This window comes from Methylogaea oryzae (assembly GCF_019669985.1).
Taxonomy (GTDB): domain Bacteria; phylum Pseudomonadota; class Gammaproteobacteria; order Methylococcales; family Methylococcaceae; genus Methylogaea; species Methylogaea oryzae.
The window spans coordinates 3218701-3334043 of the sequence record NZ_AP019782.1 but is presented as its reverse complement, the minus strand read 5'-3'; the positions used below and the strand labels follow the sequence as shown (position 1 = coordinate 3334043).

Genomic DNA, 115343 nt, shown 5'->3' with positions numbered 1-115343 from the left:
AATTTGGAAAACATCAAGCAGTTGATCGCCAAGCCTTACGGCCTGTTTTTGGTGTGCGGCCCCACCGGGTCGGGCAAAACGACCACCCTGCATTCGGTGCTGGGCCATTTGAACACGCCGGGGCGCAAAATCTGGACCGCCGAGGATCCGGTGGAAATCACCCAGGACGGGCTGCGCCAAGTGCAGGTGAACCAGAAAATCGGCATCACCTTCGCCGGCTGCATGCGCACCTTTCTGCGCGCCGACCCGGATATCATCATGGTGGGGGAGATGCGCGACGAGGAAACCGCCTCCGTCGCCATCGAGGCCTCCCTCACCGGGCATTTGGTGTTTTCCACCCTGCACACCAACAGCGCGCCGGAGTCGGTGGTGCGGCTGCTGGATATGGGGATGAACGCCTTCAATTTCTCCGACGCGCTGCTGGGGGTGTTGGCCCAGCGGTTGGCCAAGCGCCTATGTCCCGCTTGCAAGGAGGGGTACGTGGTGGAATACGAGACGCTGGGGCCTTTGTTCCGCGAGTACACGGCGGAAACCTTGCCGCCCGACGTGCATCCGGACCAGGTCGAGGTGATGCGCTACTCGGTGTTGGAGGAATGGGGCCAGCACCGGGGCGAAGACGGCAAGCCGCGGTTGTATCGCGCCAGGGGCTGCGAGGCGTGCGAGAACAGCGGTTATCGGGGGCGCGTCGCTTTGCACGAATTGCTGGTGGCGTCGCCGCGCGTCAAGCGCATGATCCTGGAGCGCGCGTCGGTGCCGGATATGCTGCTGGCCGCTTATAACGAAGGCATGCGCACCTTGAAGCAGGACGGCATCGTGAAATGCTTCCAGGGGTACACCGACATCCATCAGGTACGCGCCGTCTGCGTCAAGTAAGCCTGGCGCCGCGCGCGGCGAGCGAATTTCGGGCAATAAAAAAGGCCGGCTGAGCCGGCCTTTTTCGCAGCTTGCGCCTAGCCTTAGGAAGCCAGGGCCAGCGCCTTCACCTTGGCGTTCAGGCGGCTCTTGTGACGAGCGGCCTTGTTCTTGTGGATCAGGCCTTTGTTCACGGCGGAGTCGATGATCGGCTGCGCTTCGCGGAAAGCGGCTTGTGCTTGAGCGGCGTCGCCGGTCTGCACGGCCACGAGAACTTTCTTAACGTGTGTGCGCAGGCGGCTGCGCATGGCAGCGTTGTGTTCTCTGCGCTGCTCCGCTTGGCGGGCGCGCTTTTTCGCGGATGCAATGTTAGCCAAAGCTTGTCCCCTTAACCTTTGTCGAAAGAAATTCGTAAGAGGCGCATTGTGTTGAATCGGGGGATTTTTGTCAATGCTTATTTGCTGTCGGCCAGCCCGGCGCGGCATTATACTGCGGCCTTTTGCGAACGTGGCTGGAGACGGGGTTGAGCGGGCGGTTGATGAAGTCCACAGCGGTGGTTGGCGGCATGACTCTGGTGTCGCGGCTGCTGGGTTTCGTGCGCGATATGGCGATTGCCCAGGCGTTCGGCGCTACGGCCGCTACCGATGCGTTTTTCGTGGCTTTCAAAATCCCCAACTTCCTGCGCCGGCTGTTCGCCGAAGGGGCATTCGCCCAGGCTTTTGTGCCGGCGCTGTCGGAATGCCGGCAGAACAACGGTCATGCCGAATTGAAAGCCTTTATCGACGGCACGGCGGGCGCGCTGGCCTCGTTGCTGCTGGCGCTGACGGCCATCGGCATGGCGGCGGCGCCGTGGGTGATCCTGCTGTTCGCGCCGGGCTTCGCCCAGGAGGGGCGGCAGTACGATCTGGCGGTGCAACTGCTGCGGGTGACTTTCCCTTACTTGTTTTTCATTTCCCTGACTGCGTTCGCCGGCGGCATCCTCAATATTTTCGGCCGTTTCGCCGTGCCGGCCATTACGCCGGTCATCCTCAATCTGTGCATGATCGCCGCCGCCCTGTGGCTGGCTCCCTTGTCGGACGAGCCCATGCTGGCTCTGGCCTGGAGCGTGTCCGTCGCCGGCGCGGCGCAGTTGCTGTTCCAGGCGCCGGCCCTATGGCGGCTGGGGCTGTTGCCGCGGTTGCGCTGGGGGTTCGGCGACGCCGGCGTGCGCCGCATTCTGGGGTTGATCGGGCCGTCGCTGTTCGGCGTGTCGGTGACGCAGATCAATCTGTTGCTCAATACTGTACTGGCTTCGCTGCTGGCGTCCGGCAGCGTGTCCTGGCTGTATTACTCGGATCGGCTGCTGGAGTTTCCCGTGGGCCTGTTCGGCGTGGCTTTGGGTACGGTGGTGCTGCCGGCCCTGTCCTTGAACCATTCCGGCGGGCGGGCGGGGGCCTTTTCCTTGGCGCTGGATTGGGCATTGCGCTGGGTGGCGGCCGTGGGCTTGCCGGCGACCGTCGGGTTGGCGTTATTGGCCGAGCCTATCCTGTCGGTATTGTTCGAATACGAGGAGTTCACCGCCACCGACGTGCGCATGGCCGGCCAAAGCTTGTTGGCTTATAGCCTGGGTTTGGTTGGTTTCGTGGCGGTGAAAGTGCTGGTGCCGGGCTATTCTGCTCGGCAGGACGCCCGAAGCCCGGTGCGCTACGGTGTGGTGGCGGTGGCGGCCAATATCGTCCTCAGTTTTGCGCTGGCGCCTTGGCTGGCCCACGCCGGCTTGGCCTTAGCCACGGCTTTGGCGGCTCTGCTCAATTCCGGGTTGTTGTTGCGCAAGCTGCTCAAGGACGGCGTTTACCAGCCGGCACCGGGCTGGGGCGAGTTTTTCGGCCGCATGGCCGTTGCCAATGCGGCCATGGGCCTGTGGCTGTTCCGCTGGGCCGATAGGGGCGAATGGGCCGGTTGGGACAAGGCGGAGCGGGCCGGCCATTTGTTGCTGTGGGTTGTCGCCGGCGCCGGCGTTTACGGCCTGTGCCTGTGGCTTTGCGGCATGCGGCCGCGTCATTTGTCCCTGCGCGGCGGCGAGGCATAGGCCGATTTGGCTTGCTCGCTGGTAAAATCGCGCCCTTATGCCTTTTTCACCGTAAATCGACATGCGCATTGTCCGCGGAATCGCTAATTTGCCGGCCTTGCCCCTGGGGTGCGTGGCTACCATCGGCACGTTCGACGGCGTGCATCGGGGGCACGAGGCGTTGATTCGCGGGCTGGCGGAACAGGGGCGGTGCATGGGATTGCCGGTGGTGGTGGCGTTGTTCGAGCCGCAGCCGCGCGAATATTTTCAGCCCGACCAAGCGCCGGGGCGCTTGTGCCGCTTGCGGGAGAAAATCCAGGCTCTGGCCCAATTGCCGGTGGATTATGCGCTGCTATTGCGGTTCGACCGGGGGTTGGCGGAGCAGGAGCCGGAGGCGTTCATCCGGGAAACCCTGATCGACGGTTTGCGGGTGAAATATTTGGTGGTGGGCGACGATTTCCGCTTCGGCCGGGCGCGGCGCGGGGATTTCGACCTGCTGTGCCGAGCGGGTGAGGCCGCGGGGTATGCCGTGGCCGATACCCCGACCTTCGCCATGGACGGCCGCCGGGTCAGCAGCACCTGGGTTCGGGAGGCGTTGATGTCTGGCGACTGCGCCCTGGCCGAGCGCTTGCTGGGCCGGCCTTACGCCGTGTGCGGCCGGGTGGTGCACGGCAACCAGTTGGGGCGGGTATTGGGTTTTCCCACCGCCAACCTGGCGCTGCGCCGCAAAAACGTTCCGGTCAAAGGGGTGTTTGCCGTTACAATGCGGGGCATAAACGGCCGCGAATTGGCCGGCGTCGCCAACGTCGGCCAGCGGCCCACCGTGGACGGCGGCAGCGCGGTGTTGCTGGAAACCCATCTGTTCGATTTTCACCAAGATATCTATCAGCGCCTGGTGGAAGTGCGTTTCCACGGCAAGCTGCGCGACGAGCAGCGGTTTTCCTCCATGGAAATGCTGCGCGCCCAAATCCAAAGCGACGCTCTGGCAGCCCGCGCTTTCCTGGCGCAGCGGAATTTGTTGCCCTAACTAGCCTGACTTAATGACGATGGATTACAAAAGCACCCTCAATCTGCCGCATACCGATTTCCCCATGAAGGCCGGCCTGTCCCAGCGCGAACCCGAGCAGGTGCAGCGCTGGCTGGAGCAGGGCATCTACCAGAAGATCCGCGCTGCGTCCGCCGGCCGTCCCCGCTTCGTGCTGCACGACGGTCCGCCCTACGCCAACGGCGAAATCCACATCGGCCACGCCGTCAACAAGGTGCTCAAGGACATCATCGTCAAGGCCAAGACCCTGGACGGCTTCGACGCTCCCTACGTGCCGGGTTGGGACTGCCACGGCCTGCCCATCGAATTGCAGGTGGAAAAGAAAGTGGGCAAGGCCGGCGTGAAAGTGACGCCTGCCGAATTCCGCAAAGCCTGCCGCGACTACGCCGCCGTGCAGGTGGACAGCCAGCGTAAGGACTTCGTCCGTCTGGGCGTGTTCGGCGACTGGGACAATCCCTATCTCACCATGGATTTCAAGTTCGAGGCCGACATCGTGCGCGCCCTGGGCAAGGTGTGCGCCAACGGCCATTTGACCAAGGGCGTGAAGCCTGTGTACTGGTGCTGCGATTGCGGCTCGGCCCTGGCGGAAGCCGAAGTGGAGTACGAGAACAAGCGTTCCATCGCCATCGACGTGCGCTTCAAGGCGGTGGACGAGGCCGATTTCCTCCAGCGATTGCAGCACGTGGACGGCCATGCCGGCGAGGGGCCGGTGTCGGTGGTGATCTGGACCACCACGCCCTGGACCCTGCCCGCCAACCAGGGCGTGGCCCTCAACGCGGAGCTGGATTATGCCCTGGTGCAGTGTGCGGGCGAAGACGGCCCGGAACGGCTGCTGATCGCCGAAGCGCTGTTGAAAGACACCATGGGCCGCTACGGCGTGGAAGACTACCGCGTCGTGGCCTACGGCAAGGGCGCGGCGCTGGAGCACGCGCTGTTGCAGCATCCGTTCTACTACCGCCGGGTGCCGGTCATCGTCGGCGAGCACGTCACCACGGACGCCGGCACAGGCGCCGTGCATACCGCGCCCGGCCACGGCCAGGAAGACTTCGTGGTGGGCCAGCGCTACGGTCTGCCGGTGGACAATCCGGTGGGCGACAACGGCGTGTTCCTGCCCGGCACGGAAATTTTCGCCGGCGAACACGTGATGAACGCCAACGCCCATGTGGTGGAAGTGCTGAAGGAACACCGCGCCCTGGTGAAGGAAGCCGCGCTGGAGCATAGCTATCCCCACTGCTGGCGCCACAAGACGCCGGTGATCTTCCGCGCCACGCCGCAATGGTTCATCGCCATGGACCACAACGGCCTGCGCAGCAAAGCGCTGGGCGAAATCAACAAAGTGCAGTGGATTCCCGACTGGGGCCAGGCGCGCATCGAAGGCATGGTCAACGGCCGTCCCGACTGGTGCGTGTCGCGCCAGCGCACCTGGGGCGCGCCCATCACCCTGTTCGTGCACCAGCAGACCGGCGAACTGCACCCCAAGACGGCGGAATTGATCGAGACCGTGGCCCAGCGCATCGAAGAGAAGGGCATCGATGCGTGGTTCGAGCTGGAGCCGGAAGAGCTGCTGGGGGCGGAAGCCGCCGACTACAGCAAGATCAAGGACACCCTGGACGTGTGGTTCGACTCCGGCGTGACCCACTACGCCGTGTTGAGCCGCCGCGACGACCTGCACTTCCCGGCCGATCTGTATCTGGAAGGCTCCGACCAGCACCGCGGCTGGTTCCAGTCGTCCTTGCTGGCGTCTATCGGCGTGCACGGCGAGGCACCCTATAAGCAGGTGCTGACTCACGGCTTCACCGTGGACCAGCACGGCAACAAGATGTCCAAGTCCAAGGGCAATGTGGTCGCCCCGCAAAAGGTGTTCAACAGCCTGGGCGCGGACGTGCTGCGCCTGTGGGTGGCGGCCACCGACTACAGCGCCGAAATGCGCGTGTCGGACGAAATCTTGAAGCGCGTCTCCGACGTCTACCGCCGCTTGCGCAATACCTCCCGCTATTTGTTGGCCAACCTGGACGGCTTCGAGCCGGCCCGCGACCTGGTCCAGCCGGAGGACATGCTGGCCCTGGACCGCTGGGTGGTGGACAAGGCCTGGCAGTTGCAGCAGGAAGTGGTCGAAGCCTATAACAGCTACCAGTTCCACCTGGTCTACCAGAAAGTTCACCACTTCTGTTCGGTGGACCTGGGCAGCTTCTACCTGGACGTGCTGAAGGACCGCATCTACACCCTGCGTACCGACAGCGTCGCGCGCCGCTCCGGCCAGACCGCGATGTACCGTCTGGTGCAGGCGTTGGCGCGCTGGCTGGCGCCAATCCTGAGCTTCACCGCCGAGGAAATCTGGCAATACCTGCCGGGGGAGAAAGCCGATTCGGTGTTCCTCACCACCTGGTACGACGGTTTGCAGTCCTTCGAGGACGCACGCTTGGGCCGGGATTTCTGGGAGCGGACTTTGGCGGTGCGGGAAACCGTCAGCAAGGAATTGGAAAAGCTGCGGGTGGCCGGCGCCATCGGCTCGTCCCTGGCGGGCGAGGTGGAGCTGTATTGCGACGCGGAGCACCAGGAATTGCTGGGACGCTTGGGCGACGAGCTGCGTTTTGTCCTGATTACCTCCGATGCCCGCGTCTTGCCGCTGGAGCAGGCGCCGGCCGATGCCGTGAGCGGCGACGTGGCCGGCGTGAAAATTCGCGCTTTGGCCACCGGGCAAGCCAAGTGCGTGCGCTGCTGGCACCACCGCGAGGACGTGGGCAGCCACGCCGACCATCCCGAGCTGTGCGGCCGTTGCGCCGACAACGTGGCCGGCGCCGGCGAAAGCCGCCGTTTCGCCTGAGGTGCCGTGATGCTGCGCTGGTTATGGCTGTCGGTGGCGGTGCTGGTGCTGGATCAAGCCAGCAAGCTGTGGGTGGACGCCGCTTTCAAGCTGTATGAAAGCGTCGTCCTGTTGCCGGTGTTCAACCTGACTTATGTGCGCAACACCGGCGCCGCTTTCAGCTTTTTGGGTGATGCGGGCGGCTGGCAGCGCTGGTTGTTCATGGGCTTGGCCGTCGCGGCCAGCGGCATACTGGCGCGCTGGCTATGGCAGCTGAAGGCCGGCCAGCACTGGCAGGCGGCGGGGTTTTCCCTGGTGCTGGGCGGTGCCGTGGGCAATCTCGTCGATCGTGCGGCTTACGGTTACGTCATCGACTTTTTCGATTTCCACGTGGGCGATTGGCATTTCGCCGCTTTCAACGTGGCGGATTCGGCCATCACTGTGGGGGTGGCTTTACTGCTGATCGACGCCTTTTGGGGATCCGAATCGGTTTAAGGTTAAGCCGCACCTAGCCTCGCCAAAAAAAATCCAGGGATTACCCCCTGGATTTTTTGTTTGTGCCGGGTTTACCGGCTATGGAGGCGGGATTGTGGATGATGCATACTTTACCGATGCTTAAAGTGGCACCGCAACGATTAGGAGAATAAGACGGAACTGGATAGTTGGGTTACGGATAATCCCTATACTATGGGTGCTACAATTTTTGGCTGGTCGCGTAATATCGTATAGGGATAGGGGCTTGGAATGTCGAATGCCAAAGCACTGAGAATCGGCCTGGTTCCGCTGTTGGCGCTAATCGCCGGGCTGTTGCCGGGCGCTTGGTCCCCGGCGTGGGCCGGGGTGGTGGCCGGTCACGTCGTGTTTTCCCGGGGCGCTTGCGCGGCCCTGGTGGAGGGGGCGGACAACGCGCCGAGGTTGTTGGGATCCGCTGCGGAAATTTACGAGGGCGATTTGATCCAGACCGGCAACGACAGCTTTGTTGTCGTGGAGTTCGCCGATAAGGCGCGCATCACCATTCGTCCCAACAGCAGTTTCCGCGTGCAGAAATACGCGACGCAGGGAGCGCAGGAGGCCCAGCTGGTACTGGAAAAAGGCGGCATCAGCGCCGACGTGGGCCAGATCGCCAAGAGCAATCCTGAGAAATTCCAGGTGGATACGCCCGTGGCTTCCATCAAAAGCCAGGGCGCCGGTTTCAACGCGCGCATTTGCGACAAGGATTGCGACGGCAAAGCGGCCGCCGAGCCGGCCAAGCCGGACAATTCCGTGGCGCGGGTGGCGCAGGCCCAGGGCAAGGTGGAGGCTATCGGCGTCAACGGCGCCGCCCGCGACTTGGCGACGGGCAATCCGCTCTACGAAAAGGAAAGGGTGCGTAGCCAGGGCGACGCTTATGCGGTGCTGGTGTTTCGCGACGGCTCCAAAACCACCGTTCAACCTGGCAGCGAGCTGGAAATCACCGCTTTCCGCTATCAGCCCGGCGACAATGCCAACAATACCCAAGCCCTACGTTTGATCGCCGGCGGTATTCGTGCCCTAACCGGCGCCATCGGCAAAGAAAAGAAGGAAAACGTGCAGTTGGTGACCCCGGTCGCCACCATCGGCATACGCGGCACGGTCTTTTACCACCATCATTTGCCGGCGCCGCTTAACGGCAGCCCCCCGGGCGGCTACACCCACGTGAATCATGGCGGGGTTTGGCAGCAGACGGGGGCGGGCACATACGATTTGGGCGAAGGCAAGACCGGTTATATCGCCGGTCCCAACAGCCCTCAAAACACCTTACCGGGCGAGCCGCCTTTCATGTTGCGTTTCGAGCAGATGACGCCGTCTCCGGAGAATGTCCAGGTGGACCCGGCGCTGATGTTCAACTCCGCGCCAAAGCCCGGGCCGTCCTTGACCGTGCAGGCCAAGGGCGACGGCAAGGTGGTCGTGGAAGACAAGAAGGGCGGAAAAACCGAACTGGGCGACAAGCAAAGTTCCAAAACGAATTCCGAGGGCGGTACGGCCATGAGCAATACAGGCGACGCCGGGGATGGCGATGGCGGAGAGGACGGTTTCCAAAGCCTGCCGGGCGGCGGCGGAGACCCTAACGGTGGTTCCGGATCGGCGGCATGCAGTTGATGGGCGTTTGAGCGGGGGACGGGCTTATGCATAAGTTGGCGGGGGGGGCGTTGCGGTTACTGGTGGCCGGCTTGATGCTGGCGGGCGCGGTGTGCGCCGCGGACATCCAGTTCCGCGTGGAGCGGTTCGAGGTGGCTGGCGAAAACCCGTTGAGCGCTGCGGAAACGCAAGCCGTGTTAACCGCTTTTTCGCAACGCAGCCAAGACCTGAACGGCCTGAACGAAGCGGCCAAGGCGCTGGAGCAGGCTATCCGTGAAAAGGGCCTGGCGTTTCACCGGGTCGTCGTGCCCCCCCAGAAATTGGGCGATGGCGGCGTGGTGCAGCTGAAAGTGGTGGTTTATAAGCTGGCTGAAGTAGTCGTGGAGGGCAACCAGCATTACAGCAAGGAAAGCGTGCTGGGCAGCTTGCCGTCCTTGCGCATCGGCGAAGTGCCGGACAACGACGCCATCGTGCAAGACTTGCGGTCGGCCAACTACCACCCCAACAAGAAGCTGAATCTTACCTACAAGCAGAGAAGCAAAACGGAAAGCCTGGCCGCCAAGGTGAACGTGGAGGACGAACGTCCGGAACATTTTTCGTTCATGATGAATACCCGCGGCACGCGGGATACCGGCGGTTATCGCATGGCTTTGGGCTTTCAGCACGCGGACTTCCTTGGGCTGGATCACGTGCTCAACGTCAACTTCGCCTTTTCTCCTGACCACTTCGACGAGATCAAGCAATACGGCTTCAGCTACCAGTTGCCGGTCTACGCCACCCGCGGCTGGGTGACCGGCTATTGGCTACGTTCCGATTCCGACGCGGGCACCATCGCCGGCCTGTTCGACGTGAGCGGGTCCGGCGATATCGGCGGCGTGCATTACACCCAGTATCTACCCAAGCTGGCCAGCTATGAGCACTGGCTGGACGTGGGTTATGACGACAAAACCTTCAATAACCACGTGTTGTTTGGCCGCTTGCAAAAACAGGATTTGGGCGTGAGCGTGGTCAGCCGGCCGATCAGCCTGAATTACCGTAACGAGATGACCTGGGAGTTTTTGCGCGGCGGCTTCAACGTGGGCTGGGCGAGAAACCTCAACGGGGGGCCGGGCAACACCGACGTGATTTACGCGAAATCCCGCGCGGGCGCCAAGGACGACTGGGACGTATGGCGTTATGGCGCGTTTCTGGACGTCAGCTTGCCCGGGGAATGGACTTTCCGCAACCAGCTGAGCGGCCAGTATACGGATGAGCCGCTGATTGCCGCCGAGCAATTGGGCCTGGCCGGCATGACCACGGTGCGGGGCTACGCGGAACGCGAAATGGCGGCGGATATCGGCAATATCTATCGGGGCGAAATATGGACGCCGCAATGGGTTAAGGACGTGAATTTCCTGGCTTTCTACGACCATGCCAGCGGCAAGATGCTGCATACCCTGGCCGGCCAAAAAGAAAGCTTGCTGCTGCGTAGCACCGGCCTTGGCGGGCGGCTGAATTTGAAAAACAATTTTGTGGTGGCGGTTGATCTGGCCTATGCCTTTGACGATGCCCGCACCACGCAGACAGGGCCGGTAACCGGAACCACCAGCGGTTCGGGCAAGGTGAACGCCATGCTTTACTACCGGTTTTAGGAGCCACGCCCATGGGTGAATTGAAGCAGGGATCATTGTTGGTTTTCCTGGCCGTGAGCGCGGCGTTGGCGCCCGCCGGACGCGCCAACCCCACCGGCCCCCACGTGGTAAACGGCCAAGTGGTGTTCGACGCGAGCCAAGCCGGCGTGCTCGATATCGCCAACAGCCCCAACGCCATTATCGAGTGGCAGGGCTTTTCCATCCCGGCCGGCGAAATCACCCGTTTCATACAGCAAAGCGCCGACAGCGCCGTGCTCAACCGGGTGGTGGGGCAGGATCCCAGCGCCATTCTGGGGCAGCTGCTCTCCAACGGCCAGGTATTCCTCATCAACCCCAACGGCATCGTTTTCGGCCAGGGCTCCATGGTGGACACCGCCGGCTTCCTGGCTTCCACCCTCAATATCGGCAACGACGACTTCCTGCGCGGCAACTACCTGTTCGTCAATCCGGGGCCGGGGAAAATCGAAAATTACGGCGTCATCCACGTCACCAACGGCGGCAGCGTCGTGCTCATTTCTCCCAACATCGAAAATAGCGGCTTGATTCAAAGCGACGGCGGCCACTTGGTGCTGGCCGCCGGTGAAAAGTTGACGCTGACCAGCATGGACGCGCCGCAAGTGCGCTTCGAAATCCAGGCGCCCGAAGACAAGGTTCTGAATATCGGCCAGTTGATGGCCAACGGCGGCGGCAGCATCGACGTTTTCGCGGGCGCGATTCGCAGCAGTGGCGCGATAAGCGCCGACAGCGTTGAGGTCGATAAAAGCGGCCGGATTCACCTGGTGGCGCAAGGCGACGTTACCTTGGAGGCCGCCAGCCAGACCCACGCCAACGGTCCCGCCGGCGGCAGCGTATTGGTTCAGAGCCAAGGCGGCACGACCTTGGTGTCAGGGACGGTGGAAGCCAAGGGCAGCGACGGCGTCGGCGGCACCGTGGAGCTGTTGGGTCGCAACGTCGGACTGATAGACCAGGCGGCGGTGAACGCTTCCGGCAAGACCGGCGGCGGTACGGTGCATATCGGCGGCGACCAGGAAGGCGGAGGAACGACCCAGCGGGCCGAATTCGTCTACATAGGCCAGGACGCCCAGGTGCATGCCGACGCCCTGGATACCGGCAACGGAGGCACCGTCATCGCTTATGCGGACGACACCGCGCGCATCTACGGCCATCTGAGCGCCCGCGGCGGGGCCGTGTCCGGCAACGGCGGATTCGTTGAGACTTCGGGCAAGAAAGGGTTTGAACTGCTCAATGCGCCCGATACCGGCGCCTCCCATGGTTTGGGTGGCATGTGGTTGATCGATCCCGACGACCTGACGGTGAGCACCACGGATGCCAATATCAGCCCATCGGTGTGCTGCGCCAGCCTGTTCCAAACCGCGGCCGCCGGAGCGAGTATCAACGTATCGACCATCGCCAGCTCGCTGTCCAGTTATGGCGGCGGCGTAACGCTGCAGGCCGGCGGCAACATCACCTGGGCGGCCCTTTTGAACCTGTCGCATAGCGGTACGAATACCCTGACCTTGAAAGCCGGCAACGACATCAAGTTCAACTCCGGCGGGATATTGAGCAACGGCAGCAATTCCCTGAATTTGAAGCTGTGGGCGAACTACCAAGGCAGCACCAGCGGGCAGGTCTATTTCAACGGCGGCGAGTTGAATGTCGGCAGCGGCACGATCGATATTCAAAGCGGTACCAACGCCGCATCGGGCACGCTGAATTTCGGCAACACCTCGTCCGTCACCATCACGGCCGGCGGCGGCATCAACGCGGATACCCTGAATATCACCAACGGTTCTTTATCGGCCACCGGCACCAGCACGCTGCCCCAGAAGTTTTCCAACTTCGTAACGCTGAACGGGCCGGTTTCGGTAAACACGTTGAATTTGAGCGGCCAGCTCAACAGCAATAACAGCATCGAGGTAAAAAATTCCTTCAATTGGACGCAAGGCGTTATTGGCGGGTCAGGTTCAACGCTGAAAACCCTCGGCACAACCACCATCAACAAGAATCTTGTCGAGTTAACAGATAGTCGCACCTGGACAAATACCGGCACCATCAATTGGGGCGGAAACAACTTGACCACGTTGAAGCTGTGGGATTCCGCTTCGCTGAACAACCAGGGTACGTTGAATATTTCAGCGTATAACGGCGTGCTGGGCGGCAATAGCAGCCAGGGCTTGGTGAATAGTTCCGGCGGCACCATCAACGTGAGTAATGCCGTCACTTTCGATGGGGTGTTCTCCAACAAGGGAACGTTGAATTTGAATAGCGGTCCTTTCACGACCGGATACTCTTCCACCTTCACCAATGACGGAACCGTCAATCTGGGGAACTATTCCGCCAACCTGAAAGGCGTTTTCAATAACAACGGAACCTTCAACATCAATGGCGGCTGGGCGGGAATATCCGGTTCCTTCAGCAACGCGGGAGCCGTTAACCTGAACGGCGGCGGGATGTGGGTCACATCCGGCGGCACGGATCGCGGTACATACAGCCTGCGCAATAACGCATGGATCGATTTTTACGGCGCCTCCGGCGCGATAACGCGAGCTTTCAACGGCGCTATTTCCAATACGGACAAAACCGGCGAGATTTGGTTTGGCAACGGTACGTTCAATATCAACAACGGCATCGATGTCGGCTGGCTGGGCATCGAGTCCGATGCGTCGGTGAATATTGGCGGGAATTATAATTCCAATTGGGAAACCTATATCGCTGGATCGCTGAACGTCGGGGGCGCCTATACCCAATTATCGTACGGCGACACCGTCCTGGATTACGGCACGCTGACGGCGTCTTCGGTGACGGTGAGCGGCGGCCTTTTGCCGATTACTATGAGCCAGATGCTGGCTAACGGTTCCAACGGAGGCGCCGGCACTTTCGAGGGGACCGGCACGGTGAATCTGAATGGCGGCACCTTCACCAACGCCGGAGGCCTGTACCTTTGGGGCGGCCCGCTTACCCTCAACGGCAATTACGTGCAAACGCCCACGGGTCAACTGGGTATCGCCATTTCTTCCCCGGCGGCCTACGGCTTTTTGGATAGATCGGATTACAGCGGCCGCCTATACAACAGCATCACGCCAGGCTCGCTGAATGTGCGCGGCTCCGCCACGATGGCCGGCTCGCTGTTTATCCTCTGGGACGGTTTCGGCAACAATCCCCACCGGGCTATAGAAACAACCGGCGGCCTCTATGGCTCCTTCTCCACGGTGGAGCATTATCCGGCCACGCTGGGCATCGATTATTCGTATGACGGCCGAGGTTTGACCGTATCGCTTGGGAGCGCAAGCAGTTTCGTCAGCAGTAACCCCGCGCTGCAGGATACCGTTTTCGACGCTTCCGTTAACCAAATCATCGCCACGCTGAGTTCTTCCGATATGACGAACTCCGGCGGAAGCGATGGCAACGGCGCGCCGAAGTCCTGTAAGAAATAGGTTATCAATGGTTAACGTAATGACTTTGACGGGGACTTCATGAGCACTGGATTAAGCGAGAGCTCGACAACCCGGGCGTCGTCGTTGGAGAACGATGCGCGGGTACGGCTCAAGGTTTTGCATGACCTGGTGCATGACGCGTCTTCCTTCGCCGGCATTTACGGGCAGATCGAGCCGCAGATATTGACGCTGCTCGGCGCCGAACGCATGACGATTTATCAGCGCTTGAAGACGGAAAACGACATCGTTTCCCGCTTTAAAACCGGTTCCGACGTTAAGGAAATTCGGGTGCCGCTGTCGCCTTCGTCCATTGCGGGGTTTGTGGCTCTAACTCAGCAGCCGTTGTTTCTGAATGACGTTTACGATGAGGCGGCGCTGAAAAAGCTGCACTCCAACTTGCGTTTCGACCGTAGCTTCGACGAAAAAACCGGCTTCCGCACCCGTTCCATGATCGTGGTGCCCATCATGATCAACAAGGTCTTGCTGGGCGTCTTGCAAATCATCAACAAGAAGGACGAAGGCGCTTTTTCGGAGATGGACGGCAAGATCGCCATGCACATCGCCAAAATCATCGCCACCAAGTTCCAGGAAGATGTGAGCGCTACCGGCTCGCCCTATATGTATCTGGTGCAGCAAAGCTTGATCGGCAGCGACAAGCTCGAGCAATTGCTGGACGAGGCCGCCAGGCGGCGCGTGCATCCTTCGCGGCTGTTGATCGACGACATGCATATTCCGGCGGAGGCGGTGGGCAAATCGCTGGAAATGTTCTACCAAGTGCCTTACCAGGCCTACGATCCGGCCATTCAGTTGCCGGCGGATATGATGTCCGAAGTGAAGACGGCTTATTTGAAAAAGCTGTTGTGCATTCCGCTGGAGGGGGACCGCAAGCGGGTCACCATCGCCATCGACGATCCCGCCGACCACAACCGTATCCTGGAAATTCAGCGTGTTTTGCGGGCGGAAAATATCACCCTGCGCGTGTCCTTGCCGGAAGACATTCTGCGTTTTCTCGGCGAGACCGGCGCCGCGGCGACGGTGGACCTCGGCACCATCATGGGGCAGTTGGAAGAAGAAGCCGCGGTGGTCAACGAGGAGCAGGAGGACAGGGAGCCCGGCCTGGATGAAAACGCCGCTCCCATCATCCAGCTGGTCAACAAAATCATCGCCGACGCCGTCGCCATGGGGGCGTCGGATATTCACGTGGAGCCGGGCAAGGAGCGCGCGTCCACCAAGGTGCGCATGCGCGTGGACGGTTCTTGCCGGGAAATCCTGCAAGTGCCCGCTAGCCATTCCGGCGCGGTGCTGTCGCGCATCAAGATCATGTCGCGGCTGGACATCGCCGAGCGGCGCAAACCCCAGGACGGCAAGTGCAAGCTCAAAATCGGCAACCGCCAGGTGGAGTTGCGCGTCGCCACCATTCCCACCGTCAACGGCGAAAGCGCGGTGTTGCGCGTGCTCGCCGGCGCCGGCGCGCTGCCCATGGAAAAGCTCAATTTATCGCAGCGCAACTACGAGCAGATCCAGTCGCTGGTCAGCCATCCCCACGGCATTTTCCTGGTGGTGGGGCCTACCGGTTCCGGTAAGACCACGACCTTGCACGCCGTGCTGGGCTACCTCAATCAGCCGGACAAAAAAATCTGGACCGCCGAGGATCCGGTGGAAATTACCCAGCCCGGTTTGCAGCAGGTACAGGTGCTGCCCAAGATCGGCTTCGATTTCGCCGCGGCCATGCGCGCTTTTTTGCGCGCCGACCCGGACATCATCCTCATCGGCGAAATGCGCGACCGGGAAACCTGCCACACCGGCGTGGAAGCGTCGCTGACCGGCCACTTGGTGCTGTCCACCCTGCACACCAACTCCGCGCCGGAAACCATCACCCGTTTGTTGGATTTGGGCTTGGATCCCCTCAACTTCGCTGACGCGTTCCTCGGGGTATTGGCGCAGCGATTGCTGCGCACCTTATGCGGCGACTGCAAGGAGGAATACATCGCCGACGCCGAGGAAGCCAGGCGCTTGGTCCATTACTATGGCGAGGAGTTCTTCCCCGAACTGGGATTCGATCCCGGCAACCTCAAGCTGTGCCGTCCGGTGGGTTGCGAGAAGTGCGGCGGCAGCGGTTATCGCGGCCGTACCGGCATCCACGAATTGCTGGTTGCCACGCCGGAGATGAAGGCGATGATTTGCCGCCGGGCCGCCGTGTCCGAGCTGCGCGAACAGGCGCTCAAGGAGGGCATGCGCACCCTGTTCCAGGACGGTATATGGAAGATTCTCCGCGGTTTGAGCGATGTTTCTCAGCTGTTGAAATGCACCACGGCTGAATAAGTTGCACGCCGATGCAACCGGCGGCTCGTCGCCGATAGGCCGACATTTCTTGGCGCATGGCTAGGATAGCGATCGCTTGGGAGCTAGGCACGGCGTTGGGCCACGCCGGCTGCTTCTTGCCGGTGGCCCGCAAGTTGCGCGAAATGGGGCACGAAGTGATCCTGATCGTGCGCGAGTTGCATGATATGGAGACGCTCCTGCGCGGCCAAGGATTCGCCCTGCTGCAAGCGCCCATTTGGCTCAGATCCCATCCCGAACTGGGACAGTCACCCCTCAATTATTCCGACATCCTGGCGCGGCACGGCTACTTGGCCGCCGAAGGCTTGATGTCCCTGATGCGCGCCTGGCTGGGATTGTGGTCGTTGCTGCGGCCCGACTTGATCGTGGCCGAATACGCGCCCACCGCGTTGCTGTCGGCGCGCGCCGCCGCCGTGCCGGCGGTGATGTTGGGCACCGGCTTTTATTCTCCGCCAAGGCTTACGCCTTTGCCCGATATGCGTTCTTGGCAAGCGGCGCCGGAAGGTGTGCTGGCCGCCATTGACGCCCATATGCTGGGCGTCGTGAATACTTGCCTGTCCGCCTTGAAACGGCCGCCGCTGGCATCCATGGCCGGTTTATTCGACGTGCGGGAGGATTTCCTTTGCACGTTTGCCGAGTTGGATCATTACGAGGGACGTGGCCCGACCGGCTACTGGGGGCCTTTGTTTCTGCGCGATCTGGGGGACGCCGTGGCGTGGCCCGCGGGAGTCGGTAAACGGGTCTTTCTTTACGCCAGATCGGAATACCGTGGCTTGGATGCGCTGCTGCGCGCCCTGGATAACGCGGGGTGCCGCGTGGTGGCGTACGTGCAGGGATTGAGCGCGGTGCCGGAGGCGATCGCTGGCAATCCCCGATTCGCGCTGGCTCGCGAGGCCGTTCGCTTGTCGCCCCTGCTGGACGATTGCGATCTGGTGATATGCCACGCCAATTTCGGCGTCACCAATGCGGCGTTGCTGCACGGGGTTCCCTTGCTGTTGTTGCCCATGCAACTCGAGCAGTATTTGCTGGCCATGGCCGCGCAGCGCCTGGGAACGGCAGTGGTTGTGCATCCAGAGCAGGCCGCTCCCGACTACGCCGTTTTATTGGCGGACTTGCTGCACACCGAATCATACGCCCAGGCAGCTCACCGTTGGGCGGCCGGGCACGCCGGCTACCAAGTGGACGAAACGGCGTCGCGTATCGCTGCGCGCATGGATGAGGTGTTGCGCGGCGGGGCTTGAATCGCAGCCTATTTGGTTTGGAAGGTGAACACCCCGTCCCAATCCGCATCGGGCGGGTGTTGCAGGAAGTGGACGGCGCGTTCCTGGTAGATTTGATAAAGGAGTCGCTCCGGATAGGCTTGGCGCAAATCGCCGAACAGCTTTTCCGCCAACGTCCAGTTTTGCCCGCGATAGGCCGCCAGGGCGTTCTGGTGTCGCGCCAGCTCCCTTTGAGCGGTTTCCGGCAGCTCGTCCCGCAGCATCAAGGGTTCGTAGATGACCACCGGCTCGTGCTTGCCTTTGACCCGGACTCGATCCAATTCCCGGTAGGCGTATTCCGGCGCGGCGGCCTTGGTGGTTTCACTGACGATGATGTCGACGCCGTACTGCTTGGTCAGCCCCTCCAGGCGCGAGCCCAGATTAACCGCATCGCCCAGCACGGTGTAGGCCATGCGGAACTCCGAACCCATGTTGCCTACGCTCATCACGCCGCTGTTGAGGCCGACGCCGATCTTGATGGGCGGCCAGCCGCGGGCCTTGAAGTCCTCTTGTACCTCGCCCAAGGCGCGGATCATGTCCAGCGCCGCCTGAACGGCGTGCAGGCCGTGCCTTTCGTCGCGCAGCGGCGCGCCCCAGAAAGCCATGATGGCGTCGCCCATGTATTTATCGATGGTGCCTTTGTGGTTGTGAATGACCTGCGTCAAAGGCGTGAGGAACTGGTTCATCAGCTGGGACAGCTCGTTGGGCGCCAAGCCTTCCGAAATGGTGGTAAAGCCGCGCACGTCGGAAAACAGCACGGTCATTTCGCGGTTTTCGCCGCCCACGCCGAAGTCGCTGTTCTGCTGGCTCATTTCCTCCACCAGCTCCATGGGCACGTATTGGCCGAATTGCCCGGCCAAGCGCCGCTTGTTGCGGCTTTCGATGAAATACCCGAAAAACATTTGGTTGGCGTAGAGCAGGAACAGCAGCACGATGGGCGCGCCGACGTCGATGGCGATGCCGCCCTTGTGCCAAGCCAGCAGATTGACGCCCATCAATAGCGCCAAGGTTCCCAGGGTGGCGATCGATCCCAGGCCGGCGGACAGGTGGGGAATCCATAGGGTTAGGATCAAGCCCACCGCCAGTATTTGGAGGAACTCCAGGCCTTTGACATAGGCCGGCTGCTCTTTGATGGTTTGGTCCAGCATGCCGATCAGCAAGTTGGCGTGGACTTCCACGCCGGGATAGACGTTTTGCAACGGCGTGGACCGCATGTCCAGCAGGCCCGCGGCGGTGGTGCCCAGCAGCACGACTTTCCCGCGCAATAACTCCGGGGCGGTGGCGGCGTTCAAAACGTCGACGGCCGATACGTAGGGGAAACTGCCTTGCTTGCCCAGGTAAGGGATGAGCGCGCCGCTTTGCTCGTCCACCGGGATTCTGAAGCCCTCGATTTGCAAGGCTTCGAGCTTGCCCTGTCCCGCCTCGCCGTAATCCTCGCTGATGTCCAAGTGGATGGGTGCCTGGCCCAGCAGGGCTTGGAACATGGCTAGCGACAGCGACGGATAAATCTTATCGCCTTGGCGCACCAGCATGGGCAGGCGGCGGAAAATGCCGTCCTCGTCCAATAGCGGGTTGACGAAAAAGCCGCCGCCCTGGGCGGCTTGCTGAAATTCCGGCAGGTTGCCCGTGTAGCGTTTGACTTCCGTCAAATTGGCCAAGGCCGCCGGCAGCGGATTTGGGGCCTGCAAGGTCGGCGCCGGCAACGCGCCGGCATTGGCGGCATCGTCGGGTCGGGTGACGAAGCCGAGGATGGCTGCGCGATTGCGCAGGCTGGCGGCGAACAGGCGGTCGTATTCCAGACTGGGTTTGAGGGCGTTAACGGCTTCGTGCAGCGCCTGGTCGGTGCGCAGCGTGGCTTCCAGCTTTTCCAGCACCGGCAGGCCCGAGCTTTCGTCCCGTTCGGCGAAAACCACGTCGAAACCGATCAGCTGGATTTTGTAGTAGTCGAACAGCATGTTGACCAATAGCGCCAATTTGGCGCGCGGCCAGGGCCACCGGCCTTCCTGCGCCAAACTTTTTTCGTCGATGTCGACGATGACGATGCGTTGGTCTTGGCGGTTGGGGGCGGTGAGGCGCAGGCGCAGGTCGTAGAGGTTGTGCTCCAGGTTGTGCAGCAGCGGCAGGTTGAATGCGCCAGCGCCGTGCAGCGAAAACAACACCGTTAGAATTGCGCTGGAAATATAGAGGGAAAGGTTACGCGGCAGTTTGACCTTCATGGCGCCCCATCCCTTGCGCGTCTCAGGATATCAGCAGCAATTGTTCGACGTTGACTTCGTCGATTTGCTCGGCGCTGAGATATTGCTCGGCATATTGCAGGTATACCTTCCGGCGTAAAAATACCTCGAACAAATCCGGGTCGATATGCCCTTCCTTCTTCATGAAGGCCATGATTTTCAGCGCTTCCGACAGTTTTTTCGCCGATTTGTATGGCCGGTCGCAGGCGGTCAGCGCTTCGAATATGTCGGCGATGCCAAGTATGCGGGCCTGGACGGACATTTCCTCCCTCGTCAAGCCGTTGGGATACCCCTTGCCGTCCATGCGTTCGTGGTGGCCGGCGGCGTATTCCGGCACCCGGCGCAGATGCTTGGGAAACGGCAGGTTGTTTAGCATGTCGATGGTGGCGCGAATGTGATCGTTGATGATCTTGCGCTCTTCCGGCGTCAGCGTGCCGCGGCTGATGGTCAGGTTGTGGATTTCATTTTCGCTGAGGAGCGGCGCTGTCTGGCCGTCGCATAGCCAGGTTTGCTGGCCGATGATGCGTACGCGCTCCTGGTCCTGCTCGTTCATGAATTCGCTGCCGGTGTTGCTGCGCCGGAGGAATTGCCGTTGCTCGTTCAGCTCCGCATGACTGGCTTGCAACTCCTGTTGCAGCTCCGGGGAGAGTTCCTTGACGCCCAATTGCTCCAGTTGCCGTTTAAGGCATTCGATTTCCTTGTCCCGCATCAGGATTTCGAAGCGGCTGTCCACCAAGTGAATGCGGTCGCAAATGGTTTCCAGCTTGGTGGCCTTGTCGACCACATACTCCGGCGTGGTGATTTTGCCGCAATCGTGAAGCCAGCCGGCGATCTCCAATTCGTAGCGGTCTTGATCGTCGAGGTGGAAATCCTTCAACGGGCCATCCGACTCGCTGTGCGCGGCTTCGGCCAGGGCCATGGTGATGGCAGGCACACGGCGGCAGTGGCCGCCGGTGTAGGGCGACTTGCGGTCGATGGCGTCTGCGACGAGGTGGATCAACGCTTCGAACAGCTGCTTCATTTCGCCTATGAGCTGTTCCTTGGTCAAGGCGACGGCCGCTTGCGACGCGAGCGCCTCGACCAGCCTTTGGGTATAGCTGTCGAAGGGCGCAACGACGCCGGTGTCCGGCGGGGTGGCGTTGATGAGCTGCAGTACGCCGATGATCTCGTTCTCGTGGTTGCGCAGGGGGACGGTGAGAAACGAGGTGGAGCGGTAACCGGTTTGGGTATCGAAACGGCGCGTGCCGGAGAAGTCGAAACTCTCCGTATCGTAGGAGTCGGCGATGTTGACCGTGGCGTTGGTATGAACGGCGCACGTGACTACGTTGTTCAGATTGGGGCTGCCGTCCTCCTTATATAAAGGAATGGGCGGGAGCGTGCAGGGGGGCGCGCCGCTGCCGCCCATGGACATGTTCAAGGAGGCGTTGCGCAAAATGACGATGCTCACCGCGTCGCGGCTGACCGAATACAGGGTGCCGCCGTCGGCGTGGGTGAGTGCCCGGGCGCTGTCGAGTATGCGCTCCTGCAAGCGTACGGGATCGGTTTCCGCTGACAGCGCTATGCCGATATCGATCAGCTGTTCGAGTCGTTCAATCACGGTGTTGCCGGTTATTGAGATAACAAATGGGGATTTTATGCCTTTGTAGCCTTTTTACCATATCTAGGCCGCCTTGAGGTATGCCCGAAGCAGGCCGAACGCGACGCTGGCGCGGCTTCCGGCGCCATTCCTCGGTGCTTGTCTGGCAAGGCTTTGCCGGGCAAATAGCGACGCGTCCCCCAATTTGTTCAAAGTGGCTTGACGAAGTGAATTTTGCTTCCTATAGTGCAGTCAAGTGGTGTGAAGTGGAAAAAAATGGAAAATAATGGATGCCGCTGCTGATTAGGGGGCCTGGTTGTTCCGGGGCGTTAACTCAATAAATCTCGATCCTAAGGGCCGGGTGGCGATTCCAACCCGCTATCGGTCCGAGTTACAGGAATCCTGCGATGGGCAGCTGGTGCTGACCGTCGATCGGGATAAGTGCCTGTTGCTTTATCCGTTGCAGGAATGGGAAGAGATCGAAAAGAAGCTGGATCGCCTGCCGACATTGGATCCCCGCGCCAAACTTCTGAAGCGGTTGCTCATCGGCCATGCCACCGAATGCGAGATGGATGCCCAGGGCCGTGTGCTGGTTGCCGAACCCCTGCGTAAATTCGCCGGTCTGGATAAGCGCATTGCGCTGGTCGGCCAGGGCAAAAAGTTCGAGATTTGGGATGAGGACGTGTGGAACACCAGTCGCGACGGGTGGCTGGAAGAGGCGGTGGGACTTGAAGACATGGCGGAATTGTCCCCCGAACTTGGCTCGCTGAATTTCTAAGCCGGCTTGTCATGCGTTTATCCCCTCATTTGCCGGTGCTGCTGTCGGAGGCGGTCGACGCGCTGTCCGTGCGCGAAGACGGCATTTACGTGGACTGCACCTTCGGGCGGGGAGGCCACAGTCGGGCCTTATTGGACCGGCTGGGTTCCAAGGGGCGGCTGGTCGCCCTGGACAAGGATCGGGACGCGGTGGAATCGACGGAAGCGCGCGCCTTATCGTCGGATAGCCACTTTACGTTGATACACACCGGCTTCGTCCGGCTGGCCGAGCAACTGGAACGCTTGGGGTTGCTGGGGCGGGTGGACGGCATCTTGATGGATTTGGGGGTTTCGTCGCCCCAGTTGGACACGGCGGAGCGGGGATTCAGTTTTATGCGGGACGGCCCGTTGGACATGCGCATGGACGTGGGGGCTGGGCTAAGTGCAGCGGAATGGCTGGCGCGGGTGCCGGAGGGGGAGTTGGCGGACGTGTTGCGGATTTACGGCGAAGAGCGTTTCGCCCGCCGTATTTCCCGCGCTGTTGTGGAACAGCGGACGCAACAGGCCATTGTTACGACGGGCCAGTTGGCGAGATTGATCGATCAGGCAGTTCCTCACCGCGAGCCGGGTAAGCATCCGGCCACCCGAAGTTTTCAGGCGATACGAATTTATCTGAACGACGAACTGGGCGAGTTGGAGCAAGGCTTGGCGCAGACGTTATCGGTATTGAAAGCGGGGGGGCGTTTGGCGGTGATCGCATTCCACTCCCTGGAGGATCGCATGGTGAAGCGTTTCATGCGCGATCAGGAGCGGGGATTGGCGCCCCACGCGCCGAAGTGGGCGGTGCCCGCGCCAACGCTCAAGCGCGTCGGCAAAGCGATTTATGCGAGCGAGGCTGAAGTGGCGGCCAATCCACGAGCGCGAAGCGCGGTGATGCGCGTGGCGGAGCGGCTGCCGTGAATACGAATACCTTGGTGCTGCTGGTGTTGGTGGTGGCGTCCGCCATCACGGTGGTTTACACCAAGCATACCGCCCGGGTGTTGTTCGCCGATGCGCAGCGCCTGGAGCAGGAAAACGAAGCGCTCCAGACCGAGTGGGGGTTGCTGCGCTTGGAGCAGAACACCTGGGGCGAACAAAGCCGTATAGAGCGCATTGCTCGCCTCCGGTTGGGGATGGAGTTGCCGGAGCGAAAGTCGATTGTTTATCTAAAACCTTGATATCGGGGTTGTTTGTGATTCCAGTGGCGGCCGAGACTAACGAACATTTAAAAGAGTATGCGAGCCGCTGGTGGTTCGTGTTGGCGCTTTTGTTCGTCGCCATGGTGACCTTGATCTGCCGCTCGGTGGAGCTGCAGGTGATCGACCGGCAGTTCTTGCAGCATCAAGGCGATTTGCGCCATATCAACGTGGTGTCCGTGCCCGCCAATCGCGGCAAGGTGCTGGATCGCCAGGGCGAATTGCTGGCCTTGAGCACCCCGGTCAAGTCCATCGCCGTCAATCCCAAGGAATTCGAGGCCAGCCCGCAGCAGCTCAAAGAATTGGCCGGGCTGCTGGGATTGGACTACCAGCACTTGCTGGCCCGCGTTTCCTATGCCTCCGGCCGCACTTTCGTTTACCTCAAGCGCCGCATGGATCCGGCCGTGGCTGAGCAAGTCAAGGCCATGGATTTGCCGGGCGTCTATTTCGAGCGGGAATTCCGCCGTTATTATCCGGTCGGCGAGGTGGCGTCCCACATCCTGGGCTTCACCAATATCGACGACAACGGCCAAGAAGGCCTGGAGTTGGCTTATAATAAATGGCTGCGTGGGGCCACCGGCCAGCGCCGGGTGATTCGCGACGGCAAGCAGCGCATCATCGAGGATGTGGAGGACGTTCGTCCTTCCGTGCCCGGCAAGGATCTGGTGCTGAGCATCGATCAGCGCCTGCAATATCTGGCCTATCGGGAGCTGAAGTCTTCCGTATTGCGCCATAACGCCAAGGCCGGCTCCTTGGTGCTGCTGGATGCCAAATCCGGCGAGATCATGGCGATGGTCAACCAGCCGTCGTTCAATCCCAACAATCGCAAGGAAGTCCAGGGCAGCGTCACGCGCAACCGCGCGGTGACGGACTCGTTCGAGCCGGGCTCGGTGATGAAGCCGTTCGCCGTGGCATGCGCCTTGGAACTGGGCATGTTCCGCCCCGATACCATGATCGACACCAATCCGGGCACCATGATGGTGGCCGGCAACGTGGTGCGGGACATTCACAACTATGGCGTGTTGGATGTGGCCCACGTGTTGCAGAAATCCAGCAACGTGGGCGTGACGAAAATCGCTCTGTCCCTGCCCGCCGACCGCCTGTGGGGCTTTGTCAGCGGACTGGGATTCGGCGAATTCGTCGGCTTGGGATTCCCTGGCGAGTCGGCCGGCAGGCTGCGCGATTACAAACATTGGGGGCAGTTCGAACAGGCCACGTTGTCGTTCGGTTACGGCGTTTCCACCTCGACCTTGCAGTTGGCGCGCGCCTACACGGCGATAGCCAACAACGGCATGTTGCCGCACGTATCGCTGCTCAAGGCGGAAAACAAAGACCCGCCGCAGCGGGCCATGAGCAGCGAAACGGCGCTGAAAGTGCGCACCATGCTGGAGCAAGTGGTGAGCCGGGAAGGCACCGCCTTGCGGGCCAGCGTATCGGGCTATCGCGTGGCGGGTAAAACCGGCACCGTGAAGAAATCCGCCGCTACCGGCGGCTATACCGAAGGCAGTTATCTGTCGCTGTTTGTCGGCATGGCGCCGGCCAGCGATCCCAAGCTGGTCATGGTGGTCATGATCGACGAGCCGTCGGCCGGCGAATATTACGGCGGCTCCGTGGCTGCGCCGGTGTTTTCCACCGTGATGAGCGGCGCGCTGCGTTTGCTGAATGTCGCCCCGGACCAACAAGAAAACGCGCAATTGCTGGAACAGAGCGAGGGCACCATATGATGGCGGCGCCCGTGGAACAAAATTTGATTTCCCTGGGCGAATTGCTGGAGGGTGGGGCGGTGCTCGGTCGCGAGGCAGCGCTGGCGGTGGCCGGCTTAGCGCTGGATAGCCGCCGCGTTCATCCCGGCGACGTATTTATCGCCCTGGCGGGCAGCCGTTGCCACGGCTTGGCCCATGCAGCCGAAGCCGTGGCGCGCGGCGCGGCCGCCATCCTGTACGAGCCGTCGGCGGGCGGCGCGATTCTGGCGCGGGAATTCGAGCAACTGCCTTGCGTGGCGGTGGTCGATTTGGCGGCCCGGTTGGGGCTGATCGCCGATCGCTTCTACGGCCGGCCTTCGCGGCGTTTGGACGTCATCGGCATTACCGGCACCAACGGCAAGACTTCTTGCAGCCATTACATTGCCCAGGCCTTGGGCGACAGCAAGCCCTGCGCGGTCATGGGCACCCTGGGTTGGGGTTTGCCCGGCAAACTGGCCAGCACCGCCAACACCACGCCGGATCCGGTGACCGTGCATAGCGCCATGGCGCAACTGCTGAGTCGGGACATCAAGGCGTTGGCCATGGAGGTTTCCTCCCATGGCTTGCATCAAGGGCGGGTGAACGGCGTGTCGTTTAAGGGCGCCGTATACACCAACATCAGCCGCGACCACTTGGATTACCACGGCCATATGGACGCCTATGTGGCGGCCAAGCTGGAGCTGTTGCGCGCGGACGGCCTGCAGTTCGTCGCGGCCAATGCGGACGACGCCAGTTTCGCCGCGGTGCGGCAAGTTTTACCCCAGAGCGTGCGCCTGCTGCCCTACAGCGCCTCCGGTTTGACGACGTTGGACGATGGCGCCGTCCTCGCCGCTCGCAACGTGCGCCAGGATGCCGGCGGTCTGGCCTTCGCGGCCCATTGGCAAGGCGAGGTTGCGCAGGTGCGGGCGCCGCTGTTCGGCTATTTCAATGTGGACAATTTGTTGGCGACCCTGGCGGTGCTGCTGGGGCTGGATTATTCGCTGCCCGTGGCGGCCGCGCGCTTGGCGGCGGTGCGCGCCGTGCCGGGCCGCATGGAGCGTTTCGCCAGTCATGGGGACGCGCCGACCGTCATCGTCGATTACGCCCACACGCCCCATGCGTTGGAAAGCGTGTTGCAGAACTTGGCCGGCCACTGTGGCGGCCGGTTGTTTTGCGTATTCGGCTGCGGCGGCGATCGCGACAAAGGCAAGCGGCCGGAGATGGGCCGTATCGCCGTGCGCTGGGCCGACCAAGTGGTGGTGACGGACGACAATCCGCGCCATGAAGACGGCGGCGCCATCGTGCAGGATATACTGGCCGGTTGCGGAGACTTGTCCAAGGTTGCAGTGGAGCGGGATCGCCGCGCCGCCATCGCCTGGGCGCTGTCCCAAGCCAAACGGGGGGACATGGTGCTGGTGGCCGGCAAGGGCCACGAAAGCACCCAGGAGGTTTCCGGGGTGCATCATCCTTTCAGCGACCGCGCGGTGGTGCGGGAGTTGCTGGCGGGGGTGGCGCCATGATGCGCTTGAGCGAAGCGGCGGCTATGGCCGGCGGCGTATTGCACGGCGCCGACCGGGAGTTCAGCGCCGTCGGCACCGACAGCCGCAAGACTCAACCCGGCGATCTATTTGTGGCGCTGCAGGGGCCGCGCTTCGACGGCAACGAGTATGCCATGGCGGCCAAAACCGCCGGGGCGGTGGCGGCCGTAGTGTCCAAGCCCGTGGCGGATATGCCGTATATCTTGGTGGACGACGCCCGTGCGGCCCTGGGCCGCTTGGCGGCGGCTTGGCGCCGCCGTCTGGCCTTGAAGGTCGTGGGCGTCACGGGCAGCAACGGCAAGACCACCGTGAAGGAAATGATCGCCGCCATACTCGGCGGCGCCGGTTCCACCTGGGCTACCCAGGGCAATTTGAACAACGACATCGGCGTGCCGTTGACGTTGCTCAGCCTGAGATCGGAACACCGCTACGCCGTCGTCGAAATGGGCGCCAACCATCCGGGCGAGATCGCCTATGTGGCGGGCTTGGCGCAGCCCGATGTGGCGGTTTTGAACAACGCCGGCGCGGCGCATCTGGAAGGCTTCGGCAGCCTGGAAGGCGTGGCGCGCGCCAAGGGCGAAATAGTTACCTCCTTGGCCAGTCAGGGTATCGCCGTGCTTAATGCCGACGACGTGTACTGGCCCTTATGGCGTGATTTGGCAGGAGGTCGCCAAGTCATCGCCTTCGGCTCGGCGGCGGACGCGCAGGTGCGTCTGCTGCCGGCCACCTTCTCTGGCGGCTTTTACGACGGTGCTTACGCCAGTGGATTCGTGTTGCAGTGGGACGGCCACGATTGGCCCATGCAGCTGGCTTTGCCGGGGTTGCACAACGCCTACAACGCCGCGGCAGCGGCAGCAGCCGCCCTGGCGGTGGGCTTGGATATGCGCCAAGTGCAAGCCGGCTTGCGCAACATGCGGCCGGTATCCGGGCGCATGCAGCCCTTGCGTTGCCGCGAAGCGTTGGTGCTGAACGACACCTATAACGCCAATCCCGCCTCTTTCGCCGCCGGCTTGGAAGTGTTGGCCGCCGCTCCGGGCGAACGCTGGGTGGTGCTGGGCGGATTCGGCGAGTTGGGTGAAAGCGGCGCGCAATTGCACGCCGATTTGGGGCGCCAGGCCAAAGGCCATGGCGTGACGCGCTTGTTCGCCACCGGCCCGTTGGCCGACCGGGCGGTGGAAACCTTCGGCGCAGGCGCCGTTTATTTCGATAAACAAGAGGATTTGATACGCGTGGTGCAAGAATCGCTGCATAAAGACGTGGTGATGCTGGTCAAGGGGTCCCGTAGCCAACGCATGGAACGGGTGGTGGAGGCTTTGTGCGGGGCGAAGGCGGCCTGACATGTTGTTATATCTTGCCGACTGGCTGGCCCAATATTTCGGCGTTTTCCGGGTCTTCCAATACCTGACGCTGCGCGCCATTCTCGGCGTGTTGACCGCTCTGGTGATCGCGCTGATGGTGGGGCCGGCCATGATTCGCCGCTTGAGCCGCTACAACATCGGCCAAAGCATTCGCGACGACGGCCCGCAGAGCCATTTTTCCAAGGCCGGCACGCCCACCATGGGCGGAGCCTTGATTCTGGTCGCCGTGGCCGTCAGCACCCTGTTGTGGGCCGACCTGAGCAACCGCTATGTGTGGGTGGTGCTGGCGGTAACGCTGGCGTTCGGCGTTATCGGTTTCGTCGACGACTATAAAAAACTGGTACTGCGCAACAGCAAAGGCCTTTCCGCCAAGCATAAATACTTGTGGCAGTCGGTATTCGGCTTGGGGGCCGCGCTGTTTTTGTACCAGTCCGCCAGCCTGCCGGCCGAAACGCAGTTGATCGTGCCCTTCTTCAAGTCGGTTGCACTCAACATGGGCTGGCTCTACGTGGTGTTGGCGTATTTCGTCATCGTCGGCACGAGCAATGCGGTGAACTTGACCGACGGTTTGGACGGCTTGGCCATCATGCCCACGGTCATGGTGGGCGGCGCGCTGGGCATCTTCGCCTACGCGTCCGGCAACGCCCATTTCGCCGAGTATCTCGCCATCCCCCATCTGCCCAAATCCGGCGAACTGGTGGTGTTCTGCGGCTCGCTGGTGGGGGCCGGGTTGGGCTTCTTGTGGTTCAACGCTTATCCGGCGATGGTGTTCATGGGCGATGTGGGCGCCTTGGCCCTGGGCGCGGCCTTGGGCGTGCTGGCGGTGATGGTGCGCCAGGAAATCGTGCTGATGATCATGGGCGGCGTGTTCGTGATGGAAACCGTGTCCGTCATGCTGCAAGTGCTCTCCTTCAAGCTTACCGGCAAGCGCATCTTCCGCATGGCGCCCATCCATCACCATTTCGAATTGAAAGGCTGGCCCGAGCCGCGGGTGATCGTGCGCTTCTGGATCATCACCGTGATCCTCGTGTTGTGCGGCCTGGCTACCCTGAAGTTGCGCTGAGAAAATCATGGCTATCACCCCGCAAACCACTGCGAACGACGCTCCGACCCTTGAGGCCATTGGCCTGCGGGCGCCGAGGACGCGCGTCGTGGTGGTGGGCTTGGGCAAGACCGGCTTGTCGGTGGCTAAGTTCTTGGCCGGCCAGAACATCCCGTTCGCCGTGGTGGATTCCCGCGAGCGCCCGCCGGCCTTGGCTGAATTGCGCGAACACTGCCCCGACGCAGCGGTCTTCCTCGGAGGGTTCGATCAGCCGGCCATGGCGGTAGCCACCCATTTGGTCGTCAGTCCCGGAGTGGCTTTGGATGAACCGGCCATACAGCGGGCCAAGGCGGCCGGCGCGCGGTTGTTGGGCGACATGGACTTGTTCGCCTGCATGGCGCGGGCGCCGGTGGTCGGCATCACCGGCTCGAACGGTAAGAGCACCGTCACCACCCTGGTGGGGGCGATGGCGCAAAAGGCCGGCGTCAAGGTCAAGGTGGGCGGCAATCTCGGTACGCCGGTATTGGAATTGCTGGATGCCGATGCCGAGCTCTACGTGCTGGAGCTGTCCAGTTTTCAGTTGGAAACCACGGAGTTGTTGCAGTTCGCGGCGGCCACGGTGCTCAACATCAGCCCGGACCACATGGATCGCTATCCGGATTTGGCTGCCTACGCCGGGTCCAAACAACGGATTTTCCGGGGCAATGGAGTGATGGTACTGAATGCCGACGATCCATGGGTATGCGAGATGCGCGAAATGGGCCGCCGCTTCTTTTATTACGGACTGGACGCCGGCCACTCGCCGGATTACGGCATGCGCGACATGGGCGGCGAATCATGGCTGACGGTTAAAGGGGAACCGCTGCTGCGTACCGGCGAAATACTCTTGAAAGGGCGCCACAATCTTTCCAACGCTTTGGCCGCCTTGGCCTTGGGCGACGCCGTGGGCTTGTCCCGCGCGGGCATGGTGGAGGCGCTGCGGAGTTTCCGCGGCCTGGACCATCGCATGCAATTCGTCGCCGAAATCGGCGGCGTGGCCTGGATCAACGATTCCAAAGCAACCAACATCGGTGCTTGCATCGCCGCCTTGCAGGGATTGACCGGCAAGGCGGTGCTCGTCGCCGGCGGTGACGGCAAAGGCGCCGATTTCTCGCCCCTGGCGGACGTGGCCGCTGAAAAAGTGCGCGGCGCGGTGCTCATGGGGCAGGATGCGGACAAGCTGCAAGCGGTGCTGCAGCCCGTGGTTCCCACCGTGAGAGTGGCCGATATGAAAGGCGCGGTGGCTGCCGCGCGTGACATGGCCCAGCGCGGCGATACTGTGCTGCTGTCGCCGGCTTGCGCCAGTTGGGACCAGTACACGGATTACGCCCATCGCGGCCGGACGTTCGCCGCGGCGGTACAGGAGCTGAGGCCATGAGCGTCGCGGTGTTGCGCCAAGGCGGCGATTGGATGCTGGTGTGGAAGCAGCGTCGTTTCCACGTGGACGGCGGCGCGCTGGTGGCGGCAGTCACCCTGCTGTTGCTGGGCTTGGTGATGGTGGCGTCCGCTTCCTTGCACTTGGGCGAAAAGTTGGCCGACGACGCGTTTTATTACCCCAAGCACCAGCTCGCGCACATTTTGATGGGGTTGGCGTTTGCCGTTGCCGCCGCCACGGTGCCCCTGGAGTTCTGGGAGAGGAAAGGCCAAACATTGTTCCTATTCGGCCTGCTTCTGTTGCTGTTGGTGCTGACGCCCGGCCTGGGGCGAGAAGTGAACGGCAGTTACCGTTGGCTGGTGATCGGCGGCGTGCGAATTCAGGTGTCGGAAATGGTCAAGCTCATTTCCGTACTGTTCATGGCGGGCTACATGGAACGCCGCATGAAAACCGTGCGCAGCTCCGTGTGGGGCATGGTGCGCCCCATGGGCGTTTTGGGCGTTGCCTGCGTACTGCTGTTGGCCGAGCCGGACTTCGGCTCTTCCGTGGTGATCATGAGCGTGGCGCTGGGCATGATGTTCCTGGGCGGCGCGCAGTTGTGGCAATTCGCCGTGTTGTTGAGCCTGGTGGGGCTGGCGGGCGTGACGCTGATTTACGTGTCGCCCTACCGCATGGTGCGAGTGATGAGTTTCCTCGACCCCTGGGCCGACCCCCTCAATACCGGTTTCCAGTTGACTCAGGCGCTCATCGCTTTCGGCCGAGGCAATTGGTTCGGCGTGGGGCTGGGTTCCGGCGTGCAGAAGCTGTTTTATCTGCCGGAAGCCCATACGGATTTCCTGTTTTCGGTAATCGGCGAGGAGTTGGGCATGGCCGGCGCGGTGACCATCATCGGCCTGTTCGCCTTCTTCCTGTGGCGGGCGTTCATGATAGGCCGCGCCGCCGAAGCCGTGGGCAAGCGCTTCGCGGCTTATCTCGCCTATGGCATCGGTTTGTGGTTCGGCATCCAGTCGTTCATCAATATGGGCGTCAACATGGGCGTGCTGCCCACCAAGGGCTTGACCTTGCCGTTGATGAGCTACGGCGGCGGCAGCATCATCGTTATGTGCGTGGCCGTGGCCATATTGCTGCGGGTCAATCACGAGGTGGTGGAGGCCAAGGGCCTGTCCATCAAGGGGAAGACGGTATGGCAACGCGTGTGATGATCCTGGCCGGCGGCACTGGCGGCCATATCTTCCCCGCCTTGGCCGTGGCCGAACAGCTGCGCCGCGACGGCTGCCAAGTGACCTGGATGGGCACCCGGACCGGGCTGGAGGCCAAGCTGGTGCCGGCCGCGGATATCCCCATCGACTGGATCGGCGCGGCCGGCGTGCGCGGCAAAAGCCTGGCTACGCGCCTGCTGGCGCCGTTCCGCTTGGCCTGGGCTTGTTTGCAAGCCGCCGGCATCTTGCTGCGGCGCAAGCCCCATGTGGTTTTGGGCATGGGCGGCTTCGTCGCTGCGCCGGGCGGCTTGATGGCCTGGTTGTTGCGCCGTCCCCTGGTGATCCATGAGCAAAACCGCGTTCCGGGAACCACCAATCGCATGCTCTCGCGCTTGGCGAAGGCGGTGTTGGAAGCGTTTCCCGGCAGTTTCCCGCCGGCGGTCGGTGCGCGGTGCACGGGAAATCCCCTGCGCGGCAACATCGTCGCCTTGCCGGCCAAATCGGCGAGCGACGCCGACCGGCCCTTGCGCGTCCTGGTGCTGGGCGGCAGCCTGGGCGCCAAGGCGCTCAACGAGCTGTTGCCCGAGGCCGCGGCTGCCGCGGGGGTTCCGTTGGACCTGCGGCATCAAACCGGCGGCGCGCTGCTGGACGACACCCGTCGCCGCTACGCCGACAAAGGCGTTACCGCACGGGTGGAGGCGTTTATCGACGACATGGCCGCAGCCTACGCCTGGGCCGATTTGGCCGTGTGCCGCGCCGGGGCCATGACGGTGAGCGAGCTGTGCGCCGCCGGCTTGCCGGCCCTGCTGGTGCCGTTTCCCTACGCCATCGACGATCACCAGACCGCCAATGCCCGTTATTTGGTGGATGCCGGCGCGGCCGAGCTGATGCCGCAGGCCAGCCTGGACGCCGCCGCCCTGGCGGCGCAGTTGCGGCGCCTGGCCGACCGGCGCGACCTGTTGGCGGCCATGGCGCGACAGGCCCGCGCGCTGGCCAAGCCAGACGCCGCCGGGCAGGTAGCCAACATTTGCCTCCAGCAGGTGCGGGCATGAGCGCCGTGGGCCGGGTCGAGGCGCGGCAGGCCATGCAACGCATCCGTCGGGTGCACTTCGTCGGCATCGGCGGGGTCGGCATGTGCGGCATCGCCGAGGTGTTGTTGAACCTGGGCTACCAAGTTTCCGGCTCGGACAAGGCGGAAAGCGCCAACACCCGCCGCCTGCAGGCCTTGGGGGCGGAGGTGAGCATCGGCCACGACGCCGCCTGGGCGGCCAAGGCCGATGTGGTGGTGATTTCCACGGCGGTGGCGGCGGACAACCCGGAGGTGCTGGCCGCCCGCGAAAGGCGCGTGCCGGTGATTTCCCGGGCGGAAATGCTGGCGGAGCTGATGCGCTTCCGCTTCGGCATCGCCATCGCCGGTACCCACGGCAAGACCACCACCACCAGCCTCACCGCCAGCTTGTTGGCGGAAGCCGGCCTGGATCCCACCTTCGTCATCGGCGGCAAGCTCAACAGCGCCGGCACCAACGCCAAACTGGGCGGCAGCGATTACCTGGTGGCGGAAGCCGACGAAAGCGATGCGTCCTTCCTTTACTTGCAGCCCATGATGGCGGTGGTCACCAACATCGACCTGGACCACATGGAAACCTACCAGGGCGACTACGGCCGCTTGCAACGCACTTTCATCGAATTCCTTCATCACCTGCCGTTTTACGGTTTGGCGGTGGTATGCCTGGACGATGCCGGCGTGCGGGACATTTTGCCGAAAATCACCAAGCCGGTGAAAACCTACGGCGTCGACGCGGCCGCCGACGTGCGCGCGGTGGATATCGCCCGCAACGGCTTGGCCTCGAGCTTCACCGTGCAGCGCGCCGGTCGGGACGATTTGCGCGTGACGCTGAATTTGCCGGGGCATCACAACATTCTCAACGCCCTGGCGGCCATCGCCATCGCCAGCGAAGTGGAGGTTCCCGACGCCGCGGTGGTCAAGGCGTTGGCGGAGTTCCGCGGCATCGGCCGACGCTTCCAAATCAACGGCGACATTCCCTGGGACGATGGCGTCGTGACCTTGGTCGACGACTACGGCCATCACCCCCGCGAAGTGGCGGCGACGCTGGAGGCGGCGCGCGGCGCCTGGCCCGACCGCCGTTTGGTGGTGGCCTTCCAGCCGCATCGTTATACCCGTACCCGCGATCTGTTCGAGGACTTCGTACAGGTCTTGTCCAAGGCCGATGTGCTGGTGGTGATGGAGGTGTACACGGCGGGAGAATCCTATATCCCCGGCGCCGACAGCCGCGCCTTGACGCGCGCCATCCGCGCGCGCGGCCAGGTGGACCCGGTATTCGTGGAAAGCATGGACGACATGGCGGAAGTGCTGACCTGTTTGTTGCAGGCCGACGACGTGTTGTTGACCTTGGGCGCGGGCAACGTCGGCCAGTTGGCGGCCGGCTTGCCGGCGGCTTTGGCGGGGAACGGCCGCGATGGCTAGTTGCTGCGCCCGTAGCTCCGATCATGCGCCGGCCGTTTTGCGGGGCGAATTGCGCCGAGGCGAATCCATGGCGCGTTACGCCACTTGGCGCGCCGGCGGGCAGGCCAAACAGTTTTACAGTCCGGCCGATCGGGAAGACCTCGTCGCGTTCCTGCGCACCTTGCCGCCGCAAGAGCCGTTGTTGTGGCTGGGGTTGGGCAGCAATTTGCTGGTGCGCGACGGCGGATTTCCCGGCACGGTGATATTCACCCGCTCCTGCCTGCTGGATTTGCGGCGTATGGAGGACGGTTCGGTGCTGGCCGAGGCCGGCGTGGCCTGCGCCCACGTGGCGAAATTTTGCGCCGAGCAGGGCCTGGGCGGGGCGGAGTTTCTCGCCGGCATTCCTGGCACCATGGGCGGCGCATTGGCGATGAACGCCGGGGCTTTCGGCGGCGAAACCTGGGATGTGGTGAGCAGCGTGGTGACGGTGGATCGGCTGGGGGTGGAGCGCGAGCGCGGCGCCGGCGATTTCCGCATCGGCTATCGCCAGGCGCAGGGACCGGAGGGCGAATGGTTTCTGGCCGCAAAACTGAGGCTGACGGCCGGCGATACGACGCAGAGCCGAGAGCGGATCCGCCAGTTGTTGGCCCAGCGTTCCGCTACTCAGCCGACGAACATGCCGAGTTGCGGTTCGGTGTTCCGCAATCCGGACGGCGATTACGCGGCGCGCTTGATAGAGAACAGCGGCCTGAAGGGGCGCTGTATCGGCGGCGCCTGCGTGTCGGAGAAACACGCCAATTTCATCGTCAACACCGGTGCTGCGACGGCCGCCGATATCGAAAGCCTGATCGAGCTGGTGCGGGCCGAGGTGGCGGCGCGCCACGGCGTCAATTTATCTACCGAGGTATGCATCGTCGGCGATAAGTCGTCCGTACGAGGGGAGATCAACAGTGGTTAAGCGTGTGGGCGATCCGGCGGCGTTCGGCAAAGTGGCGGTGGTCATGGGCGGGGCGTCGGCCGAGCGTCAGGTGTCCTTGTGGAGCGGCCAAGCCGTCCTGGCCGCTTTGCTGAAACGCGGCGTCCAGGCTGTCGCGGTGGACGTGGACGCGCATCCTGTGGCGCCGCTGCAGGCGGGGGAGTTCGACCGGGTGTTCAATATCGTCCACGGCCGTGGCGGCGAGGACGGTGTGTTACAAGGCGTTTTGGAGGCTTTGGGCTTACCCTATACCGGCAGCGGCGTGTTGGCCTCGGCGTTGACCATGGACAAGCTGCGCACCAAGGCCTTTTGGCGTGGCGTCGACATTCCCACCCCCGACTGGTATTTGCTGGACAGCGTGGCGGATGTGCCCCGTTGCGCCGAACGGCTGGGTTTTCCCCTCATGGTGAAGCCGGCCCTGGAAGGCTCCAGCGTCGGCATCAGCAAGGTGCATGACGTGGCCGAGTTGGAGCAGGCCTATGTCAACGCGGCACAGTTCGGTTGCCAGGTGTTCGCCGAGGTTTGCATTACCGGCGCCGAGTACACGGTGGCGGTGCTGGAAGACCAGGCGCTGCCCTTGATCCGCCTGGAAACGCCCAACAAGTTTTACGATTTCGACGCCAAGTATTGCGCGGACACCACCCAGTATCACTGCCCCTGCGGCTTACCGGCGGAACGCGAGCAGGCGTTGCAGGCGCTGGCGTTAAAGGCGTGCCGCTCGTTGGGGGTGGAAGGCTGGGGCCGGGTGGATTTGTTGGTGGATGCAGAGCAGCGGCCGTGGCTGATCGAGGTCAACACGGTGCCGGGCATGACCGATCACAGTTTGGTGCCCATGGCGGCGCGCGCTGCGGGCCTAAGTTTCGAGGATTTGGTGTGGCGGATTTTGGAAGGCAGTTTCCCTCCGGCCGCGTAGACATCGACCCGCCGTATTCCGAACGGGGGCCGTGGCGGAAGCTCGCTTTGCTGGCGGCGGTTGCGCTGGTATTGGGCGTCGCCGCCGTGAAGTTGCTGCCGGTGCGTTACGTGCGTATCGAGGGCGAACTGCGCAAGGTGGAGCCGGCGGCTTTGCAAGCGGCCCTGGAGCCCTTGCTGGAAGCGGGTTACCTGCGGGTGGATATCAACGCGGTGGATGCCGCCGTGCGCAATTTGCCCTGGGTGGGCGACGTGACCGTGACGCGGCTATGGCCGGAAACGCTGGTGGTGCGCATCTCGGAGATGACGCCTTACGCCCGTTGCGAGGACGGCAGCTTGATTAGCGAAAAAGGCGTGCGCTTCCGCGCGGCCGAGACGGAGGAAACGGCTAGGTTGCCGCTGATACACGGACCGGAAGGGCACGAGAAGCCGATGCTGGCCATGTTGAAGACCATGAACGCCAAGCTGGCGCCCTTGGGACGCCGTATTGCCGTATTACATCTCAGTAATCGTCACGCTTGGACGGTTAAATTAGAAGACGGTTTGGTGGTCGCCATGGGGAGGCAGGACGCGTTGGCGGCGTTCGATCGGTTCCTGACCTTGGCAACGTTGCTGGGCGCGGAGCGATTGCAGGCCGTGCAAAGGGTGGACCTGCGTTATCCCAACGGCTGTGCGGTGAGCATGAAGCCCAAGGCGGAGTTGAAGCTGGGCGGCTTGGACGCCGGGGCGAACGAATCATGGCAAGGGGTAGACCCAATGAAAAAATCAAAGGCGTAGAGGTTATGGCGAAAAAAGTGGACAGGAACCTCATCGTCGGTCTCGACATCGGTACCTCCAAGGTGGCGGCCATCGTCGGCGAGGTGAACGAGGAAGGCGAGATCGAGGTGATCGGTATCGGCAATCATCCTTCCCGCGGTTTGAAGAAAGGCGTGGTGGTGAATCTGGAAACCACCGTGCAGTCCATCCAGCGTGCCGTGGAAGAGGCCGAGTTGATGGCCGGTTGCCAGATTCGCAATGTATACGTGGGCATCGCCGGCAGCCATATCAGCAGCCTGAATTCCCATGGCATCGTGGCGATCAAGGACAAAGAAGTCAGCCAGGGCGACGTGGATCGGGTGATCGATTCGGCCCGGGCGGTGGCGATACCGGCGGACCAGAAGATCCTGCACATCCTGCCGCAGGAGTTCGTCATCGACAACCAGGAGGGCATCAAGGAGCCCATCGGCATGTCCGGCATCCGTCTGGAAGCCCGGGTGCACATCGTCACCGGCGCGGTGAGCGCGGCGCAGAACATCGTCAAGTGCATCAACCGCTGCGGGCTGGAGGTGGAAGACATCATCCTGGAGCAGTTGGCTTCCTGCACCGCCTGCCTGACCGAGGACGAAAAAGATTTGGGCGTGTGCCTGGTGGATATCGGCGGCGGCACGACGGACATCGCGGTGTATACCGACGGCGCCATCCGCCACACGGCGGTGATCCCCATCGCCGGCGACCAGGTCACCAACGATATCGCCGTGGCTTTGCGCACGCCGACCCAGTTCGCCGAAGAAATCAAGATGAAGCACGCCTGCGCCTTGACGCAGCTGGCGGATTTGGACGACACCATCGAGGTGCCCAGCATCGGCGATCGTCCGCCGCGCCGCATTTCGCGCCAGAACCTGGCGGAAATCGTCGAGCCGCGCTACGAGGAGCTGTTGTTGCTGGTGCAGCAGGAACTGCGCCGCAGCGGTTTCGAAGAACTGATCGCCGGCGGCATCGTTTTGAGCGGCGGCAGCGCCAAGGTCGAAGGGCTGACTGACCTGGCCGAGGAGATTTTCCATATGCCGGTGCGCATCGGGATGCCCCAGCATGTGACCGGCATGATGGACGTGGTGCGTAACCCTATTTATTCCACGGGGATGGGGTTGTTGTTGTTCGGTCGTCAGCATCAAGGGTTGGGGGAAAGGCACGCAGCGGTGGGGAAAGGTTACAAAAGTTTGTTTACGCGGATGAAAAACTGGTTCCAGGGCAATTTTTGAATAATTAATGGGGTGCGGGGTGAGTAAGCTACTTGTTGATTCGGCCCATATCTGGTATTTTTGCGAGAATTTTTATACCAGATATAGTGTCGTTACGGCGAATAACGCAGTGTTCGGATTGGCTTTCAAGAAGATAGAGAACGACTCAAGGGCGAGGGTGGTGATATGAAATTCGAGCTAGTGGACTCTTACAGTCAAAATGCGGTAATCAAAGTTATCGGCGTTGGCGGCGGCGGTAACAATGCCGTCAACCACATGATGGACAGCAACATCGAAGGCGTGGAGTTCATTTGCTCCAACACCGACGCCCAAGCCCTGAGACACGTCAAGACCCGCAGCATTCTGCAACTGGGCGGAACGCTGACCAAAGGCCTGGGCGCGGGCGCTAATCCGGAAGTGGGCCGGCAGGCCGCGTTGGACGACCGCGACCGTATTCTGGAGGTCATCGACGGCGCCGACATGCTGTTCATTACCGCCGGCATGGGCGGCGGCACCGGCACCGGCGCGGCGCCGGTCATCGCCGAGATCGCAAAAGAGGCCGGCATTCTCACCGTGGCGGTGGTGACCCGTCCCTTCCCGTTCGAAGGCAAAAAGCGCCGCGACATCGCCGAGAAGGGCATCGAGGAATTGAGCGAGTATGTCGATTCCCTGATCACCATTCCCAACGAAAAGCTGTTGCGGGTGCTGGGCAAAGACGCCAGCCTGTTGAGCGCCTTCGGCGCCGCCAACGACGTGTTGCTGGGCGCGGTGCAGGGCATCTCGGAACTCATCACCCGTCCCGGCCTCATCAACGTCGACTTCGCCGACGTGCGCACGGTCATGTATTCCATGGGCGTCGCCATGATGGGCACCGGCCGCGGCCGCGGCGACAACCGCGCGCGGGAAGCCACGGAAAAAGCCATCAACAGCCCGCTGCTGGAAGACATCAACTTGCAGGGCGCCCGCGGCGTGCTGGTGAACATCACCAGCGGTGCGGACCTGACCATGGGCGAGTTCGACGAAGTCGGCAACATCGTCAAGGAATTCGCTTCCGACGATGCTTCCGTCATCATCGGCACCGCTATGGACGCCGATATGAGCGAAGAGCTGAAAGTCACCGTGGTGGCCACGGGCCTCCAGGCGCGCGAGCAGGCCCACGACGGCTCGCTGAAGCTGGTGCAGAAAAACAACGGCGAGTTGGATTACGACCAGCTGCGTCGCCCGACCTATATGCGCCAACAGCGCCAACAGGCCGTCGGCCAGGACTTCCGCGGCGACCAGCCGAAGAAGGATTCCGACATGGAATACTTGGATATTCCGGCCTTCCTGCGGCGCCAAGCCGACTGACCAGCCTGGCGGTCCGGGGGCGGCCTATGCTAGGATGGCCGCCCTCGTACCGTCGTTGTCGGGTAGTAAACGGTCGCCGCAACGGCGGCCAGGGAACAACGACGGATATAACGGAGCAGGAATGATCAAGCAACGCACGCTTAAAAACGTCATCAGAGCTACCGGTGTCGGATTGCACACCGGGGAAAAAGTCTATCTCACCTTGCGCCCCGCCGCTCCCAACAGCGGTATCAAGTTCCGCCGCGTGGATTTGCCCGAACCTGTGGTCATTGACGCCAAGCCGGAAAACGTCGGCGACACCACCTTGTCCACCGCTCTGGTCAAAGGCAACGTCAAGGTTTCCACCGTTGAGCACTTGCTGTCGGCTTTCGCCGGCCTGGGTATCGACAACGCCTATGTGGACGTCAGCGCGGCCGAAGTGCCCATCATGGACGGTTCCGCCGGGCCTTTCGTGTTCTTGTTGCAGTCGGCCGGCGTGGAGGAGCAGAACGTTCCCAAGCGCTTCATCCGCATCAAGAAGCCGGTGCGGGTTCAGGACGGCGACAAGTGGGCCGGTTTTGAACCCTATAACGGTTTCAAGGTCACCTTCACCATCGATTTCGACCATCCGGCTTTCCACAAGGATACCCAGACGGCGACGGTGGATTTTTCCTCCACCTCGTTCCTCAAGGAAGTGAGCCGCGCTCGCACCTTCGGCTTCATGCGCGACATCGAGATGCTGCGCAAGAACAAGCTGGCCTTGGGCGGCAGCATGGACAACGCCATTGTGGTGGATAACTACCGGGTGCTGAACGAAGACGGCTTGCGTTATAACGACGAGTTCGTCAAGCATAAGATCCTGGACGCCATCGGCGACTTGTATCTGCTGGGCCACAGCCTGATCGGCGCGTTCACCGGTTACAAATCCGGCCACGCGCTCAACAACACGTTGTTGCGCACCTTGCTGGAAACTCCCGACGCGTGGGAGTCGGTGACTTTCCCGGAAGAAGGCGATCTGCCCATTTCCTACATGCGGACCGCGCCCGTTCAGGGCTAGCCGCCGCGCGAGGCGCCGCCCTGCGCGGCGCTTCCTTTCTTTATTCCGCGTCCCCTTCGCTTTTTTTCCTGCGGCGGCCGGCCATGCTGGCGGCCAGTCTGCTTAAGGCTCCGCTGATTTCCGGTATATGGCTGGCGGCCGCTTCTTGAGCGATCAGTTCCGTCGATGTTGCTGTCGCCACCGCTTGGGATGAACTCGAGCGTGCGGCGGGAGCCGCCGTTCGCAGCTGGACCTGGGCGACCTGCGCCGCGCTGGCCTTCGTCACCGCCTCCTGGATCGCCACGAGGAAAAAGCGGATTTGCGCGGCATATTCCTGGCCGTCCACTTCGACGATCAGTTGGCCGCGACGATTCAGCCAGCAGCCCCGGCAATGCTCGCGCAGGAAGCTGGGCAGCGCTCGCCGCGTCGCCGCCAGCAAGTTTTGGTGCAACGCGAGGCGTTGGGCCAATTGGCTGGCGGTTTGGCGGGGTAGAAAATCTTTCGCGTTGCGCATCAGTCTCGCCGCTCCTCGGCCTTCGCCAACTCGCAGCGTCCATGCCAGTCACGGGCGAATTGCCACGCTACCCGGCCGCTGCGGGAGCCGCGCTGCAACGCCCAGCGTATGGCTTCCAAGCGGATAGCCTCGTCCCACTCCGTTTGGTCGGCGCCAAGGACGTCCAGCCAATGTCTCACGACCTCGAAGTATTGGTCCTGGCTGAAAGGGTAAAACGACAGCCATAGTCCAAATCGTTCCGACAGCGAGATCTTTTCTTCGGTGGCTTCGTCGGCGTGCAGCTCGCCGTCCACCACGCGCGCTCGACGATTTTCATCGGCGAACTCCGGCAATAAATGGCGGCGGTTGGATGTGGCGTAAATGATTACATTGCCGCTGGTTACCGCCAGCGAACCGTCGAGGATGGACTTCAGCGTTTTGTAGCTGGCGTCGCCGGATTCGAAGGACAGATCGTCGCAATACAGGATGAATTTCTCCGGCCGCCGTCCCAGGCAGTCGACGATATCCTGCAATTCGGCCAGATGCTGTTTATCGACCTCGACCAAGCGCAGTCCCTCGGCCGAGTATTCGTTGAGCAGGGCTTTGATCAGCGACGATTTGCCCGTGCCCCGCGAGCCCCACAACAGTACATTGTTGGCCGGCAGGCCGGCGAGGAATTGGCGGGTATTGCGGGCGATCTCGTCCCGCTGCCGCTCGATGCAGCGTAGGTCCGCCAAGCGGATACCGTGGTGGTGGGGCACCGGGCGGAACCGTTGGCCGTGGTTGCCGCCACGCCACTGGAACGCCACCGAGGCGTCGGCGGGGAAGTCGCCCGGTGCCGGCGGCAGCAGCGCTTCCAATCGCCCAAGGAGCGATTCGGCGCGTTGCAATAAGCGGTTCAAGGATGGGCGCATGACAGGAGCGAGTGAGTGATCCGTAGGCGCGGGGCGCAGCGATAATCCGATTGGGCTCGCTGTCCAAACGCAGCGGACGAAGGATAATACATTGTATCGCGCCGCGATATCGGACAAGGCCAACCGAAAGGCGGCGGGGCGGGCAAGCGGCGCCCGCGGGGGCTGGTCAATCGGCTCAATATGCACGTCGCATCGCGGCGATCGGAGCTGGCGGACTATCGCAAGTCGGCCTTGGCTGCGCCGCGGTTTTGCGGCAGTATGGCGTCGCTTGGTTCACGACTCGCATCCATCCGATGAGCACAAAAACCGTCTATCGCCTCTTTCCGCCGCCATTCGAGTCGGTACCCTTGCGGGGCTTGTATCTGCAGCAGCGATTGCACGAGCAGGGCAGCGTCGAGCAACCGTTCGTGTACGCCAACTTCCTCGCCAGCCTGGACGGGCGCATCGCCCTGGAGGACGATGCAACGGGCGTTCCCTACCTTCCGAAGAGCCTGACCACGCCGGACGACTTCCGCTTGTTCCTCGAATTGGAAGCCCAGGCCGATTGCTTGATTACCCACGGCGGCTATTTGCGCGCCCTGCATGAGGGGCGTCTGGGCAATATCCTGCAAATCGGCTGCCATCCCGAGCACGGCGACTTGGCGCAATGGCGGCTGGATAACGGCCTGAAGCCGCAACCGGCGGTGGTGATCGCCAGCGCCAGCTTGGATTTCCCCTTCCCGGAATCGCTCAAGGCCAGCGGGCAAAAAGTCTACATCGCCACCGGGCGCGACGCCGATCCGGCGCGGGTGAAGCACTGGCTGAGCCGGGGCCACGAGGTGTTGGTGGCGGGCGAAGGCCGGATGGTTGAGGGAGGCGCTTTGGTGCGCGCTCTGGGCGACCGGGGCTATCGGACGCTCTACCTTGTCGCCGGGCCGCACATGCTCGACACCATGGTGCGGGAAGGGCGTTTGCGGCGCTTGTACCAAACCATCACCCACCAGTTGATGGGGGGCGAAAGCTTCCACACCCTGGTGCCGGGGCCGGTGCTGGGGCCGGCCGGGCATTTGAAAATGCGCTCCTTGTATTACGATCCCACCTCCCACGGCGATGCCGGCCAGTGGTTCGCCCAGTTCGACAACGTGCCCTACACCGACGCCTCGGCTTAAGCGCTGTCCTGCGCCGTGCTAAAATGCCGGCTATTTGAGCCCTTCGGAAGGACAGCCCCATGCAAAAGATCACCCTCATTCCCGGCGACGGCATCGGCCCTGCCATTGTGGACGCGGCGGTGCGCGTCATCGAAGCCGCCGGCGTCAAGGTGGAGTGGGACAAGCAACTGGCCGGCATGGCGGCGGTGGACGCCTGCAACAATCCTTTGCCGGACGCGACGCTGGCGTCGATCCGCGCCAACCGGCTGTGCCTGAAGGGCCCCTTGACTACCCCGGTGGGCGGCGGCTACCGCAGCGTCAACGTTACCCTGCGCCAGGAGTTCAAGCTCTACGCCAACGTGCGGCCGGCCATTTCCTTCGAGGGCACGGACACCGCCTTCAGCAACGTCAACCTGGTGACGGTGCGGGAAAACACCGAAGGGCTTTATGCCGGCATCGAGCACTTCATCACCGAGGACGGCTACAAGATCGCCGCGGAAAGCGTGGCGGTGGTGACGCGCAAGGGTTGCGAGCGCATCGTCGAATACGCTTTCGACTACGCCAAGCGCACCGGCCGCAAAAAAGTCACCCTGGTGCACAAGGCCAACATCCTCAAGTGCACCTCCGGCTTGTTCCTGGAAATCGGCCGGGAAATCGCTCCGCGCTACCCGGACATCGAATTCAACGACGTGATCGTCGATGCCTGCGCCATGAAGCTGGTGATGAACCCCGGCGCTTTCGACGTGATGGTCACCACCAACCTGTTCGGCGACATCATCTCCGACCTGGCTTCCGGCCTGATCGGCGGCCTGGGCCTGACGGCCGGTGCCAACATCGGCGCCGATGCCGCCATTTTCGAAGCGGTGCACGGCTCGGCGCCGGATATCGCCCATATGGGCATCGCCAACCCCATCGCCATGATCATGGCCGGCGTGATGATGCTGGAGCACATGGGCGAGCTGGACGCCGCGCGCAAGATCGAGCAGGCGGTGCGCGACGTGGTGCGCGAAGGCACCCACGTCACGCCGGACCTGAAGCCCGGCTCCGCCGTCGGCACCCAGGCCATGGCCGACGAATTGGTGCGGCGCGTATCCGCCTGATCCATGCCGTCCGCGGCGATCCTGCCGAGTTGGTCGCAACAGCCGGGGCTCGAAACCCCGGCTTTTGTTTACGACGAACGCCTGATCGAAGGCAAGCTGGCCGTCCTGCGTCAGGGCACGCAAGGCAGCGGCCTTAAAGTCCTCTATTCTATCAAAGCCTTGCCGTTCCGGCCCTTGCTGGAGCTGGTCCGCCCCTGGGTGGAAGGTTTTTCCGTGTCCTCCCTGTTCGAGGCCAGGCTGGCGGCGGAGGTTTTGGCGGGGCGAGGCGATTTGCACCTGACTTCGCCGGGCCTGCGACTCGAAGACGCGGCCGAACTGGCCGAGCCGGGCCTGCGCATCGGCTTCAATTCCCTCGGCCAGTGGCAGCGGTTGCATCCTTTGCTGCGGGGCCGCGCCAGTTGCGGCCTACGTATCAACCCGGAAATCTCCTTTCTGGACGACGCCCGCTACGATCCCTGCCGTCCCCATTCCAAGCTGGGCGTGCCCTTGTCCCAGGTGGCGGCGCTTGGCGATGCCCGGCCGCAAGGCGTGCAGGGCATCCACTTCCATACCGTCTTCCAGGCGCGGGATTTCGCCCCCCTTCGGCAAACCGTGGCCCGTATCGAGGCGGCATTGGGCGATTGGCTGGCGGGATTGCAATGGATCAACCTGGGCGGCGGCTATACATGGGATACGCCCGAGGACTTGGCCGGCCTGGTGGAAGTGGCTCAAGGGCTGCGCCGGCGCTGGGACGTGGAGGTGTTGTTCGAGCCGGGCAAGGCGGTGGTGGGCGAGGCCGGCTGTTTGGCCGCGCGGGTGCTGGACGTGTTCGACAGCGGCGGCAAAACGGTGGCGGTGTTGGACACCTCGGTAAATCACAACCCGGAAGTGTTCGAATACCAGCGCCGGCCGGCCTTGCTCAACGAAGCGCCCGGCGGCGTCCACAACGTTATCCTGGCTGGCGGCACCTGCCTAGCGGGCGACGTGTTCGGCGAATACCGCCTGGCAGGGCCGCCACGGCCGGGCGACTTGATGGTATTCGCCAACGTCGGCGCTTACAGCCTCATCAAAGCCAATCGTTTCAACGGCCACAACCTGCCGTCCATTTACGCCCTGGACGGCGACGGATGCCTGCAACCGCGCAAGGGCTACGGCTACGAGGATTACCGCCGCCAGTGGAGTGCGTAGCGAGGCGGGCGCCTGTTCGCTCCTCCTCGCTACCCTTAGGTGCGGCACACGCCCAGCAGGGCCTGCTGGGCTTTTTCCACCGCCTCGGAGCGGCCTTGCAGCACCAACACATCTCCCGGCGCCAGTTGCCAATCCGGCGCCGGCTTTTCGATGCGGACATCGCGCCGCAGTATCGTCGCCACTTTGACGCTCATTTTCTCGAAATCGAAGTCCGCCAGGCGATAGTCGGCGCCCCAGTATTCCTCCGGCAACAGCACGGTGTGCAGCGACAGCGCTTCCTCGTCCATGTTGCCCGCCACCTCGCCGACGAACAGACCGCGCAGTTTCATGTAATGGTCTTCGCGGAAGGACTCCACCCATTTGAGGGTTTCCGCCGGCGTCAGGTCGTACTGTTGCAGCAGGTGCTGGGCCAGGGCCATGGCGGCTTCCACCTTTTCCGGCACGACCTTGGCGGCCCCGGCCGCTTCCAGTTTCTCCAGCCACAGGTCGTTGTGCACCCGCACCAGGATGGCCACGTCGGGCCGGTAGCGTTTCACCACCTGGACGATCTTCTCCGCATAGGGCGCATCGTGCACGGTGATCACCACCGCCCGCGCGCGGCGGATGCCGGCGCCGGAAAGGATTTCCCGGTGGGTGGCGTCGCCGTAGAACACCGGCTCGCCTGCTTCGTGGGCTTCCTTGATGCGGGACGGGTCCAAATCCAGGGCGATGTAGGGGATGCCGCCGGCGCGCAGAAAGTGGGACAGGATCTGGCCGATGCGGCCGAAGCCGCACAGGATGACGTGGTCGTGCAGGTCGCGGGCGGCCTTGGTCAAATGGCGCGTTTCGGCGTAGCGCTCGCGCAAATAGCTGCGGGCGAACAGCCGCGTGGCGATGGGCACGTTGTAGCGGATGGCGAAGGGTGCCGCCAGCATGGACAACACCAGGGCGGCGATCAACGGCTGGCTGGCGGCGTCGGACAGCAGGCCCAAGTTGATGGCCAGGGTCAGCAGCACGAAGCTGAATTCGCCGCCCTGGGCCAGCACCAGGCCGGTGCTGAGCGCCACGCCCCGGTCGTAACCGGCCAGGCGCGCCAACAGCGTGATGAGGAAGCCCTTGCCGGCCAGCAAAAAGACCAGCAGCGCCAGTGCCTGCGGCCAAACCGGCTGCAGTTGGACCAGGTCCAGGCGCATGCCGACGCCGACGAAAAACAGCCCCATCAGCACGTCGCGGAACGGCCGCACGTCGGCGCGGATTTGGTGCAGGAACTCCGTTTCCGCCAGCATCATGCCGGCCAGGAACGCCCCCAGTTCCAGGGACAGGCCCAGCAGATGGGTGATCCAGGCGGCGGCCAGGGACACCAGCAGCACGGTGAGCATGAACAGCTCAGAGGAGTGCAGGGCGGCGATGTGATGGAACAGCGGACGCAAAATCCAGCGCCCGCCCGCCAGCATGGCTGCGAAGGCGAACACGCCTTTGCCCAGCGCCCACAGCAACGGCAGGGTGATGCTTTCGGCTCCGCCGCCGCTGAGCAGGGGCATGACCACCAGCACCGGCACCACCGCCAAGTCCTGCAACAGCAAAATCGCCAAGGCCAGCCGGCCGTGCACCAGGTTGATTTCCAGTTGGTCGCTCAGTTGCTTGGCGGCGATGGCGGTGGACGACAAAGCCATCGCCACGCCGGCTACCAGCGCCCCGGTCCAGGGCAGATCGGTCAGTCCGTGCAGCGCCGCCGCGCCGGCCAGGGCGGTGAGCAGCACCTGCGATCCTCCCAAACTCAGGGCCGGGCCGCCCATGGCGAGGAATTGCGGCAGAGACACTTCCAGCCCGATGGAAAACAGCAGGAACACCAAGCCCACTTCCGCCAGCAGCTCCATGGACGCGCCGTGTTCCAGCCAGCCCAATGCGTGGGGACCGGCGGCCAAACCGACGGCCAAATAGCCCAACACGGGTGGCAGCTTGACGCGGCGCAGCAGGGTGACGGCGGACACCGACAAGCCCAGCAGCAGCAAGGCGGCGCTAAAAGTATCGTGGATCATGGAAGGTGCATTTATACTCGGACGGAAGGGGCGTCGGCCCCGGCTTTAGAGTGTATCAACAACGGCAAGGGGAGTGGACGCATGAGCGACTCGATGGCGGCGCTGTTTCAGCGCCTAACCCACGGTGTGTATGCGGTGGGCGTGGCTCATGGCGAGCAGCGCAACGCCTTTACCGCCGCTTGGGTGATGCAGGTTTCCTTCAATCCTTTGATGCTGGCGTTGAGCATCAATCCGAACCATTCCTCCTACGGCATGTTGCGGCAAGGCAAAGCTTTCAGCATCAATGTGCTGAAAAAAGATCAGCTGGAACTGGCCGCCCACTACGCCGAGCCGGCCAGCGCCGACAAGCTGGCCCTGGTGGAATGGGTGCCGGGCCGCAGCGGCGTGCCGCTGATCAACGACGCCCTGGCCTGGTTCGAATGCGAGGTGGCGGGCGAGTGCCCGGCCGGCGACCACGTCGTGGTGCTGGGCCGGGTGGTCGACGGCAAGCTGCGCGACGCGGCGGCCGAGCCCATGACCTACCGCGACACCGGCAGCATGGACGGCGCCGCCGCGTTGTTCCCCGCAGCGTTCGACTGATCCATGACCGCGCCGCCGTTGCCCAGGGACTTCCTGGAAACCGAGGAAGGCCTGTTGTTCGCCGTGGTGGAAGGCGGCTTGGAGGAAGGCCGGGCCTTGTGCTTCTTGCGCTATCGCCGCGAAGGAGGCGCTTGGCGCAAGCTGGGCACCGACGCGGCCAACGCCCTGCTGACCGCCAGCCACCCTCATTACCTGTATTACTCCGCCTCCCGCGACGCCCGGCTGCACGGCGTCGCCATGGAACGCGCCATCGTCCACCACCGGCCGCGCCGGCGTCTGGCGCAATTGATGGCGACGGCCGGCGGCGACGCGGTGGAAAGCAAGCTGCGTCGCTTGCTGGCCTTATTGGCCTCCGCCGGCGTCGACCTGCACTGCATGGGCGTCACCGGCTCCTTGTTGATCGGCGCGCAGCGGCCGGATTCGGACTTCGACCTGGTGGTTTACGGCCGGGCAGCGTTTTTCCGCGTGCGCCAGGCGGTGGCCGATTTGTTGCGGGCGGGCCGCCTGGAGCCCCTAAGCGACGCCCTGTGGCGGGAAAGCTACGGTCGCCGCGGCTGTGATCTGGACTACGACGATTACTTGCGCCATGAGCGGCGCAAATACAACAAAGCCGTGTTCGAAGGCGTCAAATTCGACATCACCCTGACCGGGGAGGAAATCGAGCCGCCGCAAATCTGCCGCAAGCAAGGCCCCGCCACCCTCACCGCCCGCGTCATCGACGCCCACGGCGCTTTCGACCATCCGGCCCGCTATCAACTGGACCATCCGCGCATCCGCCAAGCGCTCAGCTATACCCACACTTACGCCGGCCAAGCCTGGGCAGGGGAAACCGTGGAGATAGCCGGCCAAGTGGAGCAAGCCGCCGACGGCGGTTTGCGCATCGTCGTGGGCAGCAGCCGGGAAGCGCCGGGCGAATACATCCGGGTGGTGGAAGGTTTCGGCGCGGCCGATTTCGGTATGTGAGGCGCCCGTGGCAATCCGGCTGGAATCCGTCATCACCTGTCCCCATTGCGGCCATAGCCGGCGCGAAACGATGCCGCTCGATTATTGCCAGTTTTTCTACGATTGCCGCGGTTGCGGCGCCCTGCTGCGCCCCAAGCCGGGCGACTGCTGCGTGTACTGTTCCTACGGCAGCGAGCCGTGTCCGCCGCGCCAAGAAGGAGGGGACGGCGGGCACGGTTGCTGTTGCGGCGACGCCTTGCGCCCCTGACGGCTAGTAGTCCACCTTCCAGCGGTCGTTTTCCAACCGCAGGTTCTGCGGCCCCAGCCGGCGGCGCAGGATGACGGCGCGCCGGCCCCGTTGCACCACCCGCAGCACGTCGCCGCGGGTCTTGGCCTCATCGTCCACCACCGACAGCAATCCCTCGGCGATGCGCGCCCTGTCCTCGGGCGAGGCGGCGGCCAGTTCGCGTTGGTGAGCCTGGATCAACTCGTCCATTTCCCGCCGCTTCTCCGCCGTCGCGTAGTCGGAAAGTGCTTTCCAGTCGGCATGGCGCCAGGCTTCGTTGAAGGCGGCCAGGGCGGAGGCCGGGGCGCTGGCGCGGGCTTGGCCGCCGGCCAGGGATTGGCTGACCGCTTCGTCCTGGAACAAGGGGGCGTCGAACGCCGCCCGCAAGCGCAAGTCATCGCTTTCCAGCGCGATGTCGCCGGCGATGCGATGCCTGTCCGGGCTCAGCCGGTAGGGCAGCTTGGCCAGCTCGCCCGGCTTGCCGCCTCGCGGCAGCAGGGGTTGGACTTTCCAGGGCTTGCTCGGCAGGCGCAAATCCTGCCGCAGCAGGACGCCGCGCAGGCGGCCGGTTTGCGCCCAGCGCTGCGGCAGCATGGCCAGGGGACCGGCCGGCAAATCCTCCGGCACCGCGCGGTCCGTCAGCAGGATGCGCAGCTCCGGGCGATTCAATTCCCGTCCATCATGGCGCCAGGCATAGGCCTCGGTCAGCCGCACCGTTTGGCCCTCGGCTGTCAGCGTGCCGTCGGCGCGGCCCGGATCCAGGGCGTGGGCGGTGCTGGCCAGCCCCAGGCAGGCCGGTAGCAGCAGCCGCAGGGCGAGCAGGGAAGCGCGTTTCAGCATGGCGGCGGGGCGTGGTCGGATGTCGGCGTATTCTACCCCCGCGCGCCGGGCGCGGGGTAAGGCCCAAATCGCAGGCCGATGGTGGGGCGAATCCGTTAGAATGGCCCCGAGAGAAACCTTTTCCCCAAGAGGGTTTCGCCCGGCCGGGCCGCAGTTTCCTTTTCCCGCAAAAAATTCGCGTCATGAGTCGTCACCCGCGTATTGCCCAGATCATGAGCCGCGACATTGTCGCCGTCGCTCCCAACCAGACCCTGGCCGAGGCGGCGGAAACCATGACGCGGCTGGGCGTCAGCGCTTTGTTGGTGACCGAGGCCGGCGAGCCGGTGGGCATCGTGACCGAGCGGGACATATTGCGCGCCATGGGCGCGGACACGGACCTGTGCGAACCCGTGGCGGGCGTCATGAGCCGTCCGGTGGCGACCGTTCCCGCCGACGCCGACAGCCGCGAGGCCTACCACCAGCTGGTGCGCCGCGGCATTCGGCACTTGCTGGTGGTGGACGGACGGCAGGCGCCGGTGGGCATGGTCAGCGAAAGCGACTTTCGCAAAGACCGCGGCTTGGAGGATTTCATCCGGCCGCGCGACGTGGCCGGCGCCATGGCCAAGCGCGTGACGCGGCTGGGGGAGTCGGCCACGGTGGCCGAGGCGGCGGCGTTGATGGAAAAGGAAGGTTGCGGTTACGTGGTCGTCGTCGATGACGGCGACCGCCCCTTGGGCATCGTCACCGAGCGCGACATGGTGCGGCTCTACCACGGCAAGGCGGGGCGCCGGCTTTTGGCGCAGGCCATGAGCAAGCCGGTGGCCGTCATCGATCCGGACGCACCGTTGCAGGAGGCGGTCGAGCGCATGCGGCAGCGGCGCTTGCGCCGCCTGGTGGTGACCGATGCCGCCGGCGTCGTGGCGGGCGTGTTGACCGAGCACGACTTGGTCCGGCATCTCGAGCACGAATACGTGGACCTGTTGCGCGATACCGTGCAGGCCCAGGCGCGCGAGCTGCGCGAATTCCACCGCATGCTCGGCCGGCGCGAGAAGCTGGACGAGATTTTAGCCGCGGCGTCCGATCTGGCGCTGGTGGCAAGCCGTCGCAATGGGCGCATCATTTACGCTAACGAACACGCGCAAGAACTGCTGGGCAAGGCAACCGCGCTGCCCGGCGCGTTTCTGCCCGAGACGCTGGCCGCTGCGGGATTCGAGGCGGATTGGGTGCGGGAGGCTTGGTGCGTGTTGCGGGAACGCGGCAAATGGAGCGGCGAGGCGGGTTTGGCTTCCCTTGCGGACCAGCGTTACTTCGACATTCATGCTTCCTTATTGTCGACGGGCGGAGCCAAGCCTTTCGGTTATGTGTTGACCCTGCGCGACATCACTTCCCAGAGACTGGCCGTGTCGGCGTTGCAGGCCAGCGAAACCCGCTACCGCACCCTGGTGGAGCATTTGCCCATGCGGGTTTTCGTCAAGGACCGCCGGTTCGCCTACGTGTCCTGCAACAGCAAATACGCCGGCGACGTGGCAATCGCCCCAGCCGACATCGTCGGCAAGACCGATTTCGAGTTTTTTCCCGCCGAACTGGCCGAGCGTTACCAAAACGACGATCGGCGCGTGATGACGGAGGGCCTGACGCTTACCGTCGAAGAGCCCTTTGTCGACCGGCAGGGGCGGCGCTTGTGGATCCACACCAGCAAAGTCCCCTTGCGGGACGACGCCGGCGCGATCCAGGGCGTAGTGGGGATTTTCGCCGATATCACCGAACGCAAGCGGGCGGAAGAAGAGTTGCGTCGGGTGAACTGGGCGTTGCGCGCCCTGAGCCGCAGCAATTCCGCCCTGATCCACGCGGAGTCCGAGGAGAATCAGTTCCAGACCTGTTGCGAAACCGTCACCAGCGACGGCTTTTATCCGTTGGCGTGGATCGGCTGGGCGCTGGACGACGCGGAGAAAACCGTTCAGGTGCGCGCGGCGGCGGGGCCGGCGCGGGATTATTTGCAAGGGCTGCGGGTATCCTGGGGCGACAACGCCTTGGGGCGCGGCCCCACCGGCACGGTCATCCGCAGCGGCGTCACCTACGTCAACAACGACCTTGCCGGCAATCCGGCGTTTGCGCCGTGGCGGGAAAAGGCCCGGCGGGCCGGGCTGGCCGCCTCCATCGTGCTGCCCATCAAAATCGGCGGGGCCACTCTGGGCGCGCTCAATATCTACGCGAGAGAACCCGACGCCTTCGGCGCGGCTGAAGTGGCGCTCATGGAGGAGTTGGCCGCGGATTTGGGCTTCGGGGTGCAAACGCGCGGCGTCGAGGAGGCCTTTAAAGCCGCCCAGGCCCAGCGGGAGAAACAGGCGGAAAAATTGCGCGACGCCCTGGAGAGCATCATCGGCGCGGTGGGCGCCACCCTGGAGCGGCGCGACCCCTACACCGCCGGCCACGAGCGGCGGGTGTCCGACTTGGCGGCCACCCTGGCGGGCCACCTGGGCCTGGAGTCCGAGCGGGTGCACGGCTTGCGCCTGGCCGGCACCGTGCACGATATCGGCAAGGTGCAGGTTCCGGCAGAAATCCTCAGTCGGCCGGTGCGCCTCAACGACATGGAAATGGCCCTGGTGCGCACCCATGCGGAGACCGGCTACGAGATACTCAAGGATATCGATTTTCCCTGGCCCATCGCCGAAATCGTTCGCCAGCACCACGAATATTTGGACGGGTCGGGTTATCCCCACGGCCGCAAGGGCGACGAAATCCTGTTGGAGGCGCGCATCCTCACCGTGGCGGACATCGTCGAAGCCATGTCCTCGCACCGGCCGTACCGTCCCGGCTTGGGCCTGGATGCCGCCCTGGGGCAAATTCAATCCATGCGCGGCGGCCAGTTGGATCCTTGCGTGGTGGACGCCTGCGTGGAATTGTTCCGTCGCCGGGATTACCGCTTCCCCGAATGACGCGGCTTCAGCGGCCGTCGCGCTTGCGCGCCGCCAGAGGATGATCGCTGGCGGCCTTGTGGTTTTCCAGGCCGTGGATGCGGCATGCCCCGCCTTTGGCCGTATAGTCGCGGCGGAACTCGTCGATCAGATCCATCACCGTGTGGTCTATCAGGTCGGACTCGGACAAGTCGAAGACGATGCTCCCGCCCGCCGGCAGGGCGGCCAATTCCGTTTTCAGGGCGATGAAGTTGGAGAAAATCGCCGCGCCACTCACTGTGATGTGGTAGCCGCCGTCGCCGCGCCGCTCGATGCGGTAGGCGAGTTTGAGCAGGTTGGCGGGGCTGACGCCGCTCAGCAGGGTCAGCAGCAGCTTGGCGGCGATGCCGATGAGCACCCCCATCAGCAAGTCGGTGGCCAGCACGCCGACGATGGTGACGACGAACACGGCCAAGGGGCCCGCGCCCACTTCGGCGATGGCCGCGAAAGTGCTCGGCGACGCGAGCCGGTAGCCGGTGTAGACCAGCAGGGCGGCCAGGGAAGCCAGCGGGATTTCGTGCAGCAGCCGAGGGAACAGCGCCACGAACAGCAACAGGAAGGCGCCGTGGAAAAAATTGGTCCAGGCCGATTTGGCGCCGTTCTCGATGGCGGTGGAGGAGCGCACGATTTCCACGATCATGGGCAGGCCGCCAAGGAGGCCCGCCACCGCGTTGCCGACGCCCACCGCGACCAGGTCGCGATTGAGGTCGGAGGAGCGCCGTTCGGGATCGAGCTTATCCACCGCCGTCCCGACCAGCAGGGTCTCCAGGCTGCCCACCAGGCAGATGCTGATCACCGCGCCCCAGAAACGGGTCGAAAACACCTGGGAAAAGTCCGGCGCATAAAAATTGTCGAAAAAATTGTCCGGCACCGGCAGCAAATACTGCGGTCCCAGGCTGTATTCGAAAGGCGGCAGCGAGAAAAACGTCCGGTAATGGTCCAGTTCGAAGAACTGCCCCAGCAGCAGTCCGCTCGCCACCACAAGCAGAGGGGCGGGAATACGCTTCAGCGCGGGGTGGGACACCAGCGGCCACAGCAGCAGGATGGCCAGGCAGACGGCGCCGATGGCGGCGATCTGCGGATTGAAGTGCACCAGGCTGGAAGGCACTTCGCCGATGGCTTGCAGCAAGGTGGCGGCCTTCGAATGCACCCCCATCAGCACGTGCAACTGTTTGGCCATGATGATGATGCCGATGGCCGCCAGCATGCCGTGCACCACCGGCAGCGGGAAAAACGCGCTGAGCCGGCCCGCCTTGAAATAGCCCAGGGCGATTTGGATCAGGCCGGCCACCACGATGGCCGCCAGGGTGCGGTGGTAGCCGGCCATGTCGTCGCCCTGGCCGAGAGATTCCACCGCGGCTAGTATCACCACAATCAAGCCCGCCGCCGGTCCCGTCACCGCGAGCTGGCTGCTGCCCAAGCGCGACACCAGCAGGCCGCCAACCACCGCCGTGATGATGCCCGCCATGGGGGGAAAGCCCGAGGCGATGGCGATGCCTAAGCACAGCGGCAAGGCGACGAGGAACACCAGGAAGCCGGCCGGGGCGTCCTGGCGCCAATGTTGTTGCAGGGTGGCGAGGTCGGAGCGGAAGTGTCGTGTCATGGGCGTTTGCTGGGGTTGGGCCGGGGCACCGGCTGGCGCGATGGCTGTTGGATGCGGCCATCTTAGCCGATTGGCCGAGGCGGTGTCCCGCGGACCCCGCCGGCGGAGGGTCGGCGCCGTTCCCGCCAGGCCATGGCTTTATCCTGATGCTCGCGGATGAACGCCTCCTTATGGGTGTTGTAATCCAGCGGGTCGGCCAGGTCCATGACGGCGATTTTCTGCTTGAGCCGGTGATAGTCGGCTCTGGCGTCGGGATGGGCCAGCAAGTAGTCCCGGAAGGCGATGTGGCGCAGCCAGTGGTAGCTGTCTTTTGCCATGACATGGATGTGGACGGAGGTCTTGTAGTCCCTGCCCAAGGCGAAATCGTCGCCGTCGCCGATGACGGCGGGCAGCGGACCGGCGGTTAAGTTTTCCAGCTTGGCGAAAAAGCGCCGGTAAGGCATGGCGGCGTCGAATTTTTGAATGTAGGCGTAACCGCCGGCCAGCAGGGGCGTTACGGCGCCGTCGAGCGAAACCGTCGCCGGCAGGCCGACCAGGATATCGATGATGGGTTTGGCGCCGATGCTTTTTAGCGCCGTGCTGCCGATATGGTCGATGGACGGTTCCAGGCGGGACAAGGCGGATCGAATGATAGCCCGGTGCCGTTCGAAATGCGCTTCCCAGGCCGGGTCATAGGGAGAGACAACGACTTTCATGGCGAGTTTGCGGTTGCCCGATTCGTCGGGCGCGATGGACTGCTTTGCCCAAGGAAAAGCGGTTTCAAATCAAGGCAGCGGCGTCGTCGGCCGCGGCGAGTTTCTGTTTAGGGCCGGCGTAGCCGTCGAACAAAGCTTGATGGGCGCGCAGGGATAAGTCGCCGTCGCGGCTGTAGTATTCGCTCACCCATGCCAGCAAAAACGCCAATTTTTCATCCTGCGCTTCCTTGGACGGGTATTTGTGCGGTTCCCAAGGCCGATTGCGGCAGTTGGACAGGCAGGTTTCCACGCCGGGCTCCAGGAACAGCAAGGTGGGGGAATAGGCCAGGGCGGCGTCAATGAGGCCGGCGTAACAGCCTTCCGCTACCCTGCGGTCGTTGCTCTCGCAAAAGGCCTTCACATCGGCGGCGGCCTCGGCCGGATCGCGCGGCACGGCGATTTTGCCCGGCTCCCAGGCGACGGTGTCCAGGTCGAGCGTCGCCAGGCCGTGGCCGGCCGCGAGCCGCCTTGCCAGGGTGGTTTTGCCCGAGCCGGAATTGCCGAGGATGACGATGCGCATAGGGAGTTCCAATTGTTCGAAATACCGTGCCATGAAATCACGGCGAACGCGGGAGGCGCAATGCCCAGCGACGCGCGCCGTTGGGATCGGCCCGGAGCGGCGCAGCTTGAGGCCTTGCCCCATTAGCCGGATAATGCCCGGTCATCTTCGTTTCCGCTCTTCCAGCCCGCCGCATGCGCCAAGTCGAACTGCTTTCTCCCGCCGGTACCCTGCGCAATATGCGCTATGCCTATGCCTATGGCGCCGATGCCGTCTATGCCGGCCTGCCGCGCTACAGCCTCAGGGTGCGCAACAACGATTTCCTGGAAGACAACTTGGCTATCGGCATCGCCGAAGCCCATGACCTCGGCAAGCAATTCTATCTGGCGGCCAACGTGCTGCCGCACAACGCCAAGGTGAAATCCTTCATCCAGGACATGGCGCCCATCGTCGCCATGGGGCCGGACGCCCTCATCATGGCCGACCCCGGCCTGATGATGCTGGTGCGGGAAGCTTGGCCGGACATGCCCATCCACCTGTCGGTGCAGGCCAACACGGTCAATTACGCGGCGGTGCGCTTCTGGCAGTCGGCGGGGGTCAGCCGCATCATCCTGTCGCGGGAACTGTCCCTGGACGAGATCGCCGAAATCCGCCAGCAGTGCCCGGACATGGAACTGGAAGTGTTCGTCCACGGCGCCCTGTGCATCGCCTATTCGGGCAGGTGCCTGCTGTCCGGCTACTTCAACCACCGCGACCCCAACCAGGGCACCTGCACCAATTCCTGCCGCTGGAAATACGGCATGCAGGCGGCGGCGGAGAATGCGGAAGGGGATTATGTGGCGGCGTCTGTTTTGAATCTCCCTCACCCCAACCCTCTCCCTGAGGGAGAGGGACACACCGGAGCCGATCGCGCGACGTTTAAGATGGCCGACCTCAACAACGCCGGTTGCGCCGGCGGCGAGCGCCATCCCTTGGCCGACCAGGTGTATTTTCTGGAAGAGGAAAACCGTCCCGGCGAGTTGCTGCCGGTGTTCGAGGACGAGCACGGCACCTACATCATGAATTCCAAGGACCTGCGCGCCGTGGAACACGTGCAGCGCCTGGTGGATGCAGGGGTGGACAGCCTCAAGATCGAAGGCCGCACCAAGTCCCATTACTACGTGGCGCGCACCGCCCAGGTCTACCGCCAGGCCATCGACGACGCCCTGGCCGGCCGGCCGTTCGATCCGACGCTGTTGGGCGTGCTGGAAAATCTGGCTTCGCGCGGCTACACCGACGGCTTCTACCAGCGCCATCACACCCAGGAATACCAGAACTATGTGCGCGGCTATTCGGAAAGCCACCAGCAGCGTTTCGTCGGCGAGATTACCGGCCGCGACGAGGCCAGCGGCCTGGCCGAGGTGCTGGTGAAGAACAAGTTTGCCGTGGGCGACAAGCTGGAGCTGATTCTGCCGCAAGGCAACCGCGACATCGTGGTGGAGCGCATGGAGAACCGCGACGGCCAATCCATGCCGGAAGCGCCGGGGGGCGGCCACCAGGTGCGCATTCCGCTGCCGCCGGGCGCGTTGGAATACGGTTTGCTGGCCCGCTATCTGTAAATCCTAACCTTTTCAAGCCGCAAGGACATTCTTCCATGACGTTGATCTGGCCGCTGACGCATATTTTCGGCATCGTACTCATGGGGTTCAGCGGGCTGATGTCCACCGCCCTGGCGGTATCGTTCCTGGCCGAAGACGGCGCCACCGCGGCTTTCCTTAACGGCACGCTGGCGACCTTCACCCTGGGGCTGCTCATGTTCGGTTCCACCATGCACGTGAAAAAGGAAGTGCGCGCCCGCGCCGGCTTCCTGCTGGTGGCCTTGACCTGGAGCCTGCTGCCGGCTTTCGGCGCCATTCCCCTGGTATTGCAGCTGCCGGGGCTGAGTTTCACCGACGCCTACTTCGAGGCCATGTCGGGCCTGACCACCACCGGCGCGACCTTGTTGTCCGGCTTGGACGCCATGCCGGCTTCCATCAACCTGTGGCGGCACGAGCTGAATTGGATCGCCGGCATGGGCATCATCGTGTTCGCGGTTGCCATCCTGCCCATCCTCGGCGTGGGCGGCATGCAGCTGTACAAAGCGGAAACGCCCGGCGCCACCAAGGAGTCCTCCCTGCCGCCGCGCATCGCCCAGACCGCCAAGGCTTTGTGGGTGGTGTACGCCGGTTATACCGTCGTCTGCATCCTGTGCCTGAAGCTGGCCGGCATGAACTGGCTGGACGCCGTCTGCCACGCTTTCGCCGCCATGAGCCTGGGCGGCTTTTCCACCCACGACGCCAACGTCGGCTATTTCGATTCGGTGTCCATCGAGGTCATCCTGACGGTGTTCCAGTTGGCGGCCGGCATCAACTTCGCCACCCATTTCGTCGCCGTGCGCAAATTGACCACCGCGCCCTACGCCAGGGATCCGGAAGCCAAATCGTTCCTGCTGCTGGTGTTGGGCAGTTGCCTGCTGGCGGCGGGCGTGTTGTGGAACCAGGGGGTCTATCCCGATTACTGGACCGCGCTGCGCTATGCGTCCTTCAATTTGGTCACCATCGCCACCGATTGCGGCTTCGCCAATGCCGACTTCGGCCAGTGGCCCATCCTGGTGCCGTTGTGGATGCTGTTTCTCAGCTGCATTTCCACCAGTTCCGGCTCCACCGGCGGCGGCATCCGCATGATCCGCACCATCATCCTGGTGAAGCAATCGCTGCGGGAGTTCCATCTGCTGATCCATCCCCAATCGGTCACGCCGCTCAAAATCGGCGAGAACATCATCGGCAACAAGGTGGTCATGTCGGTGCTGGGTTTTATCTTCCTGTATTTCATCAGCGTGGTATCGCTTACCTTCGTGCTGATGTTCCAGGGGCTGGATTTCGTTACCGCATTCACCGCCGTCATCGCCTGCATCAACAACGCCGGCCCCGGCCTGGGCCAGGTGGGGCCCGCCGGCAATTACTCGGTGCTAACCGACTACGAAACCTGGGTGTTGTCCTTCACCATGCTGCTGGGCCGCGTGCAGATCTTCTCGGTCCTGATCCTGTTCGTGCCGGAGTTCTGGCGGAAGTAGGCGCGGTCGCGCCAGCTTGGCCTTGCTGTGGGGATTGGAAAGTTGTAGTAGCATCTTAAGAGAAAAATAAAAAACGGCCGAGTCCGACCATGAAACCAATTCCTTCCGCCCTGGCCCTGGGCGCTCTCCTCTGCCTGCTTTGCGCCTGCAGCGAACCCACCCGATTGGCCCGTATGGGCGGCGTCAAGCAGACCGACAAGGAAGACCTCGCCAGCGAATCCTTCAGTTTCAAATCCTTGGGTAAAACCGACGTCGACCTGGTGGGGGAAACCCATCAGAAAATCTTTTTCGCCGACCTCAAGCAGCTGGCGGAAAAGTTATACAGACGCAATCCCGGGGAATGGCGCAAATCCGGCCACACCAGCCTGGAGGAGGCCATGGAAGCGTTGTTCAAGGAACCGTATCCGCAGCCCAACAAAATGCGCAGCATCGATTGCATCCGCCTCACGTTCGACGAGGCCTATCGAGGCGACCGGGTGGAGAGCTTCATCGCCGGCATCGCCACCATGACCATGGAGGCGTACAACGATACGCACGATTACTATTTCACCGACATGCTGGACGCGCAGAAGCTCTACAACAGCGCCCGCAACATCGAGGCGGCCGCCTGGCTGTTGCGCAGCAAGGTGGACTCCCATCGCCGGCCGTTTTTATACAGCTACACCCCGGAAAAGAACCAAGCCGCCAACCTGAGCTTCGAGCGCCTGCTGGGCCGCTTGATTTCCAACCAGGACATCATCGCCCAGGTCACCGCCGACCGCACCCACCGCAATATCAAGGGCACGATCCAGTCGGCCGTGATGTTCATCCCTTTGTAAGCCCCGCCGATCCCCGCCGGCGCGCCAGCGCCGGCAGCAGCGCCAACACCCCCAGCAGGCTCAGGGACAGCAGCACCGGCGCGGATAGCAATCCTGCCAGGGAGTCGATTTCTCCCAGAGACCGTCCCAGGTTGGCGTAGACGAAACACCCCGGCACGATACCCACCACCGTGGTCCAGGCATAGGTGCCCAGGCTTACCGGCGTGAAGGCCGGCACCAGATTGACCAGCCAGAAGGGAAACAGCGGCACCAGGCGCAGGAACAACAGGTAATTGACGGCGTCCCGGCCGAAACCGGCAAGGATTTTGGCGGCTGCGGGGTTTCGCTCCAGCTTGTGCCGCGCGCTGTCGGCGAACAGGTAGCGCGCGGCGGCGAATACCGCCACGGCGCCCAGGCTGGAGGCGACGATCACCAGCACGGTGCCCAGCCAGCGTCCGAATAAAAAGCCGGCGGCCAGGGACAATACCGATCCGGCCGGAATGCTGAGGGCGGTGGCGACGGTGTAGAGCAGGCCCCAAGCCAGGAACAGGGTCCAGAAGTGGGCCTCGGTGTAGGCGAGCAGCTGTTCGCGGTTGGCCTGGAGGTGTTCCAGGCTCAGCCAATCGGCCCCGCCGTACAGGAAAAACGCCGCCGGCCCGGCCAGGAGGGCGACCAGCAGCATCCCTTTGACTATGGATTGCGCGGCATCGTTCATGACTCGTCTCCTGCGGCGTTTCCGCCGTCGATTGGGTCTAGCGGTGGTCAGGCGTTCGCGGCGGCGGTGATCGCGGCAATGGTCGCCATGGTTCGCTCGAACTCCGCGGCGAAAGCGGCGAACGTGGCCGTCTCGAAACGGCCCGCCTGCAATTCGTTTTCCAGCTGCGTGACGATGTCGCACAGCGCTTTCGCGCCGCAATTGGCGGCGGAGCCCTTCAGCTTATGGGCATGGTTCCTCGCTGCGGTTAAGTTGCCCGCCGTGGCTTCTGCGCCGATTTTGTCGCTTATCCCTTCCATGCTTTGGCCGAACAGGCCCAGCAGCTCCAACAGGAGTTCGCGATCGCCGCCCAGCAGTTCCAGGGCGTAGTCCAGGTCGAATCCCGGCGCGTCGGGGAAACCGCCGCCTTCGGCGGCAGGGAGCGGCGGCTCGGCGACGTAGTCGGCCGCCGGGGATATCCGGCGGCATAAGGTTTCCAACAACGTTTCCGGTTTGACCGGCTTGGCGATGAAATCGTTCATGCCGCAGTTCATGCAGCGCTGCCGTTCTTCCTGGGTAGCGCCGGCCGTGAGGGCGATGATGGGCAGTCGGGCGAATTCCGGATTGGCGCGGATTTTTTCGGTGGCTTCGGCGCCGCCCATGACCGGCATGTGCATGTCCATCAGGACGGCGTCCACCCGTTGCTGCGCCAGCACGTTCAGCGCTTCTTGGCCGTTGTTGGCGACGACGCTGGTCAGACCGGCGAGCTTGAGAAACTCGCACACCACCCGCTGGTTGACTTCATTGTCCTCCACGACCAGCACCGTCCGTCCGTGCAGCGCGTGTCCCATTTCGTTCAGCTTGTGCGCCAGCTCCCCGGCTTGGCGGTCGGTGCGGCGGCGGAGGGTGCGGGGACGGTCGAGGTGTTCGGCGGCGATGCCCAGTCGCAGTTCGAAGCTGAAGCTCGAGCCCTGGCCCAGGGCGCTGCGGACGCTGAAGCGGCTGTCCATGAGCCGCAGCAGGCTTTGGCTGATGGCCAGGCCCAAACCGGTGCCGCCGAAGCGGCGCGTGATGGAGCCGTCCACCTGGCTGAAGGCGCGAAACAGTTTTTCCTGGTCCTCCTCGGCGATGCCGATGCCTTGATCCTCCACGCAGAAATTCAGCAGGGCGTGCCCGTCTTCGATTTTTTGCAAGGTGATTGCCAGGACGACTTGGCCCCGCTCCGTGAATTTGACGGCGTTGCTGAGCAGGTTGGTGAGGACTTGCTGGATGCGCAGGGCGTCGCCGACGAGGTCGCGCGGCGTGCCGTCCTGCACCTGGATTTTGAAATCGAGCTGCTTGGCCCGGATTTGCGCTTCGAACAGGCCGCGCAGGTTGTCCACCATCGCGTCCAAGTCGAACGGCTCCAGCTCCAGGGGCATTTGTCCGGCGTCCAGCTTGGAGAAGTCGAGGATGTCGTTGAGAATGGACAGCAGGTTTTGCGAGGAGGCGGCGATTTTTTCCAGGTAATCGCGCAATTCCGCGCTGGCCGGCAGGTTCAGCGCCAGTTGCGTCAAGCCGATGACGCCGTTCATCGGCGTGCGGATTTCGTGGGACATGTTCGCCAGGAATTCGCTTTTGGCGCGGGCGTTTTCCTCGGCCAGGGCCTTGGCGTTGCGCAGTGCCTCGGCCGCCATGCGCCTAGCGGTGACGTCCGTGTGGGTGCCGGTCATGCGCGTCGGCTGGCCGGCGGCGTCCCGGTCGATGATGATGCCGCGGTCCAGTATCCATTTGTAGCTGCCGTCCTTGCACAGCACGCGGTGTTCGTTGACGTAGTGGGGCGTGGCGCCGTCGAAGCAGGACTGCACGTCGGCCATGACGGCGGCCGTATCGTCGGGATGGATGCGTTGCGTCCATTCCTCCACGTCGCTGCCGATCTCGTCCTCGGCGTAGCCCAGCATTTCCTTCCAGCGCTTGGAGAAAAACACCTCGCCTTTGCTTATGTTCCAGTCCCACAGGCCGTCGCCGGTGCCTTCGAAGGCGAATTCCAGGCGTTGCTCGTTTTCCTGGAGCTTGCGGTCCAGGGCTTTTTTCTCGGTGATATCGGAAATGTAGCCGTGCCAAAGGGTGCTGCCTTCCGCCAGCCTTTCCGGCTTGGCGTGGCCGGACAGCCAGCGCTCGCCTTTGCTCGGCAGGGTGACGCGGTAGTCCAGGCGCCAGGGCTGCATGGTGCGTTCCGATTCGCGGATCGAAGCGACGATGGCGTCGTGATCGTCCGGGTGCAAGACCGCGAATACCGGTGTCGCGTCCTCCCGCACTTGTTCCGGCGTTACCTCGTAGATTTCCCGGATGCCGTCGCTGGCGTAGGGAAAGCACGCCCGCCCGTCGGGATACTGCCGGTATTGGTAGATCACGCCGGGCACGTGCTGGGAGATTTTGGCGAGCCGGTCATGGCTGCTTTGCAGTTCCGCTTCCAACCGCTTGCGCTCGGATATATCGGAGTGCGTGCCGACGACGCGGAGCGGGCGGCCGCTCTCGTCGCGGCTGACCACCATGCCGCGGCCCAGAATCCATTTGTATTCGCCGTTTTCGCAGCGTACCCGGTGTTCGCAGGCGAAGCTCGGCGTTTCGCCTCGCAGATGGGCTTGCAGCTCTCGTTGCAGCACTGGCAAGTCGTCGGGATGCACCAGCCGCTCCCAGTCGCCGATGGCAGGGCCGATCTCGCCCGGCGCGTAGCCCTGTATCTCGTACCAGCGGCGGGAAAACAGCACTTCGCCGGCCGGCACGTCCCAGTCCCACACGCCGTCGCCGGAGCCTTCCAGGGCGAAATGCCAGCGCTGTTCGCTCTCCAGCAGCGCTTGGGTGCGTTCCCGCACCTGGCTTTCGACCCGGGCGGTATAGCCGGTGCCCAACAGCAGCAGTCCCCCTAGCACCCCCGTTCCCAGCAGGCCGGCGGCCAGGAAACCGACGGTCTGTCCGCCTTGGCCCTGGTTCCAGTACTGCGGCACAGGCGCCGTTTCCAGCGAATAGCGCCGGCCGGCGAAGCGGAATTCGGTGCTGTACAGCGGCGTCGCCGCGGCGGCGCTGAGGTTGTCGTACAGGGGCAGGCCGGCGGCCGTATCGCTCAGCCGCACGAACAAGGGGAGCGAATGGGCCGACAGCTGGGCTTCGATGAAATCGCCCATTTTCAGCACGCTCAGCAGCATGTCCGAATTCGTTCCTTGCGCTTTCACCGGAAGGAGCAGCAACACGGCCGCTTGGCCGGTCTTGTCCTGCAGCAGGCGGAGGGGCGCGGTCGCCACCAGCTTGTCGTTGGCCAGGGCGAGCTCCAGGGCCTCACGGCGCTCGGGCGTGGACGCCAGGTCGAACCCCAGCGCCACCTCGTTGCCCGCCATGGGTTCCAGGTAGGTGATGGGATAGTAATAAGGGCGGGGTTGCGCCCGGATCGGCCGCCCTTGGCCGTCTCTTTCCTTGATTTCGAAACCGGCCAGCTGACTGGCCTCGGCGGCCTCGAATCGGCCCCGTTCCGCCGCCGCGATGCGCGGCGCCCATTCGATGGCTTGGACCGCGCCGATGTGTTTCACCACGCCCTGGGTGAGGATGCCGAATTGCTCTCTACTGGGCGGTTTTTCTCCATGACCGAACAAAGCCTGCATTTGCTGCAACAGCAGCTCCTGCTCGTCGAGACGGGTAAGGATGTGTTGCCGGAACTGGTCCGACAGGCCTTGGAATTTCTCCATGGAGGCTTGCCGGCTCCATTGGCCGGCCGTGAAGTGAAAGGCGAGCACCAGGGTCAGGATGAACAGCATGGGGCCGGCGACCGACAGTCTCCTGGCCCTCCAAGCGTCGCGCGGCTCGGCCGCCAGCACCAGGCCAATGGGGAAAAACACCAGCACGCCGAGGGTGTCGCCCAGCCACCACGTTAGCCAGTGCTTGGCGAGGCCGTCCGGTTCGACCAGGTCCAGGGCGGCGAGCGCGCCGATCGATAGGGTCGCGCTGGTCAGGCACAGCAGCGGGGCCGCGATGAACAGCCGCTGCAAGTCGCCGGTTTGATCGAAACGGCAACCGGTTCCCAGCAGGCGATGCAAAACCCGTCCGCCGACCATGGCCTGGACGACCGGCGCCAGGCCCATGGCGGCGGCGAATGCGGCCGCCCGGACGGAGGAGGCAGGCGTGTACCCGGTCCACAGGTTGAGCAGCCACGCGCCGACGAAGATCCAAGGCAAGGCCCGCTTGCCGGCCAGATAGACGGCGGCCAAGGCGAGCCCGGCCGGCGGGAACAAGGGGGTGGAATAGACGGGAGGCAGCGCCAGCAGCAAGCAGAGCTTGCCCGTTGCCAGGTAGGCGATAAGCAATGCGAAAAACGCGGCCGGCCGGTAGCGGTGCGGTGTGGGGAGCTGGCTCATCGTCTTCGGGTCCCTGTTACGCCTTTCTCGGGGCTGCTCGTCGGTGAAAGCCAGGCAAGCCCGTCTTTCGGGTTCCGGCCGGATGTCCTATCGCCCGGTCTCGCGGGCCCAATCACAAGTTTAGGGAAGTTCTGACTTAAGTGAAAAATAATGCGTTATCGCCCCGGTCGATCGCTTTCTTTATGGACTTCGCGCCCGGCGAGCGCTCGAATTTACCGTCAACCGCGGTAGCGGTCTTCCGCGTCATAATAATCGGGAAAGCCCACCGCCGATTTCAGTTCCTCGAAATCCATCACGTCCGGCCGGCCGCCGGCCTTGATGGCCCGCAAGGCGGCGCGCATGGCCTTGATGGCGACGTTGAGCTGGGTGAGGGGATACACGGCGATTTTGTAGCCGATGGCTTCCAGTTCGGCCGGCGGCAGCAGCGGCGTTTTGCCGTGTTCGATCAGATTGGCCATTTTCGGGCCGTCCACCTCGGCGCAGTAGCGGCGCATTTCCTCTTCGCTTTCCGGCGCTTCCAGGAACGTGATGTCGGCGCCCAGCTTGCGGAACAGCTTGCAGCGGGCGATGGCTTCGTCCAGGCCGTCGGTGGCGCGGGCGTCGGTGCGGGCCATGACGAGGATGTCTGCGCCTTCGTTGCGGGCATCCACCGCGGCGCGGATGCGCATGGCGGCTTCGTCCCGGCTCACCACCGCCTTGCCCTGGGTGTGGCCGCAGCGTTTGGGGGCGACCTGGTCTTCCAGCATGATGCAGGCGAAGCCGGCGCGGGCGTAGCCTTGCACGGTGCGCTTGACGTTGAGGGCGTTGCCGAAGCCGGTGTCGCCGTCGCCGAACAGGGGGATGGATACGGCGGCGCAGACGTTGCTGCCCTGTTCCAGCAGCTCGCCGTAGGAAATCAGTCCGGTGTCGGGCAGGCCCAGCCGCACGGCGGAGACGGCGAAGCCGCTCATGAAGCCCATGTCGAAGCCGGCTTCCTCGATCAGCCTGGCGGACATAGCGTCGTGGCAGCCGGGCATGACCCGGATGCCCGGTTGGGCGAGCAGGCGGCGTAGGCGGTCGGCGGGACTGGACATGGCGGTTCTCCGGGGGTGTCGGCGGCTAGCATAGCCAGAAGGCGGGAATTCGGCTACGCTGCCGCCCAGTTCCAATCCGAGCCGACGCTATGAACCAGCCCATCGCCATTCCCCGTCCCCTGGTCAACCAATTGCTGCACCACGCCCAGCTGTCGCCCGATCTGGAAGTGTGCGGCTTGGTCGGCGCGAAAAACGGCGTGCCGGCCAGTTGTTACCCGGTCGCCAACGCCGCCGGCGATCCGGCCACCCGTTTCCAGCTCGATCCCCAGGGCCAGATCGCCGCCATGCGCGCCATGCGCGAGAAAGGCGAGGCGCTGTTCGCCATTTTCCACTCCCACCCCACCGCGCCGGCCCTGCCGTCCGCCGAGGACGCGGCCCAGGCGGCCTATCCGGAAGCGCTGTACCTGATTATTTCCCTCAACACCAAAGGCGTGCTGGAGCTGCGCGGTTTCCGGCTGCAGGGGCAGGGGTTCGGTGAGGTGGAGCTGTTGCTGGCGGAGGAATGATGTCGCTGGTTCATCTTTGCATAGGTCGGGGTGGGCGCGCGTAACGTCCGGCCGCATGGCCTGCGCGCCTCTTCCGGCCTACATCGCCCCCGGCCGCCAGCCGACGTCGATTTTCCCGTCCACAATACCGATGCGCCGGTCGGCGGCCGCCGCGAAAGCGGGGTCGTGGGTCACTGCCACCACCGTCTTGCCCATCTGGTGGGTCAGGTCTTGCAGGATGCCTCGCACGGTGGCGCCGGAGGCGGAGTCCAGGTTGCCGGTGGGTTCGTCCGCCAGCACTACCAGGGGATCGTTGGCCAGGGCGCGGGCGATGGCGACGCGCTGGCGCTGGCCGCCGGAAAGCTGATGGGGGAACTTGGGGTGGTGCTCGGCCACGCCCAGCCGTTCCAATAGTTCTATGCCGCGCCGGCGGGCGGCCGTTTCGTCCATCCGGCCCAGGCGCAGCATGGGCAGCGTGACGTTGTCCAGCACGCTGAATTCGGCCAGCAAAAAATGGAACTGGAAGACGAAGCCCAACTTTTCCAGGCGGCGGTTGGCCAGTTCGTTTTCGCCGTAAACGGAGGTGTCCTCGCCGTCCAGCCATACCCGGCCCGACGTGGGAGTGTCCAGCAGCCCCAGCAGATACAGCAGCGACGATTTGCCCGAGCCGGACGGCCCCATGATGCAGACGAACTCGCCGCGCTGGATGTCCAGGCTGACGCCGTCCACCAGGGTGACCGGCACTTCGCCCGGCAGGACGCGCAGCAGCTGCTCGGCCCGCAGCACAGCGCTCACGAAGCGCCCCGCAGAATGTCCACCGGCTGCACGCGGGAGGCCCGCCGCGCCGGCAAATAGGCGGCGGCCACGCAGGACGTCAGCGCGAAGGCGGCGGCGATGGCGTATTGCTCCGGTCCCCACCAGATGGGAATGGGCACTTTGTCCGATACGCCCGGCGGTTTTAATTGGATGGTGGACAGCAGCTTCATCAGCCCCACCCCCAGCGCCAGGCCGAAGCTGCTGCCGATGACGCCGACGATGCTGCCTTCCAGCAGGAAAATCAGCCGCACGTCGCGGGCGTGGAAGCCCATGGATTTGAGGATGGCGATGTCGCGCGTCTTCTCCATGGCGATGGTGGAAATGGTGTTGTAGATGCCGAACGACGCCACCACCAGGATGGCCGACACCACGCTGAACATGATGATGTTGCGCACCACCAGCAGGCTGAGGACGTCCTCCGAGGCCTCGATCCACGACACCGATTTGTAGCCGACGGCCGCCTCGATGCGCTGGGCCAGGACGCGGGCGGCATAGGGATCGTCCAACTGGATGACGATGCGGTTGGCGCGGTTGGGCCGGTCGGACATCACCTGGGCGCGCTTGAGCAGCACGAAAGTCTGCGCCTCGTCGTAAGTGGCGTTGCCGGTGCGGAAAATGCCGACGACTTTCATGGGCCGGCCGGCGCCGCTGGAAGACACCACGCTTACCGTGCCGCCCAACCGCAGGTTGAATTTGTCCACCAGGCCTTTGCCGACGACGATGCCGTTGGGATTGAACGCCAGGGCGTCCAGCGAGCCTTGGACGATTTTCTCCTCGATGGTGGAGACGTCCTTCATGTCCGCCGGCACGATGCCGGAGAGGGTGACGCCTTGCTGGCGGCCGGCGAAGCTGAGCACGGCCGAGTCCACCAGCACCGGTGCCGCCCGCACGCCGGGCAGGGAGCGCACGAAAGCCAGCTTTTCCCGGTAGCCGCGGATGCCGCGGGTTTCGGTCTGCGGCTTGACGTTGGTTATGCGCACCGCGCCGTCCGTCCAGCTTAGCTCGGCCGGCTGCACGCGCGGCTTGCGGTAGTCGTCGGACACGGTGATGTGCGGGCTGTTGTCCACCAGCCGCTTGACGAAGTCCTTCTCCGAGCCGCGCATCATGGACGACACCGCCAGGAAAAACGCCACGCCCAGCACCACTCCGCCCAGGGAGACGAGGGTCTGGCGCTTGCGGCTGGTGAGGTGGCCCAGGGCGACTTTGAGTTGGATGATCATGGGGAGGCGGGGAAACGTGGTGTAGTTGCGTCCAAGATCGGCGGTTCCCGTTGTCGCCCCCTCTCCGCCGGGAGAGGGGGGAGGGTGAGACAAAAAGTTAAGGAGCGGATTCCTTCGCATCGGTGGGCCGGGCACGCGCCGCGCGGCCCTCGCGCAGGTCTTCGGTGGGCGCATCCACCACCTGGGCGTCCGGTTCCAGCCCTTCCAGTATCTCGCTACGCACGGCGCCGGCCACGCCGACGCGCACCGCTTGGCGATGCAGCTTGCCGTCCCGCACCAGCCATAAAGTTCCGTTCCGCAGGGCGCCGGTCGGCACCAGCAGGGCATCCTGCCGTTCGCTCACCACCAGGTTGGCGTCCACCGTCATGCCCACCCGCAACTCGGCCGGATCGGTTAGGCGGATGCGCACCCGGTAACTGCGCGCCACCGGATCGCCCTTGGGTGTCACCTCGGCCACCTCGCCGTCCAGCACCCGGCCCGGTAGGGCGTCGGCGCGCAACAGCGCTTTTTGTCCCACCCGGACGCGGGGAATGTCCTCCTCGTCCACTTCGGCGGTGACGCGCAACGGCGCGCAGCAAGACAAATGGAAGACGGCTTGGCCGGTGGGAATGAACTGGCCGATTTCTCCGTCGCGGCGGATGATCAAACCGTCGGCGGGAGCCGTGAGCGCCAGGAAGCCGCGTTGCGCCTCGGCCCGTTTCAGCGCCGCCTCGGCCGCCTCCCGGTCGGCGCGTATCCGGTCCAGCTCCAGCTTGGCCTGGAAACCGCGCTGCGCCAACTCCTCGTTGCGCCGGTACTGCGCCTGGGCGTAGCGGGCGCGGGAAGCCAGTTCCCGCACCGTGTTGTCCAGGTCCTCGTCCTCGAAGCGGGCCAGCACCTGGCCCTTGCGCACCGTGTCCCCTTCGTCCGCGTTCAGTTCCGCCAGGTTTCCCCCCTGGCGCGGCGCGATGGGCAGCATCACCGTCGGCTCCACCGTGCCGGTGGCGTAAACCGCCTCCACCGCCGGCCCGCGCGTCGGCGTAACGACGCCGACCGCCATCGGCCCCAAGCGCCACCATAGCACGCCGCCGAGCACGGCGATTACGCCGCTCACCAAAATCCAAAGCCATTTGTTTCGCATCGATCTAGGGCGCCAGTGTGGTTATTGCTATGTGTAGCTCGGTTGATGTGTTGTGGTTGACCTGGGTGGTCTCAGCTCTAAAGCTTTTAGCTTCCAATATTTGTATCACAGACACAAGTAATAGGCTGTGTCGAGCGAGTGATGTTTAATAACAACTGGGTTGTGCTTTGTTGGTTATGCTGAAATACCCAGTCATGCGCGAAATTACCAAAGTCGCTGACTCTATCGGGACTTCTAATTTTCGGAGAAGGGCGATAGTTAATAGGGTTTCGGTTAATACAGTAAATTCAGCTATGGTGCTGCTGTCAAGTGAGTGATTGTTTGCGTGGCTTAAATCGTTACGTAGGTCGCAAATGCTTTTTAGAATGCGTTTGTCATAAATCCATGTGTTTGTTATGGAGGTGGGGATGGTATCGAAAAAGTCACGAAGGCATTTTTCGGTGTTGTACTTTGAGTGGTTATATTTGGGGATGTTGTGGAGGAACGCGGATACTGATTTTTTGTCGCCAAAATGTTTGATTAGGATAGGCTTGGCTCTGGTGCAGAGGTTGTGAAGTTTTTCTTCGTCTAAATATGCCTTTTTTGTTTTGGTTAGTGCTTCCAGTAGGCGGAAATATCCGAGAAAACGTTCTTCGGTGTTTGTGCGGCGTCTATATCGAATGTATTTTTCGAATATATGCTTGTGTTCGTTGTTCTCGGCGAAATATGCTCGGAATGTCTCAAGCGGAAGCGCCGGGAGGTTAGATGGATTGTGACGAAGGTTTCGTCCTAGAGGGAACAGTATTGGAGTGTTAGGCCTGCGTTTTAAATGGGCGGTAGGGAAGTAGATGGAGATTTGCGTATGGGGTCCGTGATCGGCATGATTTGCATAAACTGTTTCGAGTTCAATTTCATCGCCGGTTAAAAGTGATAATAGAACAATTAAGTCGTTTATTAGGCTTATTGCGTTGTTGGCGCTAAGTGCGTTTTCTGCTCTCAAAATTAGAGATGGCGGGAATTTTATTCCCGCTTTACATTCCGGTAGCGAGTAAAATATCGATGGATTGTAATCGATGAACAGGTATCCAAGGTTGTTGATGCGGATCTCTAGTTCTCTTAGTGATGTTTTTTTGTTGCGAAGAAAAGCCTTTCGATCTGTATAGTGCGCGATAATTTCATCCCGTTTGAAGGTGTTACCGATCCATGTCGTTATCGTCGGTGAGAAAAGCTCAATTTCTAGGAAGGTTTGGGTGTTTTTGAAGTGGCTTTGGCTGTATAGCACGTAGCCTACTTCGTAAGTGGATTCAAAGTATGAGCGATGAGATTGACGGTCTAGTATTTTTGCCAGTCCAGATTGTGGTCGAAGGTCGAGTAGGAGGAATGTGCTGTTCTGTTGTCTACATGATAAACGATCTATTTTTTTCCATCCAAACGCGCCAGGGTTGTCAGTGAATTCCTCCCACTTGACGGTTAGAATTATTTTGTCTGGTTTAAGCGCTAGTTCTCCTGCGTAATTTTTTTCTCCATGCACAACTGTTACATGAAAGGTGTAATCCTTATTGAGTTCAAGCTGTTTAAGGGTGAGTGTCATGGTGTTTTGTTCTATTTCAGCTATACAGTGTTCGCACCCTGCGATTATGTATTCGCTCTAATGCCTTCGGCGCGATTGTTCTTATGTATCGTCCCGTTTGCCGCGCCGAGCACCGGAGCTTTCGGCGGGATCAACCCGAAGGGCGGCCGCATGGAGGCGGCCGGTTGTACGTCAGGCCAGGGATGGCCTGTCGGACAACTCCCGTCGAAAGCGAGGAGCGCAGGGCACCGCGTAGCGGCGCGGCAATCGGGCGGCTTTTTCTTTGGTTACTTTCTTTTTGGCCGCACAAAAGAAAGTAACCCGCCCGTGGGTGCGGCTAACCCACATTTAAATAAAAACCGCCGTAGGCGCTCCATAAAAATCAACCGTTTCGCTTTAGCCAAAGCTCCCGCCCTCTACCCAGCCCTCTCCCGCCAGTGGGAAATGAAGCCGGAAAGCGGCGAGTTACGGCAAGGTCGAATCAAGCAAACAACCTCGCCAACCCAAACGCCGCTCCCGCCGCCAGGCCGCCGACGAACACCGTCTGCGCGGCGCTTTTCCAGCGCTTGACGCCGGTGAAGTGGCCTTTGACGAAGCCGAACACGGCCAGGGCGGTGAGGGTGACGGCGGCGGACCAGGGCAGGGCCTGGGTGGCGTCGTCCAGCAACACGTAGGGCGCCAGCGGGATGGCGCCGCCGGCCACGTAGGAGGCGGCGATGGTGGCGGCGCTTTGCAGGGCGCGTTTGGGATGGGGCTCTTCCAGGCCCAGCTCGAAGCGCATCATGAAATCGCGCCAGGCTTGCGGCCGGCGCTTGAGGCCGGCCACCAGGGGGGCGACTTCTTCTGCGGTGAGGCCGTAGTCGGCGAAGATGTCGATGATTTCCTGCTCTTCCACTTTGGGCAGCTTGCGGATTTCCCATTCCTCGCGGCGCTGCTCGCTGTAGTAGTGCTCCGCTTCGCTGCGGGCGGCCAGGTAGCCGCCCAGGCCCATGGCGATGGAGCCGGCGACGATTTCCGCCACGCCGGCCGTTACCACCAAGTGGGCGGCGTTGACGGCGCCGGTGATGCCGGCGGCCAGGGCGAAGGGCACGGTGAGTCCGTCGGCCATGCCGATGACCACGTCCTTGACCGCATCGCCGCCTTTGAAATGTTCTTCACGATGGTGGAGCCGGTTCACGCGAGGTGCCTTTCGAGCGGGGGATGCCCCATGTTAGCGGAAAAATTCCGGCGCCACCTGGTGCAGGGAGTCCAGCACCCGCAGGGCCAGCCCGGCGCCGGCCTGGGCGGTGGCGGCGCAGTCGGTGACCAGCACCGGGGCCATGCCGGCGCGGTGGGCGGCGGTGAGCCCGGGCAAGGAGTCCTCCAAGGCCAGGCAAGCGGCCGGCGGCGCATCCAGCCGGCGGGCGGCGAGCAGGAACACGTCCGGTGCGGGTTTGCCTTGCGCCACGTCGTCGCGGGCGGCCATGACCGGGAATGCGGTGTCCAGGCCGGCCAGGCGCAGGCATTGCTCGGCGTAGCGGCGGCGGCTGTTGGTGGCCAGGCCGTAAGGCGTTCCCCGTTCGTTCAGCCGTTGCAGCAGCTCCCGTGCGCCGCCCTTGGCGGTGATGCCGTGTTCGTCCACGTGCCGGTGCCAATGGGCGGCGCTGCGCCGGCGGAAATCCTCCATGTCCAATGCGGGGCCGGTTTGGGCCAGCAGGGCGGCTTCCACGTCGCTGCCTTGGCAGCCGGAAAGACCGGCGAAGAAGACGTCGTCCAGCGTTATTCCCACGTCCGCCGCCGCTTTGCGCCAGGCTAGGCAGTAGGTGGGCTCGGTGTCGAGCACCAGGCCGTCCAGGTCGAAGATGACTGCTTGGATATGGGGCATGGGCAGGGTCGGGGCGGTGGTTTTTCGGCGGCTGGAATGCGGCTGACGGTGGGCGCGCGCCGCTAGCCCATATAATGCCTGTTTTTGCGGCTGCGTCGCTTCACCTCAAGGCGGTGGTTATGGAGAAAAGCGCTTTTTTACTCCCTCACCCTAACCCTCTCCCGGAGGGAGAGGGGACCCGCTATCAGGCGGCCAAAGCGCGGTTGCGCGACCGGCTCAAGGCGGCCCGCGCCGCTTTGCCTGCGCCGCAGCGGGCCGCTTTTTCCGCCGCCATCGTTCAGCGCTTGCTGCAACTGGACGAGCTGCGTGCAGCGCGCAATGTGTTCGCCTATGTTTCCTATGCCAGCGAAGTGGAAACCCATGGGCTGATTCAACATTTGGCGGCTCTGGGCAAGTCCCTGGCGGTGCCGAAAATGGTGACGCGCACCGAGATGGTGGCGCGGCCTTTGGCGGATTGGGGCGAGCTGCTGCCTGGGCCTATGGGGATTCTCGCTCCGGCCGAGGGGCCGGCCCATCCCGGCCCGTTCGATGTGGCGGTGACGCCGGGGCTGGGTTTTACGCCTACGGGCCGGCGCCTGGGCTTCGGCGCCGGCTACTACGACCGCTGGTTCGCCGCCCATCCGGTGGGATTCAAAGTGGCCCTGGCGTTCGAAGCGCAATTGTTGGACGAGCTGCCCACCGAGGCGACCGATGTGCCGGTGGACGCCATCGTCACCGAGCGGCGGGTGATTCGGGTGAGCGGGGCTTAGTCTTCGTCCCCCGCCAGCTCGAATTCCAGGGTGACGCTTTTGCCGGTGCGGGTGTTGCTGGCTTTGAAGGTGGCGACGCTCTCTTCCACTCCGACGCTTTCGATTTCAACCGGCGGGTCGTCGTAGTCCTGGGGGGCTATATCCAGCTTGTCCATCAGCATTTGGTTTTCTTCGGCCGACAGTTCCATGTTGCCGTCTTGATCGATTTGCATGGGGATTCCTCGCAAGAATGGGGGCGACGGTGTCGCCCCCTGATGGGATATGGCTTACTTCGCCAGGCGCCGTTTGAAGAATTCCGGCATGGCGAACGCCGCCTGGTGGATGTCGGCGTTGTAGTACTCGGTGGCGTAGGGCTTGTTCAGCGCGTCGTCGCGGCGGAAATTGTGCAGATCGCCCTTGCCCGCCAGGGTGGCGCTCCACCAGCCGGTGGGATAGATGAACTGGGGGAAGAACAGGGTGCGGGTCTGGCCGAAGCCGGCGTTGCGCATGTGGCCGTGGATGGAGGCTTGCAGCTCCAGGTGGAACAGCGGCGATTCGCTTTGCTGCACCAGGATGCCGTTGTCGCCCAGGGCGCGGTGGCAGTCGCGGTAGAAGGCTTCGTTGAACAGGCCTTCGGCCGGGCCCACCGGGTCGGTGCTGTCGACGATGATGATGTCCACGCTGCCGGGCTCGGCGTCTTTCACCCACTTGAGGCCATCGATGAATTTCAGTTCGGCGCGGGGATCGTCGTTGGCGGTGCACAGATCGGGGAAGTATTGTTCTGCGACGCGGGTGACGCGCTCGTCGATTTCGATCTGCACGGCGCGCTTGACCTCCGGATGCTTGAGCACTTCCTTCAGGCTGCCGCAGTCGCCGCCGCCGATGATGCACACGGTCTTGGGATCGGGATGGGTGTAGAGGGCCGGGTGGGTCATCATCTCGTGGTAGAGGAAGTTTTCCCGGTCGGTGACCATGAAGCAGCCGTCCAGCACCATGAGTTTGCCGAAGGCCGCGGTGTCGTAGATTTCGATGCGCTGGAACGGGCTCTGTTCCTCGTGCAGCTTGGTGGCGCCGGTGAGGGACAGGGCGCTGCCGTCCTTCGAATAGACTTCGGTAACCCAGTTGGTGGTGTCGTGCATGTGCGATTCCAGATTGAAAAACTTAAAGCGGCGCGTGGCGCCATGCTGCTGTCCCTTGCCTCGCCGGCGAGGAAGGGGAAGGGGTCGGTCGTAGCCGGGGAAACCGGGAGTTTGCTTCCAAAGACGGCAATTTTTCCACATAATCCGCATCTTTTAAACGTTGACGCGGAAATAGAATGGGTTGGACCTTTCAGCAAGCCAAAGCGACCTACGGTATCGAACACTGGGGCGACGGTTATTTCGACATCAGCCCGGCCGGCCGGGTGGTGGCTTATCCGGCCCGCGATCCCGCCGCCGGCAGCGTGGACTTGTACGAGGTGGCCCAGGCGGTGCGGGCGGAAGGGTTGTCCCTGCCGGTGCTGGTGCGCTTCAACGACATCCTGCAGGATCGGGCGGCGCAGCTGCGATCGGCCTTCGATCTGGCCCGTAGCGAGTACGACTACCAGGGCAGCTATACGCCGGTTTATCCCATCAAGGTCAACCAGCAGCGCAACGTGGTGGAGGGCATCCTCGGCAACGGTTCCCACGGCGTCGGCTTGGAGGCGGGCAGCAAGTCGGAGCTTTTGGCCATTTTGGCCCTGGCCAACACCGACACCATCGTCTGCAACGGCTACAAGGACCGCGCCTATATCCGTCTGGCACTGATCGGCCTGAAACTGGGTCTCAACGTCTTCATCGTCATCGAGAAGCTGTCCGAGCTGAAGACCATCCTGGCCGAGGCCAAAACCCTGGAAGTACGGCCGCAGCTGGGCGTGCGGGTGCGCTTGTCCAGCATCAGCGCCGGCAAGTGGCAGAACAGCGGCGGCGAGAAGTCCAAATTCGGGCTGTCGGCCAGCGACGTGCTGCGCCTGCTGGACGAGCTGCGCGCGGCCGGCGGCCTGGAGTGGCTGCGCTTGATGCATTTTCACATGGGCTCCCAGGTGGGCAACATCAGCGACGTGAAGTCGGCCCTGCGCGAGGCCAGCCGCTATTTCGCCGAGCTGCGCGCACTGGGCGCCGGCATCGAATACGTGGACGTGGGCGGCGGCCTGGGAGTGGATTACGAAGGCACGCGTTCCGCCAGCGACTGCTCCATCAACTACAGCATCGTCGAATACGCCCACAGCATCGTGCGCGCGTTTTCCGATCTGTGCGAAGAGTACCGGTTGCCCCATCCCAACCTAATCACCGAATCGGGGCGGGCCATGTCCGCCCACCACGCGGTGCTGATCGCCAACGTCATCGACATCGAAACCGTGCCGGAGCAAGCGCCGGAGGAGATATCGTCCGAGTCCCAGGTGGTCAAGGATCTGGCCGAGTTGCTGACCTTGCTGCCCGACGAGCCGGTGCTGGGCATTTACCACGACGCCCAGTTCGATTTGCAGGAGGCGCGCGCCCGCTATATCCAAGGCAAGCTCAGCCTGGTCGAGCTGGCCGAGGCGGAACGCCTGGGCGCGGCCATTTGCCACGGCGTGAAGCAGCGCCTGGACGTGAACCTGCGCGCCCACCGGGAACTGTTGGACGAATTGAACGAACGGTTGGCGGATAAGCTGTTCTGCAATTTCTCGTTGTTCCAGTCGCTGCCGGATGCGTGGGCCATTGACCAGGTTTTTCCGGTGATGCCGCTGCATCGCCTGGACGAGGAGCCTACCCGCCGCGCCGTGTTGCAGGACCTGACCTGCGATTCCGACGGACGCATCGAAGCCTACATCGATCGCCAGAGCATCGAGACGACCTTGCCTGCGCATGCGCTGAAAGCGGACGAGGAATATTTGCTCGGCTTTTTCCTGGTGGGCGCCTATCAGGAAATCCTCGGCGATATGCATAACCTGTTCGGCGACACCCATTCCATCAATGTGGAACTGGACGGGCAGGGCGGCTATCGGCTGGTGCAAGCCATGCGTGGCGACGGCGCCGACGACGTGCTGCGCTATGTGCACATCGAGCCGGACGAAATCGAAACGGCGTTTCGCCGCCGTTTGGCCGATGCGGATATCGACACCCGTTTGCGCCGGCTGTTCGAAAGCGAGCTGATGGCGGGCCTCACCGCTTACACCTACTTGGGCGAGTGACATGAAAGCCGGCTACATCGGACTCGGTGCCATGGGCGCTCCCATGGCGCGCAACCTGGCCCGGGCGGGGCTGTTGGCGGCGGTGTGGAATCGTAGCCCGGCCAAGGCGGATGCGTTGGCGGCGGAATTGGGCGTGGCGGCGGCGGCCGACCCGGCGGCTTTGGCCGCGGCGGTGGACGTGGCGTTCCTGTGCGTTTCGGCGGATAACGATGTGCTGGCGATGGTGGAGGCGATGTCGGCCGGCATCAGGCCGGGCAGCGTGGTGGTGGATTGCTCCACCGTCGGCAGCGATACGGCGCGGCGGGTGGCGGCTTTGCTGGCGGATCGCGGTGCGGCCTTCCTGGATGCCCCGGTGTCCGGCGGCGTGGAAGGGGCGCGCAAGGGCACGCTGGCGATGATGGTGGGCGGCGAGGCCGGCGTTTTGGAGACGGTCCTGCCGGTCCTGCGGGCCGTTGCCGCGCGCATCGTCCATATCGGCCCCGTGGGCGCGGGCCAGGGCTGCAAGGCGGTCAATCAAATCATGGCGGCGGGCATCGCCCAGGCCGTCACCGAGGCGCTGGCTTTCGGCCAGGCCATGGACTTGCCCATGGACAAGGTGATCGAGGTGGTGTCCGGCGGCGCGGCCGGCAACTGGTTTTTGGACCATCGCGGCCGCACCATGGTGGCCGGCACTTTCCAGCCCGGTTTCAAGCTGGGCTTGCACCACAAGGACTTGCTCATCTGCCGGGAGTCGGCGGAAAAGCTGGGCGTGAGCGTGCCGGTAACCGAGCAAACCATTGGCGAATACGCCCGGCTTATGGCGGAAGGCTACGGCGACGAAGACATTTCCGCTTTGTACCGTTTGAAGTCGCGCTAAGCCGGCCTTAAAAGTTCCCCGGGGTTCGCTAAAGCGGCTAGAATTAGCGCAAATATCGGCGCGCTTCGGGGTATTCGATCTGCAGGGATCGCCGGAAAGCCGCATTCCGAGGCGATCGCTCGGAATCAGCCATCAATTCGACAGATTTTGTTTAAGGGGAGATTCCACGTGTTCGCAAGAGCCCGGTTCGGTCTACTAGTCCTGTGCCTTGGCTTGGGAAGCGGCTTGGCCTTCGCGCAGCCACGCGAGGATGCCCACAAAGGGGAGGCGGCCAACCCGTCCAGCCCTTTCGGGATGGGGGAGCTGGAGCAACGCGCCAAAAAATTGGCCGCGAAGCCGTTTACCAAGGATGAAGGTGATTTGCCCGATTTCCTGTCCAATATGGACAGCGAACACTACCGCGATATTCATTTCAAGCCGGAAAAATCCCTCTGGCGCGAAGAGCGCCTGCCGTTCCAGGTGCAGTTGTTCCACCGCGGCTACATGTACAAGGATCGCGTGGCGGTGAATCTGGTGTCCGGCGGCCAAGTCCAGCCGGTGCCCTATTCGTCGGATTTCTTCGACTTCGGCCAGAACCTTTTCCCGGCGGCGCCGCCGCCCACGGTGAGTTACGCCGGCGTGCGCTTCCATTACCCCTTGCGCAAGGGCGACGGCCAGGAAGACGTGGCGGTGTTCCTGGGCGCCAGCGCTTTCCGCGCGGTGGGCATGGGACAGGTGTACGGATTGTCCGCCCGCGGCCTGGCCATCGATACCGGCCTGCCCAAGGCGGAAGAAGTGCCGGTGTTCAAGGAGTTCTGGGTGGAGAAGCCGGCGCCCAACGCCGATAAACTGACGGTTTACGCTTTGCTGGACAGCCCGAGCGCCACCGGCGCTTTCCGGTTCGTATTGCGGCCGGGCTTGGCGACCACCATCGACGTGAACAGCCGCGTTTATTTCCGCAAGAACGTCGACCGCTTGGGCGTGGCGCCGCTCACCAGCATGTATTTCCACGGCGAAAACACCGACCGCTTCATCGACGATTTCCGGCCCGAGGTGCATGACTCCGACGGCCTGCTCATGGCGCGCAACAGCGGCGAGTGGACCTGGCGCAGTCTCAACAATCCGCGCCAATTGCGCATCAGCGTGCTCAAGGACATCAGCCCCAAAGGCTTTGGCTTGATGCAGCGGGATCGCGCTTTCGACCATTACCAGGATCTGGACGCCCGCTATCAACAGCGCTCCAGCCTATGGGTGGAGCCTCTGGGCGACTGGGGCGCCGGCAGCGTTTACTTGATCGAAATTCCCAGCGAGGCGGAGAAATACGACAATATCGTCGCTTTCTGGGTGTCCGATCAGCCGGCCCTCAAAGGGCAGGAACGGGTGTTCAATTACCGTCTGCATTACCTGCTGGATTCCTCCCTGGAGCCGGACGGCGGCCGGGTCGTTTCCACCCGGGTGGGCTTGCAGGCGGCCGGTTCCAACAAGCGTCGCTTCGCGGTGGACTTTGTCGGCGACGAGCTCAAGTATTTCAGCGATAAGGCCGCCGTCGAGGCCGAGCTGAGCGCTTCCTCCGGCAAGATCAGCGACGTGGCGGTGACGCGCAACAGCGAAACCGGCGGCTGGCGATTGTCCTTCGTTTTGGAGCCGGCAGTCGACAAGGACGTGGTTGACTTGCGGGCTTACCTGAAGAGCGGCGGCGAAGTGCTGAGCGAAACCTGGTTGTATCAATGGAGCGCCAAGTGAGCGAGGTTTTGCCGCCGGTTGAGGTTTCGGAAGAAGAAGCGCGGTTGCTGCACGATGCGGAGGACGCTGTGCGCGGCTATTTGCAGCAACTGGGGTTCGGCGTTGCCGCCATCGATTCCGTGGTGCCGCTGTGCTTGGCCAAGGCCAGGAAGCGGGTGGGCCGCGGCCCGGCGGCGGTGGAAGAACTGCGGCGGCGCGCGGTGGAAGACGCGCAACGGCGCTTGGATAGGGCGCTGGGCCATTTGTTGGGTTTCGAGGCCGACGATTTGTCCAATTTGGCGCGCGCGCGCGCGGCTTTATTCCTGGACGGCGTGGGCTTTCCCAAGGACAACCTGCTGAGCGGTCAGCCGGTGTCGCCCGAAGCGGTAAGCGCTTTGGCGGCTCATCTGCCCACCGCGACGCCGCCGGAAGCGCCTCTGCCCATGAAGCATCAAACCTTCAGTTTCATTTTTCGGCGTTGAGCCTCACACACAGCCAACAGCGGGACGCTATGCCCTCGGATTACCTCAAGCCCCCCGTGCCCACCCCCGGACGCATCCTGCTTCGGCGCGTCGTATATTTCAGCCTGGTGTTGCTCACCACCGCCGCCGCCATGGTGCTGTTGGTCGGCGTGTTCCAGACCGACGGCGTCACGCCGTTGGAGTTCGCCCTGCTGTTCCTTTACGGCGCGCTGATCCTGTGGGTCAGCACGTCGTTCTGGATCGCCGCGCTGGGGTTCTGGGTGCAGTTGCGCGGCGGCGACCCCCTCGCCATTACCCGCCAGCCGCCCCGGCCCGGCGCCGATGCCGACGGTTCTCCCCTGCGCACCGCCGTGGTCATGCCGGTGTACAACGAGGATCCGGAGCGGGTGTCCGCCGGCCTGCGCTCCATTTGGCAGTCCCTCAAGGAAACCGGCCGCGACGGCGAATTCGATCTGTTCATCCTCAGCGATACCCGCGACGCCCAGTGCTGGTTGCAGGAAGAGCTGAACTGGTACCAGTTGTGCGAGGAGACCGGCGCCCACGGCCGGGTGTTCTACCGCAACCGGGTGCACAACACCTCGCGCAAATGCGGCAATATCGCCGAGTTCTGCGAGCGTTGGGGCGGCCGTTACCGCTATATGATCGTGTTGGACGCCGACAGCATCATGGGCGGTTCGACGCTCGTGAAAATGGTGGAAACCATGGAGGCGCAGCCGCAGGTGGCGCTGATCCAAACGCCGCCCATCCCGGTCAACCACGAATCGTTGTTCGTGCGCGTGCTGCAATTTTCCAGCAGCCTGTACGGCGGCATGTTCGCCGCCGGCCTCAATTATTGGCAGATGTGCGACGGCAACTACTGGGGCCACAACGCCATCATTCGCCTCAAGCCTTTCGTCGAGCATTGCCACCTGCCCAAATTGCCCGGCCGCGAACCGTTCGGCGGGGAAATCTTCAGCCACGATTTCGTCGAGGCGGCCTTGTTGCGCCGTGCCGGTTGGGAGGTTTGGCTGGCTTACGACATGGGCGAGAGCTACGAAGAGCTGCCCACCACCCTCATCGACTTCGCCAAGCGCGACCGCCGCTGGTGCCAGGGCAATCTCCAGCACGCCGGCGTGTTGCTGGTGCGGGGGATGCGCCCCTTGAGCCGGCTATACATGCTGATGGGCATGATGTCTTATTTGTCTTCGCCGCTGTGGGCGATGTTCCTCATGGTGACCGGCATCGAGGCCTACAACCAGACCCAAACCGTGCCGGTGTATTTCTCCGGCGACAATTGGTATCCGGTGTGGCCCGAGTCCTATACGGTGGAAATGACCACGGTGCTGCTGGTGACGTTGGGCATGCTGTTCCTGCCCAAGGCGATGGGGTTGCTGTTGCTGGTGCTGCAATGGCGCAAGCTGAAAAGCTACGGCGGCCTGATCCGCGTCAGCCTCAGCGTGGTGCTGGAAACGGTGTTCACCACCCTCATCGCGCCGGTGCTGATGATTTACCAGAGCAAGTTCGTGCTGGCCATCCTGTCGCGCCGCAGCGTCGGTTGGCCGTCGCAGCAGCGCGGCGACCATCGGCTCGGCTTCAGCGAGGCCGTGGCCGCCCATTACGGCCACACCGCCGTGGGGATATCCGCCGGCTGGCTCAGCTACAGCTACGTGCCGGACTTCTTTCTTTGGCTCACGCCCGTGTTGGCCGGCCTGGTGCTGTCCGTGCCGGTGTCCATGTATTCCAGCAGCACCCACCTGGGCCGTTGCCTCAAGCGCTGGGGATTGTTCCTGACGCCGGAAGAGTACGATCCTCCCCGGGTATTGCGCTTATTGGAAGAAAATTTGGAAACGGTGGATTTTTGGTCGAGACGCGCCGGCGGCCGTGCCGAGGACGTGGTGGCCGACGCCGCCGTCATGGCATTGCACCAGGGGCTGCTGCCGCAGCGGCCGTTGCGCAAACGCCAGCGTTATCAGTTACGCGCGCTGACCTACCAGTTGCTGGAAGACGGTTCGGAGAGCCTTTCGTTGCAGGAAAAACGCGCCGTGCTGTCGGATCCCGAAACCCTCCTGCGCCTGCATACCCTGGCCGCCAGCGGCACGGTGGTGACGGGGCAGGCGACTACTGACGGACCGGTATCCCACTAGCCCTGTGCTGTGAGTCCAGGCTTCCGATCCACGCGGCCGGGCCGCCCCTCGCGGCGCCGGCCTCTCCCTCCCCCTTAGGTTCCGCCACCAGGAGCGCCCCCGTCCAACCCACGCCGGTTTTGTCCGGTGGTTGGCGTCGGATTGGCCGCGGCGCTCCTCGCGGGCGTGTTTGATCCGGTGCGCCGCCGAGGATAATCGCGTCCGCGGTTGGTATTGTTGACAATTGCGCTCCTGCATTTTTATGCTCTTGGGCCGCGTCGAAAGTCGCGGTCGGCGCCGGCGGTCTGACTCTTGGGATCGTGCCGCGCCAGTTTCGCGTTGCACATCACGGGAGCTCAATATGAATAACAAAACGTTGCCGTTGGTCGCTTGCCTGTCCTTATCCGCTTTTCTTTTCTCCGTGCCGGTCGGAGCCGCCAATCCCTCCGTGGATGAAGCGCTGGCTTTGCTCAAGCACATGCAGCCGGATCGTTGCGCCTTGCAAAAAGTCCGGGGAAAAATTCTCATCGCCCACCAGTCCCACGATCAGTCCGCCATGGACGCCTTGGCTCCGCAAATGGACGCGATCACGGCGCGGCTCAAGCCGTCGGAGGAAAAGCTGCGCGAATTGACGACGGTCATCAAGCAGAATCCTCAGGATCAGACCGTATACGCGGCGGCGCAGGTGGAAGCCAGTAGCTGCCACTGACGCCGTGCGCTCAAGGCCGCGCGTGTTTGGCTAGAAAAGCGTCTAGCCGGTTGGCGAACGCGCGCTGGTCGCTTTGGTTGAGCGCAGCGGGGCCGCCGGTTTGGATGCCGCTGCCGCGCAGCTGATCCATGAAGTCGCGCATGGCCAGCCGCTGCTTGATGTTTTCCGGGGTGTAAAACTCCCCGCGCGGGTTGAGCGCGTGGCCTTGCTTGGCGATGACGGCATCGGCCAGGGGAATGTCGGCGGTGATTACCAGATCGCCCGCTTGCAGCTGCGCCACGATGTAATTGTCGGCCACATCGAAGCCGCCGGACACCTGCACCGCGCGGATGTATTGCGACGGCGGCGTGCGTATCAATTGGTTGGCCACCAGGGTGGTGGACACCTTCACCCGCTCGGCGGCGCGGAACAGGATTTCCTTGATGACGTTGGGGCAGGCGTCGGCGTCGATCCAGATTCGCATGGAGTTAACGCCGGCGTTTGCCGATGGATTTTGGCGCGCTAGTTCGCGCCGTTTTGCTCGGGCGCGGTTTGAGGCTGCGCTCCGTGCGCGCTCCCTCGCCCTGTTGTCCCGTTCCCGCCGGCTGCCAACTGGGCACCAGATGGTGCTTGCCGTTGCCGATGAGGTCGGCGCGGCCCATGCGTTTCAACGCTTCCCGCAGCATCGGCCAGTTTTCCGCGTCGTGGTAGCGCAGGAAGGCCTTGTGCAGCCGCCGCTGGCTGAGCTTCTTTGCCGTGAAGACGGATTCGCTGCCCCGGCCGACCTTGTGCAGCGGGTCCTTGCCGGAATGGTACATGGCCGTCGCCACCGCCATGGGCGAGGGCAGGAAGGCCTGCACCTGGTCGGGACGGAAGCCGTTGCGTTTCAGCCACAGGGCCAGGTTGAGCATGTCCTGGTCCGTCGTGCCGGGGTGGGCGGCGATGAAGTAGGGGATGAGATACTGCTCCTTGCCGGCCTCTTTCGAGTACTTGTCGAACAGCGCCTTGAAGCGGTCGTAGGTGCCGATGCCGGGCTTCATCATTTTTGACAGGGGGCCGGCCTCGGTGTGCTCCGGCGCGATCTTCAGGTAGCCGCCGACGTGGTGGGTGACCAGCTCCTTGATGTATTCCGGCGATTTCACCGCCAGGTCGTAGCGCAGCCCCGAGCCGATGGTGATCTTCTTCACCCCGGCAAGGCTGCGGGCGCGCCGGTACAGCTTGATGAGGGGGCCGTGGTCGGTGCCGAGGTTGTGGCACACGTCTGGATAGACGCAGGAGGGCTTGCGGCAGGCGGCTTCCACCTCCCGCGACTTGCAGGCCAAGCGGTACATATTGGCGGTCGGGCCGCCCAGGTCGGAGATGTGGCCGGTGAAAGCCGGGGAGGTGTCGCGGATGGCCTCGATCTCGCGGATGATGGAATCCTCCGAGCGGCTCTGGATGATGCGGCCCTCGTGCTCGGTGATGGAGCAGAAGGTGCAGCCGCCGAAGCAGCCGCGCATGATGGTCACCGAGTGCTGGATCATCTCGAAGGCCGGCAGCTTGGCCTTGCCGTAGGCGGAGTGGGGTACGCGCGAGTAGGGCAGGCCGTAGACCTTGTCCATTTCCGCCGTGGTGAGCGGGATGGGCGGCGGGTTGAGCCACACGTCGCGGTCGCCGTGGCGCTGGATCAGGGCGCGGGCGTTGCCGGGATTGGTTTCCAGGTGCAGCACCCGCGAGGCGTGGGCGTACAGCACCGGGTCGGCCTTCACCTGTTCGTAGGCGGGCAGGCGGATGACGGTGGCGGCCGGGTCCAGCTTGGGTTTCCGGTTGAAGCGGATCGGCGTTGCGGTCTCGTCCTGGGCGCAGGCGGGCGGCGCTTCGTCGTAAGGGTTGGGATGGGGCACCACCACGCCAGGGTGGTCCACGTCGCTGGAGTCGATTTCCGTCCAGCCGTCCGGCACGCCTTTCCGCAAGAAGGCGGTGCCGCGCAGGTCGGTGAGGTTGCCGATGGGCTCGCCCTTGGCCAGGCGGTGGGCGATCTCCACCACGGCGCGCTCGCCGTTGCCGTACACCAGCAGGTCGGCCTTGGCGTCCACCAGCACCGAGCGGCGCACGGTGTCGGACCAGTAGTCGTAGTGGCCGATGCGGCGCAGGGACGCTTCGATGCCGCCGATGACCAGCGGCACGTGCTTGTAAGCCTCGCGGCAGCGCTGGGAATAGACCAGCACACTGCGGTCCGGCCGCTTGCCGCCTTCGCCGTCGGGGGTATAGGCGTCGTTGGAGCGGATGCGGCGGTCGGAGGTGTAGCGGTTGACCATGGAGTCCATGTTGCCGCCGGTGACGCCGAAGAACAGCTTGGGCTCGCCCAGCCGCTTGAAATCCTCTGCTGAGGTCCAGTCCGGCTGGGCGATGATGCCGACGCGGAAGCCGTGGGTTTCCAGCAGGCGGCCGATCAGGGCCATGCCGAAGCTGGGATGGTCGACGTAGGCGTCGCCGGTGACGAGCACGACGTCGCAGGCGTCCCAGCCGAGGGCGTCCATTTCGCTGCGGGACATGGGCAGTTGCGGGGCCACGCCGAAGCGCTTGGCCCAATAGGGGCGGTGGGAGAATAGATCGGGGGCGGTGTGCATGGCAGGCCGGCTGCTGCGGTTAAGGCCGCTATTGTACGCCAGTCGGCGGGGCCGGAGCGCTGGTATCCGAGCGAATTAGTGGGAATTTTGCGGCGGCCAAAACGCTATCGCGGTCAGGGCGATGCTTGCCGGCATTTCGCCGTCCCGCCAGACGCGATTAAGGCTTTGGGGCGAAGGCCGGAATGCCGTTGACTAGCAGCGCTTCGAATTGAGGCGTGGGCACCGGACGGCTATGGAGAAAGCCCTGGCCTTGGTCGCAGCCTTCCAGGCGCAAGAACTCTTGCTGCTCCAGGGTCTCGATGCCCTCGGCGATGACCGTGAAGCCCAGGCTCTTGCCCAGGGCAATGATGGCTTTGGCGATGGCCGTGTCGTTTTCGTCGTGGGGCAGGTCGTTGACGAAGGAGCGGTCGATTTTCAGCTTGTCGATGGGCAGCCGCTTGAGATACATCATGGAGGAGTAGCCGGTGCCGAAATCGTCGATGGCCAGTTTTACGCCCAGGCTGCGCAGCTCTTCCAGCACGGCTAGCGCGTGGTCGATGCGCCGGGAAATGAAGGTTTCGGTGATTTCCAACTCCAGCGCTTCCGGTTCCAGGCCGGTTTCGGCCAGTGCCTGGCGCACGGTATCGACGAATTCCGCGCGTTCGAACTGAGGGCCGGCGATATTGACCGAAATGCTGTGCAAGGGCAGGCCGGCGTCGCGCCAGGCTTTGGCCTGGCGGCAGGCGGTGCGCAGCACCCATTCGCCGATGGGGATGATGAGCCCGCTTTCCTCCGCTATCGGGATGAACTTGCCCGGCGAAATGGAGCCGAGTTCGGGATGCTGCCAGCGTATCAAGGCTTCCGCGCCGACAATGGCGCCGCCGTTCAGCATGACTTGCGGCTGGTAGTGCAGCACCAGCTCGTTTTTGCCGAGGGCTTGGCGCAGGTGGGTTTCCATGAACAACCGCTCGAAAGAGCTGGCGGTGAGTTCGGCGGAATAATAATGGTAGGCGTTGCGGCCTTGTTCCTTGGCTTGGTACATGGCCGATTCGGCATTGCGGATCAGCGTTTGAACATCGTCGCCGTCGCCGGGGCAGATGGCGATGCCGACGCTGGCGGTGATATAGAACTCGTGGCCGTGAGCTTGCAGCGGCTCGCTGAGCACTTCCAGGGTTTGGCGCGCGATTTTGCTCAGTTGTTGCGCGTCTTCCGTCTCCTCCACCAGCAAGGCAAACTGGTCGCCCACCAAGCGCGCCAGGGTGTCGCTGCGCCGTATGGTATGACGCAGCCGCTTGGCTACCTCTTGCAGCAGGGCGTCGCCGGCCGGGTGGCCTAAGCTGTCGTTGATTTGCTTGAAGCGGTCCAGGTCGAACACCAACACGCCGACAATGCGCTTTTCCTGCTGCGCGCAGGCGATGGCATGGTCTAGCAATTCGTTGAACAAGCGCCGGTTGGGCAGTTCCGTCAGCGGGTCGTGGTTGGCCAGGTAGTCCAGCTGGCGCTGGGCTTCCTTGATTTCGCTGATGTCGGAAAATACCGCGATGTAGTTGAGGATGGCGTTGTCTTGATCCTTGACCGTGCTGATGGTCAGCAACTCGGGATAAATTTCGCCGTTTTTGCGGCGGTTCCAGATTTCGCCGCGCCAGCGGCCGTTGCTGAGCACCGATTGCCAGAGTTCGGCATAGAATTCCTTGCCGTGGCGGCCCGAGCTGAGAAAGCGGGGGTTTTGGCCCAGCACCTCCGCCTCGCTGTAGCCGGTGATTTCGCTGAAGGCTTGGTTGATGGCCTCGATGTTGCCGTTCTTGTCGGTGATGACGATGCCCTGGATGGTGTTTTCGAACATCGTCGCGGCTTGGCGCTGGCGCTTTTCCCCGTGCCGGCGCTGGATCGCCGAAGCGATGACGGCGGCGGCGGCCAGCAGGGCGCCCACTTCGTGCACGGACCATTGCCTTTCGTGGGCGCAGTCGTCGAAGCTGACGAAGCCCCACCAGGCGTCTTCCATGAAGATGGGCACCGATAGGGTGGATTTGATGCCTTCTTGCGCCAGGATAGCCCTTTCCTCGGGCGGCAGTTCGGACACTTTGCTGGCGATAACCTGGTGGCTGCTGAGCAATTCCTGCCAGCGGTTGAAGCCGTTGTGGCGATAGGGGGTGTTTTGCAAGCGGGGGTCGTCGATTTGCGGCCTTATGCCCTCGGCGACCCATTCGTAACGCAGGCTGCATAGGGTTTCGCCGGCATCGTCCTCGCTATTCTCGAACACGCTGGTGCGGCTGACTTCGGCGGCGCGGCCCAAGCGCTCCACCACCGTGTTGATGACCTGGTCCATCTGTTCGGCGCGCAGCAGCAGGCTGGCACAGAAGCTGACCGCATCCAGAATGCAGTCGCGCCGCCGCAGCTGCGTTTCCACCGAGCGCCGCTCGATTTCCGATGCGGCCATGGCGCAGAGCAATTCCAGCAATTTCTGCCGTTGCGGGCTTAAATGCAGCTTTCTTTGGCTGAAGACCGCGAATAGGCCCAGCAATCCGCTTTGTTGATCGGTGATGGGCAGCGCCAAGTAATCGGTCGGCGGAGTGTCGGTCAGCAGCGGATTATTCTGGCTCAGGCACTCGACGTTGCGCTCGCAATGGGCGCATTCGTCCGGATTCATGATGTGGCGGCAGGGGGGGTGCGGCAGCTGGTAGCGGAAGTTGGGGGCGGGGGCGCCGTTCGAGAAGACGGAAACCGTATCGACATAGGCGCCGTCTTCCAGCGCTCCAATCATGCAAACATCCGCATCCAGCCATTCCGAGGTCCAGCGTACGATGTTGTCCAGCAGTTGCCGTCCTGTGGCGCCGGCGATGGCGGCTACTAGGGTTTCCAGGGTCGCTACGTCTTGCCTGGTCTCACCGAGTAAGGTTGTTTGGTTGATTGCGTCCATCTTGGCGATTTGCTGGATCCGGTGGTCAGTGCCTCCTTGGCTGTGAGGTGGACGGTAAATTAGCCTGGAGCGGGGCGATAAACGCGCCACCTTTGTGGTTTATGTCATCTCGCCGCAATTATCTCATGGGATAGCGGCGATTGTTAGCAATGCGATTGAGCTTAAGGGATAGGGCCACTACAATCGCGCGACTATTTACGAGGGGAAAACCAGGAACCGTGCAGACCGACGAAATTCGCTTACGCGCCGCCGAGTTGATCGACGCCGGCCGTTATATTCACGGCCGTGGCTGGGTGCCGGCCACCAGCGGCAATTTTTCCGCCCGTTTGAGCGACGGACGTATCGCCATCACCGTGTCCGGTCGGCACAAAGGGCATTTGACGTCGGACGACATCATGCTGGTGGACGAGGAAGGGCGCTCCCTGGACGGCAAGAAACCGTCCGCGGAAACCTTGCTGCATACCTCGCTGTATCGGCGCTATCCCGCCGTGAACGCGGTGCTGCATCCCCATTCGCCCGGCTCGGTATTGGCTTCCCGCTTGTTTCAAGACGAAATCGTGTTGGAGGACCATGAGCTGTTGAAGGCTTTGCCGGGAATCGATACCCACGAATCGCGCGTGGCGGTGCCTATTTTTCCCAACGACCAGAATATCAACCGCTTGGCGTTGCGGGTGGACGAGTATCTGGAACTGCATGGCGATAGCCACGGTTACATTATCGCCGGACACGGCTTTTATACCTGGGGCGCTTCGGTGGCGGACGCCTTGCGTCACCTGGAAGCGCTGGAGTTTTTGTTCGATCTCGAGATTCGCCTGCACGGAGTGAAAAAGCCATGAGTCTACTTGCCGTTTACGCCGACACCGGTGCCGCGCCGCTCGAAGTGACGGGCGATTTCTCCGCCATGGCCGAGAGCCTCGGCGCCATCGGCGTGCGTTTCGAGCGCTGGACCGCCGCTGCGCCTTTGGCCGAGGACGCCCCTCAGGAGGCGATTTTGGCCGCTTACGCCGAGTCGGTGGAGCGCCTGAAGGGGGTGTACGGCTTCCAGTCGGCCGACGTTATCAGTGTCACCCCGGAGTTCCCGGAGAAAGTCGCCCTGAGGCAGAAGTTCCTGTCCGAGCACACCCACATCGACTTCGAGGTGCGCTTTTTCGTCGGCGGGCGCGGCCTGTTTTTCCTGCACCCGGACGATAAGGTTTACGCCGTGCTGTGCGAGCAGGGGGATTTGATCAGCGTGCCGGCCGATGTGAAGCACTGGTTCGACATGGGCGCAGAGCCCGAGCTGAAATGCATTCGCTTATTCACCACGCCGGACGGCTGGGTGGCCCAATTCACCGGCGACGACATTGCGGAGCGCCTTCCCAAGCTGGAGCAATTCTTGGCGGAGCATCGCCCATGATTGAAGTCGTGCTCACCGATATCGAAGGCACCACATCGTCCCTCTCTTTCGTCAAGGACGTGTTGTTTCCCTACGCTCGCCAGCATATGGCGGCGTTTGTGCAAGCCCACGCCGATGAGGCCGCGGTGCGGTGTTTGCTGGACGATGTGGCCGCCGCCGTGGGGCGGCCGTTGAGCGACGGCGACGCCGTGGAGCAGTTGTTGCGCTGGATAGACGAGGACCGCAAGATCACGCCGTTGAAAGCTTTGCAGGGGCTGATTTGGGAGGACGGCTACCGGCGGGGCGATTTTACCGGCCATGTCTATGAGGACGCGGTGCGCCGTTTACGGGAATGGCATGGCCGGGGGGTGCGTTTGTACGTATTTTCCTCCGGCTCCGTCCACGCGCAAAAACTGTTGTTTGGGCATACCGCCTATGGCGATTTGACGCCGTTGTTCTCCGGTTATTTCGACACCAATGTGGGTGCCAAACAGGACGCGGAGTCCTATCGCTGCATCGCCAAGTCGATCGCTGTCCCGCCTCAGTCGGTGTTGTTTCTCTCGGATATACGCGGCGAATTGGATGCGGCCCAGGCCGCCGGCATGGCTACCGCATGGCTGGTGCGTGACGGCGATGTCGACCCTGCCGCGGCGCACAGTCAAGTGCGGGATTTCGACGGGATCGCTTGCGAATTCGGTTGAGGACGACGGCGGGCGGACGCTCGCCGGCTGCTAGAGAATGCAGCAGGTGAGCTGGAAAGGGATGTCGTTTTCCGCTTGAACGGAGCGGCCGGCGGTGGAGAATTCCAGAAAGCGGACGGTGAAGCGATGTTTGCCGCCGCTGATTTCCACGTAATAGGGCAGTTGGCGCGGGATGCCGACGCGGATCAGCTGGTAGGGCAGCCCTTTGTCCAGATTCTGCTGATAGAAGCCCGCCGTGGAAACTTCGTTGGTGTGGTTGGTGCTGTAGCGGATCAGCCACAGGATGGTGTCGGTGGCATGGCGTATGGTATCGAAGGAACGCAGCCAGCGTTCCAGATCCTGCTTGCGTTGCGCGTCGGGTTGATCAAGCCAGTAGTGATAGGCTGGCAGGTCGAACACGCAGGTGCCGCCGGGAATGGCGCTGCGTTGCGAGATGCTTTTAAACAGCTCGTTTTCCATCAGGCCGCCGCCGATCTTGCCGCTGATGGCGTAAACCTCCTTGCTGAGCACTTCCAGGTCTTGCAAGGTCTGGCGTAAGACGCCATGGTCTATGGCTTGGCTGTCGGCTACCCGCGACAAGGCGTTGGTGTGGCGATCCAGTTCTTTGATGATTTCCGACTTGAGGTCGTTGCGGCCGAAAATCGCCAGGATATCCAGCAGGCTGGAGATCACGGCGCGGCTATCCCATACGGTGCTGCCCCGCATGAAATGTTCGGTTTGCTGAAACAATTGTTCGAGTCGCATTAGGACGCGAATCCGCTCGTTCAGCGGGAACTCATAATAGATAAGATCGCTCAAGTTGTGAGACCAGCCAATTTAGGGGAAGTCGGTCGCATTCAGGATAATCCATTCCTTATCGTGCGGCTCTAATTCTCGTGAACATTCTGACGCATCCCATTGATTAGTCAATAGCAAAGGGCGCTGCGCAGCGGTTGGCGCGTCAGTCATGGGCGTCGGCGTCGGTCTGGTTGGCGGCAATGGATAAATAACGCCGATGCAAAGTCGCCACTTGCTTCTCCAACTCCGCTAGGCCGCCATCGTTGCGGATCATGTCGTCGGCCGCCGCCAGCCGCGCCTGTCGCGTCCACTGGGCGGCCAGAATTTGCCCGATGCGGCCGTCGTCCAAGCCGTTCCTTGCTCGTACCCGTTGATATTGCAAGACCTCCGGTACGTCTACCACTAACACCCGATCCACAAAATGGCGGCTGTCGGTTTCGAACAGCAGGGGAATGGTCAAAATGCAATAGGCGGTGTTCAATTCGGCCGTCGCTTCTTGCAGGGAGGCGAAAACCAAGGGATGCAGCAACGCTTCCAAGCGCAAGCGTTGCGGTGGCTGGGCGAATACCAGGTCGCGCAGTTTGGCTCGGTCGATGGCGCCTCTAGGGTCGAGTACCGTTTGGCCGAAATGCTCGGCGATGGCCTTATGCCCCGGCTGGCCTGGCGCCGTCAATCCGTGGGCGATTTCATCGGCATCCAGGACAGGGACGCCCAGGGCGGCGAATAGGCGGCCGACCGTGGTTTTACCGCTGCCGATGCCGCCGGTTAAGCCAATGCGCAACATGGTGGGGATGGGTGGCCTTTACGCGCCGTATTCAGCGCAGGTAGATATCGAGTATGGATTGTCCCCAGAGCAAGGCGATCCAGCCGGCGGCCGCCAGGAACGGGCCGAACGGCATGGGCACGTTGCGGTCGCGCCCCCGCAGCAGGATCAGCGCGATGCCGGCGACGGCCCCCACGAGGGACGACAGCAAAATTATCAGCGGCAGCATGGTCCAGCCCGTCCAGGCGCCCAATGCCGCCAACAGCTTGAAATCGCCGTAGCCCATCCCCTCTTTGCCGGTGGCCAAGCGAAACAGGTGGTAGACGCCCCACAAACTCAGGTAGCCTGCGGCTGCGGCGGCGATGGCTGCGTGACTGTCGACGAAAACGTTTCCCAAGCTCAATAGCAGTCCCAGCCATAACAACGGCAGCACAATGGCGTCCGGCAACAGTTGGTGTTCCAGGTCGATTAGCGCAAGGCTCAGCAAGGCCCAGGTGAACAGCAACGCGCACAGGGCTTGTTCGCCATAGCCGTAGCGCCAAGCCACCGCCGCCGACAAGACGGCGGTAAGCAGCTCGATCAGCGGGTAACGCCAGGCGATGGCGGCTCCGCAACTAGAGCAACGGCCGCGTAGCGCCAAATAACTAAGCAAAGGAATATTGTGTATCGCTCGCACCGCGGCGCCGCAGTTTGGGCAGTGAGAGCCTGGGGTCAGCAAATTGTAGTTCGCCTGCGGACCGTCGTTTTCCTGCGGTAGGCCCAGATATTCGCGGCATTCCCGTTTCCAGCGGGTTTCCATCATGCGCGGCAGGCGGTGAATCACGACATTGAGAAAGCTGCCCACGGCCAAACCCGCCACGGCCGTCAATGCGACGAACAACAAGGGCTGTTGTTTTAACAGGGTGATCAGTTCCATGGACGCGTCCTGGCTTGGGTTAGGTGACGGCGCCCATTTTGAAAATCGGCAGGTACATGGCGACGATCAAGCCGCCGATGACTACGCCCAAAAACGCCATGATCATGGGTTCGAGCAAACTGGTGAGGGCGTCCACGGCGTTGTCGACCTCCTCTTCGTAAAAGTCCGCCACCTTGCCCAGCATGCTGTCGAGGGAGCCCGATTCTTCGCCGATGGCGATCATCTGTATCACCATATTGGGAAAAATGCCGGACTGGCGCATGGACAATTGCAGCTGCTGTCCGTTGGAGACGTCGTCGCGCATTTTCATGATGGCGTCGTAATACACGATGTTGCCCGACGCGCCGGCTACCGATTTGAGCGCTTCCACCAGCGGAACGCCGGCAGCGGACATGGTCGACAGGGTGCGGGCGAAACGGGCCACTGCCGCTTTGTTGAGGATCGAGCCGATGGGACCGAGGCGCAACATCAATCGATCCAGCCGGTTGTTAAATTCTTTGGAGTTTTGCTTCAGGCTTTTGAAGCCGTAAATCATGCCGCCGATGACGCCGAGTATGTAGTACCAGGTGTTCACTAAGCCATGGGATAGGCCAACGACGAATTGTGTGAATGCCGGTAGTTCTGCGCCGAATCCCTTGAACAGCTCTTCAAACGTGGGTACGACGAAAATCAGCAAAATGGCGGTGACGATGCCCGCCACCACCAGCACGGCGACGGGGTAGAACAAGGCTTTCTTGATTTTCGCCTTGAGCGATTCGGTTTTTTCCAGGTAAGTGGCGATTTTGTGCAGCAAGCCTTCCAAAATACCCGCTTGCTCGCCGGCCGCGACCAGGTTGCAGTACAGTTCGTTGAACTGGAGAGGGTATTTGCGCAGGGTTTCGGCCAAGGTATTGCCGCTTTCCACGTCGGATTTGATGCCCAGGATCAAATCCTGCATGGCGGGGTTTTCATGGCCGCGTCCAACGATTTCGAAGGCGGTGACCAGCGGCACGCCGGCCGTCATCATGGTCGCCAACTGCCGGCTGAACAGGGCGATGTCCTTGGCTGTGATATTGGCTTTGGCTTTGCCGAACAGGGGCTTCGGTTTTAGTTTGACTTTCGTTGGCTTGAGACCCTGACGCCGTAATTCCGCGCGAACGGCTAATTCATTTTTGCCGGCCAGTTCGCCCGTAATTTTCTTGCCGGTCTTGTCGGTGGCGACGTAATTGAAATAGATTTGTTCTTCAGCTGCCATGGGGCGCTAGATCCTTTCGCTGGGTCGGTTTCGGCTGATTCGCTGCGGCCAGTTCCGGCGTGTGTTAAGCGCGGGGCGCGCGAGTGGCCGATTTTTTTATATGTAATTCACAGTCATTTTTACCACTTTTCCGTGGCAAAAGGTAACGCCTTTAGGGGGCGGCTGTAGCGTCACCAGGTCTCAAAACGACGTCAGGCGTAGCCCTATCATCGCTTGTTGGCCCAACTGGCGGAAGTGGCCGAAATTTTCCGGGTCTAGTGCTTGTCCGCTGGTAGCCCGGTCTGCATAAAGGAGCCCGATGGGCTTGCGGGTCAGGCTTAGGGGGAAAAGAAAGCATTCTTGTCTGCCTAGCACCGTTTGAATGGGTTGGGTGAACAAGTTGCGTGCCTCGGCGTCGCTATCCGGTTTGATCCACAGGGCTTCCGACTGGTTCAGCGCATGCATAAACAAATGGAGGGGCTGAGCGTCGAGTTCCACTTGTATGGGCAGGTGGCTGCCGGCCGCCGCCCAGCCGTGGGAGGATTTCTCTTTCAGGAATCGTCGATCAGGGCTTACCAAGGCGAAAAAAGTACGATCCATGCCCAATCCACGGTGGATGCTTTCCAAAATCAACTCGAACAAGACGTTGATGTTGAATTGGCCGCTGAGCAGGTTGGTAATGTCCTGGTGCATGCGGATCAATTGGGCGCTGGGATCGGTCGCAGCGACGGCCGCGGCCTCGGCAACGGACTCCGCGGCGTGTTCGCCGGAAGTTCGCGTCGGAATGAGCTTGGCCGCTTCGTTTGCGCCCAGTTGCAGGGCGATTTCCGCCGCCAGTTTGGCATTTTTTTTCACCAGCTCCTGCACCGTACGCACCGGCTTATTCAACAGATGGGCCAGGTCATGGATCGCTTTGCGCGTGGCGGGGCCTTCCCAGCCGCCTTGTTCGGCAGTGCGGGCCAGGGTGTCGCATTGTTTGACCAGGTTTACCCGCTCGGGATTGTGCGATTTACCGCCGAAGACCTCCTCCGTGAGCCCCGCCAAGCGCCAAGTCTTGCTCATGGCCGCGCCCAACTGTTGCAGGGTGAAGCCTAATATTCGCCGTTCCGCCTTTTCCGCCGGCAGATTTTCGCCCCGAATGGCTTCCTCGATTTCCAGGCCCTTGGTTTCCTCGAAGCAGGAAAAAGCGATTCGGCCGATATTGAACAGCAGGGTGGCGATGAATACTTCCTCCGGCGAAGGGTCTTGCATGAGCAGCGCCATGGAGCGGGCCTGGGTTGCTGCGTGCAGGGAGCGGGCGATTTCTTCGCTGGCCCGCTGCTTGTTGCGCGCCGACTGCATGGCCTCGATAAAGGTGCAGGTGAGGGCCATTTCGTGGATCAGCTTGGTGCCGAGTACGACAGCGGCGCGCGTCAGGGTGGACACGCGCTGCCCCAGCGGGTTGTAGAGCGAGCTATTGCTCAGCTTGAGGATTTTGGCCGTCAGCGTGGTGTCTTCCATGATGATGCGGGCCAGTTCCGTGGCCCCCGTGTCTTCGTCGTCGATGGCGCTGTTGATGCGCTGGACCGTATTGGAGAATATCGGAATCTCCTCGCGGCAAAGCCAGTCGCTCCATTCGTTGAGCGTGCGTGGTGTGTAGGCTCTGGCTTTTACGATAGCGCTCATGGTGCCGTGGGATATAACAAGATTAGCGAAAAAGCTCCTTCTAATATATTGGAAGTTTAGCCTAGTAGAGACGTCGTTTCCTAGTGAAGTTGTCGGCTATAACGCACGAATCTTAAGCACCTGGGCCTCGAGACTTGCGAGGTGGGAGCGCAAGTCCGCCAATTTTTCCCTTTCCTTGGCGACTACGTCGGCCGGCGCCTTGTCCACGAAAGCCGGATTTTCCAGCTTGCCTTCCAGGCGCGGCAGTTCCTTCTGCAATTTTTGAATTTCCTTGTCCAGCCGCGCCAGTTCCGCGTCCTTGTCGATGAGGCCGGCCATGGGGATGAGAAGCTTCAGGTCGCCCACCAGGGCGATGGCCGATTCCGGCGCGGTCTCGCTTTCATCCAGCCAACGCACGCTGCCGGTGCGGCCCAGTTTTTCGATGAGGATGGCGTTGCGTTCCAGCCGCGCCGCATCCTCCGCGGCGCCGCCCTGCAGCAGCACCGGCAGAGCCTTGGAAGGAGCGATGTCCATTTCGCCGCGGATGCGGCGCAGGCCGAGGATGAACTCCATGGCCCAGGCCATCTCGCTTTCGCCAGCAGCGTCCTGCCAGTGGGCTTCGACGACGGGGTAGGGCTGCAGCATGAGGGTGGCGCCGGACTTGCCCGCCAAGGGAGCTACCCGCTGCCAAATCTCTTCCGTAATGTAAGGCATGATGGGGTGGGCCAGGCGCAACAGGGTTTCCAGCACCTGCACCAGGGTCTGGCGGGTGCCGCGCTGCTGGGCGGCATCATCGCTTTGCAGGCTCACCTTGGCCGCTTCCAGATACCAGTCGCAGTACTCGTTCCAGGTGAATTCGTAAATGGCCTGGGCCGCCAGGTCGAAGCGGTAGCCGTCCAGGGCTTCCTGGGTGGCGGCGATGGCTTGCTGCAAGCGCGAGCGGATCCAGCGGTCCGGCAGGCTGTAGACGCATTCGCCGGCAAGACCGGTGTCCTGGCCTTCGGTGTTCATCAGCACGTAGCGTGCCGCGTTCCACAGCTTGTTGCAGAAGTTGCGGTAGCCTTCCACCCGGCCCATGTCGAACTTGATGTCGCGGCCGGTGGAGGCCAGCGATGCGAAAGTGAAGCGCAGGGCGTCGCAACCGTAGGCGGCGATGCCGTCGGGGAATTCCTTGCGGGTGCGCTTTTCGATCTTCTCCGCCATCTGCGGCTGCATGAGGCCGGCGGTGCGTTTCGCCACCAGCTCGTCCAGGGCGATGCCGTCGATGATATCCAAGGGGTCCAGCACGTTGCCTTTGGACTTGGACATTTTCTGGCCTTCCGAGTCGCGCACCAGGCCGTGCACGTAGACGGTCTTGAACGGCACCTGCGGCGAGCCGTCCTCGTGCTTCATGAAGTGCATGGTCATCATCACCATGCGCGCCACCCAGAAGAAAATGATGTCGAAGCCGGTCACCAGCACGTCGGTGGGGTGGAAGGTTTTCAGCTCCGGCGTCTGGTCCGGCCAGCCCAGGGTGGAGAAGGTCCACAGGGCGGAAGAGAACCAGGTGTCCAGCACGTCGTCGTCCTGGCGGAGGATTTCGTTGGCGTCCAGGCGGTGCTTGGCGCGCACTTCCGCCTCGTTGCGGCCGACGTAGACGTGGCCGCGGGTGTCGTACCAAGCCGGGATGCGGTGGCCCCACCACAGTTGGCGGGAGATGCACCAGTCCTGGATGTCGCGCATCCAGGAGAAATAGAGGTTTTCGTATTGCTGCGGCACGAAGCGGATGCGGCCGTCTTCCACCGCGGCGATGGCCGGTTTGGCCAGCTCCTTGGCGTTGACGTACCACTGGTCGGTGAGCCAGGGCTCGATGATGACGCCGGAGCGGTCGCCGCGCGGCACTTTCAACGTGTGCGGGTCGATTTTTTCCAGCAGGCCTTGGGCGTCCAGTTCGGCGACGATCTGCTTGCGCGCTTCGAAGCGTTCCAGGCCCGCATAGGCGGCCGGGGCTTTTTCGCCGTGGGCGCCGGCGTAGCCCTCGAAGGTGAGTACGGTGAATTCCGCCAGGATGCGGGCGTCCTTGTCCAGCACGTTGATCAGCGGCAGGTTGTGGCGCTTGCCCACTTCGTAGTCGTTGAAGTCGTGGGCCGGGGTGATCTTGACGCAGCCGGTGCCGAATTCCGGGTCCACATAGTCGTCGCCGACGATGGGGATTTCCCGGCCGGTGATGGGCAGCTTGATGGTCTTGCCGATCAGGTGCTGATAGCGCTCGTCTTCCGGGTGGACGGCGACCGCCGTATCGCCCAGCATGGTTTCCGGCCGGGTGGTGGCCACCACCAGATGGCCGGATCCGTCCGCCAGCGGGTAGCGGAAGTGCCACATCGAGCCTTTTTCTTCCTCGTTCAGCACTTCCAGGTCGGAAATGGCGGTGTGCAGCTTGGGGTCCCAGTTGACCAGGCGTTTGCCGCGGTAGATTAGGCCGTCGTCGTAAAGGCGCACGAAGGCTTCCTGCACGGCGCGGGACAGGCCCTCGTCCATGGTGAAGCGCTCGCGGGTCCAGTCCACCGAAGAGCCCAGCCGGCGCAGCTGGCGGGTGATGGTGCCGCCGGATTCGGCCTTCCACTCCCACACCTTTTCCAGAAACTTATCGCGCCCCAGGTCGTGGCGGGTGACGTTCTGCGCCGCCAACTGCCGTTCCACCACCATCTGGGTGGCGATGCCGGCGTGGTCGGTGCCCACTTGCCACAGGGTGTTGCGGCCCTGCATGCGGCGATAACGCACCAGGGTGTCCATCACCGTGTTGTTGAAACCGTGCCCCATGTGCAGGCTGCCGGTGACGTTGGGCGGCGGAATGGCGATGCAGAAGGACTCGCCCTGGCCGGACGGGGCGAAATAGCCCTGTTGTTCCCAGGTCTGGTACCAGCGTTGTTCGATGGCGTGCGGGGTGTAGGTTTTTTCCATGGGGGTATCGGCGTGGACGGTTCTGGAATTGATCGGGAGGGCCAAGGCCCAAAGCCGCGATTATACCGCCCAGGGCGGTTTAGGTCAGAATCGGCCGCGCGCAAGCCATGGCAGACCAGGGTAGCGGTGCGCCATGCGCGCCTGACGACGAAGCGAGGTAGCCCGGATGGGGCGCAGCGGATCCGGGCTACCGGCGTCGGCGGGTTAAGGCGCCACCACCAGTCCCCAAGGGTAATGCCCCACGGCGATGGACTTGGTGACTTTATGGCTTTCCAGGTCGATGACGGAAATGTCGTTGCTGGCGCCGTTGGCGCTGTAGAGGTGTTTCTGGTCGGGGCTGAAGGCGATGTTCCACACTCGTTGGCCCACCAGCAGGTAGTCCTTCACTTCCAGCTTCTTGGCGTCGATCACCGCCACCCGGTTGGCCGGGCCCAGGGCCACGTAGGCCCACTGGCCGGCGTCGTCCAGTTTTACGCCCACCGGTTGGATTTTTTCCTGGGGCACGCCGGGCACTTGGAAGGCGATGGTCTTGATGGGCTGGCGCGAGGCCACGTCGAATACCGCCACGTTGCCGCCCATTTCCGAGGTGACCCACAGTTGCTTGCTGTCGGCGCTGAAGGCGGCGGCGCGGGGGCGGCCGTCCACCAGGCTGTTGTCCGCCACTTCCAGGGTTTGCGCGTCGATCCAGTGCGCCATATTGGTGGTCTCGCTGGTGCACACCACCCAGCGGCCGTCCGGGCTGGCGGCCACGCCCTCGGGTTCGACTCCCATGGGGAGCTGCTTGAGGATTTTCTTGTCGGCGATGTCCGCCACCGTCAGCTGGTTGTCGTCTTCGTTGGAGACGAACAGGCGCTTGCCGTCCGGGGACAGCGCGAAGGTTTCCGGGTCGCGCCCGCCGGGCAGTTTGCCGACCACTTTGAGCGTGTCCGCGTCGAGAATCTGGATGGCATGGCTGTCGCTGGCGGCGACGTAGAGTTGCTTGCCGTCACGGCTCAAGGCGATCCCGCGCGGTCTCAGGCCCACCTTGGCGGTTTTCACCCGCTTGCCGCCGATGCCGTCGACCACCGCTACGGCGTTGTCTTTTTCCAGGGTGACGTAGACGGTTTCCGCCGCGGCGGGCACCGCCACCGCCGCCATCATCAAACCCACTGCTAAAGCTGATCTCGACATGGTTTTATACTCCGTTCATCGTAAACGACACTTGGACTCCGGTTCGTCGAAGCCCAGGGTGTCCATTTCGTTCTTCTGGTGCAGGAACCCTTCCAGCGGCGCCACCGCTACCAGGGAGCGGCTGTCGGCCAGCAGCATGGGTTGGCGCAACTGGCCGTCCCAGCGGCGGAAGGATAGGGGCTTGCCTTTGAAACCGGCCAGGGCGAAGGCGTCGCTGCGCAGGTAGTCGCGCACCTTGGCGAATTCCACCGATTTCGCGCGGGTGGCGGCTTCGCCGACGGCGCGCACCGCCAGCCAGGCGGCGTAATCCTCGTCCTGCATCCAGCGGCCTGCCTGGGCGCGGAAGCGGTTTTGCAACTGCACCGCGCCCCATTGCTCGTGGGCGCGGTGCCAGGCGGCCGGCACCAGGCCTTGGGTGCCGGTCACCGGGCGCGGCAGCGAGGTGCGATAGGACAGGTAGTCGCCGAAGTCGCCCGCTTCGTCCGCCACCACCAGGATGTCGTAGTCCACGTCCTGGGTGAAGGACGCCACTTCCGACTGCGCCGTGCGGCGGGCGTCGTAGTCGTGGCTCCAGGCCCGTTCCTCGACGATTTTGACGCCGAATTTCTTGGCGGCACGCTTGTAGGCCGCCGCCAGCAGTTTGTCTTCCTCTGTCGGCCCGACCACCAAAAACCACTCTTTCCAGCGCTTGAAATGGCTGTATTGGGCCAAGGCGTCGGCGCGCATGGCGCGGCTGGGCATCAAGTGCAGGGTGTTGGCGCGGCATTGCTCGTTGCGCAAGGCATCGTCCGGGGCGGCCGCGTTGTAGATGAGGTCGTCCGCCGCTTCCGGTAAGTCGGCCAGCGTTAGCAGTTGCGCCGCCGGCAGGTCGACGATGACGTGGTGCGCGCCGTTGCCGGCCGTTTGTTTGTAAGCGCTCGCCACGTCGCCGTCCTGCGGCACCCGCACCTCTTTCAGCGTGAAATGCTGCTTGGTGAACTGGCCGGTGGTGTTGTTGTCGACAATGGCCAGTCGCGCGCCTTGCAGGCCTTTGTCCGTGACGACGGGGTCCAGGTTGGACAAAGCCGGCGGCGCTTCGTGTTCTTGGGTGAGGTAAACGATTTCCAGGGTTTGGCCCGTCGGCGCGGCGGGCGAAGCGGCCGGTTTGGTTTTGGGCGCGGCGGCGGCTTCCAGCGCCGTTAGTAGCGCCAGGCTGCAGAGCCAGCCGGTTTTGCGGAAAAGTGGGTGGGTTGCCATGCGGGGTCTTGTCCAATGGTGTCGCGTCGATTTCGCCAGCGTCCGGCGGCGTCAAAGCTTAGGCCACCGGGGCGTTTTCGTCAGCCATTTTGGCATAGGATGGATTGGGAAAAACTCCCGTTTCATGCGCTATTGCGTTCGTTTTTGCGCGGACGTATACTTCGGTCCAGGCTATAGAACAGCCGCTTACAAAAGAATTCCAACGGGCAAATTTTGGAGGTGATCGCTATGACCAAGTGGGAAAAACCGAGCTACACCGATCTGCGCTTCGGCTTCGAAGTGACGATGTACATCTACAACCGTTAATCGGTTGAGGATCGAAAAGGGGGCTGCGCGCGAGCGCAGCCCCCTTTTTCATTGCCTATGCCGCGTAGTGTTGTGCCTGTCGAACGCGGTATCGCTTCCTTAACAAGCCCAATCCCGCTCTGCCATAATAGCCGCCCATCATCAGCTTTCGAAACGGGCCGCTATCCCCATGAAAATCCGAGTCCTAGGCGCCGGCGCCGGCGGCGGCTTTCCCCAGTGGAATTGCAACTGCCACAACTGCCGCCGTATTCGCCACGGCGAAATGCAGGGCAAGAAGCGCACCCAGTCCTCCATCGCCGTCAGTTCCGACGGCCGCCGCTGGGCGCTGTTCAACGCCTCCCCCGACATCCGCAGCCAACTGGAAGCTTTCCAGGACTCCTGGCCCCGCGAGGGCGTACGCGACACCGGCATCCACGCCATCGTGCTCATCGACAGCCAGATCGACCACACCACCGGCCTGTTGATGCTGCGCGAATCCACCAAGCCGCTGGATATCTATTGCAGCGAAATGGTGCGGCAGGATCTGACCTCCGGCTTCCCGTTGTTCAACATGCTGCAGCACTACTGCGGCGTGAACCATCACGAATTGCCGCTGGACGGAAGCGCGTTCAGCATTCCCGGCATCGACGACCTGCGCTTCCACAGCCATAGCCTGAAGAGCAAGGCGCCGCCGTACTCGCCTCACCGCCACGATCCCCACGACGGCGACAATATCGGCGTCGTCGTCGAGCAGGTCTCCACCGGCCGTAAGCTGTACTACGCGCCGGGCCTGGGCGAAATCGAGCCGCACGTGGCGGCCGCCATGCAAGCCGCCGACTGCCTGCTGGTGGACGGCACCTTCTGGCAGCACGACGAAATGGGCCGCGCCGGCATCTGCGAAAAGCTGGCCCTGGACATGGGCCACCTGCCGCAATCCGGCCCCGGCGGCATGATGGAAACCCTGGGCGGCCTGCCCGCGGCGACCCGCAAAATCCTCATCCACATCAACAACACCAACCCGATCCTGGACGAGGCATCGAGCGAGCGGCAGCAGTTGACGGCGGCCGGCATCGAAGTGGCCTACGACGGCCTGGAAATCACCCTGTGAGGACGACCATGAGCGAACAACCAGCCTGGAGCAAGGAAGAATTCGAAGCCCAATTGCGGGCCAAGGACAAGTTCTACCACATCCACCATCCCTACCACGTGCTGATGGCGGAAGGGAAACTGGACCAGAAGCAGATCCAGGGCTGGGTGGCCAACCGCTTCTATTACCAGATCAAGATTCCGGTGAAGGACGCCAACATCCTGGCCAACTGCCCGGACCGCGACACGCGCCGCCACTGGATACAGCGCATCCACGACCACGATGGCTGGGGCGAGGACGCCGGCGGCATCGAAGCCTGGACCCGGCTCGGCATCGCCGTGGGCATCCCCCGCGAGGAGTTGTGGTCGCTTGAGCATGTATTGCCCGGCGTGCGTTTCGCCGTGGACGCCTACGTCAATTTTGCCCGCAACGCCCCCTGGCAGGAAGCGGCCTGCTCGTCCCTGACCGAGCTGTTCGCCCCCACCATCCACAAGCAGCGCCTGGCCGGCTGGCCGGAAAAATACCCATGGATCGCCCAGGACGGCCTCAAGTACTTCCAGAACCGCGTCAGCCAGGCCGGCCGCGACGTGATCCACGGCCTGGACATCACCCTCAACCACTTCACCACCCGGCCGCAGCAGGAACGCGCCCTGGAAATCCTCCAGTTCAAGCTGGACATCCTCTGGACCATGCTGGACGCCATGTGGCTGGCCTACGTCGACAACAAGCCGCCGTATTTCAACATCTAATAGCCCGTTACGCCGCCCTGGGGCGGCGGATCGCCAGCAGCGTGATATCGTCGGACTGGGGGTGGTCGCCGGCGAAGGCGTCCACTGCGGCGACGATGCGTTCGACGCAGGCGTCGGTGTCGTGCGCCGCGATGCCGGCGAGTAAATGCCGCAGCGTGTCGTCGCCGAAAATGCCGCCGTCGGCCGCTTCGGCTTCGGTGACTCCGTCGGTGTAGAGCAGCAACAGACTACCGGCGGGAAAATCCCGCTCGCCCACTTTGTATTGCAGGCCGGGGAATAGGCCCGCCAGGGGGTTGCGCGGTTCTTCGATGAATACCGGCGCGGCGTCAGGCGGTTGCAGCAGGGGCGGATTGTGTCCGACGTTGACGTAGTGCAGGCGATTTTGCTTCAGGTCGACGATGGCGCAGAACAGGGTGACGAACTGCTCGGCTTCGTTGGACTGGCTGAGCAGGTCGTTGCTGCGGGCGGCCAGGCGCGCCAGATGGCGCTCGGCGTCCGCCTCCGGGCGCAGCGCTTCGCTGCGCAGTACGGTGAGGGTGCGCACCATGAACAGGGCGGCGGGCGTGCCTTTGTTGCAGACGTCGCCGATAGCGACGAACAGCCGGCCGTCGCTTAAAGGGAAAGCGTCGTAAAAATCACCGCCCACATGGCGCGCAGCGCGCATGAAGCCGCGGCCTTGGATGCCGGCTAGGCCGGCGAACAGCGGCGCCGCCGGCAGCATGCTGGATTGGATCTGGCGGGCCACGTCCAGTTCCCGCTGCAAGGATTCCAGCTCCATGGCGGCGCGCAGGCGGGCAATGATTTGCTCGTTGCTGTGCCGCATGCGCTCGGACAGCACCACGATCAGGTTGCGGGCGATGGTGGGGACGCCAAGCACCGGGCCGAGAAATACGTCCTCGGGAATGGTCAGCAAGCGTCCTTGGCTGGTTGCCACCACCCAGGCGGAGGTGGGCTTGCCGTCGGCCACCGATAGCTCGCCGACGCATTCCCCGACGCCCACTTCGATGCCGGTGCGGGATTCCGGGCCGTCCAGGCGCACTTCCAGCTTTCCCTCGATGACCACCAGCACTTGGCGGTGGTGGCGGCCGGCGTGGAACAACACTTCTCCGGGCGAGCAATAGCGCAGCTCGCAGCGAGCGAGGAGGCTCTCCACGTCCCGGTAGGGCACGTCGCGGAACAGCGCGATGCGCGAAATGAAGCCCAGGATGCGGCGATCCTCGCCGCTGCGCCAGTCCTGCTCGACGCGGCCGCCGTCGCTTCGCGGCCACGGCGGCGGGGCGTCCCGGCCGCAGCGGCGTTCCTGTTGGCGCGGCGTACGCGATCTGGAGCCGATGCAGACGGTGACCCGGTTGCGGCCGGCGCTACGTTCGTAGTGCAAGGCGTCGGCGAACTGCCGCGCCAGGTAAACGCCCAGGCCGACGCTGCGGGCGGCTTCCAGCGAGTCCGGCAAGGGCGGCGCCGGCAGCGCCAGGGGATCGAAAGGCAGGCCCTCGTCGATGAGCGTTAAGGCCGCCGAGCCATGCTCTAGCCGCAGTTCCAGGCGGATTTCGCCGACCTCGCCGCCATAGGCGTGATCGGCGATGTTGGCCATCAGTTCGTTGGCGCAGAGGTCCAGCTGGAATGACCGTTCTCCGCCCAGCCCTTGGCGTTCTCCCAGGTTCCTCAGCCAGGCGCAGGCCTCGGCAATGGCGGCCGGGGTGCTTTGCAGTGTGAGCCGGTGCGGGAGCGGGGGCTCGGTCATCCGGCAAGGCCGGCGTGGGCGGTCGCCACGTCGTCGTAAATGGAGATCAGCTGGTCGATGCCGGCCATTTCCAACACCTTGCGCACCATGGGCTGGGGCGCGGCCAACACCAGCTTGCCGCCCCGGTTGGCTTGCGCCCGGGCCGACGTGATGAGCAGGCGTATGCCGATGGAGGACAGGAAGGTGACGCCGGACAGGTCCAGCAGGATGTTCCCGGGCCGCAGGGTGGTGGCGAAGGAAAACGGTTGTTCGATGGCTTGCGTACCCATGACGTCTAGCCGGCCGGTGAGGGTCAGCTGGGTGACGTCGCCGGGCAGCGTGGTGGACTCGAATTGCATCGGAAGTTCTCCTGAACAGGGTTGATCCGCCGCATCGGCGGCGGGTGGGGATTTTTAAGCGTGAATATTACGGGAAAACGGCCGCTCCATGACAGTTTTGGCGGTGGCCGCTGGCGTACAGCCGGTTGAAAACGCCGCGGTGGTGGCCCCGGCCGTCTTGTCTCGCTGCCGTTGGGCGATCGCGCTAGCATAGGGCGCATGTTGCGCTATCTCCTGTTTCTCAACTTCACCCAGGCTCACCGCATCAGCGCTTGGTTTCGCGCCCGGTTCAGTCCGCTGGGGCATTTTTTGCTGGCGATTCTGCTGGGGGCCGGCGTGTTCGGCTTCAACACTCGCGCGGCCGCCACCTATCAATTGTTTACCTGGCTGCTGGCGTTGTTCGGCTTGGCTTGGCTGTGGAGCGAGCTGGGGCGGCGTGCGCCTTTGTCCGTTGCGGTGGAACGCTTGTTGCCCCGTTACGCCACCGTGGGCGAAACCTTGCGTTACAGCCTGGTGTTGCGCAACGACGGCAAGCGCGTGCAGCGCGGCCTGAGTTTGCTGGACCAGTTGGCCGGGGGGAGTCCGGACTGGGAGGAATTCATCGGCGCTGTCGATCCGCAGGATGCCCAACGCAACGGCTTCGACCGCTACGTCGGTTTTCCCCGCTGGCAATGGCTGCTGCGTTCCAAACGCGGCGCCAGTTTGGAGGAGCGGCCCTTGCCGGCGCTGCCGCCGGGGCAACGGGTGGCGATTGAGGCGGAGTTGTTGCCGTTGCGGCGCGGCCGGCTGCAATTCGCCGGGTTTTGTCTATACCGGCCCGAGCCTTTCGGCCTGCTGCGCAGCCGCCATGCGCTGAGCTTGCCCCAGGCTTGTTGCGTACTGCCCCGTTGCCATGCCGTATCGCCCCTGCCGCCGGCCCACGGACGCGCCTACCAACGCGGCGGCGTGGCTCTGGCCAATGCGGCGGGGGAGTCGGAGGAGTTCATGTCTTTGCGCGAATATCGCCGGGGCGACGCCTTGCGCAACGTGCATTGGCGCAGTTCCGCCAAATTCGGGCGCTGGGTGGTGAAGGAATTCCGCGACGAATATTTCGTGCGCCGCGCCTTGGTGCTGGATACGTTCTGTCCGCCGGGCCGGACGGAGGACTTTGAGGCGGCGGTTTCGGTCGCGGCGTCCCTGGCGGCGGCCGATGGCCGGGGGGATGCCTTGTTAGACCTGATGTTCGTGGAGCGGCAAGCCCATTGTTTCACCGCCGGTCGCGGCGTGGCGCAGATTTCGGCGTTGCTGGAGGTGTTGGCCGGTGTGCAGCCCAGCCGCCGGGCGGAGTTCGCGCAACTGTCGCAAAACGTCTTGCGCCGGGCCGCCGCGCTGAGCAGCGTGGCGTGCGTGCTGCTGGACTGGGACCGTCCGCGCCGGGAGTTGGTTGACGCGCTGGTGGGCTTGGGCATGCCGGTGGCGGTCTTGCTGGTGCGCGAGGCGGAGCCGCCGCCGCTTGCCAATCCGGCCCTGTTTTTGCGCCACGTTCGCCCCAGCCGTTTGGCCGCCGATCTACTGTGGCGATGAACTATCCGCCTTTGCTGTTGCCGTTGGCCCTGTTGTTGTGGGGCTGGCGCGGCGATGCGCCCTTGGCCGCCGCCACGATTCTGGCGTTGGTCGCGGTCGCCGGCCGCAGCCCGTGGCGTTGGCGAATGGAGGCGGCCCAGTACCACCGCGTGGGGGATTTGACCGCGTTGCTGTTTCTGGGGGCTGTCGGTTATTTCATCGCGGCGGGCGGCGACATCCTGCCGGTTTACTCCTTGTTGCACTGGCTGCCGGCCATATTCGCGCCGCTGTTGTTGGCCCAGTTGTACGGCAGCGGCGAGTTGCTGCCGTTGAGCGCCTTGTTTTACTCCCTGCGCCGATACGGTGGCGCGGGGGTGGCGCGAACCTTGGATTTTCGTTTGCCTTATGCCTTTCTGTGCGCCCTGGCCGCCGGCAGCGGCGACGCCGGCGACTTCGGGTATTTTTCCGCCGTCGGCGGGCTGTTGCTGTGGACCGTCTGGCGCAACCGGCCGCGGCGCTCGTCCGATACCGTATGGTTGCTGTGGTTCGCGTTGGCCGCAGTGCTGGGCTACAACGGCCAATTGGGCCTGCGCGCATTGCAGGGCAGCCTGGAGGATTGGGCCATGGAATGGTTGGCCGATGCGGACACGGATCCGTTCAAAGCGCAGACCGCGATCGGCGACGTGGGCGACCTCAAATTGTCGGGCCGCATCGTCATGCGGGTGGAGGCTTCGGCGCCGCTATCCCAGGCGTTGTTGTTGAAGGAAGCGTCTTACGATCGCTACGCCGGCCAAAGCTGGCTGGCCGTCAACGCGCCTTTCGCGCCCTACATCGTGGCGCCGCCGGGGGGTGACGCTGCCCGTCTGGTGGTGCTGCGCACCGTCCATCAGCGCAGCGTGTTGTTGCCGCTGCCGGCCGGGTTGCGGGGGCTGGAAGTTCCTTCGCGGGCGGATTTGCGGCGCAATCGCCTGGGAGCGGTGAAGTGGCTGGATGCTCCGCCGGTGGTGCGGTATGGCGCGGCATATGGCACCGACGACTTAGGGCGCGAGCCGCCCACGATCGAGGACACTCGCCTGCCGGCCGACGTGGCCCGGTTGTTGGAGCCTGTGGTGGAGCGGTTGGGATTGCGCGCGGCGTCGCCCCAGCGGGCGGTGGCGTTGTTGGCGGATTGGTTTGCGCACGATTTCGGCTACAGCCTGTATTTGGGGCGCCAGGTCAACAGCCATGCGGCCTTGGAGGATTTTCTCTATCGCCGTAAAGCGGGCCATTGCGAATATTTTGCGACGGCTACCGCACTGTTGCTGCGTGCGGCCGGCGTGCCGGCTCGCTTTGTCGTGGGGTATTCGGTGCAGGAGTTCAGTTCGGCGGAGCGGCTTTACGTCGTGCGGCAGCGCCATGCCCATGCTTGGACCGAAGCCTATGTGGGCGACGCCTGGCGCGTGTTGGACAACACGCCTTCCCGCTGGGTGCAGGACGAGGCGCGAACCGATCCCTGGTGGCAGCCGGTGGCGGATTGGGGTTCCCGCTGGCACGCGGCTTTCAAACTGTGGCGTTGGGAGCGCGCGCAGCAACCGCAGGAGCAAGGCTTGCCCCTGTGGGGGTGGCTGGTGCTGCCCCTCGGCCTATGGCTGGCCCGCAGGCTGTACCGCGCTCGCCAACGCGAAACGGGCACGGCTGCGCCTGCCGCGAAAGGCATCGGAGCGGCTCCGGCGGACGCCGAATACGGCCGCTTTGAGCAAAGCCTGCTAAATGCGGGCCATCCGCCGCGCCAGCCGGGCGAAACGCCGTTGCGCTGGTTGCGGCGGTTGGGTTTGCACCGGTACGAGGACGCGATCCGCGCCTATTACCGGCGGCGTTACGGTTAGGGTATGGACGGGGTTAGCCTTTGGCGCCCAGAACTTCCAGCTTTACCCTGGCGGTGCCGGCTCGGACGAAGCCGAGTTCCAGCGCGGCTTGCTTGGAAAGATCCAGCAGCCGATTGTGCGCCCGCGCCCGGTCATTGACCCGCACCACCACGGATTTGTGGTTGCGCAAGTTGGTGACTCGCAAGCGGGTGCCGAAAGGCAGCTTGCTGTGGGTCGCCGTCAGTTTGGCGTTGTCGTAGCGTTCGCCACTGGCCGTCGGACGGCCTTGGTATTGATCGCTGTAGTAAGAAGCCAGGCCTATTTGCTGATGCGAATTGGCTTGGGGTTTTTGGATTGAGCCCTTGGCTGAAACAACCGAGCAGGCCGATAGCAGAGAAACCGACAGAATCGATTTAGCTACTAATTTCATAGAATTAGTCATTCATCACCTCTGTGGCTAATAAGTAGCCGATGCCGATTCTACCAAAGCCGATTTCGGACGTAAAGTTTTTTCTATGTCTGCGGCCCGCGTCACAGAGCGGGCAAGCGAATGGTTAACGGATGCGCATTTGGCGCGAAAGGGCGAGTGCTTCGCTCGCCGTGGCGCCGTTCCCGTGTTTTTCCCTTGAAAAATTTTCGCTCGTCCCTATTTCGATGGGGGCAAGCCGACAAAGATTTTCCCTGCCGGCAAAGCGCCGTTTAGCCCGAAGTCTGCATGAGCGAGCGATGCGACTGGATACCCCCAACTCGACGCGGGAGTGCGTCGAGCCCTTTTGATCCCGCCTTAGCGCGGGATTTTTTTTGCTGATGCGGTTATCGGCGGGAGGGGCGTTCTGGCTGGTTAGTTCAGGTCGGTGAAGATCAGGAGCTGGACGAAGAGTTGGATTTTCATATTGGCTTCCGCGCCGACCGAGGTGAATTCCACGCCGAAACGATAGCGTTCCCTGTCGTGTTTGCGGCTCACCACCTTGGCGTACGTTTCCTTGACCGGGTAGTCCACCAAAGGCAGGTCGAAGTCCAGCTTGAGCTCGGAATACAGCGGCAATGGGTGATCCACTTCGATCAGCACGCCCTGGTAGCCGATGTCGCGGATGACGCCGTTAAAAGATTCCGGCAAGACGATGCCGGCGTCGATCATTTGGTAGCGGAAGGGCAGTTTCACTTCTACCCGATGGCTGCGGCGTATCTCTTGGCGGGGTACTTTGAGGTGCAAGGGCGGAATGGCGAGGACTTCGCGCAAGCTCACCGGTTGGGGTTTGCCTTTGACGTGGATGTCCATGGGAGGGCCGGCCTCGACGAAGTCCTTACAGCGTTCGTATGTGTTCTGGCTGATCAGCACTTGGCCGCGCAGGCTGAAAGCCTCTATGCGGGAGGCCAAATTGACTTCGTCGCCGATTACCGTGTACTCGGAATAATGTTCCGATCCCAAAGTGCCGGCCAGCACGTCGCCGGTATTGATACCGATGCCCATATACAGCTCGGGCAGGCCTTCGTCCCTGTGGACGAGGTTGAGCGCGCTCATGGCCTGCTGCATTTCCACCGCGCAAACGATGGCCCTCTGCACGTCGTCGGCACGGCTCACCGGCGCGCCGAACAACACCATGATGGAATCGCCCATGAATTTGTCGATGCTGCCTTGATGCCGGTAGATGATCTCGCTCATCTTGATCAGGCAAGGGTTGAGCATCCGTATGACGGTTTCGGCGGGATGGCCGGCGGCGATGGCGGTGAAGCCCCGCAGGTCGGCCAGCAGGATGGTGACTTCCTGATGGAGGAAGTCCTGTTCCAATAGGAGGGGGCGGGAGCGGTCATCCGTGTCCCGCAACAGCGCTTCGAGTTCCGCCTCTCCCGCCAGGCTCAAGGGCCGCCCGGTGTCGCGAGCGACCACGGACTGGATTCGCTGCAACAGTTGCCGGACGGCGGCGGCTTTCACGGGGGAGAGGCCGGCTCGCTGCTATTGCCCCGTGGGTTTGCTGCGGCCGGCCATGGGAGTGTAATCGGTTTGGCCGTTGCCGGTGTAAATCTGCCGGGGGCGGGCGATTTTGTTGGCCATGGTCTGGTTTTGCTCCCACCAGTGGGCGATCCAGCCGGGCAATCGGCCGATGGCGAAAATCACCGTGAACATATTGGTGGGGATTCCTAAGGCGCGCAGGATGATGCCGCTGTAGAAGTCCACGTTGGGGTAGAGCTTGCGTTCGATGAAATAGGGGTCTTGCAGGGCGATTTCTTCCAGCTTGCGGGCGATGTCCAGCAACGGATCGGTGCGGCCCAGGTTGGCCAGCAGCTTTTCCGCCGCCTCGCCCAGCATTTTGGCGCGGGGATCGAAGTTCTTGTAGACGCGGTGGCCGAAGCCCATGAGGCGGGTGTTGCCTTCCTTGGCCTTGGCGCGGCGGACGTATTCTTCCGGGGTGACGTTGCCCTGGTGGATTTGCTCCAGCATGCACAGCACCTCCACGTTGGCGCCGCCGTGCAGCGGTCCCCACAGGGCGCAGACGCCGGCGGCGCAGGAGGCGAACAGGTTTGCCTGGCTGGAACCCACCATGCGCACGGTGGAGGTGGAGCAGTTTTGTTCGTGGTCGGCGTGCAGGATGAGCAGCAGGTTGAGGGCGTTGCGCACCACCTCGTCGCACTGGAACTGGTCGTAGGGCTGGGAAAACATCATGTGCAGGAAATTGGGCACATAACGCAGCTTGGCGTCGGGATAGATGTAGGGCAGGCCCTGGGAATGGCGGTAGGCGTAGGCGGCGATGGTGCGGATTTTGCTGATCAGCCGCGCGGACGCCAGGCGCAGGGAGTCGTGGCCGTCCAGTTCCAGATGTTCGGGATAGAAACAGGACAGGGCGTTGATCATGGCGGACAAAATCGCCATGGGCGGCGCCGCGCGGGGGAAGCCCTCGAAGTGCAGCTTCATGCCCTCGTCCAGGTTGGCGTTGGCGTTGAGGTCGGCGGCGAAGCCGCGGTATTCCTCTTCCGTGGGCAACCGGCCGAAAATCAGCAGCCAAGCCACTTCGATAAAATTGGGGCCGTTGCCGAATTGCTCGATGGGAATGCCCCGGTAGCGCAGGATGCCCTGGTCGCCGTCGATATAGGTGATGTTGCTCAAGCAACTGCCGGTGTTGCCGTAGCCGGGATCCAGGGTGATATAGCCGGTTTGGCTGCGCAGGTCGCGGATATCGATGGCTCGCTCTCCCTCCGTGCCGTGCACGATGGGGAGTTGGTAGCTGACATCGTCAAGTACTAAGGTGGCGGTTGATGACATGGTGTAGCCCTCGTGGCTGAATTTTGGCGATTTCTGGGTAGAACGGTAACACGTAATAAAAAAGGCGACCAAGAGGCCGCCTTTTATTTACTTCGGCGCCGGCCTCGTTCAGGAAGGGTGCGCTCGGCTTTTGGCGTAATCGGCGATCTTTTCCGATAGCTTTTCCAATAGCTTGCCGAAGCCTTCGGCTTCGATGATGTGCTCGTACTGGGCGCGTTTGGTGGCCAAGTCGCTGATGCCGTCCACCACGATGTTGATGATGCGCCACTGGTCGCCGGCCTTGTTCATGACGTATTCGAACTTGTGGACCGGTTCGCCGGGGGCGGTCAGGTTGTAGCGCACGGTGACGAATTTGCCCTTGGCTTCTTCCGAGTCGAACTTGAATTCTTCGCCGGCGTAACTGTCGAATTGGGCCGCGTAGGTGGCGATGCTGTATTCGGTCAGTTTTTTCACCAGTTCGGCTTTTTCCGGATCGCTCAGGGCTTTCCAGCGGGTCATGCCGATGGCCAGCTTGGAAATCGCCTCGAAATCGTGGGTTTCCAGCACGACCGGGCTCAACGCTTTCTGTCGCCCTTCGTAGCCGAGGGATTTGGCGTTTTTCATGGCGCTGATCAAGGCGTTGTCCAGCTTGATCACCGGCTCGCGGGCGCCGCTGTTCTCTTCGCCCATGGCCAGACAGGAAGTCCCCAGTAACAGCACAGCTAGGATCAGTTTTCGCACGCGCTTACTCCGTAACCGTCAAACAATTGTCATATCATATCCCGGCCGTCCCCAGATTTCTAACCGCAATCGGCCGGGCCCGGCCGCCTGTGTTAAAATCACGGCAGCAATCGGGACGCCCGCCACCCTATCCTCCCTCCATGGCCGCCAGCATTATCAACGACCGCAAGATCGAGCACATTGCTATCGTGCAGAACGACGAGCAGTCGGATCGGCGTCGCTATTATTTCGACCAAGTGCACTTGGCGCATCGGGCGCTGCCGGAAATCGCTCCGGAAGATGTGGATACGACCACGGAATTCCTCGGCAAGAAATTAAGTTTCCCCCTGCTGATTTCCGCCATGACCGGCGGCGATCACGTCCTGCTGGAGCGCATCAACGCCAACTTGGCGGCGGCCGCCGAAGCCGCCGGCGTGGCCATGGGGGTGGGGTCGCAACGGGTGATGTTCGGCAGCCCCGCGGCCGAGCGTACTTTCGCGCTGCGGAGCCACGCGCCCAGCGCAGTGTTGCTGGCCAATTTGGGCGCGGTGCAGCTCAATTACGGCTTCGGCTTGGATCAGTGCCGCCGGGCGGTCGAGGTGCTGGGCGCCGATGCTTTGTGCCTGCACTTGAATCCGTTGCAGGAGCTGGCGCAGCCCGAGGGCGATACGGATTTCCGCGGCATCGCCGCCAAAATCGGCGAGGTGGCGCGGCAACTGCCGGTGCCGGTCATCGTCAAGGAAGTCGGCTGCGGCATCAGCCCCACGGATGCGCAAAAGCTGCGCGAGCAGGGGATCCGTTACCTGGACGTGGCCGGCAGCGGCGGCACTTCCTGGAGCCGCATCGAGCACCACCGCCATGGCGGCGATGGCGACGACTCCCTGGGCCTGACGTTCCAGGACTGGGGAATTCCCACGCCGCTGGCTCTCAGCCAGTTGCGCGGTCAGGGCGACGACATCACTCTGATCGGTTCCGGCGGCATTCGCCACGGCATCGATATGGCTAAGGCCATGGTGCTGGGCGCCAGCTTGTGCGGCATGGCCGCTCCGTTTCTCAAACCGGCCATGCAGTCGGCGGAGGAAGTCGTCCAAGTCATCGAACGGCTGCGCCAGGAATTCCGTGCCGCCATGTTCCTGCTGGGCGTCACTTCCGTGCGGCAACTGGTGGGCAACGAAGCGCTGCTGTTGCGCTACTGACATTGCCGAAACCGGCCCCTTGGCCTAGTATCCTGGAAAAACGATCAACTATTCCATGTCCACCAATACACCCGCTTCCGCAATGCACGATGTACACCGTTTCGAAGATACCCGGCGCATCGCCATCGACCGGGTCGGCATCAAGGATATCCGCCATCCCTTGACGGTGCTGGGGCGCGATGGGCAGGCCCAGTCCACCGTGGCGACGTTCAATATGTACGTGGACTTGCCCCATCACCAGAAGGGCACGCACATGTCGCGCTTCGTGGAGATGCTCAACTCGGACATCGTGCAGCTGGACATCGCCGCGTTCGGCCAGTTGGCCGGCGCCATGGCGCAGAAGCTGGAGGCGGAGCAGGGGTATCTGCAGGCGGAATTCCCTTATTTCGTGCGCAAGCAAGCGCCCATCAGCGGCGTCCCCAGCTGGCTGGACTACCAGGTGACCGTCACCGGCTTGTGGTGCGACGGCCAGGCTGAGCTGCGTCTCAAAGTATTGATTCCCGTCACCAGCCTGTGTCCTTGCTCGAAAAAAATTTCCGAGTACGGCGCCCATAATCAACGCTCCCACGTCACGCTGACCGTGCATCCGTGCGCGCCCTTGTGGATCGAGGACTTGATCGAGCTGGCGGAAAAAGAGGCTTCCGCCGAGCTGTACGGCTTGCTGAAGCGCGCCGACGAAAAGTTCGTCACCGAGCAGGCCTACAACAACCCCAAGTTCGTGGAAGACACGGTGCGCGACATCGCCGCCCGCTTGGATGCCGACCAGCGGGTGGGGTATTACAAGGTGGAAACGGAAAACTTCGAATCCATCCACAACCACTCCGCCTACGCCATGATCGAAAGGCGAAAAAGCGCTTAAGGCCCGATGGCAGCGCGCGCCGCCCGCTCGCCCCGTTGGTGTTGGCGCGCCGTTTCCACTATGATTTCGCCCCTGACGCCCCGCCCGGGGGCATAACGCCATAAAAAAGAAAAAAACGCGCTCCGCCAGGATAGCCCTATGAAGACGCCAGTCCAAATCGCCGTCACCGGCGCTGCAGGGCAAATCACCTACGCATTGTTGTTCCGCCTCGCCGCCGGCGATTTTCTCGGTCCGGACCAGCCGGTGGTGCTGCGCCTGCTTGAAGTGCCCGCGGCCATGGACTCCATGCAGGGCGTGGTGATGGAGCTGGAGGACTGCGCGTTTCCCTTGCTGCGCGGCGTGGTGACCACCTCCGATCCCCGCGTGGCGTTCGAGAACGCCGATTACGCTTTTCTGGTGGGCGCCAAGCCCCGTGGCGAAGGCATGGAGCGCAAAGATCTGCTGGAGGTCAACGCGCAGATTTTCAGCGTGCAGGGCAAGGCGCTCAACGACGTCGCCCATCCCGACGTCAAAGTGCTGGTGGTGGGCAATCCAGCCAACACCAACGCGCTCATCGCCCAGCGCAACGCGCCGCGGCTGGATCCTTCCAATTTCTCCGCCATGACGCGCTTGGATCACAACCGCTCGGTGAGCCTGTTGGCCAGCCATTGCAGCGTGCCGGTGACCGACATCCGCCGGGTCATCATCTGGGGCAACCACTCCTCCACCCAATACCCCGACATCCACCACGCCATCGTCGGCGGCGATCGCGCCACCAGCCGGGTGGACCGGCAATGGTACGAAACCCTTTTCATCGAAACCGTCCAGCAGCGCGGTTCCGCCATCATCAAAATCCGCGGCAAATCCAGCGCCGCCTCCGCCGCCAATGCCGCTTTGGAGCATATGCGCACCTGGGTGGCAGGCACCGCCGACGGCGATTGGGTCAGCATGGTCATTCCCAGCGACGGCAGCTATGGCATCGAGCCGGGCCTGATGTTTTCCTATCCGGTCACCATCGAGGACGGCCGGCACCGCATTGTCCAGGGATTGGACATCGACGATTTCAGTCGCCGCATGCTGGCCGCCACCGAAGCGGAGCTGAAAAGCGAACGGGACGCCGTCGCCGCCCTGCTCTAAGCCGTTCGCGCGCCGGCCCGCTTCATTCCTCGCGCCGCCGC

At 63.0% G+C, this 115343-nt stretch carries 94 protein-coding genes (1 of these 94 running past the window's edge); 56 read left to right on the top strand and 38 right to left on the bottom strand.

Annotated features, from left to right (window positions below; all coding sequences use genetic code 11):
* Positions 1-873, top strand: partial view of a GspE/PulE family protein gene (locus K5607_RS14680; protein WP_221047454.1) — the 3' portion only. The gene continues 951 nt to the left of window position 1, outside the view; the window shows 873 of its 1824 coding nt (coding positions 952-1824); the start codon falls outside the window, past its left edge; its stop codon occupies positions 871-873.
* Positions 874-956: 83 nt separating this feature from the next.
* On the opposite strand, the gene rpsT is transcribed toward K5607_RS14680, so the two are convergent.
* Positions 957-1229 carry a 30S ribosomal protein S20 gene (gene rpsT / locus K5607_RS14675; RefSeq protein WP_054773947.1) on the bottom strand — a complete coding sequence of 91 codons (273 nt, stop codon included), beginning with the start codon at positions 1227-1229 and terminating at the stop codon, positions 957-959.
* 161 nt (positions 1230-1390) lie between these two features.
* Here rpsT and murJ point away from each other — a divergent pair, with 161 nt between their 5' ends.
* The 9 genes from murJ (at position 1391) to K5607_RS14630 (ending at position 17490) form a co-directional block, all read left to right on the top strand.
* Positions 1391-2920: a murein biosynthesis integral membrane protein MurJ gene (gene murJ / locus K5607_RS14670; RefSeq protein ID WP_246598879.1), complete on the top strand. Its 1530-nt coding sequence runs from the start codon at positions 1391-1393 to the stop codon at positions 2918-2920.
* Between the two features lie 61 nt (positions 2921-2981).
* Complete coding sequence (ribF, locus tag K5607_RS14665; protein WP_221047452.1) at positions 2982-3926, top strand: bifunctional riboflavin kinase/FAD synthetase; 945 nt, start codon at positions 2982-2984, stop codon at positions 3924-3926.
* Between the two features lie 19 nt (positions 3927-3945).
* Entirely contained in the window at positions 3946-6768 is a 2823-nt protein-coding gene (gene ileS / locus K5607_RS14660) for an isoleucine--tRNA ligase (RefSeq protein WP_221047451.1), read from the top strand.
* Between the two features lie 9 nt (positions 6769-6777).
* Positions 6778-7242, top strand: a complete 465-nt coding sequence (gene lspA / locus K5607_RS14655) for a signal peptidase II (protein ID WP_054772862.1) — start codon at positions 6778-6780, stop codon at positions 7240-7242.
* A 249-nt stretch (positions 7243-7491) separates the two neighbouring features.
* Positions 7492-8865: a FecR family protein gene (locus K5607_RS14650; RefSeq protein WP_054772861.1), complete on the top strand. Its 1374-nt coding sequence runs from the start codon at positions 7492-7494 to the stop codon at positions 8863-8865.
* 26 nt (positions 8866-8891) lie between these two features.
* Positions 8892-10475 carry a ShlB/FhaC/HecB family hemolysin secretion/activation protein gene (locus K5607_RS14645; RefSeq protein ID WP_221047450.1) on the top strand — a complete coding sequence of 528 codons (1584 nt, stop codon included), beginning with the start codon at positions 8892-8894 and terminating at the stop codon, positions 10473-10475.
* Positions 10476-10486: 11 nt separating this feature from the next.
* The gene (locus K5607_RS14640; RefSeq protein ID WP_221047449.1) at positions 10487-13909 is read left to right on the top strand and encodes a two-partner secretion domain-containing protein; all 3423 of its coding nucleotides are present in this window, start codon (positions 10487-10489) and stop codon (positions 13907-13909) included.
* Positions 13910-13948: 39 nt separating this feature from the next.
* Positions 13949-16231 (top strand): GspE/PulE family protein, encoded by a 2283-nt coding sequence (locus K5607_RS14635; protein ID WP_082411354.1) that lies wholly within the window; start codon positions 13949-13951, stop codon positions 16229-16231.
* A gap of 56 nt (positions 16232-16287) precedes the next feature.
* Positions 16288-17490 (top strand): glycosyltransferase, encoded by a 1203-nt coding sequence (locus K5607_RS14630; RefSeq protein ID WP_221047448.1) that lies wholly within the window; start codon positions 16288-16290, stop codon positions 17488-17490.
* Positions 17491-17498: 8 nt separating this feature from the next.
* Here K5607_RS14630 and K5607_RS14625 read toward each other — a convergent pair whose 3' ends face one another.
* Positions 17499-19724, bottom strand: coding sequence for a CHASE2 domain-containing protein (locus K5607_RS14625; protein WP_221047447.1), 2226 nt, complete (start codon positions 19722-19724; stop codon positions 17499-17501).
* 22 nt (positions 19725-19746) lie between these two features.
* Positions 19747-21339: a GAF and HD-GYP domain-containing protein gene (locus K5607_RS14620; RefSeq protein ID WP_246598877.1), complete on the bottom strand. Its 1593-nt coding sequence runs from the start codon at positions 21337-21339 to the stop codon at positions 19747-19749.
* Positions 21340-21634: 295 nt separating this feature from the next.
* On the opposite strand from K5607_RS14620, the gene mraZ reads away from it, so the two are divergent.
* From mraZ to lpxC, 17 genes are all read left to right on the top strand, one after another.
* Positions 21635-22096 (top strand): division/cell wall cluster transcriptional repressor MraZ, encoded by a 462-nt coding sequence (gene mraZ / locus K5607_RS14615; RefSeq protein WP_054772849.1) that lies wholly within the window; start codon positions 21635-21637, stop codon positions 22094-22096.
* A gap of 11 nt (positions 22097-22107) precedes the next feature.
* Positions 22108-23034, top strand: coding sequence for a 16S rRNA (cytosine(1402)-N(4))-methyltransferase RsmH (rsmH, locus tag K5607_RS14610; protein WP_054772848.1), 927 nt, complete (start codon positions 22108-22110; stop codon positions 23032-23034).
* Positions 23031-23291 (top strand): cell division protein FtsL, encoded by a 261-nt coding sequence (ftsL, locus tag K5607_RS14605; RefSeq protein WP_082411352.1) that lies wholly within the window; start codon positions 23031-23033, stop codon positions 23289-23291. Before rsmH ends, ftsL begins: the two co-directional genes overlap by 4 nt.
* Positions 23292-23368: 77 nt before the next feature.
* Complete coding sequence (locus K5607_RS14600) at positions 23369-25033, top strand: peptidoglycan D,D-transpeptidase FtsI family protein (protein ID WP_246599030.1); 1665 nt, start codon at positions 23369-23371, stop codon at positions 25031-25033.
* Positions 25030-26550 (top strand): UDP-N-acetylmuramoyl-L-alanyl-D-glutamate--2,6-diaminopimelate ligase, encoded by a 1521-nt coding sequence (locus tag K5607_RS14595; protein WP_246598875.1) that lies wholly within the window; start codon positions 25030-25032, stop codon positions 26548-26550. Before K5607_RS14600 ends, K5607_RS14595 begins: the two co-directional genes overlap by 4 nt.
* Positions 26547-27905: a UDP-N-acetylmuramoyl-tripeptide--D-alanyl-D-alanine ligase gene (locus K5607_RS14590; RefSeq protein WP_246598874.1), complete on the top strand. Its 1359-nt coding sequence runs from the start codon at positions 26547-26549 to the stop codon at positions 27903-27905. The genes K5607_RS14595 and K5607_RS14590 overlap by 4 nt, the downstream gene beginning before the upstream one ends.
* Before the next feature lies 1 nt (position 27906).
* Positions 27907-28989 carry a phospho-N-acetylmuramoyl-pentapeptide-transferase gene (mraY, locus tag K5607_RS14585; RefSeq protein WP_221047446.1) on the top strand — a complete coding sequence of 361 codons (1083 nt, stop codon included), beginning with the start codon at positions 27907-27909 and terminating at the stop codon, positions 28987-28989.
* A gap of 7 nt (positions 28990-28996) precedes the next feature.
* Positions 28997-30385: a UDP-N-acetylmuramoyl-L-alanine--D-glutamate ligase gene (gene murD, locus K5607_RS14580; protein ID WP_221047445.1), complete on the top strand. Its 1389-nt coding sequence runs from the start codon at positions 28997-28999 to the stop codon at positions 30383-30385.
* On the top strand, positions 30382-31581 hold the full coding sequence (gene ftsW / locus K5607_RS14575) for a putative lipid II flippase FtsW (protein WP_054774005.1): 1200 nt from the start codon (positions 30382-30384) through the stop codon (positions 31579-31581). The genes murD and ftsW overlap by 4 nt, the downstream gene beginning before the upstream one ends.
* Positions 31566-32633: an undecaprenyldiphospho-muramoylpentapeptide beta-N-acetylglucosaminyltransferase gene (gene murG / locus K5607_RS14570; RefSeq protein ID WP_221047444.1), complete on the top strand. Its 1068-nt coding sequence runs from the start codon at positions 31566-31568 to the stop codon at positions 32631-32633. Before ftsW ends, murG begins: the two co-directional genes overlap by 16 nt.
* The gene (gene murC, locus K5607_RS14565) at positions 32630-34066 is read left to right on the top strand and encodes a UDP-N-acetylmuramate--L-alanine ligase (RefSeq protein ID WP_054774663.1); all 1437 of its coding nucleotides are present in this window, start codon (positions 32630-32632) and stop codon (positions 34064-34066) included. Before murG ends, murC begins: the two co-directional genes overlap by 4 nt.
* Positions 34059-35003 (top strand): UDP-N-acetylmuramate dehydrogenase, encoded by a 945-nt coding sequence (murB, locus tag K5607_RS14560; protein WP_054774662.1) that lies wholly within the window; start codon positions 34059-34061, stop codon positions 35001-35003. The genes murC and murB overlap by 8 nt, the downstream gene beginning before the upstream one ends.
* Positions 34996-35934 (top strand): D-alanine--D-alanine ligase, encoded by a 939-nt coding sequence (locus K5607_RS14555; protein WP_221047443.1) that lies wholly within the window; start codon positions 34996-34998, stop codon positions 35932-35934. Before murB ends, K5607_RS14555 begins: the two co-directional genes overlap by 8 nt.
* Positions 35895-36710, top strand: coding sequence for a cell division protein FtsQ/DivIB (locus K5607_RS14550; RefSeq protein ID WP_221047442.1), 816 nt, complete (start codon positions 35895-35897; stop codon positions 36708-36710). Before K5607_RS14555 ends, K5607_RS14550 begins: the two co-directional genes overlap by 40 nt.
* Positions 36711-36715: 5 nt before the next feature.
* On the top strand, positions 36716-37951 hold the full coding sequence (ftsA, locus tag K5607_RS14545; RefSeq protein WP_221047441.1) for a cell division protein FtsA: 1236 nt from the start codon (positions 36716-36718) through the stop codon (positions 37949-37951).
* 165 nt (positions 37952-38116) lie between these two features.
* Positions 38117-39277, top strand: coding sequence for a cell division protein FtsZ (gene ftsZ, locus K5607_RS14540; RefSeq protein ID WP_221047440.1), 1161 nt, complete (start codon positions 38117-38119; stop codon positions 39275-39277).
* 121 nt (positions 39278-39398) lie between these two features.
* Positions 39399-40313 carry a UDP-3-O-acyl-N-acetylglucosamine deacetylase gene (gene lpxC / locus K5607_RS14535; RefSeq protein ID WP_054773160.1) on the top strand — a complete coding sequence of 305 codons (915 nt, stop codon included), beginning with the start codon at positions 39399-39401 and terminating at the stop codon, positions 40311-40313.
* Positions 40314-40353: 40 nt separating this feature from the next.
* On the opposite strand, the gene K5607_RS14530 is transcribed toward lpxC, so the two are convergent.
* Positions 40354-40806, bottom strand: a complete 453-nt coding sequence (locus K5607_RS14530; protein ID WP_054773157.1) for a DciA family protein — start codon at positions 40804-40806, stop codon at positions 40354-40356.
* Complete coding sequence (locus tag K5607_RS14525) at positions 40806-41699, bottom strand: ATP-binding protein (RefSeq protein ID WP_054773156.1); 894 nt, start codon at positions 41697-41699, stop codon at positions 40806-40808. Before K5607_RS14525 ends, K5607_RS14530 begins: the two co-directional genes overlap by 1 nt.
* A 293-nt stretch (positions 41700-41992) precedes the next feature.
* Between K5607_RS14525 and K5607_RS14520 the strand changes: the two genes are divergently transcribed.
* The 3 genes from K5607_RS14520 to K5607_RS14510 are packed head-to-tail and all read left to right on the top strand — an operon-like array spanning position 41993 to position 45093.
* Entirely contained in the window at positions 41993-42847 is an 855-nt protein-coding gene (locus K5607_RS14520; protein ID WP_246598872.1) for a RibD family protein, read from the top strand.
* A gap of 59 nt (positions 42848-42906) precedes the next feature.
* The gene (locus K5607_RS14515) at positions 42907-43926 is read left to right on the top strand and encodes an isocitrate/isopropylmalate dehydrogenase family protein (protein WP_221047439.1); all 1020 of its coding nucleotides are present in this window, start codon (positions 42907-42909) and stop codon (positions 43924-43926) included.
* Between the two features lie 3 nt (positions 43927-43929).
* Positions 43930-45093, top strand: a complete 1164-nt coding sequence (locus K5607_RS14510; protein WP_221047438.1) for a type III PLP-dependent enzyme domain-containing protein — start codon at positions 43930-43932, stop codon at positions 45091-45093.
* 35 nt (positions 45094-45128) lie between these two features.
* Here K5607_RS14510 and K5607_RS14505 read toward each other — a convergent pair whose 3' ends face one another.
* Complete coding sequence (locus tag K5607_RS14505; RefSeq protein ID WP_221047437.1) at positions 45129-47111, bottom strand: cation:proton antiporter domain-containing protein; 1983 nt, start codon at positions 47109-47111, stop codon at positions 45129-45131.
* Between the two features lie 81 nt (positions 47112-47192).
* On the opposite strand from K5607_RS14505, the gene K5607_RS14500 reads away from it, so the two are divergent.
* From K5607_RS14500 to K5607_RS14490, 3 genes are read left to right on the top strand one after another with little or no spacing between them, the layout of a single operon-like run.
* Positions 47193-47690, top strand: a complete 498-nt coding sequence (locus K5607_RS14500) for a flavin reductase family protein (RefSeq protein ID WP_221047436.1) — start codon at positions 47193-47195, stop codon at positions 47688-47690.
* A gap of 3 nt (positions 47691-47693) precedes the next feature.
* Positions 47694-48653 carry a hypothetical protein gene (locus tag K5607_RS14495; RefSeq protein WP_221047435.1) on the top strand — a complete coding sequence of 320 codons (960 nt, stop codon included), beginning with the start codon at positions 47694-47696 and terminating at the stop codon, positions 48651-48653.
* Between the two features lie 7 nt (positions 48654-48660).
* Entirely contained in the window at positions 48661-48900 is a 240-nt protein-coding gene (locus tag K5607_RS14490) for a GDCCVxC domain-containing (seleno)protein (protein WP_054775047.1), read from the top strand.
* Positions 48901-48903: 3 nt separating this feature from the next.
* On the opposite strand, the gene K5607_RS14485 is transcribed toward K5607_RS14490, so the two are convergent.
* On the bottom strand, positions 48904-49758 hold the full coding sequence (locus K5607_RS14485) for a hypothetical protein (RefSeq protein WP_221047434.1): 855 nt from the start codon (positions 49756-49758) through the stop codon (positions 48904-48906).
* A gap of 182 nt (positions 49759-49940) precedes the next feature.
* Between K5607_RS14485 and K5607_RS14480 the strand changes: the two genes are divergently transcribed.
* Entirely contained in the window at positions 49941-52673 is a 2733-nt protein-coding gene (locus tag K5607_RS14480; RefSeq protein ID WP_221047433.1) for a CBS domain-containing protein, read from the top strand.
* Between the two features lie 7 nt (positions 52674-52680).
* On the opposite strand, the gene K5607_RS14475 is transcribed toward K5607_RS14480, so the two are convergent.
* From K5607_RS14475 to K5607_RS14465, 3 genes are all read right to left on the bottom strand, one after another.
* Positions 52681-54294, bottom strand: coding sequence for a SulP family inorganic anion transporter (locus tag K5607_RS14475; protein WP_054774466.1), 1614 nt, complete (start codon positions 54292-54294; stop codon positions 52681-52683).
* Positions 54295-54356: 62 nt separating this feature from the next.
* Entirely contained in the window at positions 54357-54989 is a 633-nt protein-coding gene (locus tag K5607_RS14470) for a GrpB family protein (protein WP_221047432.1), read from the bottom strand.
* 64 nt (positions 54990-55053) lie between these two features.
* Positions 55054-55581, bottom strand: coding sequence for a P-loop NTPase family protein (locus tag K5607_RS14465; protein ID WP_221047431.1), 528 nt, complete (start codon positions 55579-55581; stop codon positions 55054-55056).
* Positions 55582-55721: 140 nt separating this feature from the next.
* Here K5607_RS14465 and trhP point away from each other — a divergent pair, with 140 nt between their 5' ends.
* The 3 genes from trhP (at position 55722) to K5607_RS14450 (ending at position 59436) form a co-directional block, all read left to right on the top strand.
* Positions 55722-57125, top strand: a complete 1404-nt coding sequence (gene trhP, locus K5607_RS14460) for a prephenate-dependent tRNA uridine(34) hydroxylase TrhP (RefSeq protein ID WP_221047430.1) — start codon at positions 55722-55724, stop codon at positions 57123-57125.
* 35 nt (positions 57126-57160) lie between these two features.
* Complete coding sequence (locus tag K5607_RS14455) at positions 57161-58618, top strand: TrkH family potassium uptake protein (protein ID WP_221047429.1); 1458 nt, start codon at positions 57161-57163, stop codon at positions 58616-58618.
* An 89-nt stretch (positions 58619-58707) separates the two neighbouring features.
* Positions 58708-59436 carry a hypothetical protein gene (locus tag K5607_RS14450; RefSeq protein ID WP_221047428.1) on the top strand — a complete coding sequence of 243 codons (729 nt, stop codon included), beginning with the start codon at positions 58708-58710 and terminating at the stop codon, positions 59434-59436.
* Here K5607_RS14450 and K5607_RS14445 read toward each other — a convergent pair.
* The 3 genes from K5607_RS14445 to K5607_RS14435 form a co-directional block, all read right to left on the bottom strand.
* Positions 59423-60130, bottom strand: coding sequence for a TVP38/TMEM64 family protein (locus K5607_RS14445; RefSeq protein WP_221047427.1), 708 nt, complete (start codon positions 60128-60130; stop codon positions 59423-59425). The genes K5607_RS14450 and K5607_RS14445 overlap by 14 nt on opposite strands.
* 47 nt (positions 60131-60177) lie before the next feature.
* Positions 60178-64494: a PAS domain-containing protein gene (locus tag K5607_RS14440; protein ID WP_221047426.1), complete on the bottom strand. Its 4317-nt coding sequence runs from the start codon at positions 64492-64494 to the stop codon at positions 60178-60180.
* A gap of 218 nt (positions 64495-64712) precedes the next feature.
* Positions 64713-65567 (bottom strand): isocitrate lyase/PEP mutase family protein, encoded by an 855-nt coding sequence (locus K5607_RS14435; RefSeq protein WP_221047425.1) that lies wholly within the window; start codon positions 65565-65567, stop codon positions 64713-64715.
* Positions 65568-65656: 89 nt separating this feature from the next.
* On the opposite strand from K5607_RS14435, the gene K5607_RS14430 reads away from it, so the two are divergent.
* Positions 65657-66073: a M67 family metallopeptidase gene (locus K5607_RS14430; RefSeq protein WP_221047424.1), complete on the top strand. Its 417-nt coding sequence runs from the start codon at positions 65657-65659 to the stop codon at positions 66071-66073.
* Positions 66074-66151: 78 nt separating this feature from the next.
* Here the strand turns inward: K5607_RS14430 and K5607_RS14425 are convergent, their stop codons facing one another.
* The 6 genes from K5607_RS14425 to K5607_RS14400 all read right to left on the bottom strand — a co-directional run bounded on the left by K5607_RS14425 (position 66152) and on the right by K5607_RS14400 (position 72621).
* Entirely contained in the window at positions 66152-66847 is a 696-nt protein-coding gene (locus K5607_RS14425; protein ID WP_221047423.1) for an ABC transporter ATP-binding protein, read from the bottom strand.
* Positions 66844-68088: an ABC transporter permease gene (locus tag K5607_RS14420; protein ID WP_221047422.1), complete on the bottom strand. Its 1245-nt coding sequence runs from the start codon at positions 68086-68088 to the stop codon at positions 66844-66846. The genes K5607_RS14425 and K5607_RS14420 overlap by 4 nt, the downstream gene beginning before the upstream one ends.
* Before the next feature lie 97 nt (positions 68089-68185).
* Positions 68186-69181 carry an efflux RND transporter periplasmic adaptor subunit gene (locus K5607_RS14415; RefSeq protein ID WP_221047421.1) on the bottom strand — a complete coding sequence of 332 codons (996 nt, stop codon included), beginning with the start codon at positions 69179-69181 and terminating at the stop codon, positions 68186-68188.
* A gap of 172 nt (positions 69182-69353) precedes the next feature.
* Entirely contained in the window at positions 69354-70778 is a 1425-nt protein-coding gene (locus tag K5607_RS14410) for an ApeA N-terminal domain 1-containing protein (RefSeq protein ID WP_221047420.1), read from the bottom strand.
* A gap of 460 nt (positions 70779-71238) precedes the next feature.
* Positions 71239-71934 carry a VIT1/CCC1 transporter family protein gene (locus K5607_RS14405; protein ID WP_221047419.1) on the bottom strand — a complete coding sequence of 232 codons (696 nt, stop codon included), beginning with the start codon at positions 71932-71934 and terminating at the stop codon, positions 71239-71241.
* 33 nt (positions 71935-71967) lie between these two features.
* Entirely contained in the window at positions 71968-72621 is a 654-nt protein-coding gene (locus tag K5607_RS14400) for an HAD family hydrolase (RefSeq protein ID WP_221047418.1), read from the bottom strand.
* Positions 72622-72740: 119 nt separating this feature from the next.
* Here K5607_RS14400 and K5607_RS14395 point away from each other — a divergent pair, with 119 nt between their 5' ends.
* Entirely contained in the window at positions 72741-73370 is a 630-nt protein-coding gene (locus K5607_RS14395) for a 5-formyltetrahydrofolate cyclo-ligase (RefSeq protein WP_221047417.1), read from the top strand.
* On the opposite strand, the gene K5607_RS14390 is transcribed toward K5607_RS14395, so the two are convergent.
* Both K5607_RS14390 and speE read right to left on the bottom strand, forming a co-directional pair.
* Entirely contained in the window at positions 73367-73582 is a 216-nt protein-coding gene (locus tag K5607_RS14390) for a hypothetical protein (protein WP_054774355.1), read from the bottom strand. The genes K5607_RS14395 and K5607_RS14390 overlap by 4 nt on opposite strands.
* A gap of 54 nt (positions 73583-73636) precedes the next feature.
* A complete protein-coding gene (speE, locus tag K5607_RS14385) occupies positions 73637-74488 on the bottom strand; it encodes a polyamine aminopropyltransferase (RefSeq protein ID WP_054774354.1) in 852 nt (283 codons plus the stop codon).
* A gap of 176 nt (positions 74489-74664) precedes the next feature.
* On the opposite strand from speE, the gene speA reads away from it, so the two are divergent.
* From speA to K5607_RS14355, 6 genes are all read left to right on the top strand, one after another.
* Positions 74665-76539 (top strand): biosynthetic arginine decarboxylase, encoded by a 1875-nt coding sequence (gene speA, locus K5607_RS14380; protein ID WP_054774353.1) that lies wholly within the window; start codon positions 74665-74667, stop codon positions 76537-76539.
* A 1-nt stretch (position 76540) separates the two neighbouring features.
* Positions 76541-77395 (top strand): NAD(P)-dependent oxidoreductase, encoded by an 855-nt coding sequence (locus K5607_RS14375; RefSeq protein WP_221047416.1) that lies wholly within the window; start codon positions 76541-76543, stop codon positions 77393-77395.
* Between the two features lie 294 nt (positions 77396-77689).
* Positions 77690-79117, top strand: a complete 1428-nt coding sequence (locus tag K5607_RS14370; protein ID WP_221048950.1) for an OpgD/OpgG family glucan biosynthesis protein — start codon at positions 77690-77692, stop codon at positions 79115-79117.
* On the top strand, positions 79114-79578 hold the full coding sequence (locus K5607_RS14365; RefSeq protein ID WP_221047415.1) for a hypothetical protein: 465 nt from the start codon (positions 79114-79116) through the stop codon (positions 79576-79578). Before K5607_RS14370 ends, K5607_RS14365 begins: the two co-directional genes overlap by 4 nt.
* 29 nt (positions 79579-79607) lie before the next feature.
* Positions 79608-81701, top strand: coding sequence for a glucans biosynthesis glucosyltransferase MdoH (gene mdoH / locus K5607_RS14360; RefSeq protein WP_221047414.1), 2094 nt, complete (start codon positions 79608-79610; stop codon positions 81699-81701).
* A gap of 340 nt (positions 81702-82041) precedes the next feature.
* Positions 82042-82389 (top strand): hypothetical protein, encoded by a 348-nt coding sequence (locus K5607_RS14355; RefSeq protein WP_054772604.1) that lies wholly within the window; start codon positions 82042-82044, stop codon positions 82387-82389.
* A gap of 10 nt (positions 82390-82399) precedes the next feature.
* On the opposite strand, the gene K5607_RS14350 is transcribed toward K5607_RS14355, so the two are convergent.
* The 3 genes from K5607_RS14350 to K5607_RS14340 form a co-directional block, all read right to left on the bottom strand.
* The gene (locus K5607_RS14350) at positions 82400-82852 is read right to left on the bottom strand and encodes a YaiI/YqxD family protein (RefSeq protein WP_054772605.1); all 453 of its coding nucleotides are present in this window, start codon (positions 82850-82852) and stop codon (positions 82400-82402) included.
* A gap of 4 nt (positions 82853-82856) precedes the next feature.
* Positions 82857-84977, bottom strand: a complete 2121-nt coding sequence (locus K5607_RS14345) for a YgiQ family radical SAM protein (protein ID WP_221047413.1) — start codon at positions 84975-84977, stop codon at positions 82857-82859.
* A gap of 157 nt (positions 84978-85134) precedes the next feature.
* The gene (locus K5607_RS14340) at positions 85135-87873 is read right to left on the bottom strand and encodes a bifunctional diguanylate cyclase/phosphodiesterase (RefSeq protein WP_221047412.1); all 2739 of its coding nucleotides are present in this window, start codon (positions 87871-87873) and stop codon (positions 85135-85137) included.
* 218 nt (positions 87874-88091) lie between these two features.
* Between K5607_RS14340 and K5607_RS14335 the strand changes: the two genes are divergently transcribed.
* Genes K5607_RS14335 through mtnC form a run of 3 tightly spaced genes read left to right on the top strand, consistent with a single transcriptional unit; the run spans position 88092 to position 89949 of the window.
* Positions 88092-88709, top strand: a complete 618-nt coding sequence (locus tag K5607_RS14335) for a methylthioribulose 1-phosphate dehydratase (RefSeq protein ID WP_246598871.1) — start codon at positions 88092-88094, stop codon at positions 88707-88709.
* Positions 88706-89269, top strand: coding sequence for a 1,2-dihydroxy-3-keto-5-methylthiopentene dioxygenase (locus K5607_RS14330; RefSeq protein ID WP_054772608.1), 564 nt, complete (start codon positions 88706-88708; stop codon positions 89267-89269). Before K5607_RS14335 ends, K5607_RS14330 begins: the two co-directional genes overlap by 4 nt.
* Positions 89266-89949 (top strand): acireductone synthase, encoded by a 684-nt coding sequence (mtnC, locus tag K5607_RS14325; RefSeq protein WP_054772609.1) that lies wholly within the window; start codon positions 89266-89268, stop codon positions 89947-89949. The genes K5607_RS14330 and mtnC overlap by 4 nt, the downstream gene beginning before the upstream one ends.
* 30 nt (positions 89950-89979) lie before the next feature.
* Here the strand turns inward: mtnC and zapD are convergent, their stop codons facing one another.
* The 8 genes from zapD to K5607_RS14285 form a co-directional block, all read right to left on the bottom strand.
* Entirely contained in the window at positions 89980-90747 is a 768-nt protein-coding gene (zapD, locus tag K5607_RS14320; RefSeq protein ID WP_054772610.1) for a cell division protein ZapD, read from the bottom strand.
* Between the two features lie 142 nt (positions 90748-90889).
* Complete coding sequence (gene coaE / locus K5607_RS14315; RefSeq protein ID WP_054772611.1) at positions 90890-91510, bottom strand: dephospho-CoA kinase; 621 nt, start codon at positions 91508-91510, stop codon at positions 90890-90892.
* A gap of 31 nt (positions 91511-91541) precedes the next feature.
* Entirely contained in the window at positions 91542-92405 is an 864-nt protein-coding gene (locus K5607_RS14310) for a prepilin peptidase (RefSeq protein ID WP_054772612.1), read from the bottom strand.
* 19 nt (positions 92406-92424) lie between these two features.
* Positions 92425-93639: a type II secretion system F family protein gene (locus K5607_RS14305; RefSeq protein WP_221047411.1), complete on the bottom strand. Its 1215-nt coding sequence runs from the start codon at positions 93637-93639 to the stop codon at positions 92425-92427.
* Positions 93640-93819: 180 nt separating this feature from the next.
* The gene (locus K5607_RS14300) at positions 93820-95283 is read right to left on the bottom strand and encodes an HDOD domain-containing protein (protein WP_054772613.1); all 1464 of its coding nucleotides are present in this window, start codon (positions 95281-95283) and stop codon (positions 93820-93822) included.
* A 96-nt stretch (positions 95284-95379) separates the two neighbouring features.
* Positions 95380-98202: a valine--tRNA ligase gene (locus K5607_RS14295; RefSeq protein ID WP_221047410.1), complete on the bottom strand. Its 2823-nt coding sequence runs from the start codon at positions 98200-98202 to the stop codon at positions 95380-95382.
* Positions 98203-98406: 204 nt separating this feature from the next.
* Positions 98407-99372: a PQQ-dependent catabolism-associated beta-propeller protein gene (locus tag K5607_RS14290; protein WP_221047409.1), complete on the bottom strand. Its 966-nt coding sequence runs from the start codon at positions 99370-99372 to the stop codon at positions 98407-98409.
* A 15-nt stretch (positions 99373-99387) separates the two neighbouring features.
* Positions 99388-100608, bottom strand: coding sequence for an ABC transporter substrate-binding protein (locus K5607_RS14285; protein ID WP_221047408.1), 1221 nt, complete (start codon positions 100606-100608; stop codon positions 99388-99390).
* Positions 100609-100836: 228 nt separating this feature from the next.
* Here K5607_RS14285 and pqqA point away from each other — a divergent pair, with 228 nt between their 5' ends.
* The 3 genes from pqqA (at position 100837) to pqqC (ending at position 102729) form a co-directional block, all read left to right on the top strand.
* Positions 100837-100914, top strand: coding sequence for a pyrroloquinoline quinone precursor peptide PqqA (gene pqqA / locus K5607_RS14280; RefSeq protein ID WP_054774272.1), 78 nt, complete (start codon positions 100837-100839; stop codon positions 100912-100914).
* 169 nt (positions 100915-101083) lie between these two features.
* Positions 101084-102001 (top strand): pyrroloquinoline quinone biosynthesis protein PqqB, encoded by a 918-nt coding sequence (gene pqqB, locus K5607_RS14275; RefSeq protein WP_221047407.1) that lies wholly within the window; start codon positions 101084-101086, stop codon positions 101999-102001.
* An 8-nt stretch (positions 102002-102009) separates the two neighbouring features.
* Complete coding sequence (pqqC, locus tag K5607_RS14270; RefSeq protein ID WP_221047406.1) at positions 102010-102729, top strand: pyrroloquinoline-quinone synthase PqqC; 720 nt, start codon at positions 102010-102012, stop codon at positions 102727-102729.
* Between the two features lie 7 nt (positions 102730-102736).
* On the opposite strand, the gene K5607_RS14265 is transcribed toward pqqC, so the two are convergent.
* The gene (locus K5607_RS14265) at positions 102737-104470 is read right to left on the bottom strand and encodes a SpoIIE family protein phosphatase (RefSeq protein WP_221047405.1); all 1734 of its coding nucleotides are present in this window, start codon (positions 104468-104470) and stop codon (positions 102737-102739) included.
* Positions 104467-104808 (bottom strand): STAS domain-containing protein, encoded by a 342-nt coding sequence (locus K5607_RS14260; RefSeq protein ID WP_054774800.1) that lies wholly within the window; start codon positions 104806-104808, stop codon positions 104467-104469. The genes K5607_RS14265 and K5607_RS14260 overlap by 4 nt, the downstream gene beginning before the upstream one ends.
* A 198-nt stretch (positions 104809-105006) precedes the next feature.
* On the opposite strand from K5607_RS14260, the gene K5607_RS14255 reads away from it, so the two are divergent.
* Positions 105007-106350, top strand: a complete 1344-nt coding sequence (locus tag K5607_RS14255) for a DUF58 domain-containing protein (protein ID WP_221047404.1) — start codon at positions 105007-105009, stop codon at positions 106348-106350.
* Positions 106347-108194, top strand: coding sequence for a transglutaminase-like domain-containing protein (locus tag K5607_RS14250; protein WP_221047403.1), 1848 nt, complete (start codon positions 106347-106349; stop codon positions 108192-108194). Before K5607_RS14255 ends, K5607_RS14250 begins: the two co-directional genes overlap by 4 nt.
* Positions 108195-108207: 13 nt before the next feature.
* Here K5607_RS14250 and K5607_RS14245 read toward each other — a convergent pair whose 3' ends face one another.
* The 4 genes from K5607_RS14245 to K5607_RS14230 form a co-directional block, all read right to left on the bottom strand.
* Positions 108208-108603 carry a septal ring lytic transglycosylase RlpA family protein gene (locus K5607_RS14245; protein WP_054773516.1) on the bottom strand — a complete coding sequence of 132 codons (396 nt, stop codon included), beginning with the start codon at positions 108601-108603 and terminating at the stop codon, positions 108208-108210.
* 411 nt (positions 108604-109014) lie between these two features.
* On the bottom strand, positions 109015-110106 hold the full coding sequence (locus tag K5607_RS14240) for an adenylate/guanylate cyclase domain-containing protein (protein WP_221047402.1): 1092 nt from the start codon (positions 110104-110106) through the stop codon (positions 109015-109017).
* Positions 110107-110127: 21 nt separating this feature from the next.
* Positions 110128-111432 (bottom strand): citrate synthase, encoded by a 1305-nt coding sequence (locus K5607_RS14235; protein ID WP_221047401.1) that lies wholly within the window; start codon positions 111430-111432, stop codon positions 110128-110130.
* A gap of 108 nt (positions 111433-111540) precedes the next feature.
* The gene (locus K5607_RS14230; RefSeq protein ID WP_156302416.1) at positions 111541-112152 is read right to left on the bottom strand and encodes an ABC transporter substrate-binding protein; all 612 of its coding nucleotides are present in this window, start codon (positions 112150-112152) and stop codon (positions 111541-111543) included.
* Positions 112153-112292: 140 nt separating this feature from the next.
* Between K5607_RS14230 and fni the strand changes: the two genes are divergently transcribed.
* The 3 genes from fni (at position 112293) to K5607_RS14215 (ending at position 115302) form a co-directional block, all read left to right on the top strand.
* A complete protein-coding gene (fni, locus tag K5607_RS14225; protein WP_173586041.1) occupies positions 112293-113327 on the top strand; it encodes a type 2 isopentenyl-diphosphate Delta-isomerase in 1035 nt (344 codons plus the stop codon).
* Between the two features lie 82 nt (positions 113328-113409).
* Complete coding sequence (folE2, locus tag K5607_RS14220; RefSeq protein ID WP_217994952.1) at positions 113410-114186, top strand: GTP cyclohydrolase FolE2; 777 nt, start codon at positions 113410-113412, stop codon at positions 114184-114186.
* 138 nt (positions 114187-114324) lie between these two features.
* The gene (locus K5607_RS14215; RefSeq protein ID WP_054773519.1) at positions 114325-115302 is read left to right on the top strand and encodes a malate dehydrogenase; all 978 of its coding nucleotides are present in this window, start codon (positions 114325-114327) and stop codon (positions 115300-115302) included.
* Positions 115303-115343: the final 41 nt, after the last annotated feature.

What these genes read in the sequence shown, in the direction of transcription:
- murJ (WP_246598879.1), top strand. Translation starts at nt 1,391, where the DNA reads ATGAAGTCCACAGCGGTGGTTGGCGGCATGACTCTGGTGTCGCGGCTG.
- ribF (WP_221047452.1), top strand. Translation starts at nt 2,982, where the DNA reads ATGCGCATTGTCCGCGGAATCGCTAATTTGCCGGCCTTGCCCCTGGGG.
- ileS (WP_221047451.1), top strand. Translation starts at nt 3,946, where the DNA reads ATGGATTACAAAAGCACCCTCAATCTGCCGCATACCGATTTCCCCATG.
- lspA (WP_054772862.1), top strand. Translation starts at nt 6,778, where the DNA reads ATGCTGCGCTGGTTATGGCTGTCGGTGGCGGTGCTGGTGCTGGATCAA.
- K5607_RS14650 (WP_054772861.1), top strand. Translation starts at nt 7,492, where the DNA reads ATGTCGAATGCCAAAGCACTGAGAATCGGCCTGGTTCCGCTGTTGGCG.
- K5607_RS14645 (WP_221047450.1), top strand. Translation starts at nt 8,892, where the DNA reads ATGCATAAGTTGGCGGGGGGGGCGTTGCGGTTACTGGTGGCCGGCTTG.
- K5607_RS14640 (WP_221047449.1), top strand. Translation starts at nt 10,487, where the DNA reads ATGGGTGAATTGAAGCAGGGATCATTGTTGGTTTTCCTGGCCGTGAGC.
- K5607_RS14635 (WP_082411354.1), top strand. Translation starts at nt 13,949, where the DNA reads ATGAGCACTGGATTAAGCGAGAGCTCGACAACCCGGGCGTCGTCGTTG.
- K5607_RS14630 (WP_221047448.1), top strand. Translation starts at nt 16,288, where the DNA reads ATGGCTAGGATAGCGATCGCTTGGGAGCTAGGCACGGCGTTGGGCCAC.
- K5607_RS14625 (WP_221047447.1), bottom strand. Translation starts at nt 19,724, where the DNA reads ATGAAGGTCAAACTGCCGCGTAACCTTTCCCTCTATATTTCCAGCGCA.
- rsmH (WP_054772848.1), top strand. Translation starts at nt 22,108, where the DNA reads ATGCGTTTATCCCCTCATTTGCCGGTGCTGCTGTCGGAGGCGGTCGAC.
- K5607_RS14595 (WP_246598875.1), top strand. Translation starts at nt 25,030, where the DNA reads ATGATGGCGGCGCCCGTGGAACAAAATTTGATTTCCCTGGGCGAATTG.
- K5607_RS14590 (WP_246598874.1), top strand. Translation starts at nt 26,547, where the DNA reads ATGATGCGCTTGAGCGAAGCGGCGGCTATGGCCGGCGGCGTATTGCAC.
- mraY (WP_221047446.1), top strand. Translation starts at nt 27,907, where the DNA reads ATGTTGTTATATCTTGCCGACTGGCTGGCCCAATATTTCGGCGTTTTC.
- murD (WP_221047445.1), top strand. Translation starts at nt 28,997, where the DNA reads ATGGCTATCACCCCGCAAACCACTGCGAACGACGCTCCGACCCTTGAG.
- ftsW (WP_054774005.1), top strand. Translation starts at nt 30,382, where the DNA reads ATGAGCGTCGCGGTGTTGCGCCAAGGCGGCGATTGGATGCTGGTGTGG.
- murG (WP_221047444.1), top strand. Translation starts at nt 31,566, where the DNA reads ATGGCAACGCGTGTGATGATCCTGGCCGGCGGCACTGGCGGCCATATC.
- murC (WP_054774663.1), top strand. Translation starts at nt 32,630, where the DNA reads ATGAGCGCCGTGGGCCGGGTCGAGGCGCGGCAGGCCATGCAACGCATC.
- murB (WP_054774662.1), top strand. Translation starts at nt 34,059, where the DNA reads ATGGCTAGTTGCTGCGCCCGTAGCTCCGATCATGCGCCGGCCGTTTTG.
- ftsA (WP_221047441.1), top strand. Translation starts at nt 36,716, where the DNA reads ATGGCGAAAAAAGTGGACAGGAACCTCATCGTCGGTCTCGACATCGGT.
- ftsZ (WP_221047440.1), top strand. Translation starts at nt 38,117, where the DNA reads ATGAAATTCGAGCTAGTGGACTCTTACAGTCAAAATGCGGTAATCAAA.
- lpxC (WP_054773160.1), top strand. Translation starts at nt 39,399, where the DNA reads ATGATCAAGCAACGCACGCTTAAAAACGTCATCAGAGCTACCGGTGTC.
- K5607_RS14530 (WP_054773157.1), bottom strand. Translation starts at nt 40,806, where the DNA reads ATGCGCAACGCGAAAGATTTTCTACCCCGCCAAACCGCCAGCCAATTG.
- K5607_RS14525 (WP_054773156.1), bottom strand. Translation starts at nt 41,699, where the DNA reads ATGCGCCCATCCTTGAACCGCTTATTGCAACGCGCCGAATCGCTCCTT.
- K5607_RS14520 (WP_246598872.1), top strand. Translation starts at nt 41,993, where the DNA reads ATGAGCACAAAAACCGTCTATCGCCTCTTTCCGCCGCCATTCGAGTCG.
- K5607_RS14515 (WP_221047439.1), top strand. Translation starts at nt 42,907, where the DNA reads ATGCAAAAGATCACCCTCATTCCCGGCGACGGCATCGGCCCTGCCATT.
- K5607_RS14510 (WP_221047438.1), top strand. Translation starts at nt 43,930, where the DNA reads ATGCCGTCCGCGGCGATCCTGCCGAGTTGGTCGCAACAGCCGGGGCTC.
- K5607_RS14505 (WP_221047437.1), bottom strand. Translation starts at nt 47,111, where the DNA reads ATGATCCACGATACTTTTAGCGCCGCCTTGCTGCTGCTGGGCTTGTCG.
- K5607_RS14500 (WP_221047436.1), top strand. Translation starts at nt 47,193, where the DNA reads ATGAGCGACTCGATGGCGGCGCTGTTTCAGCGCCTAACCCACGGTGTG.
- K5607_RS14495 (WP_221047435.1), top strand. Translation starts at nt 47,694, where the DNA reads ATGACCGCGCCGCCGTTGCCCAGGGACTTCCTGGAAACCGAGGAAGGC.
- K5607_RS14485 (WP_221047434.1), bottom strand. Translation starts at nt 49,758, where the DNA reads ATGCTGAAACGCGCTTCCCTGCTCGCCCTGCGGCTGCTGCTACCGGCC.
- K5607_RS14480 (WP_221047433.1), top strand. Translation starts at nt 49,941, where the DNA reads ATGAGTCGTCACCCGCGTATTGCCCAGATCATGAGCCGCGACATTGTC.
- K5607_RS14475 (WP_054774466.1), bottom strand. Translation starts at nt 54,294, where the DNA reads ATGACACGACACTTCCGCTCCGACCTCGCCACCCTGCAACAACATTGG.
- K5607_RS14470 (WP_221047432.1), bottom strand. Translation starts at nt 54,989, where the DNA reads ATGAAAGTCGTTGTCTCTCCCTATGACCCGGCCTGGGAAGCGCATTTC.
- K5607_RS14465 (WP_221047431.1), bottom strand. Translation starts at nt 55,581, where the DNA reads ATGGCACGGTATTTCGAACAATTGGAACTCCCTATGCGCATCGTCATC.
- trhP (WP_221047430.1), top strand. Translation starts at nt 55,722, where the DNA reads ATGCGCCAAGTCGAACTGCTTTCTCCCGCCGGTACCCTGCGCAATATG.
- K5607_RS14455 (WP_221047429.1), top strand. Translation starts at nt 57,161, where the DNA reads ATGACGTTGATCTGGCCGCTGACGCATATTTTCGGCATCGTACTCATG.
- K5607_RS14450 (WP_221047428.1), top strand. Translation starts at nt 58,708, where the DNA reads ATGAAACCAATTCCTTCCGCCCTGGCCCTGGGCGCTCTCCTCTGCCTG.
- K5607_RS14445 (WP_221047427.1), bottom strand. Translation starts at nt 60,130, where the DNA reads ATGAACGATGCCGCGCAATCCATAGTCAAAGGGATGCTGCTGGTCGCC.
- K5607_RS14440 (WP_221047426.1), bottom strand. Translation starts at nt 64,494, where the DNA reads ATGAGCCAGCTCCCCACACCGCACCGCTACCGGCCGGCCGCGTTTTTC.
- K5607_RS14435 (WP_221047425.1), bottom strand. Translation starts at nt 65,567, where the DNA reads ATGTCCAGTCCCGCCGACCGCCTACGCCGCCTGCTCGCCCAACCGGGC.
- K5607_RS14430 (WP_221047424.1), top strand. Translation starts at nt 65,657, where the DNA reads ATGAACCAGCCCATCGCCATTCCCCGTCCCCTGGTCAACCAATTGCTG.
- K5607_RS14420 (WP_221047422.1), bottom strand. Translation starts at nt 68,088, where the DNA reads ATGATCATCCAACTCAAAGTCGCCCTGGGCCACCTCACCAGCCGCAAG.
- K5607_RS14410 (WP_221047420.1), bottom strand. Translation starts at nt 70,778, where the DNA reads ATGACACTCACCCTTAAACAGCTTGAACTCAATAAGGATTACACCTTT.
- K5607_RS14400 (WP_221047418.1), bottom strand. Translation starts at nt 72,621, where the DNA reads ATGCCCCATATCCAAGCAGTCATCTTCGACCTGGACGGCCTGGTGCTC.
- K5607_RS14395 (WP_221047417.1), top strand. Translation starts at nt 72,741, where the DNA reads ATGGAGAAAAGCGCTTTTTTACTCCCTCACCCTAACCCTCTCCCGGAG.
- K5607_RS14390 (WP_054774355.1), bottom strand. Translation starts at nt 73,582, where the DNA reads ATGCAAATCGATCAAGACGGCAACATGGAACTGTCGGCCGAAGAAAAC.
- speE (WP_054774354.1), bottom strand. Translation starts at nt 74,488, where the DNA reads ATGCACGACACCACCAACTGGGTTACCGAAGTCTATTCGAAGGACGGC.
- speA (WP_054774353.1), top strand. Translation starts at nt 74,665, where the DNA reads ATGGGTTGGACCTTTCAGCAAGCCAAAGCGACCTACGGTATCGAACAC.
- K5607_RS14375 (WP_221047416.1), top strand. Translation starts at nt 76,541, where the DNA reads ATGAAAGCCGGCTACATCGGACTCGGTGCCATGGGCGCTCCCATGGCG.
- K5607_RS14370 (WP_221048950.1), top strand. Translation starts at nt 77,690, where the DNA reads ATGGGGGAGCTGGAGCAACGCGCCAAAAAATTGGCCGCGAAGCCGTTT.
- mdoH (WP_221047414.1), top strand. Translation starts at nt 79,608, where the DNA reads ATGCCCTCGGATTACCTCAAGCCCCCCGTGCCCACCCCCGGACGCATC.
- K5607_RS14355 (WP_054772604.1), top strand. Translation starts at nt 82,042, where the DNA reads ATGAATAACAAAACGTTGCCGTTGGTCGCTTGCCTGTCCTTATCCGCT.
- K5607_RS14350 (WP_054772605.1), bottom strand. Translation starts at nt 82,852, where the DNA reads ATGCGAATCTGGATCGACGCCGACGCCTGCCCCAACGTCATCAAGGAA.
- K5607_RS14345 (WP_221047413.1), bottom strand. Translation starts at nt 84,977, where the DNA reads ATGCACACCGCCCCCGATCTATTCTCCCACCGCCCCTATTGGGCCAAG.
- K5607_RS14340 (WP_221047412.1), bottom strand. Translation starts at nt 87,873, where the DNA reads ATGGACGCAATCAACCAAACAACCTTACTCGGTGAGACCAGGCAAGAC.
- K5607_RS14330 (WP_054772608.1), top strand. Translation starts at nt 88,706, where the DNA reads ATGAGTCTACTTGCCGTTTACGCCGACACCGGTGCCGCGCCGCTCGAA.
- mtnC (WP_054772609.1), top strand. Translation starts at nt 89,266, where the DNA reads ATGATTGAAGTCGTGCTCACCGATATCGAAGGCACCACATCGTCCCTC.
- coaE (WP_054772611.1), bottom strand. Translation starts at nt 91,510, where the DNA reads ATGTTGCGCATTGGCTTAACCGGCGGCATCGGCAGCGGTAAAACCACG.
- K5607_RS14310 (WP_054772612.1), bottom strand. Translation starts at nt 92,405, where the DNA reads ATGGAACTGATCACCCTGTTAAAACAACAGCCCTTGTTGTTCGTCGCA.
- K5607_RS14305 (WP_221047411.1), bottom strand. Translation starts at nt 93,639, where the DNA reads ATGGCAGCTGAAGAACAAATCTATTTCAATTACGTCGCCACCGACAAG.
- K5607_RS14300 (WP_054772613.1), bottom strand. Translation starts at nt 95,283, where the DNA reads ATGAGCGCTATCGTAAAAGCCAGAGCCTACACACCACGCACGCTCAAC.
- K5607_RS14295 (WP_221047410.1), bottom strand. Translation starts at nt 98,202, where the DNA reads ATGGAAAAAACCTACACCCCGCACGCCATCGAACAACGCTGGTACCAG.
- K5607_RS14290 (WP_221047409.1), bottom strand. Translation starts at nt 99,372, where the DNA reads ATGTCGAGATCAGCTTTAGCAGTGGGTTTGATGATGGCGGCGGTGGCG.
- K5607_RS14285 (WP_221047408.1), bottom strand. Translation starts at nt 100,608, where the DNA reads ATGGCAACCCACCCACTTTTCCGCAAAACCGGCTGGCTCTGCAGCCTG.
- pqqA (WP_054774272.1), top strand. Translation starts at nt 100,837, where the DNA reads ATGACCAAGTGGGAAAAACCGAGCTACACCGATCTGCGCTTCGGCTTC.
- pqqB (WP_221047407.1), top strand. Translation starts at nt 101,084, where the DNA reads ATGAAAATCCGAGTCCTAGGCGCCGGCGCCGGCGGCGGCTTTCCCCAG.
- pqqC (WP_221047406.1), top strand. Translation starts at nt 102,010, where the DNA reads ATGAGCGAACAACCAGCCTGGAGCAAGGAAGAATTCGAAGCCCAATTG.
- K5607_RS14265 (WP_221047405.1), bottom strand. Translation starts at nt 104,470, where the DNA reads ATGACCGAGCCCCCGCTCCCGCACCGGCTCACACTGCAAAGCACCCCG.
- K5607_RS14260 (WP_054774800.1), bottom strand. Translation starts at nt 104,808, where the DNA reads ATGCAATTCGAGTCCACCACGCTGCCCGGCGACGTCACCCAGCTGACC.
- K5607_RS14255 (WP_221047404.1), top strand. Translation starts at nt 105,007, where the DNA reads ATGTTGCGCTATCTCCTGTTTCTCAACTTCACCCAGGCTCACCGCATC.
- K5607_RS14250 (WP_221047403.1), top strand. Translation starts at nt 106,347, where the DNA reads ATGAACTATCCGCCTTTGCTGTTGCCGTTGGCCCTGTTGTTGTGGGGC.
- K5607_RS14245 (WP_054773516.1), bottom strand. Translation starts at nt 108,603, where the DNA reads ATGAAATTAGTAGCTAAATCGATTCTGTCGGTTTCTCTGCTATCGGCC.
- K5607_RS14235 (WP_221047401.1), bottom strand. Translation starts at nt 111,432, where the DNA reads ATGTCATCAACCGCCACCTTAGTACTTGACGATGTCAGCTACCAACTC.
- fni (WP_173586041.1), top strand. Translation starts at nt 112,293, where the DNA reads ATGGCCGCCAGCATTATCAACGACCGCAAGATCGAGCACATTGCTATC.
- folE2 (WP_217994952.1), top strand. Translation starts at nt 113,410, where the DNA reads ATGCACGATGTACACCGTTTCGAAGATACCCGGCGCATCGCCATCGAC.
- K5607_RS14215 (WP_054773519.1), top strand. Translation starts at nt 114,325, where the DNA reads ATGAAGACGCCAGTCCAAATCGCCGTCACCGGCGCTGCAGGGCAAATC.